General features: G+C 45.6%; 95 protein-coding genes. 50 read left to right on the top strand and 45 right to left on the bottom strand.

Going from position 1 to position 115,343, the window contains the following annotated elements; genetic code table 11:
• The first annotated feature begins 23 nt into the window (after positions 1-23).
• Both GVN20_RS23215 and dapA read left to right on the top strand, forming a co-directional pair.
• The gene (locus GVN20_RS23215; RefSeq protein ID WP_166560637.1) at positions 24-1,280 is read left to right on the top strand and encodes an aspartate aminotransferase family protein; all 1,257 of its coding nucleotides are present in this window, start codon (positions 24-26) and stop codon (positions 1,278-1,280) included.
• Between the two features lie 87 nt (positions 1,281-1,367).
• Positions 1,368-2,252: a 4-hydroxy-tetrahydrodipicolinate synthase gene (dapA, locus tag GVN20_RS23210; protein ID WP_166560636.1), complete on the top strand. Its 885-nt coding sequence runs from the start codon at positions 1,368-1,370 to the stop codon at positions 2,250-2,252.
• A 99-nt stretch (positions 2,253-2,351) separates the two neighbouring features.
• Here dapA and GVN20_RS23205 read toward each other — a convergent pair whose 3' ends face one another.
• Complete coding sequence (locus tag GVN20_RS23205; protein ID WP_166560635.1) at positions 2,352-4,886, bottom strand: M14 metallopeptidase family protein; 2,535 nt, start codon at positions 4,884-4,886, stop codon at positions 2,352-2,354.
• Positions 4,887-5,035: 149 nt separating this feature from the next.
• Between GVN20_RS23205 and GVN20_RS23200 the strand changes: the two genes are divergently transcribed.
• Positions 5,036-6,151, top strand: coding sequence for a Gfo/Idh/MocA family protein (locus tag GVN20_RS23200; protein ID WP_166560634.1), 1,116 nt, complete (start codon positions 5,036-5,038; stop codon positions 6,149-6,151).
• Between the two features lie 75 nt (positions 6,152-6,226).
• Here the strand turns inward: GVN20_RS23200 and GVN20_RS23195 are convergent, their stop codons facing one another.
• Entirely contained in the window at positions 6,227-6,487 is a 261-nt protein-coding gene (locus tag GVN20_RS23195) for a hypothetical protein (protein WP_166560633.1), read from the bottom strand.
• 233 nt (positions 6,488-6,720) lie between these two features.
• Here GVN20_RS23195 and GVN20_RS23190 point away from each other — a divergent pair, with 233 nt between their 5' ends.
• The 6 genes from GVN20_RS23190 to GVN20_RS23165 all read left to right on the top strand — a co-directional run bounded on the left by GVN20_RS23190 (position 6,721) and on the right by GVN20_RS23165 (position 17,087).
• On the top strand, positions 6,721-7,191 hold the full coding sequence (locus GVN20_RS23190) for a hypothetical protein (protein ID WP_166560632.1): 471 nt from the start codon (positions 6,721-6,723) through the stop codon (positions 7,189-7,191).
• A gap of 174 nt (positions 7,192-7,365) precedes the next feature.
• Complete coding sequence (locus tag GVN20_RS23185; RefSeq protein WP_166560631.1) at positions 7,366-8,067, top strand: ferritin-like domain-containing protein; 702 nt, start codon at positions 7,366-7,368, stop codon at positions 8,065-8,067.
• 13 nt (positions 8,068-8,080) lie between these two features.
• The gene (locus GVN20_RS23180; RefSeq protein WP_166560630.1) at positions 8,081-8,914 is read left to right on the top strand and encodes a ferritin-like domain-containing protein; all 834 of its coding nucleotides are present in this window, start codon (positions 8,081-8,083) and stop codon (positions 8,912-8,914) included.
• Between the two features lie 333 nt (positions 8,915-9,247).
• Positions 9,248-12,475 (top strand): SusC/RagA family TonB-linked outer membrane protein, encoded by a 3,228-nt coding sequence (locus tag GVN20_RS23175; protein ID WP_166560629.1) that lies wholly within the window; start codon positions 9,248-9,250, stop codon positions 12,473-12,475.
• A 52-nt stretch (positions 12,476-12,527) separates the two neighbouring features.
• Positions 12,528-13,991, top strand: coding sequence for a SusD/RagB family nutrient-binding outer membrane lipoprotein (locus tag GVN20_RS23170; RefSeq protein WP_166560628.1), 1,464 nt, complete (start codon positions 12,528-12,530; stop codon positions 13,989-13,991).
• A 114-nt stretch (positions 13,992-14,105) separates the two neighbouring features.
• Positions 14,106-17,087 (top strand): amidohydrolase family protein, encoded by a 2,982-nt coding sequence (locus GVN20_RS23165; RefSeq protein WP_166560627.1) that lies wholly within the window; start codon positions 14,106-14,108, stop codon positions 17,085-17,087.
• Positions 17,088-17,157: 70 nt separating this feature from the next.
• Here GVN20_RS23165 and GVN20_RS23160 read toward each other — a convergent pair whose 3' ends face one another.
• The 3 genes from GVN20_RS23160 to GVN20_RS23150 are packed head-to-tail and all read right to left on the bottom strand — an operon-like array spanning position 17,158 to position 20,359.
• Positions 17,158-17,613, bottom strand: a complete 456-nt coding sequence (locus tag GVN20_RS23160) for a GNAT family N-acetyltransferase (RefSeq protein ID WP_166560626.1) — start codon at positions 17,611-17,613, stop codon at positions 17,158-17,160.
• A gap of 11 nt (positions 17,614-17,624) precedes the next feature.
• Positions 17,625-17,924 (bottom strand): DUF202 domain-containing protein, encoded by a 300-nt coding sequence (locus GVN20_RS23155; RefSeq protein WP_166560625.1) that lies wholly within the window; start codon positions 17,922-17,924, stop codon positions 17,625-17,627.
• Between the two features lie 17 nt (positions 17,925-17,941).
• Positions 17,942-20,359, bottom strand: coding sequence for a glycogen debranching protein (locus GVN20_RS23150; protein ID WP_166560624.1), 2,418 nt, complete (start codon positions 20,357-20,359; stop codon positions 17,942-17,944).
• 291 nt (positions 20,360-20,650) lie between these two features.
• Between GVN20_RS23150 and GVN20_RS23145 the strand changes: the two genes are divergently transcribed.
• Complete coding sequence (locus tag GVN20_RS23145) at positions 20,651-21,295, top strand: NAD(P)-dependent oxidoreductase (protein WP_166560623.1); 645 nt, start codon at positions 20,651-20,653, stop codon at positions 21,293-21,295.
• Positions 21,296-21,343: 48 nt separating this feature from the next.
• Here GVN20_RS23145 and arr read toward each other — a convergent pair whose 3' ends face one another.
• The 11 genes from arr to GVN20_RS29790 form a co-directional block, all read right to left on the bottom strand.
• Positions 21,344-21,775, bottom strand: coding sequence for an NAD(+)--rifampin ADP-ribosyltransferase (gene arr, locus GVN20_RS23140; RefSeq protein WP_166560622.1), 432 nt, complete (start codon positions 21,773-21,775; stop codon positions 21,344-21,346).
• Positions 21,776-21,925: 150 nt separating this feature from the next.
• Positions 21,926-22,525 carry an HD family hydrolase gene (locus GVN20_RS23135; protein ID WP_166560621.1) on the bottom strand — a complete coding sequence of 200 codons (600 nt, stop codon included), beginning with the start codon at positions 22,523-22,525 and terminating at the stop codon, positions 21,926-21,928.
• Between the two features lie 224 nt (positions 22,526-22,749).
• Positions 22,750-23,589: a DUF3883 domain-containing protein gene (locus GVN20_RS23130; RefSeq protein ID WP_166560620.1), complete on the bottom strand. Its 840-nt coding sequence runs from the start codon at positions 23,587-23,589 to the stop codon at positions 22,750-22,752.
• Positions 23,590-24,468, bottom strand: coding sequence for a site-specific DNA-methyltransferase (locus GVN20_RS23125; protein ID WP_166560619.1), 879 nt, complete (start codon positions 24,466-24,468; stop codon positions 23,590-23,592).
• Complete coding sequence (locus tag GVN20_RS23120) at positions 24,469-25,308, bottom strand: type II restriction endonuclease (protein WP_166560618.1); 840 nt, start codon at positions 25,306-25,308, stop codon at positions 24,469-24,471.
• A complete protein-coding gene (locus GVN20_RS23115; protein WP_166560617.1) occupies positions 25,292-26,218 on the bottom strand; it encodes a DNA adenine methylase in 927 nt (308 codons plus the stop codon). Before GVN20_RS23115 ends, GVN20_RS23120 begins: the two co-directional genes overlap by 17 nt.
• A 42-nt stretch (positions 26,219-26,260) precedes the next feature.
• Complete coding sequence (dnaE, locus tag GVN20_RS23110; RefSeq protein ID WP_166560616.1) at positions 26,261-31,222, bottom strand: DNA polymerase III subunit alpha; 4,962 nt, start codon at positions 31,220-31,222, stop codon at positions 26,261-26,263.
• Positions 31,223-31,231: 9 nt separating this feature from the next.
• Complete coding sequence (locus GVN20_RS23105; protein ID WP_166560615.1) at positions 31,232-31,675, bottom strand: DUF86 domain-containing protein; 444 nt, start codon at positions 31,673-31,675, stop codon at positions 31,232-31,234.
• Positions 31,659-31,946 (bottom strand): nucleotidyltransferase family protein, encoded by a 288-nt coding sequence (locus GVN20_RS23100; protein WP_166560614.1) that lies wholly within the window; start codon positions 31,944-31,946, stop codon positions 31,659-31,661. The genes GVN20_RS23105 and GVN20_RS23100 overlap by 17 nt, the downstream gene beginning before the upstream one ends.
• A 145-nt stretch (positions 31,947-32,091) precedes the next feature.
• Positions 32,092-33,138 carry a M20/M25/M40 family metallo-hydrolase gene (locus tag GVN20_RS23095; protein WP_166560613.1) on the bottom strand — a complete coding sequence of 349 codons (1,047 nt, stop codon included), beginning with the start codon at positions 33,136-33,138 and terminating at the stop codon, positions 32,092-32,094.
• Positions 33,139-33,174: 36 nt separating this feature from the next.
• Complete coding sequence (locus tag GVN20_RS29790; protein WP_229599167.1) at positions 33,175-35,337, bottom strand: ATP-binding protein; 2,163 nt, start codon at positions 35,335-35,337, stop codon at positions 33,175-33,177.
• Positions 35,338-35,663: 326 nt separating this feature from the next.
• Between GVN20_RS29790 and GVN20_RS23085 the strand changes: the two genes are divergently transcribed.
• Together GVN20_RS23085 and GVN20_RS23080 are read left to right on the top strand one after the other, a co-directional pair.
• Positions 35,664-38,315: a sodium-translocating pyrophosphatase gene (locus GVN20_RS23085; protein ID WP_166560612.1), complete on the top strand. Its 2,652-nt coding sequence runs from the start codon at positions 35,664-35,666 to the stop codon at positions 38,313-38,315.
• Between the two features lie 178 nt (positions 38,316-38,493).
• Positions 38,494-38,850 (top strand): transmembrane 220 family protein, encoded by a 357-nt coding sequence (locus GVN20_RS23080; RefSeq protein ID WP_166560611.1) that lies wholly within the window; start codon positions 38,494-38,496, stop codon positions 38,848-38,850.
• 10 nt (positions 38,851-38,860) lie between these two features.
• Here the strand turns inward: GVN20_RS23080 and GVN20_RS23075 are convergent, their stop codons facing one another.
• Positions 38,861-39,835, bottom strand: coding sequence for a polyprenyl synthetase family protein (locus tag GVN20_RS23075; protein WP_114462026.1), 975 nt, complete (start codon positions 39,833-39,835; stop codon positions 38,861-38,863).
• Between the two features lie 325 nt (positions 39,836-40,160).
• Here GVN20_RS23075 and GVN20_RS23070 point away from each other — a divergent pair, with 325 nt between their 5' ends.
• Together GVN20_RS23070 and GVN20_RS23065 are read left to right on the top strand one after the other, a co-directional pair.
• On the top strand, positions 40,161-41,117 hold the full coding sequence (locus tag GVN20_RS23070) for a patatin-like phospholipase family protein (RefSeq protein WP_166560610.1): 957 nt from the start codon (positions 40,161-40,163) through the stop codon (positions 41,115-41,117).
• Positions 41,118-41,178: 61 nt separating this feature from the next.
• Complete coding sequence (locus GVN20_RS23065; protein ID WP_114066840.1) at positions 41,179-41,628, top strand: GNAT family N-acetyltransferase; 450 nt, start codon at positions 41,179-41,181, stop codon at positions 41,626-41,628.
• A 20-nt stretch (positions 41,629-41,648) separates the two neighbouring features.
• Here GVN20_RS23065 and GVN20_RS23060 read toward each other — a convergent pair whose 3' ends face one another.
• Entirely contained in the window at positions 41,649-42,614 is a 966-nt protein-coding gene (locus tag GVN20_RS23060; RefSeq protein WP_166560609.1) for an SGNH/GDSL hydrolase family protein, read from the bottom strand.
• Between the two features lie 430 nt (positions 42,615-43,044).
• Between GVN20_RS23060 and GVN20_RS23055 the strand changes: the two genes are divergently transcribed.
• From GVN20_RS23055 to GVN20_RS23030, 6 genes are all read left to right on the top strand, one after another.
• Entirely contained in the window at positions 43,045-43,395 is a 351-nt protein-coding gene (locus GVN20_RS23055) for a hypothetical protein (protein ID WP_166560608.1), read from the top strand.
• Between the two features lie 213 nt (positions 43,396-43,608).
• Positions 43,609-44,748 carry a VCBS repeat-containing protein gene (locus tag GVN20_RS23050; protein WP_229599166.1) on the top strand — a complete coding sequence of 380 codons (1,140 nt, stop codon included), beginning with the start codon at positions 43,609-43,611 and terminating at the stop codon, positions 44,746-44,748.
• Positions 44,749-44,826: 78 nt separating this feature from the next.
• On the top strand, positions 44,827-45,561 hold the full coding sequence (locus GVN20_RS23045) for a (Fe-S)-binding protein (protein ID WP_166560606.1): 735 nt from the start codon (positions 44,827-44,829) through the stop codon (positions 45,559-45,561).
• 81 nt (positions 45,562-45,642) lie between these two features.
• Entirely contained in the window at positions 45,643-47,007 is a 1,365-nt protein-coding gene (locus GVN20_RS23040) for a lactate utilization protein B (protein WP_166560605.1), read from the top strand.
• Between the two features lie 119 nt (positions 47,008-47,126).
• Entirely contained in the window at positions 47,127-47,705 is a 579-nt protein-coding gene (locus GVN20_RS23035) for an LUD domain-containing protein (protein ID WP_166560604.1), read from the top strand.
• A gap of 122 nt (positions 47,706-47,827) precedes the next feature.
• Complete coding sequence (locus GVN20_RS23030; RefSeq protein WP_166560603.1) at positions 47,828-49,189, top strand: neutral/alkaline non-lysosomal ceramidase N-terminal domain-containing protein; 1,362 nt, start codon at positions 47,828-47,830, stop codon at positions 49,187-49,189.
• 59 nt (positions 49,190-49,248) lie between these two features.
• Here GVN20_RS23030 and GVN20_RS23025 read toward each other — a convergent pair whose 3' ends face one another.
• Together GVN20_RS23025 and GVN20_RS23020 are read right to left on the bottom strand one after the other, a co-directional pair.
• On the bottom strand, positions 49,249-52,563 hold the full coding sequence (locus tag GVN20_RS23025) for a S41 family peptidase (RefSeq protein WP_166560602.1): 3,315 nt from the start codon (positions 52,561-52,563) through the stop codon (positions 49,249-49,251).
• Positions 52,564-52,694: 131 nt separating this feature from the next.
• Positions 52,695-53,669: an ABC transporter ATP-binding protein gene (locus tag GVN20_RS23020; RefSeq protein ID WP_166560601.1), complete on the bottom strand. Its 975-nt coding sequence runs from the start codon at positions 53,667-53,669 to the stop codon at positions 52,695-52,697.
• Between the two features lie 202 nt (positions 53,670-53,871).
• On the opposite strand from GVN20_RS23020, the gene GVN20_RS23015 reads away from it, so the two are divergent.
• The 5 genes from GVN20_RS23015 (at position 53,872) to GVN20_RS22995 (ending at position 62,209) form a co-directional block, all read left to right on the top strand.
• Positions 53,872-55,626 (top strand): M14 family metallopeptidase, encoded by a 1,755-nt coding sequence (locus GVN20_RS23015; RefSeq protein WP_166560600.1) that lies wholly within the window; start codon positions 53,872-53,874, stop codon positions 55,624-55,626.
• Between the two features lie 45 nt (positions 55,627-55,671).
• Complete coding sequence (locus GVN20_RS23010; protein ID WP_166560599.1) at positions 55,672-57,486, top strand: M14 family metallopeptidase; 1,815 nt, start codon at positions 55,672-55,674, stop codon at positions 57,484-57,486.
• Between the two features lie 192 nt (positions 57,487-57,678).
• Positions 57,679-59,250, top strand: a complete 1,572-nt coding sequence (locus GVN20_RS23005; RefSeq protein ID WP_166560598.1) for an amidohydrolase family protein — start codon at positions 57,679-57,681, stop codon at positions 59,248-59,250.
• A gap of 228 nt (positions 59,251-59,478) precedes the next feature.
• Positions 59,479-61,344, top strand: coding sequence for a tetratricopeptide repeat protein (locus GVN20_RS23000; protein WP_166560597.1), 1,866 nt, complete (start codon positions 59,479-59,481; stop codon positions 61,342-61,344).
• Between the two features lie 106 nt (positions 61,345-61,450).
• The gene (locus GVN20_RS22995) at positions 61,451-62,209 is read left to right on the top strand and encodes a glycosyltransferase family 2 protein (RefSeq protein WP_229599165.1); all 759 of its coding nucleotides are present in this window, start codon (positions 61,451-61,453) and stop codon (positions 62,207-62,209) included.
• Positions 62,210-62,339: 130 nt separating this feature from the next.
• Here the strand turns inward: GVN20_RS22995 and GVN20_RS22990 are convergent, their stop codons facing one another.
• Positions 62,340-63,407 (bottom strand): branched-chain amino acid aminotransferase, encoded by a 1,068-nt coding sequence (locus tag GVN20_RS22990; RefSeq protein ID WP_166560596.1) that lies wholly within the window; start codon positions 63,405-63,407, stop codon positions 62,340-62,342.
• A 271-nt stretch (positions 63,408-63,678) separates the two neighbouring features.
• Positions 63,679-64,233, bottom strand: a complete 555-nt coding sequence (locus GVN20_RS22985; RefSeq protein ID WP_114070230.1) for a cob(I)yrinic acid a,c-diamide adenosyltransferase — start codon at positions 64,231-64,233, stop codon at positions 63,679-63,681.
• A 148-nt stretch (positions 64,234-64,381) separates the two neighbouring features.
• Between GVN20_RS22985 and GVN20_RS22980 the strand changes: the two genes are divergently transcribed.
• From GVN20_RS22980 to GVN20_RS22970, 3 genes are all read left to right on the top strand, one after another.
• On the top strand, positions 64,382-64,807 hold the full coding sequence (locus GVN20_RS22980) for an ABA4-like family protein (RefSeq protein WP_166560595.1): 426 nt from the start codon (positions 64,382-64,384) through the stop codon (positions 64,805-64,807).
• 171 nt (positions 64,808-64,978) lie between these two features.
• Positions 64,979-66,694, top strand: a complete 1,716-nt coding sequence (locus GVN20_RS22975) for an IlvD/Edd family dehydratase (protein WP_166560594.1) — start codon at positions 64,979-64,981, stop codon at positions 66,692-66,694.
• Positions 66,695-67,121: 427 nt separating this feature from the next.
• Positions 67,122-68,270 (top strand): amidohydrolase family protein, encoded by a 1,149-nt coding sequence (locus tag GVN20_RS22970; RefSeq protein ID WP_166560593.1) that lies wholly within the window; start codon positions 67,122-67,124, stop codon positions 68,268-68,270.
• Between the two features lie 3 nt (positions 68,271-68,273).
• Here the strand turns inward: GVN20_RS22970 and GVN20_RS22965 are convergent, their stop codons facing one another.
• Positions 68,274-69,203, bottom strand: coding sequence for a phosphatase (locus tag GVN20_RS22965; protein ID WP_166560592.1), 930 nt, complete (start codon positions 69,201-69,203; stop codon positions 68,274-68,276).
• A gap of 128 nt (positions 69,204-69,331) precedes the next feature.
• Here GVN20_RS22965 and rpsU point away from each other — a divergent pair, with 128 nt between their 5' ends.
• Positions 69,332-69,526, top strand: a complete 195-nt coding sequence (gene rpsU / locus GVN20_RS22960) for a 30S ribosomal protein S21 (RefSeq protein WP_114066818.1) — start codon at positions 69,332-69,334, stop codon at positions 69,524-69,526.
• A 65-nt stretch (positions 69,527-69,591) separates the two neighbouring features.
• Here the strand turns inward: rpsU and GVN20_RS22955 are convergent, their stop codons facing one another.
• The 3 genes from GVN20_RS22955 to rsfS form a co-directional block, all read right to left on the bottom strand.
• Positions 69,592-69,879 carry a YciI family protein gene (locus tag GVN20_RS22955; RefSeq protein ID WP_166560591.1) on the bottom strand — a complete coding sequence of 96 codons (288 nt, stop codon included), beginning with the start codon at positions 69,877-69,879 and terminating at the stop codon, positions 69,592-69,594.
• A gap of 117 nt (positions 69,880-69,996) precedes the next feature.
• A complete protein-coding gene (gene ftsH / locus GVN20_RS22950; protein WP_166560590.1) occupies positions 69,997-72,003 on the bottom strand; it encodes an ATP-dependent zinc metalloprotease FtsH in 2,007 nt (668 codons plus the stop codon).
• Between the two features lie 198 nt (positions 72,004-72,201).
• Positions 72,202-72,585, bottom strand: coding sequence for a ribosome silencing factor (rsfS, locus tag GVN20_RS22945; RefSeq protein WP_114066815.1), 384 nt, complete (start codon positions 72,583-72,585; stop codon positions 72,202-72,204).
• 46 nt (positions 72,586-72,631) lie between these two features.
• On the opposite strand from rsfS, the gene GVN20_RS22940 reads away from it, so the two are divergent.
• Together GVN20_RS22940 and gldD are read left to right on the top strand one after the other, a co-directional pair.
• Positions 72,632-73,390: a biotin--[acetyl-CoA-carboxylase] ligase gene (locus GVN20_RS22940; protein WP_166560589.1), complete on the top strand. Its 759-nt coding sequence runs from the start codon at positions 72,632-72,634 to the stop codon at positions 73,388-73,390.
• Entirely contained in the window at positions 73,380-74,045 is a 666-nt protein-coding gene (gldD, locus tag GVN20_RS22935) for a gliding motility lipoprotein GldD (protein WP_166560588.1), read from the top strand. Before GVN20_RS22940 ends, gldD begins: the two co-directional genes overlap by 11 nt.
• 94 nt (positions 74,046-74,139) lie before the next feature.
• Here the strand turns inward: gldD and GVN20_RS22930 are convergent, their stop codons facing one another.
• Together GVN20_RS22930 and GVN20_RS22925 are read right to left on the bottom strand one after the other, a co-directional pair.
• Positions 74,140-74,841 (bottom strand): hypothetical protein, encoded by a 702-nt coding sequence (locus tag GVN20_RS22930; RefSeq protein WP_166560587.1) that lies wholly within the window; start codon positions 74,839-74,841, stop codon positions 74,140-74,142.
• A 37-nt stretch (positions 74,842-74,878) separates the two neighbouring features.
• The gene (locus GVN20_RS22925) at positions 74,879-75,754 is read right to left on the bottom strand and encodes a geranylgeranylglycerol-phosphate geranylgeranyltransferase (protein ID WP_206023354.1); all 876 of its coding nucleotides are present in this window, start codon (positions 75,752-75,754) and stop codon (positions 74,879-74,881) included.
• A gap of 170 nt (positions 75,755-75,924) precedes the next feature.
• Between GVN20_RS22925 and bshA the strand changes: the two genes are divergently transcribed.
• From bshA to ctlX, 5 genes are all read left to right on the top strand, one after another.
• Positions 75,925-77,085 carry an N-acetyl-alpha-D-glucosaminyl L-malate synthase BshA gene (gene bshA / locus GVN20_RS22920; RefSeq protein WP_114066811.1) on the top strand — a complete coding sequence of 387 codons (1,161 nt, stop codon included), beginning with the start codon at positions 75,925-75,927 and terminating at the stop codon, positions 77,083-77,085.
• A 49-nt stretch (positions 77,086-77,134) separates the two neighbouring features.
• Positions 77,135-77,893 (top strand): 5'-nucleotidase C-terminal domain-containing protein, encoded by a 759-nt coding sequence (locus tag GVN20_RS22915; protein WP_166560586.1) that lies wholly within the window; start codon positions 77,135-77,137, stop codon positions 77,891-77,893.
• 9 nt (positions 77,894-77,902) lie between these two features.
• Complete coding sequence (locus GVN20_RS22910; RefSeq protein WP_166560585.1) at positions 77,903-78,823, top strand: bifunctional UDP-sugar hydrolase/5'-nucleotidase; 921 nt, start codon at positions 77,903-77,905, stop codon at positions 78,821-78,823.
• Positions 78,824-79,037: 214 nt separating this feature from the next.
• On the top strand, positions 79,038-80,483 hold the full coding sequence (locus GVN20_RS22905) for an arginine deiminase family protein (protein ID WP_166560584.1): 1,446 nt from the start codon (positions 79,038-79,040) through the stop codon (positions 80,481-80,483).
• A 110-nt stretch (positions 80,484-80,593) separates the two neighbouring features.
• Positions 80,594-81,535: a citrulline utilization hydrolase CtlX gene (gene ctlX / locus GVN20_RS22900; RefSeq protein ID WP_229599163.1), complete on the top strand. Its 942-nt coding sequence runs from the start codon at positions 80,594-80,596 to the stop codon at positions 81,533-81,535.
• Positions 81,536-81,623: 88 nt separating this feature from the next.
• Here the strand turns inward: ctlX and GVN20_RS22895 are convergent, their stop codons facing one another.
• The 4 genes from GVN20_RS22895 to GVN20_RS22880 all read right to left on the bottom strand — a co-directional run bounded on the left by GVN20_RS22895 (position 81,624) and on the right by GVN20_RS22880 (position 87,063).
• Entirely contained in the window at positions 81,624-83,297 is a 1,674-nt protein-coding gene (locus GVN20_RS22895; protein ID WP_166560583.1) for a D-alanine--D-alanine ligase, read from the bottom strand.
• Positions 83,298-83,390: 93 nt separating this feature from the next.
• Positions 83,391-84,242: a class A beta-lactamase, subclass A2 gene (bla, locus tag GVN20_RS22890; RefSeq protein ID WP_229599162.1), complete on the bottom strand. Its 852-nt coding sequence runs from the start codon at positions 84,240-84,242 to the stop codon at positions 83,391-83,393.
• Between the two features lie 81 nt (positions 84,243-84,323).
• Positions 84,324-86,408 carry a glycoside hydrolase family 97 protein gene (locus GVN20_RS22885; protein ID WP_166560581.1) on the bottom strand — a complete coding sequence of 695 codons (2,085 nt, stop codon included), beginning with the start codon at positions 86,406-86,408 and terminating at the stop codon, positions 84,324-84,326.
• A gap of 34 nt (positions 86,409-86,442) precedes the next feature.
• Entirely contained in the window at positions 86,443-87,063 is a 621-nt protein-coding gene (locus GVN20_RS22880) for a DUF4230 domain-containing protein (protein ID WP_166560580.1), read from the bottom strand.
• A gap of 207 nt (positions 87,064-87,270) precedes the next feature.
• Between GVN20_RS22880 and GVN20_RS22875 the strand changes: the two genes are divergently transcribed.
• Positions 87,271-88,956: a CTP synthase gene (locus tag GVN20_RS22875; protein WP_166560579.1), complete on the top strand. Its 1,686-nt coding sequence runs from the start codon at positions 87,271-87,273 to the stop codon at positions 88,954-88,956.
• Positions 88,957-89,043: 87 nt separating this feature from the next.
• On the opposite strand, the gene ribD is transcribed toward GVN20_RS22875, so the two are convergent.
• Complete coding sequence (ribD, locus tag GVN20_RS22870; RefSeq protein ID WP_166560578.1) at positions 89,044-90,105, bottom strand: bifunctional diaminohydroxyphosphoribosylaminopyrimidine deaminase/5-amino-6-(5-phosphoribosylamino)uracil reductase RibD; 1,062 nt, start codon at positions 90,103-90,105, stop codon at positions 89,044-89,046.
• A gap of 125 nt (positions 90,106-90,230) precedes the next feature.
• Between ribD and GVN20_RS22865 the strand changes: the two genes are divergently transcribed.
• Positions 90,231-91,088, top strand: a complete 858-nt coding sequence (locus tag GVN20_RS22865) for a prephenate dehydrogenase (protein ID WP_166560577.1) — start codon at positions 90,231-90,233, stop codon at positions 91,086-91,088.
• Between the two features lie 122 nt (positions 91,089-91,210).
• Positions 91,211-92,764, top strand: a complete 1,554-nt coding sequence (locus tag GVN20_RS22860) for an acyl-CoA carboxylase subunit beta (RefSeq protein WP_166560576.1) — start codon at positions 91,211-91,213, stop codon at positions 92,762-92,764.
• A 41-nt stretch (positions 92,765-92,805) separates the two neighbouring features.
• On the opposite strand, the gene GVN20_RS22855 is transcribed toward GVN20_RS22860, so the two are convergent.
• From GVN20_RS22855 to GVN20_RS22845, 3 genes are all read right to left on the bottom strand, one after another.
• Positions 92,806-93,378 carry a helix-turn-helix transcriptional regulator gene (locus tag GVN20_RS22855; protein ID WP_166560575.1) on the bottom strand — a complete coding sequence of 191 codons (573 nt, stop codon included), beginning with the start codon at positions 93,376-93,378 and terminating at the stop codon, positions 92,806-92,808.
• Between the two features lie 585 nt (positions 93,379-93,963).
• On the bottom strand, positions 93,964-94,671 hold the full coding sequence (locus GVN20_RS22850) for a LytTR family DNA-binding domain-containing protein (protein WP_166560574.1): 708 nt from the start codon (positions 94,669-94,671) through the stop codon (positions 93,964-93,966).
• A gap of 18 nt (positions 94,672-94,689) precedes the next feature.
• Complete coding sequence (locus GVN20_RS22845; protein WP_166560573.1) at positions 94,690-95,715, bottom strand: sensor histidine kinase; 1,026 nt, start codon at positions 95,713-95,715, stop codon at positions 94,690-94,692.
• A 157-nt stretch (positions 95,716-95,872) separates the two neighbouring features.
• Here GVN20_RS22845 and GVN20_RS22840 point away from each other — a divergent pair, with 157 nt between their 5' ends.
• The 5 genes from GVN20_RS22840 (at position 95,873) to GVN20_RS22820 (ending at position 101,011) form a co-directional block, all read left to right on the top strand.
• Complete coding sequence (locus tag GVN20_RS22840; protein ID WP_166560572.1) at positions 95,873-96,694, top strand: hypothetical protein; 822 nt, start codon at positions 95,873-95,875, stop codon at positions 96,692-96,694.
• A gap of 2 nt (positions 96,695-96,696) precedes the next feature.
• Entirely contained in the window at positions 96,697-96,891 is a 195-nt protein-coding gene (locus GVN20_RS22835) for a hypothetical protein (RefSeq protein ID WP_166560571.1), read from the top strand.
• A 149-nt stretch (positions 96,892-97,040) separates the two neighbouring features.
• A complete protein-coding gene (locus GVN20_RS22830) occupies positions 97,041-99,440 on the top strand; it encodes a TonB-dependent receptor domain-containing protein (protein ID WP_166560570.1) in 2,400 nt (799 codons plus the stop codon).
• 293 nt (positions 99,441-99,733) lie between these two features.
• On the top strand, positions 99,734-100,339 hold the full coding sequence (locus GVN20_RS22825; protein WP_166560569.1) for an intradiol ring-cleavage dioxygenase: 606 nt from the start codon (positions 99,734-99,736) through the stop codon (positions 100,337-100,339).
• Between the two features lie 42 nt (positions 100,340-100,381).
• Positions 100,382-101,011, top strand: a complete 630-nt coding sequence (locus GVN20_RS22820) for a LysE family translocator (RefSeq protein ID WP_206023353.1) — start codon at positions 100,382-100,384, stop codon at positions 101,009-101,011.
• A gap of 109 nt (positions 101,012-101,120) precedes the next feature.
• Here the strand turns inward: GVN20_RS22820 and GVN20_RS22815 are convergent, their stop codons facing one another.
• Positions 101,121-101,675, bottom strand: coding sequence for a hypothetical protein (locus GVN20_RS22815; protein ID WP_114461968.1), 555 nt, complete (start codon positions 101,673-101,675; stop codon positions 101,121-101,123).
• Positions 101,676-101,778: 103 nt separating this feature from the next.
• Between GVN20_RS22815 and GVN20_RS22810 the strand changes: the two genes are divergently transcribed.
• Entirely contained in the window at positions 101,779-102,864 is a 1,086-nt protein-coding gene (locus GVN20_RS22810) for a CaiB/BaiF CoA-transferase family protein (protein WP_166560568.1), read from the top strand.
• A 16-nt stretch (positions 102,865-102,880) separates the two neighbouring features.
• Here GVN20_RS22810 and coaE read toward each other — a convergent pair whose 3' ends face one another.
• From coaE to nusB, 6 genes are all read right to left on the bottom strand, one after another.
• Positions 102,881-103,468, bottom strand: coding sequence for a dephospho-CoA kinase (gene coaE, locus GVN20_RS22805; RefSeq protein WP_166560567.1), 588 nt, complete (start codon positions 103,466-103,468; stop codon positions 102,881-102,883).
• A gap of 66 nt (positions 103,469-103,534) precedes the next feature.
• Positions 103,535-104,308: a hypothetical protein gene (locus GVN20_RS22800; protein ID WP_206023352.1), complete on the bottom strand. Its 774-nt coding sequence runs from the start codon at positions 104,306-104,308 to the stop codon at positions 103,535-103,537.
• A 10-nt stretch (positions 104,309-104,318) separates the two neighbouring features.
• A complete protein-coding gene (gene yajC / locus GVN20_RS22795) occupies positions 104,319-104,630 on the bottom strand; it encodes a preprotein translocase subunit YajC (RefSeq protein ID WP_166560566.1) in 312 nt (103 codons plus the stop codon).
• Positions 104,631-104,672: 42 nt separating this feature from the next.
• On the bottom strand, positions 104,673-105,113 hold the full coding sequence (locus GVN20_RS22790; protein ID WP_166560565.1) for a DUF1573 domain-containing protein: 441 nt from the start codon (positions 105,111-105,113) through the stop codon (positions 104,673-104,675).
• 12 nt (positions 105,114-105,125) lie between these two features.
• Positions 105,126-105,428, bottom strand: coding sequence for a YtxH domain-containing protein (locus tag GVN20_RS22785; protein WP_114066780.1), 303 nt, complete (start codon positions 105,426-105,428; stop codon positions 105,126-105,128).
• A 66-nt stretch (positions 105,429-105,494) separates the two neighbouring features.
• A complete protein-coding gene (gene nusB, locus GVN20_RS22780) occupies positions 105,495-106,667 on the bottom strand; it encodes a transcription antitermination factor NusB (protein ID WP_166560564.1) in 1,173 nt (390 codons plus the stop codon).
• Positions 106,668-106,996: 329 nt separating this feature from the next.
• On the opposite strand from nusB, the gene recA reads away from it, so the two are divergent.
• The gene (gene recA / locus GVN20_RS22775) at positions 106,997-108,055 is read left to right on the top strand and encodes a recombinase RecA (protein ID WP_114066778.1); all 1,059 of its coding nucleotides are present in this window, start codon (positions 106,997-106,999) and stop codon (positions 108,053-108,055) included.
• A gap of 171 nt (positions 108,056-108,226) precedes the next feature.
• Here recA and GVN20_RS22770 read toward each other — a convergent pair whose 3' ends face one another.
• A complete protein-coding gene (locus tag GVN20_RS22770; RefSeq protein WP_166560664.1) occupies positions 108,227-109,366 on the bottom strand; it encodes an acyl-CoA dehydrogenase family protein in 1,140 nt (379 codons plus the stop codon).
• Between the two features lie 399 nt (positions 109,367-109,765).
• Between GVN20_RS22770 and GVN20_RS22765 the strand changes: the two genes are divergently transcribed.
• From GVN20_RS22765 to GVN20_RS22755, 3 genes are read left to right on the top strand one after another with little or no spacing between them, the layout of a single operon-like run.
• The gene (locus GVN20_RS22765; protein ID WP_166560563.1) at positions 109,766-111,082 is read left to right on the top strand and encodes a UDP-glucose/GDP-mannose dehydrogenase family protein; all 1,317 of its coding nucleotides are present in this window, start codon (positions 109,766-109,768) and stop codon (positions 111,080-111,082) included.
• Positions 111,083-111,110: 28 nt separating this feature from the next.
• A complete protein-coding gene (locus tag GVN20_RS22760; protein ID WP_166560562.1) occupies positions 111,111-111,497 on the top strand; it encodes a four helix bundle protein in 387 nt (128 codons plus the stop codon).
• Positions 111,498-111,527: 30 nt separating this feature from the next.
• Positions 111,528-112,499, top strand: a complete 972-nt coding sequence (locus GVN20_RS22755; RefSeq protein WP_114066775.1) for a UDP-glucuronic acid decarboxylase family protein — start codon at positions 111,528-111,530, stop codon at positions 112,497-112,499.
• Between the two features lie 90 nt (positions 112,500-112,589).
• Here the strand turns inward: GVN20_RS22755 and GVN20_RS22750 are convergent, their stop codons facing one another.
• Positions 112,590-113,564: a helix-hairpin-helix domain-containing protein gene (locus GVN20_RS22750; RefSeq protein ID WP_166560561.1), complete on the bottom strand. Its 975-nt coding sequence runs from the start codon at positions 113,562-113,564 to the stop codon at positions 112,590-112,592.
• A gap of 120 nt (positions 113,565-113,684) precedes the next feature.
• On the opposite strand from GVN20_RS22750, the gene GVN20_RS22745 reads away from it, so the two are divergent.
• Positions 113,685-115,184, top strand: coding sequence for a glycine--tRNA ligase (locus GVN20_RS22745; protein ID WP_166560560.1), 1,500 nt, complete (start codon positions 113,685-113,687; stop codon positions 115,182-115,184).
• Positions 115,185-115,343: the final 159 nt, after the last annotated feature.

Below are 115,343 nucleotides of genomic sequence, written 5' to 3'. Positions count from 1 at the left end.
GCAGCTGAAAAATGGAATTCTCAATGACCAACGCACTTTCTCACCGACAACAGCTTTTTTATAATCACCTCGCCCAAACCTCCGATTTCCCGTTGGCACTGGACATCGAACGGGCCGAGGGAATCTATTTATACGGTCAAAACGGCCAACGCTATATCGACATGATTTCGGGGATTGCCGTCAGCAACGTGGGGCATCGGCACCCAAAAGTATTGGAAGCTATTCATAATCAGTTGGATAAATACCTGCATTTGATGGTGTATGGCGAATACATCGAAACCCCGCAGGTCAAACTGGCCGAAGCGTTGGTTGAAACCTTGGCAGGGCTCAAAACCCTGCCAAGGTTCCGGTCATTAGACAATGTCTATTTTACCAACTCTGGCACTGAAGCCGTGGAAGGGGCCATGAAGTTGGCCAAGCGTTTTACCGGACGTTCCGAAATTATTTCCTGTTTTAATGCCTACCACGGCAGTACGCAGGGCGCGTTGAGTTTGGCGGGGGCGGAGTTTTTTAAGAGGAGTTTTCGGCCTTTATTACCTGATATTCGTCATATTCGGCACGGAGTGCTGGAAGATTTGGACAAAATTACGACCCGTACGGCAGCGGTGATTATTGAGGTGATTTCGGGAGAAGCGGGCGTGCGCGTACCCACCGAAGCCTACCACCAAGCCCTCCGAAAACGTTGCGACGAGACAGGCACCCTCCTGATTTTTGATGAAATTCAAACGGGTTTTGGCCGAACGGGTACCTTCTGGGCGTTTGAACACTACAATGTGGTGCCTGATGTGCTTTTGTGCGCTAAGGGCATGGGCGGCGGAATGCCCATCGGAGCCTTTATTTCGTCCAAAGAAATCATGTCGGTTTTTAAAAATAATCCGATTTTGGGTCATATAACTACTTTTGGCGGACATCCTGTGAGTTGTGCGGCATCGTTGGCTACGTTGGAAGTGGTACAGGATGTTTTGTATGGAACACAAGAAAACGAAGAAAAGCGGGGATGGAGCGTTAATGAAAAGGGAGATTTGATAAAAAGATTGTTGGTTCATCCCAAGATAAAAGAGATACGCGGCCGAGGGTTGATGTTGGCGGTGGAGTTTGAATCTTTTGATGTATTGAAACCCATCATCGACCGGGCCATTCAAAACAGTCAAAGTGGTAGTGGCGTTATCACGGATTGGTTCTTATTTTGTGATAATTCCATGAGGTTGGCGCCGCCTTTGGTTATTTCTGAAGCGCAGATTCGCGAAGCCTGCGCGATAATTTTGGAAGCGATTGATTAACAAATTTTGATACCTTTGCAGCGAAAGTCGTGACCCGATTTTTAACCTCCACCAATCTCAATTAATAACTAACGGAAAAAGTACCCAATGGACACCAGATTTTTAGGCGTAGGCGTTGCGCTTGTGACCCCTTTTGACGCTAACCACGATATTGATTTTCCTGCTCTCCAAAAACTCCTTCACTTTGTAAGCGATAGTGGCGTTAACTACCTTGTGGTACAGGGTACTACGGGAGAAACATCGACCACCACCGCACAGGAAAAACTCGATTTGTTGAAGTTTGTGCAGGAAAACAACCCTAAAAAGCTTCCCATTGTGTATGGGTTGGGAGGAAACAATACCCGCGCAGTGCTTGAAACATTCAAACAAACAGATTTGACGGGCGTCGATGCAGTTTTGTCGGTATGTCCTTACTATAATAAACCTTCGCAAAAAGGCCTGATTGCACATTTTACGGCTATTGCTGACGCAAGTCCCGTGCCCGTTTTTCTGTACAATGTACCTGGACGAACGGTGGTCAACATGAAGGTAGAAACCATCGCAGAATTGGCAAAGCACCCAAACATCATCGGTATCAAAGATGCGTGTGGAAATTTTGACCAGTACATGGAACTCGCCAGCGAGTGTCCGAAAGATTTTTTGTTGATATCAGGCGACGACAACCACGTGACGCCGATGGTGAGCGTGGGCTGGAGAGGGGTTATTTCGGTGATTGCCAATGCATTCCCGAAAGAATTTACCGAAATGACCTGGCACGCCCTCGAAGGCCGCATGGAAGAAGCCGCCGCGATTCAGTACCGTTTTCTGGATATGGACGCACCGTTGTACGCCGAGTCTAACCCCGTAGGAATCAAAAAGTGCCTCGAAATCAAAGGCATTTGCAGCAGTGAGGTCCGTTTGCCGTTGGTCAAAGCGTCAGACGAACTGGGGGTTACACTGAAAGCAATTATGGAAAAAGAAGGGCTGATGTAAGCTCTGTGACATTGATATACAAAGCAAAAGCGCGAGACCCAGTCTCGCGCTTTTGCTTTGTACTGGTGCAGGTTTTGAGAAACCTGCACCATGTTCTTGTTAAGGAACCATAAATACCGCGTTGGAAAACAGCAGTTTGCCGTTGTACCAGAAACCACGGAAGAGCGGGTCGTTGGCCATGTAAATCACCTTGCCGCGACCAATTTCTTCTACGCCGTAAAACAGTGCATTTTGTAGTTTTTCTTTGGCGTTTTTGCCCGTAAAGCCAGCCACGTAGCTATCTTTTTCTTTCTTCAAATACCCCACGTTCCAACCATCTTTCAGGAAGTCGTAGTTGTAAGTGTTGTTGACCAAAGCAAAGAAATGGTCAGGAAAACCAAAAGCTAGCGGGTGAGAATTGTCAAGTTTGATGCGGTAAATACTACCCGGGGTATCGTCAGAAACTGCTTCTCGCTCACGGTTGCCGTATACTTTGAGTGAGTCGGCCGATGTTTTTTTGTCCATTTTTTTGCCGTCCTCTTTTTTGTTTTTGAGACCAAATCCTTCTTTGTCGGCCAACAATGAGGTCGCGTTTTCTAACAAAATCAATTTGCCGCCCCCGCGCAACCACTCGCGCAGCACAGGGAATTGGCTTTCGCGCAGGATATTTGCACCAAACGAAGTAGGAATAATCAATACGTCCAGTTTCGCAAACGGTAAGCTGCTTGTAAAACGGCTGTTGGGATCAATCAGCGTGATGGGGTATTTGAGTTCTTGATCGAAGAAATGCCACACCTCACCCACGGCGGTCATTGAGGTGCCTTCGCCCGCAATCAGGCCGATGCGCGGAGCTGCTTTTAGGTTAAAGACATAATCAGAACCAAAATCAGAGCCTTTGGTCGCACCACCGCCCTCGGTGGCGTTGAGGGTTATGCCAAGTTTGGTGGCTTCTGCCCGAATGATTTTGTCAAAGGCCTCGCCTAGCTGCTCATTGCCTGCGCGGGTAATGACAAGCGTTCCTTGTGCGTAAGCTTTGCCGCCAATTTCAAACGGCTTTTCGGCCGCCCGAACGCGTATTTTTTGTTTGAGAACCGCGGCCAAAAACTTGGCATCTTCGGCTGACTTCCAATTGACAAGGTATGCGTAGGGCTTGTTTACCATGCCCGATGCGGGTTGAGTTGCGGAGGTTGGTTGCGCGCCAGGCGTAAGTTTCTCTTTAACACCGTAGGTTTTGGCCCCAAATGCCAATGGAACACACCACGACGTAATGTCATACGTCACCGAGTCTTCCAGTTTGGGCTTGGTTTCAAATAATATTTTCAACAGGTTGGATTTAGGCTGATAGGCGCTGATGACCAAATCGCCCGCGTCGGTTTTGAAGGCTTCGTCTTTTTGATTTAAGTAATTATAACCAGTCAATGACTTGGAGTCGGTGGCGTATCCGTAGCGAATCTGGTTTTTGTCCAACAACTCTTTCAATGCCTTGATGCGGCCTTCTTCACCAGCGGTTTTTATCACGTACGACTTATAAGTGCCAAGCGGGTTGTTTTGGTTACGGTCATAAAATTTAATGAATTCATCCACCACTTTAGCGGAGCGGTCGGCAATGGCTTCCATGGTGGCAATACTGGCTGCTGCCACGTGGGCTACGCGGTCGGTAAGGCGCAAGGTGTCGCCTTCTTCGGTGCGCTCATATGCCAATCCGGCGATGCCGCCGCCACCCTGTTCGTAGGTCATCGCAATGGCACCGTTGTAGGTAGGCCAAGTGTCGCCGTAGCTGGGGTAAAACAAATCGAAGCGCTCGCGGGTATAGTACAACCAGTTGTTGCGGTCAAAATAACGTTTGTTATAAGTTCCGACTACATCCTGCATTTCGCGTTGCCAAGGGGTAATATCTTCGTGGTAGGGCTTGGCCGAGGGTGCAAAATAATACGGACTGTTGGGACCCATTTCGTGAAAATCGCCGTGAACGTGCGGCATCCATTGGTGGTATACGGCAACCAACTGTTGCATGATTTCCTGCGTTTGCCAAGCCCAATCGCGGTTGGGGTCAAACAAATAGTGGTTGTAGCGACCACCTGGCCACGGCTCGCCGTGTTCCCAAGCGGAGGTATTGGCGTTGGGCGAAGTGCCTATTTTTTGGTTGTACCAGTTTACATACCGGTCGTGTCCGTCAGGATTGAGACAAGGCGCAAGAATGATAACGGCATTTTTTAGGATTTTGTCAGATACGGTTCCACCCGCCAATAGCTCATGTAAAACTTTGGGGAAAGCGGCTGAGTTGGTGGCTTCGTTGCCGTGTACGTTGTAGCTCATCCAAATCACTGCTGGGCGGGTTTTGCTCGTGGGCTGACCGGCCAACATTCCAATGCTTTTGAGGTGGTCGGTGCGAATTTGCTCCAAGTTCTTCATGTTTTCTTCGGAACTAACCACGACCATCATCAGCGGGCGTTTTTCAAACGTTTGTCCATACGACATCACTTTCACCTTGGCAGGAACCTGAGAGGCGGCATGGTCGGCGTATTGGTACAACCGATGCGTAGGAACCATTTGTTCGCCAGGGGCAAAACCGAAAAATTGTTGGGGAGATTGGAGTTGAGCAAAGGATTGAAGCGTCAGGAGTAATCCTGCTAAAATGAACGTAAATTTTCTCATTGGGTTTTGTTTGAAGATAAATGGCATTCTAAGGACTTTTGTAACAAAGATAGACAAACTTCTTTTGAATGTATTTGACAAATTTAGCCGTAGTAACCATAGAAAACGACGTATTGGTGCTTTTTAGAGAAACTAACTGTAACAACTTCATGAAATCTCGTCGTGACTTTCTTCTCAAGATTGGTGGCTCGGCGCTCACCCTGCCTTTGGTATCTGCACTGACCCCAGCACAGGCCGCCGTACTTCCTGAAACTAGCCCTGTAGCCGACAAACAACTTCGGGTGGTCTTGGTAGGCCTTGGAAGTTATGCAGAGCGGGTGGCTACTGCCATGAAAGACTGCAAAATAGCCAAGTTGGTGGGAGGAGTAACGGGAACACCCGAAAAAGTCGGGAAATGGTCGGATAAATTCGGTTTGGACAAAGCCAATTTCTACGATTATAAGGACTTTGAAAAAATCAAAGATAATCCCAACATCGACGCGGTCTACATTACGCTGCCCAATTCAATGCACCACGAATATACCCTTCGGGCCGCTAAAATGGGTAAACACGTCATCTGCGAAAAACCCATGAGCGTCAGCGTAAAACAGGCCCAAGAGATGATTGCCGCCTGTAAAAAAGCAAATGTGAAGCTATATATCGGCTACCGACTGCACTTCGAACCCTACACCCGCGAATTGATACGGATGCGAGAATCGGGTGAATTGGGCAAAATTATGCATGTAAACACTTACGACGGCTTCAAAAGCGGCAATCCTAATCAATGGCGACTCAAAAAAGCCCTCGCGGGAGGAGGTGCCCTGATGGATGTGGGTATTTATTGTATCAACGGTGCTCGCTACGCCACGGGTGAAGAACCCATTTGGGTTTCGGCCGAAGAAGCCAAAACTGACCCCGTAAAATTTAAGGAAGTAGACGAGACCGTGACCTGGCAAATGGGCTTTCCGAGTGGCGTAATAGCTTCTTGTTCAACTACTTATAATTTCAATAATTTTGAACGCCTTTATGTAATTGGCGAGAAGGGCTTTGTCGAACTCGGTCCTGCTTTTGGCTACGGCCCCATCAAAGGCCGCACCCACAAAGGCGAAATGAGCTGGGATACGACCAAAATGCACCAAACTTGGCAAATGGACGGCATGGCTGATTGTATTCTGAACGGAAAACCTGAGCCCAATATATCGGGCGAAGAAGGGTTGAAAGACATGAAAGTGATAGAAGCGATTTATAAATCCATCGCGGCGGGAGGTAAGAAAGTACCCGTTTAGCTTCTTAGCCACCTTATTCATCAAAAAAGGCTTGCCATCGGCAAGCCTTTTTTGATGAATAATTGTCCTGTTTTTTTATACTTCGTCAATAAAACTTCGGCCTGAAGGCGTCAAAAATGCGTCGTGTGCCTCGTCGGGTTGGCCATCATCGTGGGTGTTCTGAAGGATGGACCATTCTGGAAAGTCCTTGGCTTCCTGCGCTAAATTTCTTGGATTTTTTGGTTCATCATACACTTCGTTGGCGGCCTCGTTGGGCTGCTCGGCATCCGGAATCCACAAGTCAGAGGCAGAATTTCCGATGGATGCACTTGAATTGTTATTTGAGGGTGTTTGCATGTCTTTTATCGGTTTTGGAGGAATACATTGTCCTGTTTACAATAAAAAAAATGGACCACCTACCTTATGCCTGACTGGGCTATTTCTGTTTTTTGGGTCGGGTAGTTTATTACCCTTTTTGTAGAAAGTTGGGGCTGGCTTTTGCCCTCTTTTAGCTGATTTACCGATTGGTACAAAGTTTTTACCCTATCAAAAGATATCAATAATCATCGTTAAAATCTAAGTTGAAAACTATGAAAAAGTACATAATAACAGTTGCGCTATTGGTTGGGGGATTGGCGTTTGTGGGTTGTGAAAGCAAGCAGGAAAATGCCCAAGAAGAATTGACCGAGGCACAAAAAGAAGCCCAAGAAGCAAGCGCCGAAGTAACCGAAGATTTGACAGAAGCTAAGGAGGAGGCTACCGCCAAGCGCGAAGAAATTTCGGCCGAACTCAAGCAGGAAGAGCGGGAGTTTTTGGCGACGATGGAGGAAAGAAGAATGGAAATAAAAACCCGTATTGAGAAGTTAGACCGCGATATAGACAAAGCCAGCAACTCCGAAAAGATTCGTTTGCGGGCGCAAAGGGACCGATTGGATGCTAGATTGAAGGACGTAGACAACGATATTACCGAGCTTAAAGGAGGTTTGAAACGCGATTGGAAAGAATTTAAATCGGATTTTCAGAAAAATATCGACGAACTCAAGCGTGACTTGAAAGATTAATTAGCTCCTTAGAATGTTTCTGGTGAGAAAAATTAGAAACGTTCTAAATCTATTTGCCCAAAGAATGCCGTACGTTAAAAAGTATAGCAATAACGGTTGCGGAAAAATGATAAACGAGTACCCCTTGCTTTTGCCTTTATTAGTTTCAGTACTATTTTTTAACAAACCAATTGTATGAACATTTTAAAAAACACACCATCATCCCTTGAAAGCAACAGTGGTTTGCTGGTAAAGGGTGTGCATCGGCGCTCATTTCTCAAATGGGCTGGAGGAACGGCAGCGGCTACGTCGCTGATTTTGACGGGATGTAAAGAGGACGACCCAGTGATTGTGGCGGGAGAGGTGAATTTTGGTACTGGCGACAACGCGGTGTTGAATTATGCGTATGCATTGGAGCAACTGGAAGCGGCTTTTTATCAGCGAGTTATCGAGTCTCAATTCTCGGGAATTACCGCCGATGAAAGGTCTTTATTGACCGACATCAGAGACCATGAAATGGCACACCGCGAATTTTTCAAAGCAGCTCTTGGGGTCAATGCCATTGGTGGATTGGAAGTGGATTTTAGCTCTATTGACTTCTCAAAACGTGAAAGTGTGCTGAATGCCGCGAAGACCTTTGAAGATTTGGGAGTGGCAGCTTACAACGGAGCGGGACGCTTCCTGACTTCGCCCGATTTGCTGGCCATTGCTGGAAAAATCGTGTCGGTAGAGGCACGTCATGCGGCCTATATCCGTGATTTAATCAGCAACGGAACGTTTGCCGACAGCACCGTCATTGATGCCAACGGCTTGGAAATGTCCAAAGAGCCATCGGCAGTGTTAACGGCGGCGGCTCCATTTATCAAAACAAAAATCAACGCCGGTACATTGGCATAACCAAGGGAACATCATGGATTTTTTGAAAATATTAAATATGATTGAGGAGCGTGACCCTGAAATGAGTGACCGCCTCAATAGTCGCCGCAAGGCACTGCGTGACTTTGCCGACTTAGGTAAAAAACTAACCATGGCGGCGGTGCCGCTGGCAGTGGGTAGTATGTTTCAGAAGGCTTACGGCCAATCTACTACCAATGTGGTGGATGTGCTCAACTACGCGCTTACTCTCGAATACCTTGAGTATCGTTTTTACGAAAAAGCGCTGGCAAGTGCGGGCTTGATTCCTGCGGGAGCGCCCACTGCGGCCATCACAACCATCATGAATCACGAAAAAGCGCACGTGAATTTTCTAAAAACGGCTATTACTGGAGCAGGTGGAACGCCAGTGGCAGAGCCAAAGTTTGACTTTTCTGGTGGGCAAGGTACTGGTACGGGGCCGTTTGCCATGGCTTTTACCAATTACCAATTGTTTTTGGCCGTTGCACAATCGCTGGAAGATACGGGCGTTCGTGCTTACAAAGGACAAGCCCCCAATTTGGTACAGCAAAATGCCGTCCTCACCGCCGCGCTCAATATTCACTCGGTAGAAGCCCGTCATGCGGCTCATATCCGTATGATGCGGAAAGCCAATGGCGCTTCGGTCAAGCCGTGGATAACTGGTAAAGACAGTGGCATTGATAACGCCGTTGTTCAGGCCATTTATAATGGCGAAGAAAATACCACCCAAGCAGGGGTAGATGTCAAAACGCTCGGTGGCTTCTCGGCCAATGCCATCACTGAAGCATTTGACGAGCCATTGACCAAAGAGCAAGTACTGGCAGTGGCTACGTTGTTTATTGCTTCGTAGGTTCGAGTCAGAATCAGTTCTAAAAAAGGGAGGCTTTCGAGTCTCCCTTTTTTTATACTTAAAAAATGAAATGTCGGGCGGCTTTTAAAAGTTAAGTACAAATACGTATGTTTCTTAGAATGCTGAGTAGTAGAGATATGTAGACAAATAATGACTTTTTGTCGATAAAATTATATTTTTTGTATAATATAAAAATTCAAACTATATGAATCTTTAATTATCTAAATAACTATTTTAAATTTTCTCATAATAGCCGAATTAAATTTTGAGTTAGCGCTTTTGGTCAGTAAGTTATGTTGACAATTAACCTAAACAACAAACTAAATGCCCATTATGAAGTGTTCTCTACTCATTCTTTTGCTTGGTTTGATTGGTATATCTACCTACGGACAAACCCGCAAGATTACCGGTAAAATTACTGATGCCGAAAATGGCTCCGTCCTACCTGGGGTCAACGTTTTGCTCAAAGGCACCAACACGGGGGCCAACTCTGATGCTGAAGGGAATTTTGCCCTCAGTGTGCCTTCTGGGGGAGGGATTCTGGTGGTTTCATTCATTGGAATGTCTACCCAAGAATTGCCCATTGGCGACCAAAGCAATTTTTTAATTAAGCTTAAAACCGATACCAAGCAGCTCATGGAAGTGACCGTGACGGCGTTGGGTTTTGAGCAAAACAAAGACATCCAAGGCGCGACCTCCTCCAAAGTAACGGGCGTAGCCATAGCCCGAACGGGCGAAACGGGCGTTATCAACGGTTTGGCTGGTCGAGCCGCCGGGGTCCAAATCTCCCGTTCATCAGGTGACCCAGGCGCAGGTTCCTACATCCAAATACGTGGGCAAAGTACCATCACTGGCGACAATCAACCTTTAGTCATCATTGATGGTATTCCGATGAGCAATAGCAGCATTGGTGAATCGGCTGGTGGGGTACGCCAACAGTCGCGGCTCAATGACCTGAATCCCAATGATATTGCCGATGTGCAGATTCTTAAAGGAGCCGCCGCTGCCTCTCTGTGGGGCTCGCGCGCGGCCAATGGGGTGATGGTGATTACGACCAAAAAAGGTCGGAACAGCAACAAAGTTGATATTTCGTTCAGCTCGTCGGTTTCCATTGATAAAGTAAATCTTTTGCACCCCATGCAAGATAAATACGGGCAGGGGGTCAACGGGGTTTTTAGCCCTACGGCCTCCAACTCGTGGGGGGATAAAATCGAAAACCGTTCGGGGGGCGCCGATGAATTCAACACCACGGGGCAGTATTTTGAAGCCCTAGACGGAACGAAGTATTATCCGATTACAAAGAAAAATTCCAAAGAAACCTACAACGATCAACGCATCAATCAGGTGTTCAGGACGGGATATTTTGTGGATAACAACATAAGCATCAGCGGCGGAAATGAGCAGGGAACCTATTATTTGAGCGTGGGTGACCTGAACCAAAAAGGGATAATTCGCGGACAAAGTGACTATCGCAGGACTACCTTCCGCCTCAATGCCGACCGTAAGTTTGGAGATATGCTCTCACTTTCGACCAAGACCTCATACGTTAAATCTAAATCGAATCGAATCCAGACGGGGTCAAACGTCAACGGACTTTATTTGGGGATGGTACGCACGCCACCTGATTTTGACGATACTGATTACAAAGGCTATTACTATTCTTCTCCTACGGCTGCCCCGATTTTGCGCCAACGGTCTTATCGCCGCTATTTGGGCAACGATAATCCCATTTATGATTCGCCGTTGTGGGTGATCAATGAGTTGCAAAATCCTACGCTCGTCGACCGTTTTATCACCGCCACCGAAATCAGTTTCAAGCCGCAGAAATGGTTTGAGTTGAAAGCACGCGGCGGGGTAGATTCTTATACCGATACGCGCAAAAGTTATTATCCAGTAGGCTCGGCAGGGAGCGCATTCACGGGAAGTTATACCGAAGAGATGTTTAAAGAAACCGAGCTTAACTTTGACGTGATAGCCCGCGCCGTGAAAGACATTACGCCTAATATTTCGGGGACGTATATTTTGGGTTGGAATGTCAACAATCGTGATTTTCTCAATCTGGGCTACTCAATGGTCAATTTCTTGATTCCGAATGGCCCGATGGATGCTAGCAACTCCACCGCAGCCAACCGTACTCCTTTTGATGAAGAGCGCCGGATTCGTACCACACGACTTTACAGCACTGCCAATTTTGGATTTTACGATCAAGTTTATCTGAACCTCGGCGCGGCGGCGGAGTCGGGCTCTCCTTTTGGTGAAAAAACCGACCGGACCTTTCTGTATCCTTCGGTAGATATGGCGTGGCAGTTTACCAAACTAGACCCATTGAGAGAAATCGGTTGGTTGAGTTTTGGTAAACTACGCGGGTCTTACGGCGTCGTGGGTGTACAACCACAACCGTACCGAAGTACGACCGATTTTGTGACGGCGGAGTTTTCGGGGGGCTGGGGCGGTACAGCCAGCGGCGTGGCGTACGGAAACGGTGCTTTTGTGCAGTCGTCGCAACAGGGAGATGCTTTTTTGCGTCCCGAACGTAAAACGGAGTGGGAAATCGGAAGCGATATGCGCTTCTTCAGAGACCGCCTTTCGCTGGGCTTTACGTATTACCGCAATACCATCAAAGACCTGCTACTAGAAGTGGCCGCCGCGCCGAGTACGGGTTTTACGAGTCGTTATACCAACGCGGGAACCATGTCTAACAAAGGTTGGGAAGGTGAAGTTTCGGCCGAGGTGTTTCGTCAAGGAGCGCTGGATATTCAACTCATTGGTAACATCAGCCGGAACATAAATCGGGTGGAAGATTTGGCGGGAACCGACCAGATTGTTTTGGGAGGGTTCAGCACGCTTACTAGCTCGGTGGCTAAAGTTGGTTATTCATTATCAGCCCTTTATGGCGGCACGTATCTCCGTAAGGCCGACGGCTCATTGAGTTTGAACGCCAACGGTTTTCCGCAATTGGCACCTACCTACGGCGTGATTGGTGATCCTAATCCCAAATACCGGGCAGGTTTCGGAACCAATGTCAATTACAAAAACTTCTCGCTCAATGTGCTTTTTGAAACCTTCCAGGGCTCGACGTTTGCGCCCAATACCCAATCTGTACTCTATAATTTCGGTACACACGCGGACGTAGGAAATGAAGTGACGATACCAGCCGGCGGCCTCAAAAACTACGACGGAAAAGTGTTTGAAGCAGGCAGCGCAGTACGCGGCAATATTCAGGATTTTGGCGCAGGGCCTGTATTGCTTGATCAGGCTTGGTACACTACGTTGGGGCAGGGATTCAGTGCTTTGCAGGAACAATTCATGGTGGACGGCAGTTGGACCCGACTCCGCGAGGCTACCCTTGCCTACAACTGGCGCAGCCCTTGGTTGAAAGAAAAACTCAAATTGGGTTCGATTAGCGTATCGGCTACGGGGCGTAATTTATTGCTTTGGACGGATGTGGTAGGTATTGATCCCGAAACGTCGCTCAATGGTACTGGCAACGGTCGCGGTCAAGATTACTTCAATAACCCAGGCTCTAAATCGGTCGTTTTTTCGGTCAGAATCAATTACTGATAATAACTGATACCTGCCTTTCGCATTTTTAATCTCCAAAATGACACAAAAAATGAAAAAATATATTTCAACCGCCGCCCTTGCCATCACGTTGTCTCTGACGGCCTGTGACTCCCTAGTGAGTAATCTTAACGATGATTTAAACAACCCGACCGATGCGCCCGCTGAGCTGATGTTTACGGGTATTGAGTTGGCCGCGGCCTCGGTACACGAAGGCTACAACTCGCTTTTGTCGAGTATTTGGAGCGGCTATTATTTCGGTTACGACCGTCAGTGGGCCGATTTTCACGTTTACAACGTGGCGGGTTCTTATTTTGACGGCATGTGGAGCAGCAGTTATTATGGCATTCACCGCAATGCACGCCTGTTGTTGGCCAAAATTGAGCCGCAGGGCGTCAAGGTTTTAGCAGGGATGACCAAAGTACTCATGGCCCACAACATGGGAACCATGACATCGCTTTACGGAGATATTCCTTTTTCGCAGGCTGCTCAATTGGAGGAATTTCCGAATGCAAAATATGATACCCAAACCGAAGTCTACGCTGGCGTGCAAAAACTGCTTGACGAAGCCATCAAAGACCTCGAAACGGGTGTGGGCGTACCGCGTGCCGGCACGGATGTGCTGTTGGGGGGGGACCCAAAAAAGTGGATTGAAGTGGCCTACACGCTCAAAGCCAGGTTTTATACCGATACCAAAGAGTACCCATTGGCGGCGGTAGCAGCGGCAAAAGGCGTAAGCAAAGCCACCAATTCTATGTACATGCCGCACGGGGTTATTCAGGGACAAAATCAAAATTTTATTTATAACTTCTTGGCCGTGAGTAGGATTGGTGATGGGGCGGCCGTTACCAAAGCCAATGCGCCTTGTCATCTGTTAAAACTGATTGACCCTACGCTCACCACCACCTACCGGGGCAATGCCAAAACCGACGAAACCGCCCGTTTCAATTTTTATTATTTGCGTCAAGGGGTCAACGTGCCCAATCGGGTGGAGCCGAATACCCAAAAACGGGCCACGCAGGTAGGTTTTATGAGCGTAGATGCGGCGTTTCCGTTGGTGACGTTTCAGGAAAATAAACTAACTCAGGCCGAAATGGCCCTACGGGCGGGTAGTTTTGCGGATGCACTTGCGTATTTGAATGAATACCGGGCGTTTATGAACACGGGTGGCGGCTACATCAACAGTGTGACTGCCGCCAATTTTTCGTATAAATACCTGCCTTATGTAGAAGCTGATTTTGTAAAGGGAGGCATGGAAAATACCGACGGAATTGCCCAAAATGATGCCCTTATGCGGGAAATTTTGGAGGAGCGCTACGTGGCTTTTTATTGTCAAACCATCGGTTGGAACGACGAACGCCGCAATCGCACCAGCCCAACAGGGATAAAGTTGACTCCCAACGCGGGGGATAAATTGCCCATGCGTTTTATCTATTCGCAAAACGAAATCAACGGAAATCCACTTTCACCAAAACCCGTGCCAGGGGTTTTTGATGCAATGGCGATTTATAAATAAGCTCTTTTATTCGTATTATTAGGAACGTTTGCCCCTTTGCTGATTCAGACCAGTAAATGGGCAAACGTGTTTCCACTCAAACCTTTTTATTTTCTGTATCTTAACTTGCTGCAAATGAAATTTTATACCATCGCATTTTTATTTTTTTCGATGCAAGTCGCGGCCCAGCGTCTGGATTCAAAACAGATTACGGTCAATGAAGGAACCAATATGGCGATGGCGCTCTCGCCCGACGGCCAAACCATTGCCATTGATTTGCAGGGAACTATTTACACGCTTCCCGCCAAAGGTGGAGTGGCTAAATCACTGACCGACGGCATGGGCGACGACCGCCAACCCTGCTGGAGTCCCGATGGGCAACGGGTTGCTTTTCAGTCGTATCGGGGTGGTACGTACCATATTTGGAGTGTAAATAAAGACGGGAAAGAGCTCAAACAACATACCTCTGGACCCTACGACCACCGCGAACCTTTCTGGGCACCCGATGGCAAAAGCATTGTTTGCTCATCGGACCAGAAAGGCAATTATGACATTTGGAAAATCGACTTTTCAAAGGGTACCTCTACCGCGCTCACCACCCATTTGGAACACGACTACACCCCTGTTTATTCGCCCGATGGCAAGACATTGGCTTTTGCGTCAAGTCGGGCCAATGGCGCGGGTATTTATTTGCTGTTGGAGGATGGTACGGAAAAATTGCTGGCTCCAGCGGGAAAAGGCACGCCGAGTGCCCCTGCATGGAGCAAAGACGGAAAATGGATTAGTTACCAATTATTGACTGTTGCCGAAACTTCGCTGTTGTCGGTCGAAGTGGCAACGGGCAAAATTGTTGCGTTGAGCAAAACGGGCGAAGATGTGTTTCCCTTTCGGGCGGCGTGGGAGGCCAACGGGAGTATTTTGTATACCACCGACGGAAAAATAAAGCGGCGTGGTGCCGAAGATGGCGGTAGCGTAGAAGTGCCGTTCCAGGTGACGATGACGGTCAGTACGCCTGTGTATCAACGAAAAACCTACGATTTTGATGGCCCTTCTTTAAAAACAGTGAGAGGTATTCGCAGTCCAGTCGCATCGCCCGATGGCAAACAGGTAGCTTTTATTGCGCTCGGTGATGTGTGGCTGCTGACGATTGGCCTACCTAAACCCGTAAAGCTGACCGACGATGCGTATTATGAAACCGACTTGGCGTGGTCGCCAGATGGCGCAAAACTACTCTTTTCTGCCGACCGTACGGGCAACATGGATTTGTACACGTTGGAGCTTTCGACCCGAAAAATCACTCAATTGACCCAAACTGCCGACGATGAATTTCAGGGTTCATGGTTGGCCGACGGCAAAAAGATTGCGTTCATGAAACAGGGCCTGCGCAACACACTGGCCGTGGGAACGGTGCTGCAAATCATGGATTTGACCACTAATTTGACCAAAGCGGTCTACAAACCCATGTTTCAACCGGGGCAGCCTTCGTGGTCGCCGAATGGAAAATACGTGATGTTGGCGGCACTGGAAGCGTATTCTTCCAAGTTTCGTGAAGGGATAAGCAAGTTTTTATTGGTCAATTCCGAAAGCGGACAAGCCGTTAGTTTCAATACGCCCATGCCCTACCAAACCCCCGCGATGCGCTACCGCAACGGCCCGATTTGGTCGCCCGATGGCACCAAACTGGCCTACGTCAAAGACGCTTTGCTGTGGGTCATTGATGTCAATGAAGACGGTCAATTTAAGGGTCAACCCCGCGCCGTTACGTCGGAGTTGGCCGAAGCGCCTACGTGGACGGGTGATTCAAAATCGTTGGTGTACGTGGCCACCGACCACCTGCGGAAAGTGGCCCTCGCCGACACAAGTAAGCAGGACATTCCGCTTGACTTGACGTGGACTAACGCCAAGCCCAAAGGCACGGTCGTGATTCATGCGGGGCTGTTGTTTGACGGAAAAAATGAAAAATTACTTACCAACGTAGACTTGGTGGTGGAAGATAGTCGCATCAAAGCGATTCAACCGCACCGCGCTAATTACCCCGCCAATTACCGTAAAGTAGATGCGTCCAACCTGACCGTTATGCCTGGATTGTTTGAAACCCATTCTCACCTCGATGCGCAGTTTGGTGAAAAAACGGGGCGGATTTGGTTGGCCTACGGCATTACGACGGTGCGTGAGCCGGGTTCTGACCCGTATGATGCCGTAGAGCAGCGCGAAGCTTGGCACAGCGGTAAGCGACCAGGGCCGTTTCACTTTTTGACGGGAGCCCTCACCGACGGCGGCCGCATTTATTACAACATGGCCACGGCCATCGGCTCTGAAGCGCAGCTTAAACTCGAACTCAACCGCGCCAGCCGATTGGGCTACGACCTTATCAAAACCTACGTGCGGATGCCCGATGAATGGCAGCAAAAAATCACCGAATATGCCCACCAAAATGGCATGACGGTATCGTCGCACGAGATTTTTCCTGCTGCCCGGTACGGCGTGGATGCGGTGGAGCACCTTGGCGCTACGAGTCGACGGGGGTATTCGCCCAAGCTGACCTCAACGGCCCATAGCTATGACGATGTAGTGCAAATTATCAGTCAGTCAAAAATGGTTATTACACCTACATTGGCGCTTTCGGGTGGGTATTGGAGCACCATCACGAAAGATACGAGCCTGTTTGATACGCCGCAGTTTCGGCAATTGTATCCCTCATATTACCGCACTGGAATGCTGGAGACGGCCCAACAGATGAAAAGCCAGCCTTCGGCCATTGTGCTGAATTATGCCAATTCGGGCAAAGTTGCCAAACGACTTCTGGAAAGAGGGGCGCGCATCACGAGCGGTACCGATTCGCCCATTATGCCTTACGGTACGAGCTTGCATGTAGAACTGTGGAGCTACGTAGAAAGCGGGTTTACGCCCTTTCAAGCCTTACAAACGTCGATGATTAATGCCGCAAAAAGCCTCAATGTTGATAAAGATTTGGGAACGTTAGAAGTGGGGAAAATTGCCAATATCAGCATCGTAGAAGGTAACCCACTCCAAAATATCCATGATGCCCAGCGCGTACGCTACGTGCTTGTCAATGGAAAAGTATATACATTGGAAGAGTTGTTAAAACGGCCTTAAGGTGCCCAATTCTCATGCAAAGTCGCAGAGGTGCAAAGAGTCTGTTTTTCGTGACTTTGCGTGAGTAAGTTTAGGGTTGGGCCATGTCTAAATCACATTCCATGCGGTACATATCGAAGCCTTCGGCCCAAAAATCTTCCACGATTTCTTTGAGTTCGAGACCGAATTTTTGATAAAAAGGATACACAAGTTGCGACGTTCGGACGGAAATGGTTTTTATCCCTTCCATTTCCCTGATTCTTTCGATTCTGTACTTTGTCAAAGCACTGCCAATGCCTTTTCCTTGGTGGTCAGGATGTACAATATCCCAGGATAATTTGGCCGTGATGCCGTCGTCGGCGAGATTAATGCCGCCGCAACCAACAACTACGCCGTCTATTTCCACCCCGTAATAATATTCGACGTGGTGCGCTAAATAATACACTAAATCTTCCTCCTCGTCGGGCGAAAAATACTCGGGGGTGTTGAGACGTAGGAGTTGGATAACCTGTTCTTGATCAGCACTTTTGTATTTTCTTATCTCCATTGGATGGGTATTTATTCGAGATGCTCTTTTTGGTAATTGCCAATGTGGATTTCACTTTCCTTTATTTTTTTGTTTTGCCTGAAATAGTTGATAGTACCCACGGTGAGAAGGATGAATGAACACCCAAAGAAGAGGAGTTGAATAGACAAAGCGCTTTCAATTTTCAACAGACTTTTCATGCTGAGCCCAGCCACTAGAAAATACATCGACGTGCGCAAAAATGACAAAAAGGTGGATTGATTGGCCAAAATTGTTCGTTGGATGGCCAGTTTTTCCCGTAAAATCAGGTCCTTGTTTTGAGCGTTGTCCATTTTGTAGTGGCTGTTTTTTATTTAATAAGCTCTAAACGAACAGTGTTCCCCAAAACTGAAATCTGCTCTGTGTCACCCACGGTTTGGGGTTGCACTGGTTTTCCGTTCAAAATCCATCGGGCATATTTGCCTTTGGGCTGGGCCAAAACGATATCCCAGTCGGCTGATTTTTGGTTTATTTTAAATGTATCGCGGCCCGTTGTTTGTTTGAACGTCACCGAAATTTCATTTGTTCCAACAGTCACATTTTCAATTTTTCCTTCTACCAAGGCCGCAGGGAGCAGCGGCGAAAGCTTGATTTGTTTTTGGTGGGCGAGGGGCTTGATGCCAAAAAACTGCTTGATGATGGGCTCTCCAAAAGCGTACATGTTCCATGCTTGGGTCATCATACCGTAGTCGGGCGAAACCTCATAAATGGAGCCGGGAAACGCGTAACTAAACGATTTGGTCATCTTTTTGAGCAAATTATAGGCCTCATTAGGGCGACCATAGTTGTTTTCGGCCACGGCTTGTACCCCCGTGGGTAGCGTCATGACGGCCCCCGTGTAGGTAAATATTTTTTTGTCGGATAGGGCGGCAAAGGAACCTTCGTCGGTGCCAGCGGTTTCGTCGCGGTCGATTCCCGTCACAAACATTCCAAAAGGATTGGTGAATTTTTTGGCGGTTTCCAACGCGGCAAGGGCCTTTTCTTTGTCAGCAATGCCCATTTCCATCGGGGTATTGACGACCCAGTTGTGGTGCATCACAAATCCCTTTTTCAGGCCAGCTTCGTAAGTTTCAATTTTGGCTTTTGTGTCTTTTAGTTCTTTGACCGCCCAAGGTTTTTTGAGGGTATCGGCGCGCACGATGGCATCTTGGGCCAAATGCAATGCTTGTTCTTTCGTGCCGATAAAATCAGCATATGAGCCAAATTCTTCCACCCAGAAGTCTTTATTGATTTTTGCTTTGATGAGGTCTGCTTTATCTTGGTAGCTTTTTGCCAATGCATTCTTTCCCAAAATCGTCGCCATTTGGGCTGCATCGGCAAAGCCTTTTTGGGAGTAGGCCGCTACGTCAATCATCTCGGAATTCATGCCGTGAATCTCCATCATTCCAAAGCCATCGGGCAGCGAATTGCCGTCTTTGTCGTTTTCTCTAAGGAGCCAATCTAGCCCTTTTTCAATGCTAGGAAAGTATTTGTTCAGAAATGCTCGGTCGCCCGTCCAGCAAAAAACATCCCAAATCAGGGACGCAAATTGTGGCGTTTCGTTGACGTTGCCGGGGTTAAAAACCGCGCCGTTGGTAGATACTTCATGAACGATTCGGCCGTTGCCGTTGGTCTTTTCGGAGATGCGCTGGATGAGGTCAATCGTGCTGTAAGTCAGCGACTTTTGGCCAGTAGCAATCAGTCCTTTGAGGGTGTAGACCATGTCGCCGCCAAACCACCACGGATAATCGGGCAGGCCTGCACTCACGCCCCGGCCTTGGCCCGCCACGTCGACGATGAGCCAGTCGGTGTTGTATTTGACCCAACGAAACGCCGTTTCAAGTTCTTTGTCGTTGAGCGTAATGCGGGATTTTTGATTGATTTGCTCAAATCTTGCTTTCTTTTTTGAAACAAACGCAAGGGCATTTTCGCGCACTTCCTTAAAGGCCTGAACGGCCTCGGCTTCGCTTTTGGAAGACCCCGCAATAATCAACGGAAAGCTGAAAACGCCATTGGGCGCGATTTCAAAGGTGTATTGGGTGTGGGTCGTTGAGACATTGGGCTTGGTGAGATTGGCTTCTGAAGTACTTGAGGGGGTGCCCTTTATGCTAGAACCATACACCGCATACCATGGATTGAGGGCGTCTTTGGCGACCCAAAAATTCTCCGCCGAACGATAAATCGCAGCATCTTTTCCGTCCACCATTCCCGTGCGCTCACCCAGCCAAACGGGCATGAGGTTGGAAATAGCTTTGAGGTCTAGCGTCACATTGAGTTTTTTGTTGGTCTTGTTTTTGACCAAAAACTCGACGTAGACCGCACTTTTTCCATCGGGTACAAATTGAAGGCGCTCGACGGTTATTTTTTCTGAAAAAGTATTGAAAATATGTTTGTTGCCAAACGGATAATTGACAAACGCATCGGCCTTGGTGAGAGCTACGGTGGCACCGTCGGCGGTGACGCTCGCCTCAAAACCGTCCATGAGTTTGATGGGATGATGCCAAATACCGCCCATTTCGCCTTTGACGTGCCAGCCCAAATCGGGAAACGTGCCGTTTTGATGCCCTACCATGTAGAGCCGGTCACCAGCGGTGTTGAAAGGACTATCGAGGTAGTTTGGTCGGCCCGTAATGCTTTCAGCATTGGCAAAAACGGAGGCAATGCTTTGCGGAATGACCTTTTGCGCAGGAAGGTGAAAGCTGATTCCTGATGCGAAAAGGAGTCCAAGGAGGTGTTTATGTTTCATCATAGGTTTGAATAATTATCACCCCTAAATTAGTATAATTACAGACACTCTACGCAAGGAGTTCAATTTGGAATAGCGTAGTTGACTTTCCATCTTATTTGTGTTACCCATAATTTGGTAATAGGCCATCGGCTTGTGTAATGTCCTATTTTTTGTACTTTTGACCTATTAAAATCTCTTTATAAAATATTGACGCTTCTTGTTACGAAAGTCCAAAAGGCTTTTGCTGGTTCGTTTTGTCTATTTGGATAAATACGGATGTAATTGTTTGCTCAAATTTTATAAAGAACGAGAATGAAAAATAATATAAAAATTGCAGTAATTGGCGGTACGGGTAAATCAGGGAAATACCTCGTAAAGCAACTAATAAATCAAGGGTTTCAACTCAAAATTCTTCTCAGAAACCCCGATAATTTTCCTATCAATAGCCCACTTATCGAAGTTGTTAAGGGTGATGTAACGATTTACAGCACCGTCGATACCTTGGTTAAAGGTTGTCACGCCGTAATTAGCACACTAGGTTTGGGAATTCCTCCAAGTGCACCTACCATCTTTAGCGAATCAACTGCCAATGTTATTCAGGCGATGAACAAGTATAATGTTCATCGTTATATCGTAACTACTGGGCTGAACGTGGATACTCCTTTGGATAATAAAAGCCCCAAAACAGCTTTCGCAACAGAATGGATGAGAAAAAAATATCCCATTTCAACGGCTAACAAGCAGTCTGAATTTGAGATTTTGACAAATAGTGAGGTTGATTGGACTTTAGTAAGACTTCCTTTAATTGAACAAACCGACGAATATGGTCAAATTCGTGTCAGTTTGGAAGATTGTCTTGGGGACAAAATAAGCGCGACAGATTTGGCACATTTTCTTATTCAACAGCTGTTTACCCAAACGTTTGTTAAAAAAGCGCCATTTATTGCCAGTGTCTAAATTTGCCAATAGTGAGTCTGAAAATGGCTCACTATTGTTCATTTTTACTTAATCTTCGATTGCCTCAATCCCCAGTTGCTTCAGTCGCTCAAGGTGTTCCTTCATCGTTTTTAGCTGTTCAGGAGCGTGTCCCTGCCAATCGGTGACCTCACCCGAGACCCGAAGCGGGCTCTTTGTACGATAAGACTTGGTTGGATTGCCCGGGTATTTTTTGTCCGTCAAATTGGGGTCATCTTCTATGGGGCCCGTTGGCTCTACGATGTAAATTCGGCCGGGTGCGTCGCCCAAAGCAAGTTCAGCTCCCCAAATGGCCGCATCCAAGGTGGCGGTTAGATAAACATAAGAGGCCTTTTTGCCTTTGCCGTAGTTTGAATTAAATCCCGGCTCAATCAGGTCTCCATGTTTCAAATTGGCCTTCGTTCCATGATAAAATGTATGTAAACTTAGGTCTGGCTTGTCTTCACTGCTGTTTGTTTGCATTGGTGTTCTAGGTTTTTGAAAGGCTTCTTTTAAGCTAAAGTTTTGATTCTTTGCATTCAGGAGGAAATCAAAGCGTGGCGGCTGAGGGTTGAATTTTGCACGCCATCCTGGCTGATGCAAAACCCGTGTTAGCGAAGTTTTTCTGCTTGGTCAGTCAACCTTTTTTATGAGGATTCCTTTTTCCACACTTTCGTTGATTAAGTTCTCTGCATAGCTCCAAATGGATGCTGAACCGTTTTTAATTGCTTTTTTCTTATCGTAAACTTTTTGATAAGGAACATTAAATTCGGTCCAAGTACCGCCATTATTTGAGGTATTTTGTAGCAATGGTTCAAATCGGTCCATTGCTTTGGCAAATTTTGCTTCGTCGGTCACACCTTCTTCAAATTCTTTCCAGATGTCAATAAATTCTTCTGCTTGTTCTGCGGGTAAAAGTCCAAATATTCGGTTTGCAGCAATAAGTTCTTGGTCGGTATTTGTATGGTTTTTTTGAGCGTCATAAATAAAAGTGTCGCCAGCATCAATTTCTACGATGTCATGAATTAAAACCATTTTTACAACTTTCAGAACGTCAATGGGTTTGTCTGAATGTTCGGCCAGCACAATTGCCATCATTGCTAAATGCCAACTGTGTTCAGCGTCATTTTCGTGCCTATCGCTGTTAAATAATTTAGTTTTACGCTGAATGTATTTCAACTTGTCTATCTCTTTAATGAAGCTTACCTGTTTTAATAGATTGTCAGTCTGCATTGTTCGATCAATCTTGGGAGAATTTTATTATTGGTGTAATATTTGTTAAAATGGCTATTGATGGTTAGGAATTGGCGATGTATAAATCACACTAGAATACCTGATGATTTTTTTAGTACAAATGTATCTATAAAGCACTTCGACCATCATATTATTAGACTGATGAGGCGCCTTTGCTTTTTCTGTCACTGGTTGTTAAGAGGTACCACTGTTAAACGTTAACATTATTTGCTTTCATTTGGCTTTGGATATGCAATAAAAACTAAAGCATCTAAAATCAATAAATTGGTTAAATCGCCAGAAATTATATAGCACTTCCCTTTATGTAAATTTGAGTCAAAATCAAAAAGTCTATAAAGGTAGTAGCTATTGGGGTTTTTAGAAGAAACGTCTATTTCATTTTTCGTTAAATAAAAAGGTCTTGCAATGTCGCTTCTAGTGGTTTTTACTTCAATCTTCTTTTCATTTCCCAAAAGGTCATAAGATAGAATGTCATAACCTAAACTATCACCAATTTCAACAGAAACGTGCTTAACTTTGTCGGCTAAATCGTCTTTACCTTTAGATTTTAAAAAATCAATTTCACTTTTAAGAATAAATAGTTCTCCCAATAAGCCTAAGTGTTTATTTTTAATTTCCTTTTCAATAAAATCAAAACTTAAAGGTGTATTAGGTATCTTTCCCCCACTATTCCTAAATGTTGGAATAGGAACAGTTTCAATACTAATTTCATTAATTTTATTTTTTAAGACACCTGCTTCAAATCCTTGTTTAAATGCACAGTTGGTACATTTATGCCTGCCAGACCCGCCTTGGTTTTCACCTAAATTGGATAAGATATGGGTAGGCGCAACTGAACCGAATTGACAAAGTTCAGGGTCTATTAAGGTCTTAGAAAACTCTTTATAGGAATTCCAACTTCCACTGCTACCTAAATAAAAACCTTGTTCATATGCACAAGTCGGACAACGGTGTCTACCACTGCCTGCTTGGCTATGGTGTAGATCTACTAAAAGACTTATTGGCGAAACACCTCCGTGTATACAAGTTTCGTTATTCCCCATTTATAGTATTAGTTCATTTTTATATTCAATCATTGGCTCTTCAAGTAGGAGGTATTCAAGATGTTTTCTCTCATTAAATCCACCTATTTTTTGTCTGTATGAAGTTGCAATTTTATTGTTTTCAATTTCTAACCTTCTCATTTTACTGATTTCCAAAAACTCTTTTTCTTGATCAATTCCTAAAAATCTTCTGTTTACAAGGTTTGCGGCTATTCCAGTCGTACTACTTCCTGTAAAAGGATCAAGTATCCATGCATTTGGTTTTGTTGAAGCAAGAATCAGCCTTGTTAAAACTGAAAGCGGTTTTTGAGTTGGGTGTTTACCACAAGATTTTTCCCAGGGAGCAATGGCAGGCAATTTCCAAACATCTTTCATTTGTTTATCACCGTTTAATTGCTTCATTAATTCATAATTAAAGAAATGTGGTGTTTTTTTACTTTTTCTTGCCCAAATGATTTGTTCAGTTGAATATGTAAAATATCTACAAGAAAAGTTTGGTGGTGGATTTGGTTTTTCCCAAGTAATAATATTCAATATTTTAAAATCTAGTTCTGCCAGAATTTGACCTATAGAAAAAATATTGTGAATGGTTCCGCTTATCCAAATTGTGGCATCGTCTTTCATTTTGTTACGAACTAGAGATAACCATCGTCGATTGAAATTATTTACAAATTCAAAACCTTCAGATTTATCCCATTTTCCTTTGTTTACGCTTACAATTTGTCCATTTTGAATTGAAAGCCCGTTATTTGATAGGAAATAGGGAGGATCGGCAAAAATCATATCAAATTTGTGCTCAAATTGAGGCAAAAGTTCTCTTGTATCTCCGTGAAGAAGATAGAAGTTTTTTTTATCAAGTTTGAAATAGGGACTTATCATTTAAAACTTAACTATTTCTTCTGTATGAATTTTTTTTATAAAATTTTCAAGCGTTATTAGGTTGTATAAACTAGGTATAATGTTATACGCTTCCTCCAATTTGTTCTTTGCAGAGAACCAACCTTGTCCGTCTGTTATCCAAACAAATTCGTAATTGTCATATTTATTAATTTTTGGGGAAACATCTGAATATGCTCTTGCTGTTTCATTCAGTTTTGAACCTCCGCTATTGTAATAATTGGTTTCAATCAAATAAGTTTTCTTTTTTGTTTTTATGACAAAGTCAAATCGTTTAACATCGGCTCCTAAACTGATAATTTCAGGAAATATAGTATTGTTTACTTCCTTTTTATAGAAAACTTCTGCTTTGTCAAAAATGAGTGAAACGGCTTTTGACATATTGTCACCACCTCTGTTTTTTCTTGCATTGGTATCTAAACCAACTTCAATTCCAAAAACATAATCTACCAAATTAGTGACGTCTTTGTTTCTAAAAACTTTGGCTAACCCTGTCTCTTCGATGTATTCCAAAATCAATTCGGGCGAATTAAAATAAGTGTCAAGCAAAACAATTTTGCCTTTGTTGTTGAAGGTTTTGGCACTTTTGTTCTTGCGAATAGCAATAAGAATGTCTAAAACCTCGAAAACTTTCGGGTTTTCTTCGTAAAGTTCGTTAACAGCTTCTTTTAAATTGTCCTTTCCAAGTAAGTAATTTAATTGGTTTAACTTGATAGAAATTTTGTTTATATTACTCTTTATTTTCTTAAAATCAGTAAAATAATCAAGCGTTGCATTGGTTTCTGAAAGTTGTGATAAGAAGATTTTAAATTGCTCTGACATAATTCTGATTTTTTACTTGATTTGTAATTAATAACTCTGTTAATATACCTCTTTTCTCAGGATTTGCATTAATATTTCGCCTTGCTTCTACACGCTTAATGTTAAAGCCTGAATATAAATCATCAAAAAAGTTATCATTAATATTTTTGCCTTTAACATCTGAATTACTCAAAATCCAATTGTGATTTAAAATGTCAAGTTTTGAACAAAAATCTCTTAACCTAATTTGTTCATGGTCGTTAAAGTCGTCTTTAGCATAGGAATTGAAACTTGAAGTTTCACTCAAAGGTTTGTAGGGTGGATCAAAGTAAAATAATGAATTATTGCTTGTGTAATTAAGTGTTTGCTCAAAATCTCCGTTTAAAATTTCAACTTTTTGTAGTGCATTACTCACTGCCAAAATATTTTCTTTGTCGCAAATAGTTGGATTTTTGTAGCCTCCCATTGGGACATTATATTCATTTTTACGGTTAACTCTATACAAGCCATTAAAACAAGTTCGATTGAGAAAAATAAATAAAGCAGCTTGTCCTATTTGTTCTTCTTTCCTTGAATTATATAGTTCTCTTTTTTGGTAATAATAAAGTTTTTTGTTACCTTCATTTCCTTCCAAACCATGAAACTCATTTTGCAAAATGTTGAGAATTGAAATTAACTCTTTGGGGCTGCTTGCAATGATTTTGTACGTATTTATTAAATCTTCGTTTATATCGTTAATTACGGCTTTTTTTAAATTTGGGAAGTTGTTTAATATCCAAAATAAAACTGCTCCGCTTCCAACAAATGGTTCGATGTAAGTGAAATTTGTTTGAGTTATTTCTGCTGGTAAAGCTTTTTCAATATCAGAAATGAGCTGGGTTTTTCCACCTGCCCACTTTAAAAATGGTTTTGCTATTTTATTTTCTATCATTCTAGTTTTATTTAAAGATATGTTTCAAATTTATTTTGTCCATCAATTCACCGAAAACTTCACGCCGCCCATGCTTTCTAGCAGTTTGAAAAAAGCGTTGGTGGGGGCTACGCGGTGGAGTCGGGATTGGAGTTTTATCTCGGTACGGGTGAGGTTGTCTAATACCGAAACCGACAGCGAGCAGTTGCCAGGATGCGCCTGCACGGCTTCGTTGAGCTTGGCCACCAATACCCCGTCGAGCAGGTCTAGATCCAACTGTAAACGAATCTCTTTGGTGAGTTTTTCGCGCACTTCGCTTAGTAGCTGCATTGAGCTGATTTTAAACTCGTATTGGTCTTCTGACTTCCAGCGGTTTTGGATTTTGCCTTTCACAAATAGGAAGTGACCCGTTTGGATGTAGGCCGAAAACTTTACGAAATCTTCGCCGAAAAGCGCCATTTCCATCGAGCCGGCGTAGTCTTCCAGTTTAAAAATACAAAACGGATTGCCCGTTTTGGTGGTCCGAATCTGAAAACTGCTCACTATGCCCGCCACGGTCACGTCTTTGCCAAACAACAGCGGCTTTCCGCCAATTTCGACGTTGACGGGCCCAGTGGTTTCGGGGCTTTCCTCGTCGCTCGTTTCGACGAGCTCGGAGGTTGCCATGACGCGGTCGAGCGTGCAGGTACAGAAGTTGTCGAGTTCAAGTCGGAACATGTCGAGTGGATGGCCAGAGATGTAGAAGCCTACTACGTCTTTTTCAAAACGCAACCGCTCAATATCGCCCCATGGCTCCACGTTGGGCGCTTTGGGTCGCGCAATGTCGGACCGACCGCCGCCAAATCCTCCAAACAGCGAGGCTTGGGCGTTGGATTTTTCGGCTTGCACGGCGTTGGCGTAGCGGATGAGCTTTTCGATGAGATTTTGTTGCTCCCCGTCTATCGTCGTAAAATATTGAGCGCGGTGGAAGTCCTCAAACAAATCAAACGCCCCCGCGTAGGCCAGCGATTCAATGGTTTTTTTGTTGACAGTCCGCAAGTTGACGCGGGTCATAAAATCATAAATATCTTTGTATGGGCCGTTTTTGTCGCGCTCTTCGATGATGCTTTCCACGGCGGCGTCGCCCGTGCCTTTGATACCGCCCAGCCCAAAGCGAATCTCGCCGCGTTTGTTGACACCAAATCGCCGCTCCGATTCGTTGACGTCGGGGCCGAGTACCGACAGGCCGATGGCCTTACATTCCTCCAAAAAGAAAGTGAGTTTTTCGATGTTGCCCAACGAACTCGTCATCACCGCCGCCATGTATTCCGACGGATAGTGCGATTTGAGGTAGGCTGTTTGGTAAGCCACAAACGCATAACAAGTTGAGTGCGATTTGTTAAAGGCATACGAAGCAAAGGCTTCCCAGTCGGTCCAAACTTTGTCGAGTTTCTTTTCGTCGAGGCCATTTTTCTTACCGCCTTCCACAAACTTACTCTTCATTTTGTTCAAGACCTCAATTTGCTTTTTCCCCATCGCTTTCCGCAAAACGTCGGCGTCGCCTTTCGTAAAATTGGCTAGCTTTTGCGAGAGAAGCATGATCTGTTCTTGATAGGTACAGTTGTGAAGAATGATGTTGTTACCTACAAAATTGTGGATTCCTGCTACCGTAATATCATACACTTTTTCCTTACCGATTGACCGAATTTCAGTAATTTCCTCCCAACGAACATTTAAAATCCGCGAAGTGCGTTCGAGCGGAAGTTGTTTGGTGAGCGGCAAAACGGCACTACGACTTATACGAGGGCATTTTTCAATCTTATGGGGTAAAAGATGCTGACGGTCAAAACCGTATTTTTCCATTAGCCCTCGTCCTGACCCTTTCCAAACTTGCCCCAATTCATCTAAAAATAATTGTCTTGAAATAGAATCGTGTACTTCGTGGCCCGTTAATTTTACCTCTTTCATTGATTTCACAACCAAATGTGGGGCAATGAACTCAGCAAATGATTTCAAGTTATAGACCGTTACTTGGTAGGCGGTCATTTCTTGGTCACGGCGATTGTTGTGATAATAAGATTCGTAAGTGATACTATATATTCCTAACCGTAAAAGTAAGGTCTTGACGTCGTTGGCCAATCGTGGCGAAATGGTTTTGAAATGGCATAAATCATTGGCAATATGACCATCGCAATCCCAAAGTGATGCCAAGAAAAAAGCAATCGTATCTTCCGAAAGACCAAAAATAAACTCAGGTACAAATTTTTCGTCTGAACGACAACCGCCTTTCATTGTTTTTAATCCCCATTCACGTAGTTGAAATACCAACGAATTTGTTTCGTGGTAATGCGTTTTCTCAGTGCCTGCCACCATCACACGGGTTACGTCTCGTACTTGTTGTAACGTGCGGGCTTCCACGCGTTCAAAGGCGTTGAGGCTATCGGTATAAGCATGAATCAGTTCGGGGGATTTTGAAACAAAATCGGCAGTAGCACCACAACCACTCAATGAGCCATCGGCCAAAATGTAGGCCAAAACGCGCAGTTTGTCACGGTCGTATTCCTTTTCATTTTCAACCAACAATTTTCGAGGTGTAGCAATGGCACTTCCTACACCTAATTCTCCTGCTTTACGCCAGCCTGTTTCGGTCAAAACTTGGTGGTCGGCGGTCAGTTTCACGCGACTACCATTTTTTAATGTAAGTTCTAACACTTCTTTTTCACCGTTGCAAACCCAATGGGTAATAGGGGCGCTTTGGGGCTGCAAAGCTTCGTTTACTCCCTGTACCCAGAACGTGCCTACGCGGTGCTGAAGGCTATCAATACGTACTCTTTCTCCCGTTTTAGCATCATGGATGAGCGTGTCGCCTGTCACACAAATCCCGTAGGTATCTGCCAAATATTCTTCCATTTCGGGAAGGTCATATTCGACTTTTTCACGTCCATGTTTACGATTAATAAAGTTGGGAATATAGGCAATTGGCCCAGGACGATAGAGGGCATTCATGGCGATGAGGTCTTCAAAACGGTCGGGTTTGAGCTCACGCATGTATTTTTTCATGCCGTCGGATTCAAACTGAAACACGGCGTTGGTATCACCGCGTTGGAAGAGTTCAAAAACTTTGGGGTCGTCGAGCGGAATATAGTCGATGTCGATTTTGACGCCGTGGTTGGCCTCAATCATGCGCAGGGCTTCTTTGATGATGGTGAGGTTGCGCAACCCCAAAAAGTCCATTTTGATAACGCCCGCATCTTCAATGATTTTTCCTTCGTACTGCGTAATGAGCAATTCTGATTCTTTTGAAGTACTAACGGGAATCAGATTGGTTAAATCCTCGGGCGCAATGATGATTCCTGCCGCGTGGATACCCACGTTGCGGACGGTGCCTTCCAGCTTCTGCGCCTCCTTCAATACTCTGGCAGTGAGGTCGTTGCCTTTGAGCATTTCGCGCAGTTTTTTCAGGTTTTCGACCTCATCGGGCGAAATGATTTCCGCCATTTTTTCGATGGGTACGTTAAAAACCTTGTTCAGGTTCATGTTGTAAGTAGGCTTATCAGGCACCAACTTCACCACGGCGTTGGCTTCGGCCAGCGGCAGGTCCATGACTCGCGCCACGTCTTTGATGGACGATTTGGCGGCCATAGTGCCGTAGGTAATGATTTGCGCTACTTGGTTTTTGCCGTATTTCTGCACCACATAATCAATCACTTTTTGGCGGCCTTCGTCGTCGAAGTCCGTATCAATATCGGGCATGGAGATACGGTCGGGATTGAGAAAACGCTCAAACAGCAGGTCGTACTTGATGGGGTCGATGTTGGTGATACCAATCGCGTAGGCCACCGCGCTCCCCGCCGCCGAGCCGCGCCCAGGGCCGATGAGCACGCCCATATCGCGGCCCGCTTGAATGAAGTCGGCCACGATGAGGAAGTAGCCAGGGAAACCCATGTTTTTGATGGTGTTCAACTCAAAGTTGAGGCGCTCTTCAATTTCGGGCGTAATCTCTTTGTATTTCTTCCGTGCGCCCTCAAAGGTCCAGTGTTTGAGGTATTCCCATTGATTGAGGACGTCGGCGGTGAGTTCTTTCATCTTGCCGTTGAAGTCAATCATTTGAGAAATAGTGTGCTTCTTAAATTCTTCTGGAATGGGGAAGTTGGGCAGCAGAATGTCGCGGTTGAGCTTCAGCAATTCTACTTTATCCACGATTTCCTGCGTATTGTCCAGCGATTCGGGTAGGTCGCTGAACGTCTTGAGCATTTCGGATTTGGTTTTGAAATAAAATTCATCGTTGAAAAACGCAAAGCGGGTGCCTTTGGGCATCGGATTGGCGTCGTCAAAATCCTTATTGGTGGGGGTGGCTTGTTTATCGCCAGTGTTTACACAAAGTAAAATATCGTGCGCGTTGGCATCGTCTTGTTCTACATAGTGGCTGTCGTTGGAGCATATCACCTTGACGTTGAACTCTTTGGCGTATTTGAGCAGGGCGTCGTTGGCAATGATTTGGTCGCGGATACCGTGACGTTGGATTTCTACGTAGTAGTCGTCACCGAATAAATCCAACCACCATTTAAACTCTTGCCGCCCAGCTTCTTCGCCTTTTTTGATGATGGCCTGCGGCACACTTGCCCCAATGCAGCAGGTAGTGGCGATAAGTCCTTTGTGGTATTTTACCAACAGTTCTTTGTCGATACGCGGGTACTTGCCATACATCCCTTCAATGAACCCCAGCGAGCAAAGTTTGGCTAAGTTGCGGTAGCCTTCGGCGTTTTTGGCCAGTAACAGTTGGTGGCGGCGTACGTCTTTTTGTTCTTTGGTAAACTGTTTTTTGTGGCGGTCTTCTACCAAATAAAACTCACAGCCCACAATGGGCTTGATGCCCGTTTTGTGGCCTTCGGCCACGAATTCAAACACACCGAACATGTTGCCGTGGTCGGTGATGGCGATGGCGGGCATCTCGTCGGCTTTGGCTTTCTTAAACAGCTTTTTTATATCGGCCGCGCCGTCGAGTAGGGAGTATTGGGTATGGCAGTGGAGGTGGGAGAATTGCATATTGGGGTATTAAGCAATGTTTTTATAATCAATATGGGTATAGTATTCACTGGTTTGAGCGAGTTCGTATTCTTCTCTGTCAAAATTTCCATCCAGCATTTCCAAGCGTACAATAAGTTCTAATTGACCTTTTAATGCAGGCAATTCATTTTGAAGAATATCAAAAGTGATAAAACGGTCAATACCAATATAGTCGTGAGCGATTCGATTACGAAACCCTTTAATTTGAGACCAAGCTAAACTTGAGTGCTTTGTTTTTAATGCATCACTCACTCGATTGCTTTGCTCACCAATATTAATAAGCAACATTAGGGAAGCATTAAAGTTTTGCTGGTCATTGGCTTTAAAAAAGCCAAGTGCTTCCTCAAAATCAGCGATATAGAGTTGTATTTTTCCAATAGATTCAAGAATTCGGAGCAAATAGACTAAATCATTTTTAATATCTGATCGCATAAATTACTTCTTTTTTTGCTCTGTGTAGAATGATTGGATCGGCATATTTTTCAAACATAATATCTACTTTAATAGCCAAGTCAGATTCGATTTTCTCTTTAAATTGGATCCATTTTTTGAAATCTCGTGGGTCGGCATCAATCAATAAGTCCAAATCATTGGCCACTTCTCCACGCGCCATTGAGCCAAAAACCCCGATTCTTTCCAAGTTGTATGTTTGGTAAAAATTTGGATTTGCCAAATAGTGCAAGATGTCTTTGAGAGATTGCATAGGACTCAATGGAGTATCGTAAGGCGGTTTAATGAAGGAAAATTTATGTTTTGCTTTGGTGAAAGTTTACCCAAAGTTACGTTTTTTTCAATGAAGCTGCAATGAAAAGCGGAGTCTGGTAAATGGTATTGCCGCGAAAAATCGTCTACTTCGGATTCGCCATCATCCATGCACTTTGAAATATCAAAGTAGCTCGTTTTTGTAGTATGTTGTAGTTGATTTTGTCAGCTGTATCCGAAGGTTGGTGATAGTCAGGGTGTTCGCCGTCCATAAAAAAGGCAATCGGAATGCCCTTTTTGGCAAAATTGTAATGGTCAGAACGATAGTAAAATTGACTGGGGTCGTTTTCTGAATCATAGCTGTAGTCGATACTAAGCTTGACCGTTTGTTGGTTGGCGATTTCAATGGTTTGTTTTAGCTCAGTATCTGATTTTCCCGTAATCAAGTAGCAGTAGTTGGTTTTTTTTCGGTGTTTCCAATCGGTTCGTCCCACCATATCGACGTTTAGATTGCAGAGGATTTGACTCATGGCAAAAGGACTTGCCGCCACAAAATACTGGGAGCCTATCAGACCGCCTTCTTCGCCCGAAAATAATAAAAATAAGATACTGCGACGCGGCTTGATGCCCTGCTGCACTAGACTGTCAAAGGCGGCGGCTATGGCCAACACCGAGGCCGTACCGGAGGCATTGTCGTCTGCTCCATTGTAAATTAGGTTTCCCTGCTTTCCCAAATGATCATAGTGAGCAGAAATAATAATAATCTCGTTTTTTAGGTCCGTGCCCACGAGCAAACCGCCCACGTTATGGGCAAATAGTACTTGACTATTTTCAGCCGATGGGGGATTTGACAGTTCACTACGCTTGGCTACGACAGCCATCCTGCCAAAAAAAGACACTAAAGCGGGTGTAAAGTAATATTTTTGTAAGAAACTCCCCCCTACACTATCCAACTGAAAAATAGGTTGTAAATGATTTTTATTAAAAGTTTCAAGACAATAACCAGCGGCTCTGAATTGCCCGATGGTTCCCGTTTCTCGCCCTTGTAAGCTGTCGGAAGCTAATGTATAAACGTGTTTTTTCAGTAATGATTCTGAAACCCAAACTTCCGAAACGGAAGGTTGGGCAAGGCATTGTAGCGTAAAAACGGCATAAATAAGGATGGATGCTGAACGAATATAGAAGATTTGCATCTTTTTTATGAGTGGATGTGGAATAATTAATTGTTCTTATTTAACAGGCAGCGTGATAACAAACTCCGTCCCTTCTCCTTCGGTACTCGTCACGTCCAACGTTCCCTGATGGCCTTTGGTGACAATATCGTACGACAACGACAGCCCGAGCCCAGTGCCCTCGCCCGTGGGTTTGGTGGTAAAAAACGGTTGAAAAACCTTTTGAATAATGGCTTGCGGAATGCCCAGCCCATTGTCGCGGATGCGAATTTCTACGGCTTTGTCTTCTTTTAAAGCGGTGCTTACCCAAATTGTTGGTTCGTAGGCTTCAGCAATAAGTTGCTGTTTTTGGTGAAGGGCGTAAAAGGCATTGCCAAACAGGTTGAGCAATACGCGTCCTATGTCCTGTGTGGCAAGGTGGAGGGTCGGAATATCGGCGCTGAAATCGGTGATTAATTGGCAGTTAAAAGTTGGGTGGGTTGCTCGTTGGCCGTGGTAGGCGAGCCGCAGGTATTCGTCGGCCAAGGCGTTGAGGTTGGTTGGCTCCATTTGGCCCGATGATATGCGCGAGTGCGCGAGCATACTGCGCACAATCGAACTGGCCCGCTGCCCGTGATGGGTGATTTTTTGGAGGTTCTGTCGTAAGTCGGCCAGAATTTCCTGTTCGAGCTCGACGTCCTGTTGTTCGAGAGATTTTTCCCTTTCTTCCTGTAGCTCGTCCAATAAATCCACGGAGACTTCTGAGAAGTTATTGACAAAATTGAGCGGATTCTGTATCTCATGGGCCACGCCCGCGGTCAACTCTCCGAGTGAGGCCATTTTTTCCTTTTGGATGAGTTGGGCTTGCGTAGCTTTCAAGGTTTCGAGCGACTGATTCAGCTCGGCGGTTCGCTCCATTACCTGACGCTCAAGGGTTTCGTTCTGGGTAGCCAGAATATGTTGTTTTTCCTGCTCTTGAGCTAATGTTTTGGCCGAAAGTTTTTGGACTTCTTCCAGATGCAGCCGCATGGATTTGTACGTGTGGGTATAGTCTTGTACCAAAGAGAGCGATAGGCCAATAGGAATGCTTAGCACTACTGAAAAAACAAAAATAAGCAGCACAAAAGCTAAGATAAAAGCATTGTCTCCCAGCCCAGTGAGGCTTTGCACAATTCCCATTATGATTCCCGAAAGAATCAATAGCAGTAAAGCAAAAAAGGAGAAACGGAGCGAATTCCAAGGTAATTTATTATCAGAACCACCCTGTCGTTTTCCCAGCCAACTCACTCTGATATAATCGATTAACACCAGAAAAAAAGGAATGAAAAATTGGCCATTAGGTAAAGGCCCGATAAAGCATTGATAGCCAAAACTAACCACCAACGAGATAATAATAAAGTAAAAGAACCAACCGTGTCGGCGTTTTAAAAAAGTGTAAACGGCAGTCAACAACAAGCCAAAAGCCAGATGAATGCTTAACGTCTGCCCTACATCCAGCAATGATTTTTGGGTAAGAGTTCCCGTAAAGCCATCTACAATACTGAGCGCAAACAGGACAGTAAAGCAAAAAGTGGCAAAGGCTAAGATCAGGTGAACCTTTTGATTAGAGTTGGCGCGAAAAAAAAGAAAATGAAGTAGGGAGAGTATCCCAAACAATCCCGTCAGCATACCGCCGACGCCCGCATTCCAAGCAGTATTGACCAATTGGTTGAGCATAGACTGATGCGATGGTTCAAGCCAGAGCTTGAAAGCATCTTCATCGGTTGAGGCGTAATAGAGCGGGGACGAACGAAATGAGTATCGCAGGGCTAAAACGTGAGTATTGGTGTCTTTGACGGTAAACGGGATTTGCATAAGCCTGAGCTGCGATGCTGAATCCTGTGGATCAGAGTTGTTGGTTGTCGCCACCAATTTCCCATCTAAATACAGTTCGGAGTGGCCAAATTGTTTTACAATGAGGGAATAGTCCGTTTTTAAGGACTTTTTAGAAAGGTTGAATTTTAACCTAAACCAGCCTTTTTTTGCTTTCCAAAGATCCTTATTGTCCCGTAGTGAGGTGGTTGCTTTTTTCCAATGACGATCATCGTAGCTTGGATTCGCCCATGCTGATGAATCTCCGGCCATAAATTTCCAGTGGTCATCCTTGAAAAACAGCTGCCCCGTTTGAATAGTAATTCCAGTTTTTTGGCATGGGCCCAAATACGGAAGTAAAAAAAAGCAGAGGCAAAGCATTCTTTTCATAGATAAGGGGCTGTTTGCAGCTCAAAGGGAGGACTGTGGCTGCTTTGGCAAATTTAGACAACAATCATTATATTTTAATAAGACATACACGACTTACTATAGATGGACTCCCAAAACAGATCCTATTTACGCTGTAATGAAAAATAGCATTTGCCCATTGCGACCGAAAATGGGGCATTCATAGAGTCTCGATAGTCGTAAAAATAGTACAAAAGCGATATAAAATAAGCAAATTCCTACCTTGGGCATTGGGTAAATGGGCTAGGTTCTGCTATATTTGCCCGAATTTTTTTTAAACCTTAAATCAAATATCCTAACTACTACGCATGAATAATATCGTTTATCTCGTTCCTGCTTTTGGTGTCTTGGGGCTATTGTACACGGCCTGGCGTTTCAGCTGGGTGTCGAACCAGCCAGCCGGTGACGCAAACATGCAAAAACTCTCTGGCTACATCGCCGACGGAGCCATTGCTTTTCTTAAAGCCGAGTGGAAAATCCTGGCTTATTTCGCCATTCCCACGGCCATTTTATTATTTTGGTTAGGTTCTGATGAAGGCACGCCTGAGCATCCTATCCATTCTTCACCCCTCATTGCCGTCGCGTTTTTGATTGGTGCGTTGTTGTCGGCTACTGCGGGTTACATCGGTATGAAAGTCGCCACCAAAGCCAACGTACGTACCGCACAAGCGGCGCGGACGTCGCTGGCCAAAGCCCTTGAAGTTTCTTTCACGGGTGGTTCTGTGATGGGAATGGGTGTAGCAGGTTTGGCGGTTTTGGGCTTAGGAGGCCTTTTTATCTTGTTTTATAACATCTTCGCGGCGGGTAAACCGCTGACCTCCGACGAAATGAAAACCGCCATCGAAGTCTTGGCTGGGTTTTCGTTGGGTGCAGAATCTATCGCGCTTTTTGCACGTGTGGGTGGTGGTATCTATACAAAAGCGGCCGACGTGGGCGCCGACCTTGTGGGTAAAGTGGAAGCAGGTATTCCAGAAGACGACGTGCGTAACCCTGCCACTATCGCCGACAACGTGGGCGATAACGTAGGTGACGTGGCGGGTATGGGTGCCGACTTATTTGGCTCGTATGTTGCCACGATTTTGGCAACAATGGTTTTAGGCCAAGAAATTGGTGTAGAAGATAACTACGGAGGCTTTTCGCCCGTATTGCTCCCGATGCTGATTGCGGGGGTGGGTCTGTTGGCGTCGTTGGTTTCCACGTTCTTTGTACGTATCAAAGGAGAAACTTCATCCGTACAAAATGCCTTGAACATCGGTAACTGGGCTTCAATTGGAATTACATTTGTGGCTTCTTACTTTTTAGTAAAAAATATTTTACCCGAGACCCTCAACCTACGCGGCTTTGAATTTACCTCTGACGGGGTGTTTTATGCAATCGTGGTGGGTTTGGTTGTAGGTGCGTTGATGTCTTATATCACCGAATATTACACGGCCATGGGCAAGCGTCCTGTGTTGTCAATCATCGAAAAATCAGGAACGGGTCATGCTACCAACATCATCGGAGGTTTGGCCGTGGGTATGGAATCAACGGTGTTGCCAATTTTAACGTTGGCGGGTGGTATCATTCTTTCGTACAAGTTTGCGGGCCTTTATGGCGTGTCTATCGCAGCCGCAGGAATGATGGCGACTACGGCCATGCAGTTGGCGATTGACGCTTTCGGGCCGATTGCCGACAACGCGGGTGGTATCGCTGAAATGTCGCAGTTGCCTCCAGAAGTACGCGAGCGTACCGACAACTTGGATGCCGTTGGTAACACCACTGCTGCCACTGGCAAAGGTTTTGCAATTGCTTCGGCCGCCTTGACTTCGCTCGCCCTGTTTGCGGCTTTCGTTGGAATTGCGGGCATTACCCAAATTGACATTTACAAAGCCGACGTACTTGCGGGCTTGTTTGTTGGGGGGATGATTCCGTTTATTTTTAGTGCGTTGTGTATTTCAGCGGTAGGTAAAGCAGCCATGGAAATGGTGAACGAAGTGCGTCGTCAGTTCCGCGAGATTCCTGGTATCATGGAATACAAAACCGAACCCGAATACGAAAAATGCGTGGCCATCTCTACCGAGGCGTCTATTAAGCAAATGATTTTGCCAGGTGCCATTGCCTTGATTACGCCAGTACTTGTTGGGTTCACCATGGGGCCTGAAGTATTGGGTGGTTTGTTGGCAGGGGTGACCGTATCAGGTGTGTTGATGGGGATTTTCCAATCAAATGCCGGTGGTGCGTGGGACAACGCTAAGAAATCATTCGAAAAAGGAGTAATGATTGACGGTCAGATGTATTTCAAAAAATCGGAACCACACAAGGCTTCCGTAACGGGAGATACCGTAGGGGACCCATTCAAAGATACTTCGGGGCCTTCTATGAACATTTTGATTAAGTTGATGTCTATCGTGTCGTTGGTAATTGCTCCTTATATCGCCGTAAAAGGTGGCCATGACCATACTGCCATGAAAGAAACAATGGAGGTAAACGTAACTAAAAACAACGAAAACGGTACCATCACTAGCGCCGCAACGTTGAAACTTGACAACGGCTTAGAACTCAATATTGCCGCTAATGGCAACCCTATTGAAGTAGGCTTGATTGACTTTATTCGTTCTGACAAACCCGTTGATAAAACGACTTGGTTTGATTTTGACCGTTTGTTGTTTGAAACAGGTAAAGCAACGTTGAAGCCGGAGTCGCAGGAGCAATTGAAGAACGTTTCCGAAATTATGAAAGCATTTCCAGCGGTAAATATCAAATTGGGCGGTTATACCGACAACACAGGTGATGCCAATGCCAATCTCAAACTGTCGAGCGACCGCGCGGCTGCCGTTGAAGCTGAATTGGTAGCGATGGGCATTGACAACAGCCGGATTGACTCAGAAGGCTACGGCGACCAATATCCAGTAGCGTCCAACGACACCGAAGAAGGGCGTGCTCAGAACCGCCGTATCTCGGTTCGGGTGACGAAAAAATAGGAACTATTCCTGATTTATATAAAAAGCCTTGCTCTGACCGTTTTTGGAGCAAGGCTTTTGCTTGTGACAGGGTGAACACATAAATTTGTCAAAAACGTTTTGCACACCCAATAACTGTTTTTCAGTAATCGTATTTCGGAAATCATACTTTGCAAATCCGCTAATTTTTCTTCTGACTATGAACCTAACTAAGATTGTTTCCCTGCTGTTTGCCCTTTTGTTTGTTTATTTCGTGGTTGTTCAATACAACGACCCCGACCCTCAGGTATGGATGCCCATCTACGGTATTGCCGTGGCAGCTTGCTTGAGTATCTACTTCGCCAAGGCGCCGCGTCCTTATGTTTTTGTAGTGATGGCACTGGCCTATTTTTTTGCTTCCTATCAGCAATGGCCACCCCAGTATGAAGGCGTATTTTGGGGAGAAATGAAAATGCGGAGCATTAACATCGAGCTCGCCCGCGAATCTCTGGGACTAACAGTGAGCGGAGTAGGAATGCTGTTGATGGCTTACTTACGCACCAGATTGGGGAAGTAAAAGACGCTCGTTACTTGCTTCTTTCGATGGTATATTGGACTAAGCCTTCCAGTGAATTGCGGTAGTTGGACTCAGGAAAGGAGTGTAAAATAGCCTTGGCTTCCTCGACCAGTTTTTGCATGGCCTGTGTAGCGTACTGAATCCCGCCAGAGTCACGAACAAACTGGATGACTTCGGCTACTTTTTGGGGCTTGTCGCTGTGATTTTTGATGATATTGATGATCTGCCGTTTTTTGGTCCAAGTAGTTTGACGTAAGGCGTAAATCAACGGCAGGGTCATTTTTTTCTCTTTGATGTCAATACCGAGGGGTTTTCCTACCTCGGCATCTCCAAAATCAAACAGGTCATCTTTGATTTGAAAGGCGAGCCCTACCTTCTCGCCAAATTGGCGCATTTTGTCAACCAATTCTTCAGATGCTCCCGCAGAGCGTGCCCCCACGCCGCAGCAGGAAGAAATAAGCGAGGCGGTTTTTTGGCGAATAATTTCAAAATAGACATCCTCCGTGATGTCCAAGCGGCGCGCTTTTGAGAGTTGAAGAAGCTCGCCTTCGCTCATTTCTCGAACAGCGTTGGAGACAATTTGCAGAAGACTAAAGTCTTGGTTATCAACCGAGAGTAATAGCCCGCGTGATAAAAGATAATCGCCCACCAATACCGCAATCTTGTTTTTCCAGAGGGCATTGACCGAGAAAAAACCGCGTCGGTAGTTGGAGTCGTCAACCACGTCGTCGTGGACGAGCGTGGCGGTGTGGAGCAATTCAATGAGGGCTGCTCCCCGATACGTAGCCTCGGTGATGGAACCGCTAATACCAGCCGTCAAGAAAACAAACATCGGACGGAGTTGTTTTCCTTTTCGACGCACGATATAATTCATGATTTGGTCAAGAAGCATGACCTCACTTTTCATAAATTGCCGAAATTTTCGCTCAAAGGCGTCCATTTCGGAGGAGATGGGGGCTTGAATATCTTTAATGGAAAGAGACATAATTTCAGGGAAAAGTGTACGGACAACCCCGAGTAATGGGTGGGCAGGTTAGCCGTATACTAATGACAAATTCAGCCTATCGGTATCTTTACTTGTTTTGTTATGGGACAAACGCCAAATTTGGGACAAAATCTGTTAACATTACACGAAAGTTCTATAATTTGTTTCAACCGAGCGACAATAACTGTAATGACATTCCCCTTTTTTTAGAATAAGAAAATATTTTTGAGGGCAAAATACCAAAAACGGCATTGTTTATGAATACAAAACAAAGGATAGAAAAGGGCAATGTTGGCCACTTTTTGATAAATAATAATAACATACTATGAAGGCATTGGTACTTGGAGGAGGCTCCCTGAAGGGCGCTTTTCAGGTGGGGGTAATTCAGGCGATATTGGAAAGTGGTTTTGAACCCGAAATGATATACGGGATTTCTGTCGGTAGCCTTAACGCTGGCTTTTTGGTAAATGCTGCTGGTAAGCAACATATTGAGAAAAAGGCAATTGACTGGCCGGGTATTAGCCGTCAATTGATTGAGTTCTGGATAAAAAACATTACCCACCCCGAAGACATCGCCATCGTGCGGTCGCGCCTTACCTTGGGGATAGATACCCTGATGAGCCGTTTTGATGGATTGCTAGACACGACTCCTCTGCATACCCTTATCCGAAAAAACCTCAATGAGTTTATTCTCAAAAATAGCCCTGTTAAACTCAAAGTAGGAGCGGTAGATGTTGTAAGTGGAAAAATGGTGTATGCCACGCCCGAAGATGAAAGCTTTTTGGAATACATCATGGCCAGTAGTTCGTTGCCTACGTTGATGCCAGCCATCCACATCAAAGGTCAACGGAAAGCGGCGTACTTAGACGGAGGGCTTCGGGTAGTAGCCCCGCTCAAAGCAGCACTGGAAGATGGAGCCACCGAAATTGTGTGTATAGCCTGCCACGCAGAGCATATTTATGATGAGCCCGTAAACTATCGTAATCTGCTGAAACTGCTGGACCGGGTAAAGGATATTAACGTAAACCAGATTGTTAATAGCGACATTGCTTGGGGGCAAAACTACGTTGAAAAAGAAGGGCTGAAAGGTCGGGCTCTGAAATTATCGGTGGTGCGTCCGCATGAACCCTTGCACCTCGATATGTTGAAATTTAATTCGGACGACATCGTGCGGTTGATTGTTCAAGGCTACAAAACGGGATTTGAATACATTCAGGAAAATGGGTTGCCCATTTTGAATACGCCCAGTGCGGCTCCCAGTGAGTCGCCCCAAAATGCATAGATGCATTTCGGCGGTCAAATGGAGGAATTGAAATTTACTATACTATACTTTTATTTTAAGAATGAATATTACGATTCGCAGAGGTACCGCTGAAGATGTACCCCAGGCATTTGAATTGGTTCAGGAACTTGCTTTGTACGAAAAAGCCCCTGAACAAGTCACCAATACCCCCGAAATGATGCTCAAAGATGGATTTGGCCCTGAGCCGATTTTTGGCTTATTTGTGGCGGAAGTCGACGGTAAAGTGGTGGGGATTTCGTTGTATTACTATCGTTATTCTACGTGGAAAGGCAAACGCCTCTACTTGGAAGACATCGTGGTGACGGAATCAATGCGCGGGTATGGCCTAGGCAAACAACTTTTTGATGTGACGGTAGAAGAAGCAAAAAATACCCAATGTACTGGTATGATGTGGCAAGTGCTGGATTGGAACGAACCAGCCATCCAGTTTTACAAAAAATACGGCACCCGCTTTGACGAGGGCTGGATTAATTGTCACTTGGATTTTTAGCGATTTTATAGTCTGCTTCTTTATTTCTTTTTGAGCAACTCACGGAGTTGTTTCTCTATCATTTTGGCTTTTTTTCGGGCATCCTCCATTGGTAGACCCACCTTCATTTCGGGGCGGGTGTGGCCAGTGGAGGTTAGCCAAGCATCTTTCATGAGTTGTTGCCGCTCCGCGACCAATTTCAAAATCTCCTCTCCGTTTGGATGAATAGCCAAAGTGGTTTGAACGTCCTCTGCTGCATCCAGCCCTTTTTCTCCCAAATACACCAAGACTTGTTTAGCCATCAGCCAATGCCCCAAAGCGTCGGGATGAACGCCGTCTTTGGCCAGTGCAAAGTCGGGATTGTTCTGGCGGTGTTCATCCAAATAAGTTTTCATTGGAAAATGGAGGTCGGCTACTTCCCATTTTTGGGTCTTGCGTTGGCTCAATAACCATTCTGAGTAGGTGTCGAGTACGGCGGCATAGCCCACGGCCTTGCCTTTGAGCTCGTCATAAATAGGCGGTGTGAGGTGGACAATTGGTACGCCTAAGTCCGCAATTTGGGCGTGCAACCACGTGATACCTTCGCGGAATTTTCGGAAGCGTTCTTCATCTAAAGGCAGATAGATGCCATCGTTCATGCCATAACAGGCAAAAACAAAGTCCGGTTTGGTTTGGGTCAGTACCCGTTCGAGACGCTCATGCAAATCGGGTCGGGCAAATCTTCCGCCCGCGTGGTTGGGCTCCGAAAGCCCCGAAACGGTTTCGCTGGGCAAGCCCACATTGATGAATTCAAAACGCCTATTGGGGTAATGCGTCAGAAGGTAGGCCTCGATGTTGGTGATAAATTGCCCCGCATAGGTGATACTGTTGCCGATAAAGACAATTCGGTGGATTTTTTTTGGGAAGGGGTTGGGACCACTGGCTATGGTTGTTGAAAGAGAAAAAAAATAAAAGATAATATACCAAAACGTCTTGTATTGATTGTGTTTCTTGAATATTGAATTCATATGTAAAAAAGTCAATTGGGGATATAATTAAAAAGTGATTCTGGATGAAACCTAACCCTGCCATTCAGCAATAATTTCTGAACCCATGGTATGAACTATTTAAATGTAATAAAAAGGGCGCGTATACTTTTTTTTAAAGAATGTAACTCTTTAGAATCCAAAGCGCCATATTTTGCGTATATACACTTTCAATTTAGGATAAAAATGAGAATTTGAGATAGTTGTCGACTTTTTAACTTTCGTTTTTTGCTTGAAAAGTAAAGTTAAATCAAAGAAGCGAAAAGTGAATTGGATTCGTTCAATAAAATCTCAGGATGTTGATAAATGGCATTTTGAATTGAAAAATTTATTTACAAAAAATATACCATTTGTTAAATTTTCATATACTATTTTATATTTTTACGTCTTAATACTTTACCCTAACTCATTCATGACAACCATTAAAGCACTCCTTCTTCAGGACAGTACGGCCTGTACCCATCCGATTGAAAAGATGATAGAAGAGCCAGGATTCGAAGTTTTACGTGTGTTGGCTTCTGCTTCTGACGAGCTCCTCAAAAGCATTTTTGCGCTTCAGCCTGATTTAATTATTTGCGAAGACTCTTACAGTAAACTCATTTTGAGCGCTGAGCGGAGAATTCAAAAAAATATCCCTATCGTGTTTGTTGGGGCAAATGAAGGCGGTTTTACGGAAATGCCTATCCCTAACCGACCGACGGCTTATCTGAAATGGCCTTTCACGGGTGGTGTTTTACGGGCCATGATTCATCTGCTTATTTGAGATTTCTTGTCCTCCACCTAATTTTTGGGAAAAACGAATGCCTCCAAAGTTGGGGGCATTTTTTTGTAACTAAACTGTGTGACCGATAAATGGCCGTAAATTGATAAAAGTAAAGGCAGAATTAAGTAGATAGCTAATGATTGACCATTTTATGTTTTAGCACCTAATTCAAACCGATACATGAAAAATTGCAAAATAATATTGATTACCCTCATGCCTCTTTTTGCAGGAATAACGACCGTTTATGCGCAGAAGGGGCGAGACGTGAGTTTTACAAAACAGGTACTGACCAAGATGTTTTTTTCGGAAGGTGTGGCGGTAGGGGATGTAAATCATGACGGAAAGAAGGACGTTATGGCGGGGGCATTTTGGTTTCAGGCACCCAACTGGGAACGCCACGAAATCGCCAAAGGAGATACTTTTACGGTCAATGGAGGCTACAGTAATTCGTTCCTGAATTTTAGTATGGATGTCAATCAAGATGGATGGATTGATTTGATACGGGTAGATTATCCCGGAATTCCAGTGGTATGGCACGAAAACCCACAGAATAAACCAGGCCACTGGAAAGTACATGTAATCAGCAAATCGTTGGGTAATGAATCTCCTTATTTTGGCGATATTGACGGTGATGGCCGCCCCGATATTGTGGGTAACGATTCTGAATCAAAACAGATTATATGGTTGAAATCTCCCACCAAAAAAGGCGATACCCAGTGGGAAAAAACGGTGATTGCGGAAGGGAATATTCCTGGTACGCACCGATTCACCCACGGCCTGGGGTTGGTAGATATGAACGATGATGGCCGGCTAGATGTGCTTATCAAAGAAGGTTGGTGGGAAGCACCTGCCGATCGTAAACAGCCCAATTGGGCATTTCATAAGGCAAATTTGGGTGAAGATTGCTCGCAAATGTACCTGCTTGATGTGAATCAGGATGGGTTGAAAGACGTCATCAGCACTTCGGCTCACGCCTATGGCATGTGGTGGCACGAGCAGGGCAAAGACGGACAAGGTAACCCCACTTGGACGAAGCATGAAATATATAAAGCGTTTTCGCAGACACACGGACTAAGTTTAGTTGATATCAACGGCGATGGACAAAAAGATTTGGTGACGGGGAAACGTTATTTTGCGCACAATGGCAACGACCCCGGAGAGTTTCAGCCAGCGGTATTGTACTGGTTTGAATTCAAGCCCGGCCCAACGCCTACTTGGACCCCGCACGAAATTGACAATAACTCGGGCGTAGGCTTGCACGTTGTGACGGAAGATATGAACAACGACCGCCTTCCGGATGTTGTGGTGGCGAACAAAAAAGGGGTACACGTGTTTTTGCAGCAAAAAAAGTAACCCTTTCGGATGCATTAAAATTCCTCTACAGGTGTCCACAGGACAGCATTTTAGCGGGGAATGATGTAAGTTTGTGTTATGAAAGTCGGCTTATTTATTCCCTGCTATGTAGACCAGTTTTACCCGCAAGTGGGTATTGCTACGCTTCAATTATTAGAGAGGTTTGGATGTCAGGTTTCGTATCCTGCCAAACAAACGTGCTGCGGTCAGCCCATGGCCAATTCTGGTTATGAGCACCTGACGCACGATTGTAACCGTTTGTTTATCAATAACTTCTCCGAGTTTGATTATATCGTTTCTCCGTCGGGAAGTTGTGTGCTACACATCAAAGACCACCTGCATGACGACAAACGTGAGGGCGAAGCAACGCACGTGCGGACGCACATTTATGAACTCACGGAGTTTTTGACTGATATCTTAAAGGTTGAAAATTTAACGGCCCATTTCCCGCATCGCGTAGGAGTGCATCAGAGTTGCCACGGGCAGCGCGGGCTGCATGTAGCCCAGATGTCGGAGTTGGTGGCACCGCCATTTTCTAAACCCGAAAAACTATTGAAGATGGTTACTGGTTTAGAGTTAGTAAAGCTCGACCGGGTGGATGAATGCTGCGGATTTGGCGGTACATTTTGTGTAGCCGAAGAAGCCGTTTCGGTACGGATGGGTATCGACCGCGTAGATGACCACATCAAAAACGGCACCGAAGTTCTGACCGGAGGCGATATGTCGTGTTTGATGCACTTGGAGGGGGTTATTCGCCGTCGTCAATTGCCCATCAAAGTAATGCACATCGCTGAGATTCTAAATGCGAAATGATTTCGAATGTAGTGGTAGATTCTCAAATCGGCCACGTGATTGTCGTATCGGGTTGTGAGCAACCTTTAATACCTGAAAAAAATGAACCACGCTGACGCCGCCGAAAAGTTTAATAAGGATTTTGACCGTACTACTTGGCACGACGAAACGCTCTGGTGGGTGCGCCAAAAGCGCGACCGCGCGGCTTTTGCCATTCCCGAATGGGAACAACTCCGCGAAACCGCCTCTCAAATCAAGCACAACGTGTTGTCTAACCTAGACAATTATTTGATTGAATTTGAGAAAAATGCGCAGAAAAGCGGCATTACAGTGCATTGGGCGGCCGATGCCCACGAGCATAACCAAATTGTCCTTTCGATTCTGAAAAGCCAAGGCGTGACGGAAATCGTAAAAAGTAAGTCGATGCTGACCGAAGAGTGTCACCTCAATCCATACCTGACAGAAAACGGCGTAGAGGTGATTGATACCGACTTGGGTGAGCGCATTGTGCAGCTAGCCGACGAGCCACCGAGCCACATCGTGTTGCCGTGTATTCACTGGAAAAAAGAAGAAATCGGTGTCTTATTTCATAAACATTTAGGAACGCCTGAAGGCTGTGCCGACCCCGTTTTATTGACCCACGCGGCCCGCGCAAACCTACGAGAGAAGTTTTTGACGCGCCGTGTGGCCATTACAGGCGTGAACTTTGCCGTGGCCGAAACGGGCGAGTTTGTGGTCTGCACCAACGAAGGCAACGCCGACATGGGCGCACACTTGGCTGATGTACACATAGCGTGCATGGGCATCGAAAAAATCATTCCCAAACGCGAACACTTGGGCGTTTTTCTGCGCCTCCTGACGCGCTCCGCTACTGGGCAGCCTATTACGACATATTCGAGTCATTTTGGTAAACCACGCGAAGGGCAGCAAATGCACATTGTGTTGGTGGACAATGGCCGTACGGTGCAATTGGGCCGCGAGCAGTTCCGCAATTCGCTCAAATGCATTCGCTGTGGGGCCTGTATGAATACCTGTCCCGTGTATCGGCGCAGCGGCGGGCACAGCTATCACAATGCAGTTGCGGGGCCGATTGGAGCCATTTTAGCGCCCAATCTGGACATGACCAAAAATGCAGATTTGCCCTTTGCCAGTACCCTTTGCGGTAGTTGTTCGAATGTGTGCCCCGTTAAAATCAACATCCACGAGCAGTTATATGAATGGCGTCAGGTGCTGACGAAAAGCGGACATTCGCCTACCGCTAAAACGCTGAGCATGAAAGTGATGTCGGCGGTTTTGTCCAATCCGACCGTGTATCATTTGTCGGGAAAAATCGGCCGGTTTGCCATGGCCAATGCCCCGTTTGTGGTCAATAATTCATTCAATCCTTGGTTCAAACAACGCGAAATGCCCGAGCCACCCAAGGAATCGTTTGGCGAATGGTACAAGAAAAACAGGGGTGAGAAGTGAGGAAGTAGGGGCAAGCCTTGCGTTTGCCCAGCGAGTTAGAAAGAGCCGAACATCGACCTAAATTTATCGGCTGCTTCAGTTGCATTTAGATGCTTCCAGCATGACAAAAATATATTAAAATGAGTCGTGAAAAAATACTGGCTGCCGTAGCCCAAAATAAACCAACTTTGACGCCGTTGCCCGAAATTCAAAATTTTGGCAACCCTTACGCGAATTTGGTAGAACAGTTTAAGACCGTTCTGACCGCAATTGGCGGTGAGGTGGTGTACGTCAAAGATTGGGAAGAAATCAGGGCGTATATCCAAACGCATTTCGGTGGGCGTCGCATTGTGACCAACATTGACCCGTTGGCCGATGTAGCGCAGGAAAGTTGGATAAAATCAGACCCACATTCTTTGGAGGATGTGGGCTTGGCCATTTTGAAAGGCCAATTTGGCGTGGCCGAAAATGGCTCTATTTGGGTCACCGAGACCGAAATGGGGCAGCGTGTAACGCCTTTTATTGCCGAAACGCTCGCTTTAGTGATTCAAAAATCAGAACTCGTCCCCAAGATGCATGATGCTTACGTCCGTATTGGAGGAGAGCGTTATGGGTTTGGGGCCTTCATCGCGGGCCCTTCCAAAACCGCCGATATTGAGCAATCTTTGGTCTTGGGAGCGCATGGCCCTAAGTCTATGTTGGCGTTTTTGATGGACTAAACAAAATCCTATAAAAATCACTGGGGCGCAAAGAGATTATATTTCTTTGCGCCTTTTTATGTACAGTCGTTATTTCTCTCTTAGTTTGTGCATCATAAATCAAACTTCTGCTCCTTCCTAAAATGCGTTTTCTCAAAATTCTTCTCAAAATTCTCGGCGGTCTGGTCGCGCTGATTGCGGTTGTATTGGTGTGTATGTTGACTACCATTGACGATACGCCCTACCAAGAAATGCCCTATTATCAACAATGGAAGACCCAAATGAAGGAGCTGCCGGTTAGAAAGCAGTCATCGGGCCTTAATCAATTGAAAGCGGGTTGGGCAAAGGTAAATTTTACGCCAAAATCACCCACGCCCACGGCTGGATATGGCGTAAGGCGGGGGGCTTTGTACACATCGGTGCATGATTCTATTTATGTTCGGGCGGTGGTCATCGAAAATGGTGACACCAAAGCCGCTATCGTTGCCGCTGATTTATTGATTATTCCGCCCGCCGTTACCGAACAACTCAAAGAGAAACTCAAAGCAACGGGAATTCCGTTTGAGCAAGTTTATTTTGGTGCAACGCACTCGCACAACAGCATGGGTGGTTGGAGTGAAGGAATTGTCGGGAAGTTGTTTGGGGGAGAATTTAACGAAGCAAATGTAACGTGGATTGCCGATGCGATGGTTAAAGCAGTGACTTTGGCGCAAAAAGACCTCCAACCTGTAACAGTGGCGTACAATCAATTGGCTGATACCGCGCGTGTTAGAAATCGGGCGTTTGATGAAGGGACTATTGACCCGTTTGTGCGTACCATGCAGTTTGTAAGAAACGACGGCCAAAAAGCCTTGCTGTGCTCCTACGCGGCCCATTCAACGATTATGAGTTCCGACAACATCGTGCTCTCGCGCGATTACCCAGGGGTGTTGGTAGATTCGTTGGAAAAAGGAGAAGCCAATTTTGCCCTGTTTATGTCGGGGGCGGTGGGGAGCATGGGGCCTAAAATTGGGATAGAATCTGATTCTGACTTTGTTAAAGTGGGGACCGAAGCCGACAGTTTAGAAAGCGATGTTCAGAAGCAACTTACTCAAATCCAACCTTTTCCAAATCCAGTTTTTCAGATGGTAACGTTTCCATTGCCGCTGCGCCAGCCGGTTCCGAGAGTTACCACGGGTTTGAGCATGAGGCCTTGGGTGTTTCATTGGGCTTTTGGCGATTATCCCAATTATGTCAAGGCGATGCGCATCGGTAATGTTTTGATGGTGGGTTTCCCGTGTGATTTTTCGGGAGAATTGGTGGCCGAAATGAGCGCTTATGCCGAAAAGAAAGGATTGCAATTGATGGTTACGAGCTTCAATGGAGGGTATATTGGGTACATTACACCCGATAAATACTACGGAAGAGATACCTACGAAACCCTCACCATGAACTGGTTTGGGCCTTACAACGGTGCCTATTTTCAGGAAATTGTGCGCGATTTGGTGGATAAGATGTCTGCATAAATTCAACGTTGGCGAGGACTGGGTCGCACCGGCGGACTGGTCCTCGCCAACGTTATTATTTACTTCTGTGGTCTTTTATAACGAATAGGCGCTTCTGGCTCGGGTTTGAGCGTCACGCTTTGCGTCTTCAACAATTCCAACGCTACCTGCACCGATTTTTCCAGTTGCGGGTCTTCGCCTTTGGCTACTTTGGCGGGGTCTTGGTGGACCTCCACATCGGGCGCAATGCCTTCACCTTCTACCGACCATTTTCCGTCAATATCATAAAAACCACCGCGTGGCGCTACCATCCGACCACCGTCAATGAACGGCGGGGTGTCCCACGTGCCGACCAACCCTCCCCAGGTGCGGGTGCCTACCAACGGACCGACTTTGGCTTGGCGGAACAAGAACGGCATCAAATCACCCCCAGAGCCAGCGCGCTCATTGATAATCATTACTTTAGGGCCCCAAAGCCCAGCCATCGGTGTGGTAAAGGGCTTATGGTCGTTGGCGCGACTGTTGAAATATCCTTGTAATTTTCGGGCCAAAACGTCCACAATATAGTCAGCGGCCGAACCGCCGCCGTTGTTGCGCTCGTCAATAATCGCTCCCTTTTTATCCTGTTGGGCAAAATAATAACGGTTAAAATACTCGTAGCCTCCATTGCCCGTATTGGGAATCCATACGTAGGCCAACTGGCCCTTGGAAAGTTCGGATACCTTGCGACGATTGCCTTCCACCCAAGCCCGCGTGCGGAGCTGGGCTTCGTTGGCAATGGGCACCACCGTAATCAACTTAGCGGCTTTTAAGTCGGGCGTAGCACTTACCCGAATTTTGATTTGGCGGTTGGCCGTGCCTTCCAATAAACTGTAAATATCCATCTCTGCCGTAAGGGGCACGCCGTTGATTTCCAGCAGATAATCACCTTCTTTGACGTCGATGCCTGGGCCAGAGAGGGGAGCACGCAACTCAGGATTCCAGTTTTCGCCCGTAAAAATGGTTTTGAGGCGATATAACCCATTTTCAATGCGAAAATCTGCCCCCAAAAGTCCCGCAGGATTGTTATTATCCAAGGTTGGAAAATCACCGCCTGAGGTATAGGAATGCCCTACGGCAATTTCTCCACCCAAAATATCGACCACGTAATTGAGATCGGTGCGGTGACGAACGTGGTCAATCCAAGGAGAGTACCATTGATACACATCGTTCCAAGGAGCGCCGTGGGTATTGTTTACATACAGAAAGTCTCGTTGGTAGCGCCAGCCTTCGCGGAAGATTTGCTTATACTCGGCTTTGGGGTCAATCTGAATTTTCATGCCTGCCATGTTCAGCTTTCCGTCGCCTGGTTTAGGGGGATTGGCGGTGGCTACAATACCCCATGAACCTTCGCTGCGGTACAGCAGATTCTTGCGGTCGTGTGCCGTAACGGCATATTGAATTCCCTTCAAAAAATCTTCGTTTTTCTGGTCTTTGAGGGTGTATTTATGAAGGATAAAGCCAGGTTGGTCGGGGATGTTTTCGGTAAAAAACAGAGAACCTTCAGGGCCTTCGATGATTTGGTCATAATCTTTTACCGCTACTTTGGGCAACGCCAGAATGCGCTGGTCAAGCCCATCCAAATCTATTTTTACCACAACTCCCTTTTTAGGTTCTGGTTTTTCGTCCTTTTTGGGCACTTCTTTGCCTTTCTTATCCGTTTTCTTGGATTTGTCGTCGGTGGTTGGCTCTTCTTTCTTTTCGGTTTTTTCTACGATTTCTTCGTCACTTTTGGGCAGAAAAGGAGATGGCTCGCCTTTGGCCAAAACAATCATGTATACCCCACGGGTAACGGGCATTTGATACGAGCTCATGTCAAGCCAACCTGTGTTTAGCGCAAAATTCGTACTCGCTAAAAAATACAAATACTTACCGCTGGCGTCCCACACGGGCGAAATCGCGTCTGACATGCCGTCGGTCAATTGATGCGTTAGGCCCGTTTCAAGGTTATAGACTTTGATGGCTTTGTGTTGATTGTCCAAAATACGGGCGTAGGCAATCCATTTGCTGTCGGGCGACCAAACGGGGTTCAGACTGCGATTTGGGTGCGCGAAACGCTCGGTATCAATCTTTTTGGGTTGACCACCCTCAACTTCAATAACCCATAAATTATAATCCGTATCGGTGTATGAAATGTATTTGCTATCGGGCGACCATTGGGGTTTAAAGTAAAATGTGGGAGTGGGTAAGGCCACGGCGCGCGGTTTTTCGAGTCCTTCTTGGTCCGAAATCATCAACTGATATTCACCGCTGGCGTCCGAAAACCAAGCAATCTTCTGACCATTGGGCGACCATACAGGCGAGCGGTCGGCCACGCCTGAACTGTGGCTGATGTTGCGCCAATCGCCGTTTTCTTTGGGAACGGTAAAAATATCTCCTCGGTATTCAAACAAAGCCCGTTTACCCGTGGGAGAAAGCGACGCATTCAACAGGGCCGACGGGCGCACATCTTGCCAGCGGGGCAATGCCCACGTAAAATCTCCCTGAACGTTGATTATCAGTTGCTTGGCTTGCCCAGTTTGCGGGTCGAGCAGGTGGAGGTAGCCTCCTTGTTCATACACGATGCGGTCATTGGAAGCATCCAGACTTTTTACGTCAAAATCTTTGTGAAAAGTGACCTGCTTCAGCTCATTGGTTTTGGGGTTGAACGACCAAATATTGTTGGCATAGTCGCGCTCAGAAAGAAAATAGACCATGTCTTTATACCAAACGGGGTCGGTATGGCGCTCACGGTCGGTTTGAGGAGTAGTTTTGAGCGTAAGGGTTTTTAAGTCTACAATCCAGATGGGTTGGGCCTGTCCGCCGCGATAATTACGCCATTCGGGGTCCCAAAAGCCGATGGTTTGGTAGGCCGCCATTTGGCCATCGTCCGAAATCTCTCCCGCGTGGGCTTGCGGAATGGGCAGTTCTTCTTGAAATCCGCCCTTAACATTGACTTTGAAAAACTTAGCAATGGCGGTTGGATAGCCACTGCGCCCCGAACGAAAAACGACACTCTGCCCGTCGGGAGTCCAGCCCTGCACCGCGTCTTCACCTGGATGCCAAGTGAGGCGTTTGGGTTCGCCACCAGTGGCGGGAATAACGTACACGTCGGTGTTGCCAGCGTACTGGGCCGAAAATGCAATCAGGCTACCGTCGGGCGAAAAATGAGGGAGAGATTCGGTGCCTTCGTGGGTGGTGAGGCGTTGGGCGTTGCCGCCGTCGCGGTCAACGAGCCAGAGGTCGTCGGCATATACAAAGACAATGGCGCGGTCGCTGACGGTGGGTTGACGCAGCAGACGAGTGCCTTGTGCCGAGGCGTGGCTACTGTTGCCCCAAAAACCAACCAGTAAGGCCAGAAAGGGTAGAAATCGCATGATGAAGGGTTATTTAGTTTTGCTGAAAATTACGTATATTTGCAATGCTCCCCAAATCTATTTCCCCGTGGTACGCTAGTAGCGATTTATCTCTGTAGTTTCTCTGTATTCAAGGTTATCTTTATTCGATTTTAGAAAGTACGAAAATCAACAAATACTGATTTTTCCAAAGGCACCACTTCATCGTGATAAACTTTGAGGAGTTGCGGCCCCGCTTGAAGGTATATTTTGTAGTGACTTCCTTCAAATACTACCCGTTTTACCACACTTTCTACCCCATAAATGGTAGGCGAAAGGGAGAGCGTGAGTTTTTCGGGCCGAATGGCGAGCCGGCCATCGGGGAGGTGAGAATGGATATGGTTTTTGAAAAAATCTGCATCCAACAGATTTATTTCGCCCGTCAGTTCGGCCACGTAGGCATCGGCGGGTGAATGATAAATGGCTTCAGGCGTACCGAGCTGAATCAAATTTCCATGTTGTAAAATACCCATGCGCGTAGAGAGGCTGAGGGCATCATTGGCGTCGTGGGTGACAAAAATGCAGGCAATGCCCGTTTGTTCGGCCAGCTCTCGAATGGTTTCGGTGAGGCGGCGACGGTTGGGTAAGTCCAAATGGGCAAAAGGCTCATCCAACAGCAATACTTTGGCTTCTTCGGCCAAAGCCCGGGCAATGGCGGTGCGCTGTTTTTCGCCACCTGAGAGCGATTTGGCGGGATGTTCGGCCACGGATTCCAGTTGACAAAGCTGGAGTAATTCGTCTACCCGTTCGTTGCGGTAGGCTTTTTCGTAATACCGCAACGCATAATTTATGTTCTCCCGGACCGTCAACGGTGCCGAAAGATTATAGTCTTGATGAACAATTTTGATGTCGGGATGGCCCGGGATGAGCTGGTCGCTAGCAAGGCGTAATTTTTGTCCCTGAAGCCAAACGTCCCCTTCGTCGGGGTCCAATAATCCCGCCGCAATACGGAGTAAGGTGCTTTTGCCAGATCCGCTTTCGCCCAGTAAACCAAAGATTTCACCTTCAAAAAGCGCAAAGCTAACTTCTTTGACGACCCATTGTTTTTGGTATATTTTTGAAACGGAATTGAGTTTAAAAAAAGACATTGTTCGCAAAACTATAAGTTACCTCTCAGAAATTTCGGTTTTTATCGCTCAAAAGTACAACAAACTATTGGGTATAAAATTTCTTAGCTAACTTGCCTTGTCAATGGTATGTAAGGGGAAGGATAAGAAGTACGGACATTACAATCTGTGACTTTGAACACCTACTTTCCTGCACCAGACTAAACACTAAAAACCAAACTTTATGATTCGTCAATTACTCTATGGAGGAGTACTGGCATTGGCGTGTGTTGCGCAGACTTTAGAAGCGCAAACGACGTACAATAGCCACGCACAACTCTCTGGCCGACTTAAAAACCTCTCGACAAAGTTCAACGCATTGGCTTCGGTGAGTTCTATCGGTAAAAGTGCCGGTGGTCGCGACCTTTGGCTACTTACTTTAGGAAAAGGAGATGCCACCAAAAAACCAGCCATTCTCATTGTGGCTGGGCTAGATGGTACCCACTTGGCAGGTAGTGAATTGGCCATCCAGACGGCCGAAAAAATGCTTGGAGCGGCTAACGCTGACAGCGTGGCTAAGCTATTGGAAACCAAGACGTTCTATTTTCTGCCAAGCATGAACCCCGATGCGCAGGAGCAGTTTTCGGCTAAACTAAAGTACGAACGTACAACCAATGACTCCAAAACCGACGACGACCGCGATGGCCGCGTAGATGAAGATCCGTTTGAGGATCTCAACGGCGATGGCGTTGTGTCGTGGATTCGCGTAGAAGATGCGGCGGGAACCTATGTAGCGAGCAAAGAAGACCCGCGCATTCTGGTCAAAGCTGACCCTTCAAAGGGCGAAAGCGGTAAATATTTGGTTTATACGGAAGGCATTGATAACGACAAAGATGGAGTATACAACGAAGATGGCGCGGGGGGTGTAAACCCAGAGAAGAACTTTACGTTTGATTATCAGATATTTACAACTGGTTCGGGAGAACACGCCGCTTCGGAGCCAGAAGTACGCGCTTTACTGGATTTCCTGTATCGTGCCCCCAATATTTTTGCGGTTCTTACCTTTGGTCCCAACAACAACCTGAGCGAAGCTCCGCGTTTTGACCCGGCAAAAGTGGCTCGTCGGATTTTGACTGGACCACTTGCAAAAGATGCCAAAGCGATGGAGCAGGTGTCAAAACTATACAATGGTCGTACGGCTTTGAAAGACGCACCTACCATGCCGCAAACACGCGGGAATTTCTCCCAAACTGCCTATTACCACGCGGGTCGTTATAGCTTTACGACCCCAGGCTGGTGGACTCCCAAAGTAGAAGCCCCCAGAGATACGACCAGAAGAGCCGCCGCAACCGCCCCAACTACTCCTTCTCCAACTGCACCTGCTGCCACAGGCGGCCCCGCTGGTGGTGGACGCATGGGCGGTGGTGCTGCCGCCGCCGCAACAAACGCGGCCAATGCAAGTGAAGATGATGCCCGTTTTCTGAAGTGGGCAGACAAAGAAAAATTGACGGGTGTGTATGTCGATTGGAAGACCATTCAGCACCCTGATTTCCCTGGCCAAAAAGTGGAAGTGGGGGGGATTGTCCCTTTCTCTAAATTGAACCCGCCGGTCTCTTATTTGACCGCTGCTGCCGATAAACATGTAAAATTTCTGACGGGATTGGGTGCGCAGATGCCCGAAATTCAATTGGTAAATGTAAAAACGGAATCCTTGGGCAATGGCCTGACGCGCATTACGGCAACCGTTATCAATAAAGGATTGATGCCAACCTATGCCGAAATCGGCGACCGTGTTCGATTTGTTCAGAAAGTAAAAACCGAACTGAAATTGGGCGCTGGACAGGCCATTGTGTCGGGTAAACGCCTAAACCTCCGCGCCGCGCTTGCTTCTGATGAGTCGGAAGAATACACCTGGTTGGTGTCGGGAACTGGTAAATTGACCATTGAAACGGGATGTCCTACGGCAGGCGTAAAATCAGCAGATGTGACGTTGAAGTAGGCCTTTCTGATAATCGTTATTTGTTATCCGTTAATTGTAGAAACAATGAAAAAACACATTCACTCATTTATATATGCACTCGTTTGCTGCACTTTAGCGGTCAACGCTTTTGCACAAACTGCACCCCAAACCGACCCAGACCTGAACGGTATGCGGGCGATTGGAACCCCCGCCAATCCTAAAGTAAAATGGGGTTGGAATTATTATATGGACTACGCTGGGTTCAACAAACTGATGCAAGAACTCGCCAAAGCGTACCCCGATTTGGTCAAATACGAATCCATCGGAAAATCGTTTCAGGGGCGTGAGATGTACGTCATTACCGTTACGGATTTTAAAAGCGGAAAAGCCGAAAATAAGCCTGCTTTCTGGATTGACGGAAACATCCATGCCAATGAGTTGCAGGGAACGCAGTTTGCCATGTACACGGCTTGGTATTTGGCCGAAAGTTTCGGGAAAATGGATTTTGTAACCGATATGTTGAAAGGACGTACATTTTACATATTGCCTTCACTTAACCCCGATGCGCACGAAAATTTTATCTATAAATCAAACACCACTAGCTCGTCGCGCTCTGGCATGATGCCGCTCGACGACGACGGCGATGGTTTGGTGGATGAAGACACTTACGATGATTTGGATGGTGATGGCAACATCGTGACCATGCGTCGCAAATCTCCTACGGGGCGGTATAAAGTAGACCCTGATTTTCCGGGTCGTATGATTTTGGCCAAGCCAGATGAGCAAGGAGAATACGAAATGCTTGGTTTTGAGGGGATTGATAATGATGGTGACGGACGTGTTAATGAAGACAATCCGGGAGCATACGACCCTAACCGCGACTGGGGCTGGGGCTGGCAGCCTGATTATATTCAGGGTGGGGCGCTTTTTTATCCGGGAACATTGCCCGAAACAAAAAACGTGAAGAAATTCTTTTACTCACATCCCAACATTGCAGGTGCGCAAAGTTACCACAACTTCGGCGGGATGTTTTTGCGTCCTCCGGGGGCGGAAGAAGATGCCATGTACGTGCCGCAATCTGATATTGCCGTGTATGATGTAATCGGAAAAACGGGCGAGAAAATGATTCCGGGGTATAAGTACTATGTGCTTTGGAAAGACCTTTATACGGTGTATGGAGGTGAAATTGATTGGATTGGACTGGGGCGCGGCGTGTTTATGTTCTCCAACGAAATCAATACGTCTTGGCGGATGTTCAACAAAAACTCTACCGAAAACCGCAACCAAAACAGTGAGTTTGAGGAGTTTGATAAGTTCTTGTTGTTGGGTGACGGCTACGTCAAATGGAAACCCATCAAACACCCACAATACGGCGATATCGAAATCGGGGGCACCAAACGCAACTATATTCGTAACACGCCGGGCTTTTTGTTGGAAGAAGAAGGGCACCGTAACATGGCCTTTACCATGCTTCATGCCTACCACATGCCTAAGTTGGAAATCATTGATATTAAAACCAAAGCCTTGGCCAATGGCCTGACGGAAGTAACAGCAGTGGTGCAAAACCAACGCGCTATTCCGACGCACTCCGCGCATGATTTAAGATTCAAAATCGAGCGACCTGATTACATCACGCTCAAAAACGCGCAAGTATTGGCGGGAATGATTGTAGAAAATGAAGATTTGGGAATCACGAGAGAACAAAAATACAATCCGCAAACGATTGAAGTAGCCAACATCGCTGGTACCGTCGGCGGCGGAGGTGGCGGCGGCGGTTTTGGCGGTTTCGGGGGCGGCGGAAATTCCGTAAAAGTACGCTGGATTGTAAAAGGCAAAGCCGACAAATGGACCGTTGAGGTAGACAGCCGCAAAGGAGGCATTGTTTCCAAAACCCTGTAACACACCTTATATTTTACATTTATTATTTTTCGGTTTTGCGGTTTTATAAATCGGGCAGACGTAAAGCCTGCCCCTACTGGTTTTTTAATTTTGCATTAATATGAACGAAAAATTGGCTGCCCGAAAGCGCAGCCAATTTTTTTTGCGCCGTTTTTTTACGTTCTTCGTTTAACCTAATATTAACCCCATTTCATGAAACAACTCTGCACCCTCATCACGTTTGTTTTCTTCGCCACAACCGCAACTTTTGCCCAAGAATACGATGTACTCATACGCGGCGGTAAAATTGTAGACGGAACCGGAAATGCTTGGTTTTACGGCGATGTAGCAATTAAAAATGGCAAGATTGCACGCGTTGGCCAATGGCCGAATGCCACCGCCAAGAAAATATTGGATGCCAAAGGGCTGATTGTGAGTCCAGGTTTTATTGATGTACACACCCACATTGAAGAAGACGAATTCCGACTCCCTACGGCCGACAATTTTATATATGATGGCGTTACTACCGTGGTAACGGGCAATTGTGGTTTGTCAAACGTAGACTTAGGGCTGTATTTTAAACAACTAGACAGTGTCAAAACATCAGTCAACGTGGCGTCGTTGATTGGCCACAATGACGTTCGGAAAGCGGTGATGGGCACGGCCAATCGGTTTGCAACCACCGAAGAGCAACAGCGTATGGAAGCCCTCGTCGAAAAAGCCATGAAAGACGGGGCCTATGGTCTGGCCACGGGGCTGATTTACGTACCCGGTACCTATTCCAACACCGAAGAAGTGGTGGGATTGGCCAAAGTGGCGGCTCGCTACGGCGGCGTGTATGCCTCGCACATTCGTTATGAAGGCGATGAAGTCCTGACCGCCATTGAAGAGGCCGTTAATATCGGGCGGCAAGCCGCCATTCCTGTTCAGATTTCGCACTTTAAAGTAAGCGGACAAAACAACTGGGGACGCTCCAAAGAGACCATTGCGGCTGTCGAAAACGCCCGACGTGAAGGCATCGACGTCACCATTGACCAATACCCCTATACCGCCAGCAGCACTGGGCTAAATACATTATTGCCAAGTTGGGCGCTGGCAGGTGGGCTGGATTCTATCAAAGCACGCGTCAACGACCCTGCCACGCGTCAGCGTATGGTGAAAGAAATGGTGGCAACGCTCAAACGTCGTAAGCAAAATCACTTTACCTATGCTGTAGTGGCCTATTATGACGCTGATACCACGCTCAACGGTAAAAATATTGAAGAGATAAATCTCCTGAAAGGGCGCAAACATAAAGCAACCGTAGAAGCCGAGACCATCATGGAAATGGCCGTCAAAGGTGGGGCTAGTATGGTATTTCATGGCATGGGCGATTGGGACGTCGAAAACATTATGCGGTATCCGCAAAATATGTTTGCCTCCGATGCTTCCATTCGGGTGTATAACTTTGGTGTGCCTCACCCGCGCGGCTACGGCACCAACGCCCGCGTGTTGGGTTACTACGTACGTCAAAAGAAAATCATCCCCTTGGAAGAAGCCATTCGTCGCATGACTTCATTGCCTGCCCAAAAATTCAAGTTGGCCGAGCGAGGCCTGCTTCAAGCTGGTCGAGTGGCTGACGTACTCGTGTTTGACGAGAATACCATCATCGACGTTTCTACCTACGATCGTCCGCATCAATATTCACGTGGGATGAAGTACGTCATCGTCAACGGGGAATCGGTTGTAGAAAATGAAAAACATACGGGGCTGCGGGCTGGAAAGGTATTGCGGAAAGGGGAATAGGTTTCTGCCCCATTTTCTTTGTCGAACCCTGCATTTATTTCATAATGGTGATGCTTTAATTGCTTCTCACACAGGCTAGAGGCGCGAATCTGGCACGTATACGGCATTTTGCTAATAAGTCAGATAACTACTGTATCTTGATACAATTACCATTAACTAAATTGGTGTAGGTAAGATATAAGAAAATTAGCAAATTCGTTCTTTAATTATGGCTTTCCGTTATTGCTTATGAAAATTAGATTGATTTTTATTGCTTTGTTTTACGCGGTAAGCATTGGATTGACGGCTCAAAATCGCATGGTCGATAGTCTGCGGCAGTGGCTGGCCACGCATCCTGTCCAAGACAGTGCGCGTGTCGTGACACTCCATCGGTTGGCTTATCGCCTTTCTGAAATTGACCAAACTACCGCGTGGCGCTACGCCAATGAAGCTAACCAGCTCGCCAAAAAACTCAATAACAATACTAATATTGGTCAAAGTTTTATCAATTACGCCATTCTGGAGTCGTTGGAAGGGAATTATGCCAAAGGTCAGGAATATTATCTTACAGCGTTGAAGCTTTTTGAACAGACAGGGTGGGAGCGTGGCAAAGCGATTTGCCTCAACAATATTGCCGAAAACTACAAAAGCATGAATCAACTTGATAAGGCGTTGTATTATACTTTTCGTGCTTTGGAGTTGAACAAAAAAAAGAATGAAATACGGGGAATGGCAGTTAATCACGAGCAAATCGGCGACTTATATCGTCGAATGGGCCGCTATGAAGAATCGTTAAAATACTTAGATCAAGGTCTGAAATTGGCGGAGCAAGCCGACCAAAATTACCAGATATTGCCCCAAATTTTACTAGGAATTGCCCGAAATTATAACGACCGGCGGGAGTTTGCGACGGCGCTTTGGTACATGGGGAAGGCTACACAGCAAAGTCAACAACACGGCGAAAAATTACTCCAAATTCAGTGCTATGAAGAATCTGCGAAGACGTTCAGGCTTCAACAGAAACTCGATAGCGCCAAAGTGTATTTTCAAAAAGCCCTCGACACGGCTACGCAGTTTGGATCCATTGTGGAAATTGCACATATCAATCAAGAGATGGCGGAATTGGCGGAAATGAAGGGGGACTTTCAAGCGGCGTTGGGCTATTTTAAAGCGTACAAAATGCTGAACGATTCGATAGAACGGAAAAAGAATGTGGTGCGTGCCGAGTTGGTTGAATTGAAATATACCGCTTTCGAGAAAGACAAAGAAAACCAACGCCTCAAGCAAATTAAGGCCTCACAGGAAGCGGAATTGAAGAGCCAAACCTATTGGATTATTTCGCTGGCGTCGGTTATTGTGGTGTTGATGGGGGTTTTGAGCTACGCATTTTACAGAAATCGGTTGAAACAAATTCGCGATGCCCAAAAAACACAGGCCGAAACCATCCGTCAAATGCAGTTGTCGGACCGCATTCGGAGTCAGATTGCGCGCGATTTGCACGATGATTTGGGCGCAACACTGAGCGGTGTAGCAATGCTGAGTCAAGCGGCCAAACGCCAACTGAAGGACAAAGACGAACAGTTAAAAGAACTGTTGGACCTGATAAGCATAAACTCGCAACGAACCGTGAGTACGATTCGGGACATTATCTGGACCACTCGCCCCATGAATGATAGCCTGGAAAGTATCACGACCAAGATGAAAATTTTTGCGTCAGAAATGCTTGAACCAAAGCACATTCACTACGATTTTTGTATTTCAGAAGAATTGAAAGGCTATAAGCTGCCGTCTAATCAACAGTATAATTTTTACCTTATTTTTAAAGAAGCCATCAACAATGCCGCCAAATATGCGCAGGCACGTAATGTTTGGATAAAGATTTGCAGAAAAAACCAACAACTTCATCTTGAGATTAAAGATGATGGAATAGGCTTTGATAAAGAAGCCGCGAAAGGCAGCGGTAACGGACTTTTTAACATGGAAAAACGGGTGGAAGAACTTGACGGCAGCATGACTGTGCAATCAGCACCTAATCAGGGTACAATTATCGAACTCACTTTGCCCCTTGCTACGCCTCTGGTATTTACTGATAGAGCGTTTGTTGAAGTGGGATAAGCCTCCCAAAAAGCAGTTGAGCGTATATCTTCCCCTAAAGAACCATTGACGTAAGAGGAGTATTATTTGTTGCATTGGGGAGAAAACAGTAGGTTGCGCTTTAGAAATGTATAAAAAATACGCCATGACCTCGCTTTCGGCCGTTATTATTACTGTAAACCAAGAAAAGAAAATCGCTAAAACGATTGAAGCCCTCAAAGCCCTCACCAATGATATTGTAGTTGTGGATTCTGGCAGCACCGACCTTACCCGGAAAGTAGCCCGGGCGGCGGGAGCCAACGTGCTCGAACGACCTTGGACGGGGTATTCTGAGCAGAAAAACTTTGGTAATCAGTGGGCAAAACATGATTGGATTTTATCCGTCGACGATGACGAGGTAGTAAGCCCAGAGTTAGTTGAAAGCATAAAGCAGGCCTTCACTCCCGCCCCAGAGGCTGATGCCTATGATTTGCCTTTCAGAACAGTTTTTGCGGGGAAGTTGATTCGCTTTGGTGGTTGGAATCCAGAATCACACGTCCGAATTTTTAACAGAAAAAAGATTCAGTGGAATACTGACGCGGTCCATGAAGGCTTAACGCTCAAACCAGAGCATACTGTAAAAAAACTAACGGGGTATGTACATCATTATACCGTTGATACACCCGAACAATTTATCGCCAAAACCGACCGATACAGTACACTTTTTGCTGAAAAAGGGCGAAAAATAGGCAAAAAAGCTTCTTTTGTTAAAGTCTACCTTAGTCCAGCGTTTCGGTTTTTGGTAGAATATATCTTCAAATTTGGCTTCTTAGATGGGTATTATGGCTGGTTTATTGCCAAAGAAAATGCCCGTTATACGTATTTGAAGTACAAAAAGCTAAGGTAGAGGTGGGGCTTGCTTACACCTAACTTTTAGGTGTTTTGAATTATAAGACAGCATAAAAAAAGCGTCAGACGGTTTGAACGGGGACGCCCAGTCCGTCTGACGCTTAGATAAGCTAGGAAATATGATGAATTTATGCCTTCACAACCCATCCAAAAGGGTCTTCTGTTTTTCCAGTACGGAGATCGGTTAAAAAGTTTTTAACCCGCGAAACAAATGAATCTTCGGTTACGACAGGAAGTTCGTAGTCGGTTCCTTCAAAGCCGATAACGCCAAACGGGGATACAACTACGGCCGTACCCGCCCCAAAGGCTGCTTCTAAACGACCCTCTTTTAAGGCATCAATCACTTCTTTGACCGACACCTTACGCTCTTCGACGGGGATATTCCAGTGATGGGCAATATCTACGATGCTGTTGCGGGTTACTCCGTTCAAGATTGTATCGGAAGTAGCTGGTGTGATAAGTTTACCGTCAATCACGAACATGACGTTCATCGTGCCTGATTCTTCTACAAAAGCATGGTCACGGGCGTCGGTCCAGATGATTTGGTCGTAGCCCTGTTGTTGTGCCAAGCGTGCAGGATAGAGTGAGCCACCATAATTGCCAGCGCATTTGGCGGCACCAACGCCCCCTTCGGCGGCGCGGATATAATGCTGTTCAACTTTTACGCGGGGAGGTTTTGAATAATACTTACCTACAGGTCCTGTAAAAATGATAAACTTATAAGTGTCGGAAGGTTTTACGCCGATGTATGCGTCGGTAGAAAACATATACGGACGGATATACAAAGAGGAGTCGGGCGTGGTAGGAATCCAAGCCGCATCTGTACGGAGCAGTTCGGTGAGGCCACCCATGAAAATTTCTTCGGGGACTTCTGGCATGCACATACGCGTGGCCGACTTGTTAAAACGCGCCCAGTTATCCAACGGACGGAACATCAGTGGCTCACCTGCTTCGTTTTTGTAGGCTTTCATTCCTTCAAAAATCGCTTGCCCGTAGTGGAGAGCGGCAGTGGCGGGGCTTAGGCTGAGGTTGGCATAGGGGACAATTTGAAGGTTGGTCCATTCGCCGTTGATATAGTCGGCGACAAACATGTGGTCTGAATAATGGCGACCAAATACCAAATTGTCGAAATCTACTTCATGGATACGCGAAGCTTCTACGCGTTTGATTTCCATGGCCAATGTGTCCGTTGTCATTGTGTTGGTGGTTTTACTGTATGTAAGCAATTATTGTATCTGATTTCTAAGTATCAACTGTTCTGTATCAGCACTTAGTGTGCCGAAAGACCAAAATTAGTTGTCAATGCAAATATTTTTATTTTTCGGCGAAAAGACAAGAAAATATCAGTTTAGTTATCAAAAAAATGAATTGGGCTCGTAGGGGCAGGCCTTGCGTCTGCCCTTTTGTACCGTTGCGTCTGCCCTTTTGTATCGTTGCGTCTGCCCTTTTGTACCGTTGCGTCTGCCCTTACGAGGATTTACGGCCCGCCCATTTTATTTCTTCTATTCCCAATTCCTGTGCCATTTTTCGTGAAAGCACAAATAAATAATCCGAAAGACGGTTTAAGTACCGAATCACCTCGGCTTCAACGGGTTCAGATTCATTGAGTGCAATGACCAAACGCTCGGCCCGCCGGCAAACCGTCCGGGCTACGTGCCCAAACGACACCGAAGGATGCCCTCCTGGCAGAATGAACGAACGCATGGGCTCAAGTACGGTGTTCATTTCGTCCATGGCAAGCTCCAATGCGACGATGTCTTCTTCGTGGAGGTCAGGGATAAAGTGTTTTTTGTTGTCAGGCTCGGAGGCCAAAATGGAGCCAATCGTAAAGAGGCGGTCCTGAATGTATTTTAAAAAGTCGCGGCGTACTTCGTTTACGGGTTGGTCGCGGACTAAGCCGATGTAGGAATTGAGCTCATCTACCGTGCCGTAGGTATCGATTCGTAAATCTGCCTTACTGATGCGCGTTCCGCCCACGAGCGAAGTGGTGCCTTTATCACCCGTTTTTGTATAAATTTTCATGTATTTTTGGTACGGCTAGTCAATCATTCTTTGTTCGACTTGCCTGTTTTTAGTGTTTCAACAAACTAATGGGGAAAACGGTTTAATTCTGCTTAAAACATGTAAATTGAAGATTGAAATAAAGAAACTTACGCCAATCCAAAATACAATGATAGAAACTGCTTTTCAAATCGCTAATGCGCTCGTATTGCCCCAATGGCTTCTGATGATTGTTGCGCCGCGTTGGCGCGTTTCGCAGTGGTTGGTGCGCTCGTACCTGATTCCCGTTTTGCTTGCGTGCCTGTACGCATATTTTATTTTCAGCGGTGGGCCGTTGAATTTCAATGACTTCAGTACGTTTGAGGGGGTCAAAAGTTTATTTTCTAAAGGCGGAGACGGCGCGGTGTTGGCCGGGTGGATTCACTATTTAGCGTTTGATTTAGTAGCAGGAAGTTTTGTGTTGAAAGACTCTCAAGAGAAAAATATCCCGCACTGGTGGATTATCCTCCCGCTGTTTTTTTGCTTTATGCTGGGGCCGATTGGATTGCTGGCGTATTGGGTTATTCGGACATTCTACCTACGAAAAATAGCCTAAGTGTCTCTAATAATGCAACTTCTCTTGATTCTTTTTGAAGCCTTTTTAGTGGGTAGTTTGCTTTTATTAAAAAATCCCTCACGCCCTTCGCTAAATAAATATTAGATTTTGATGATTTTGGTCTTCCTATGGTAAATCAACAATAGCATTCAGTAATCCGAAATTATACACATGGAAAATGAACTCCGCAGCCAGGACTGGTTTGGCAAAGAAGGTAAAGACGGTTTTATTTACCGCAGTTGGATGAAAAACCAAGGCCATGCGCCGCACCAATTTAAGGGAAAACCCGTGATTGGTATTTGTAATACGTGGTCGGAAGTAACACCTTGCAACGGCCACTTTCGAGACTTAGCCCAGAGTGTTAAAAACGGTATTTACGAAGCGGGTGGTTTTCCGTTGGAATTTCCGGTGATGTCTTTGGGCGAGACCCTTATTCGTCCTACTGCCATGCTGTATCGCAATCTGGCGAGTATGTCGGTTGAGGAAAGCATTCGTGCCAATCCTTTTGACGGGATTGTCTTATTGACGGGGTGCGATAAAACCACTCCTTCGCTCATCATGGGTGCAGCGAGTGTCGATTTACCCACGATTGTATTGCCCGGCGGGCCGATGTTGGCGGGGCGTTTTCAAGGCAAAGCCATCGGCTCAGGCACCGACGTGTGGCGCTTTGCCGATGACCTCAAAACGGGCAAAATGACCCCCGAAGAATTTGAAGAGGCGGAGAGTTGTATGAGCCGTAGTATTGGTCACTGCTCCACGATGGGTACGGCCTCTACCATGGCGACCATGGCAGAAGCTCTGGGCCTTACGTTGCCGGGGCTGTCGGCTATTCCTGCTGCAGATTCTCGCAAGAAAATGAATGCCCACATGACGGGAATGCGTATTGTAGAAATGGTCAAGGAAAACCTGACACTTTCACAGATATTGACCCGAGAAGCCTTCGAAAACGCCATTATGCTCAATGCAGGCGTGGGAGGCTCTACCAATTTTGTGTTGCATTTGCTGGCCATCGCGGGTCGGATAGGAGTAGACTTGACGTTGGACGACTTTGACCGCGTAGGTTCAAGAATGCCGTTTTTACTAAATGTGATGCCTTCTGGTAAATACCTCATGGAAGATTATTTCTACGCGGGTGGATTGCAGGTAGTCATCAATGAAATGAAGGAGCATTTACACAAAAATGTAATAACCGTAAATGGTAAATCATTGATTGATAATTCATTAAATGCCAAAAACTGGAATCCTGACGTGATTGCTTCGGGCGAATCGCCGATTTTGGAGGAAGGAGGGATTGCGGTTATTAAAGGCAATTTGTGCGAAAATGGCGCGGTCATTAAACCTTCGGCGGCTTCGGCGCATTTGATGAAGCACAAAGGTCGGGCTGTGGTGTTTGAGTCGATTGAAGATTATCATGCTCGTATCGAAGACCCAGAACTGGATATTGACGAAACCTGCGTAATGGTCCTTAAAAACGTAGGACCAAAAGGTTATCCAGGAATGCCTGAAGTTGGGAACATGGCGTTGCCTAAAAAATTGTTGGAAAAAGGTGTGACGGACATGGTGCGTATTTCTGATGCTCGTATGAGCGGAACGGCCTACGGAACGGTTTTGCTACACGCTTCGCCCGAAAGTGCCATCGGCGGTAATCTGGGGTTGGTGCAAAACGGCGACATCATCGAAGTTGACATTCACGAACGCTATATTCACTGGCACGTTTCAGACGACGAAATCGCGCGTCGTCGGGCGGCTTGGACGCCAATTGATTTGGGCTACAACCGCGGCCACAATAAGCTTTACATTGAGCACGTGACCCAATCGCATGAAGGTTGTGATTTTGACTTTTTGATTGGCAAATCAGGGCACAAAGTAAGTCGCGAATCGCATTAAGAAAAAATAGTCATAGGCTAGGCGTCTGGCAGTTTTAAACTGTCAGACGTTTTTTTTATTCCCCACCCTGCCCAAGCCTGTTCCTTATCCAGTGGGTTTAGTTCGGACCTCAGCGGGTAAAAAAGGTTTGCAAGATATTGGTTTTCAATAGGCTTTGGTGAAAATCGTGTTCGTAGTGCGCCACTATAACATGCCACGTCAGCAGAGCTAAATGATTGTCTTTTTGTTGGTATATATCTTCTAATTCTCTCTGAAAAATTTTGGTACAAGTTGTATCTTTCTGATGGGTCTTACTGTATTCCTTAAATAGGACTACCTCCTGACGCTATATAGAATCATCAAGGTAGGATAGTGAGTAGATTTGAAGGGTAGAAAGGTTTGATTATAAGCAGTTTAGTAAGTAGCAAACTTAAATCAAAACAGTATTATGTTCAACTACCGCAGTACGCTTTTGTCCGTCATTTTGGGGGCAGTACAGTGTGTCATCTTCGGTCAGGAAGCACCGTCGGCTAAATTGAAAGATTTCCGGCTGAATTTTCTTCAACGTACCGAACTGACAGAGGATGTCCAACAAATCAAATTGAAAGATTACCGCCCAGTCTCAATTTACAAAACGCCCCAATCAAAAATTCCGAAAGCCAAATACCCCGCAATAGACCTTCACACACACGATAATCCCAGAACCGATGCTGATGTGGATAGGTGGGTGCAGCTCATGGATGAAGTGGGGATTGATAAGTCAGTCATTTTATCGTACAGTACGGGAGCGGCTTTTGATGCCATGGCGCGTAAATACGCCCGTTATCCCAGTCGTTTTGAAGTATGGTGTGGGTTTGACTATACTGGAATGGACCAACCTGATTGGTCGCAGCGGGCGGTGGCAGAATTGGTACGGTGCTACCAATCGGGTGCACGGGGGGTGGGGGAGTTGGGTGACAAAGGTTTGGGGGAATTGTACTCTAAACCAACTCCAGGGCGTGGTATGCACATCAACGACCCCCGTATGAAACCCCTATTAATGAAGTGCGGGGAACTGGGAATGCCCATCAGTATTCACGTAGCGGAGGATGCCTGGATGTACTTGCCTTCAGACTCTACCAATGACGGTTTGATGAACGCTGCTAAATGGCGGGTGGATATGACCAAAGAGGGTATTTTGAACCATGATCAGCTGATTACTACACTTGAGGAGGCTGTACGCGACAATCCCCGCACGACTTTTATCGCTTGTCACTTGGCTAACTGCAACGCTGACTTGAGTCAATTGGCGAGGCTACTGGATGCGTATCCCAATTTGTACGCGGATATATCAGCTCGATTTGCCGAATTTGCCCCGATTCCACGCTTTGCCAAGGCATTTATGGAAAAATACAGCGATCGGTTGGTCTATGGTACCGACATGGGTTTCTCACGCGAAATGTATCTTACTACGTTCAGAATCCTTGAGTCGGCCGACGAACACTTTTACGAGCACAATCGGTTTGGGTACCATTGGCCTTTGTATGGATTGTCGTTAAGTCCCAGAACGCTTAAAAAAATATACCAAACCAACGCCCGAAAAATATTAAGGAGATAGTGATTATGCTGACAAAACCCAAGCCATAATTCCTTCTTTCAACGCATAGGTTGAAGAGCGAATCTGTTGAATGTTCAAACTTCGTAAAACATGGTCAATTAGCACCACACCTGGTACAATCATATCGACCCGTAACTCTATCATGCCAGGAATGGTCATGCGCTCCTCGTGATTCTGGGTAGTGAGAAGATGGTAAGCGCGGTAGAATTCTTCCGTTGCAATCTCAAAACCTGTTTGTGAGGGGGAGGGCAAATGGCCAAGTCGGTGCATAAAATCCATGTCAACCAACGTATCGAATGAACCTGAAGAGCCGACCAGCGTTTGGGGGGCGTATTGGTGAGCGGCATTGACCAGCGGTAAAAGTTGTTCCTGAAAATAATCATTCATTCGCCGAATTGCCGACGGCGATATGGGGTCAGTAAGCACAAATTGCTCGAGCAACCGCTGCCCGCCTATTTCAAAACTTTGTTTCCAAAAGATGCGCGAAGCATTGCAAATGATAAACTCAACGCTGCCTCCGCCGATGTCCATGATGACAGATATTTTCTCGCCTAACGCAATTCCTTGTCGGACGCCGTGGTAGATTAATTCCGCTTCACGGTCGCCCGAAATGATATCAATCGTGATTTCTGTTTCTTTTTTGACCGTTGCGCAAAATTCTTTTGCATTTTTTGCATTTCGAATCGCACTGGTGCCAATAGCCTTGGTGTTGGAAAGCTCAACGCCGAATTCATCTATTCTTTGACGAAATTGTCTTAGCACAATCAATGCGCGTTGGGTTGCTTCTTCGGTGATAAAACCCTGATTAATACCTGCTTTGCCTATCTTGGCGGGGATTTGAGTCTTAAAGAGAGAGATAATCCCGTCAGGATTTTGTTCAATAATCAACAAATGGAAAGTATTGGTTCCAAGGTCAATAATGGCGTACTTCATGGGTTGGGAAGGGGTATTTTTGCGGATAATGTAAATAACTGAAACAAAAACACAAATAAAGTTGATTTTTTAGAAGGAGACTTTTATTTTTGCAATCCGTTTCAAAATAGATATAAACATAAACACATATGCTCGTCGTACAAATCAAAGAAAACGAATCAATTGACAAGGCACTCAAACGTTTCAAAAAGAAATTTGAAAAGACCGGAGTTTTGAAAGAATTGCGTTCACGCTCTGCTTTCGAAAAGAAATCAGTGAAACGTCGTCAGCAAGTGATTCATGCCTCTTACGTGCAGAAAATGCGCGAGGGCGATGAACTATAAGCGATTATAAAGTCATTTCATATATATCAAGGCACTGCGATTCGTCGCAGTGCCTTTTTCGGCTTCTATATATCGGCTTTTCTGAAGGGCTTTACATCTATTTTCTCCCATACTTTGCCAGTTACGTAGGGGTCGTTTTGAAGCCACTGGTTGAGCCCTGTTTCATCTTCAAAGTCAACCACCATCATTGACCCAATCATCTTTCCATGAGGGTCTAATAAGGCTCCGCCTAGGACAAAATTTCCAGTAGATTTCAACTGTTTTGCGCCATCAAAGTGATTGGGCCTGACGGCCATGCGGCGTTCGAGGGCTTGTTCATCGGTAAAATCGTAGGCATGAATTACGTAAAGCATACATTAAAAGGGGTTATATGTGAAGGTTTATTTGTGGTCAGAATAGAATTGAAAAAGGGTTAGAAATCAGGGAAAACCCATTTATTTCTAACCCTTTACGGTATGAGACTGAAATGCTTATTTTGCTTCGGTTTCGCTGGTCGCTTCTTCCTCTTTCTCTTCTTTGACCTGATCGTTGCTGTTCTCAGTGTTCATGTAGGCTTGATATACCGTTTCTCTTTCGAAAGGACGCTTGCCAATCAAACGCTCCAAGTCACTCTGAAACAGGATTTCTTTTTCCAACAATTCTTTGGCAATTACTTCCAGCGCTTCGCGGTGCTCAGAGAGCAAGGCATGGCAGCGGTCGTATGCCTGCGCAATGATTTTTCGCATTTCTTCGTCAATCATGCGAGCGGTTTCTTCTGAATAAGGCTTATTGAAAGAGTACTCAGACTGCTTGGAATCGTAGTAAGACATGTTACCGATTTTGTCGTTCAGACCGTATACGGTTACCATACTGTGCGCCAATTTGGTTACGCGTTCCAAGTCGCTGAGGGCGCCTGTAGACACTTTGCCAAACACGACATCTTCGGCCGCGCGGCCTCCCAACGTCATACACATTTCGTCCATGAGTTGTTCGGTACGGTACAGATACTGCTCACGCGGTAAGTATTGCGCATATCCTAAAGCCGCTACACCACGGGGTACAATCGTTACTTTAACCAATGGGTCAGCGTGCTCCAAGAACCATCCTGCTACTGCATGTCCTGCTTCGTGGTAGGCTACGATTTTCTTTTCGTCGGGCGAGATAAGTTTGTTCTTTTTCTCCAAACCACCAATTACTCGGTCCATTGCGTCCTGAAAGTCCTGCATGGTCACTTCTTCACGGTCACGACGGGCTGCGATTAGGGCGGCTTCGTTACACACGTTGGCGATTTCAGCTCCTGCAAAACCGGGCGTTTGAGCGGCCAATTTTTTAGGGTCTACATCTGGCGAAAGCTTTATAGGCTTCAAGTGAACTTTAAAAATAGCCTCACGACCCACGATGTCGGGTTTATCAACCGAAATCTGGCGGTCAAAACGACCCGGACGCAACAACGCTGGGTCAAGTACATCTGGACGGTTGGTGGCCGCCATGATGATGATGCCTGAGTCGGTCGCAAAACCGTCCATTTCCACCAACAGGGAGTTCAACGTATTTTCGCGCTCATCGTTAGCCCCGGGCATCGCACCCCGTCCACGTGAACGGCCCACGGCGTCAATCTCATCAATAAAGATGATACAGGGCGCTTTTTCTTTGGCTTGTTTGAATAAATCGCGCACACGAGCGGCACCCACACCGACAAACATTTCCACAAAATCAGAACCTGAAAGGGAGAAGAACGGGACGCCCGCTTCACCCGCTACCGCTTTTGCAATGAGGGTTTTACCCGTACCGGGAGGGCCTACCAATAAAGCACCTTTCGGGATTTTGGCCCCAAGTTTGGTGAATTTGCCCGGGCTTTTTAGGTAATCAACAATCTCTTTGATTTCCTCTTTGGCTTCTTCCAGACCAGCAACATCATTAAAGGTTATTTTAACTTTGTTTTCGGCATCAAAAAGAGTGGCACGTGACCGACCAATGTTGAATATCTGACCACCCGGACCGCCACCGCCTGTCATGCGGCCAAGCAAAAAATACATGGCCAAAATCATGATAATCAGGAAGCCCCAAGTGCTGAGGAAGCCTGTCCAGTCGCTGCGGCGATCAAAATCGTAGTCAATTGAATCGCTATCAGGTTTTAGTTTTTGGAAGTCATCCAAAAATTTATCGGCCGAGGTAACTTCAAATTGAAATTGGGGACCTCCGTTGCCAAAATAAGGCTTATCGGCAAACAAAGCGCGGTATTTGGGATCTTCCATCGCTTTGGGTGTAAGCGTTACTTCTACAAATTCGTTATTGACAATGACGATATTTTGCACCTCGTGTGCTTGAACCATCTTTTCAAATTTCTTTTGGGTAATCGGCCTTACCGCAGTATTTTTACTGAAGAAGGTAATCCCCAAAATTGCTAACACCAATGCCGCAATAATCCACCCCTGGTACCCGGAACGGCGCGGATTGCGGTTATTGGAGTTAAGCGGATTTCCATTGTTTTCGGACATAATAATTGAAACGTTAACGGTTAATGGTTAATAATTAATCGTTGAGCCGGTCAAAAACCAATGAAAAAGGGTTGTTGCTGCGGGGACGAAAAACAATTAACAAATGGATTATTGTATACAGGTATGGTTGATTATACGTGTAAGAGCTGAGTTTTTCACGTACAATGAGAAAACACTATTTTTATCTCTAATGTTCAATCAGGCGAATTCCTCCTCGACGTGGGTAACTTTGGCATCACCCCAGAGTTGTTCCAATCCGTAGAATTCACGACGTTCTTTCTTGAAAACATGGACCACAACATCCACATAATCAATCAATATCCATTCTTTGGCTTCACGCCCTTCACGCTGCCAAGGCAATGAATTCGTGATTTTTTGTACTTCATCTTCGACAGAATCGGCGATTGCGTCTACTTGGGTATCGGAGTTACCGGTACAAATAACAAAGAAGTCTGTAATGGAGTTTTTTATTTCGCGCAGGTCCATCACTACGATGTCTACTGCTTTCTTTTCCTGCATTCCCTTCACAACCAGCTGGCACAGTTCTTCTGAAGATATAATGTTTGATTTGCGTTGTTTCATGCGTAAGTTTTAAATTGCATCAATTCAATTCTAAAATTAAAAAATTTTGTACAAAAGTAAGCCCAAAACCCTGTTTATTGGAAAAAAAATACTTTATCTGCCATCTTGTCAGTCGACTAACGACGAAGCGGCTGATTTGTTGCGCCAAGGCCAAGGCTTGGAAGGGACGGTTGTCATAACCGATTACCAGACGGCAGGGCGCGGCCAACGCGGCAATCAGTGGGTCGCTAAGCCAGGCGAAAATTTTACGCTATCGGTGATTTTACGCCCCCATTTTTTGATGGCAAATGAACAGTTTCGGTTAAACATTGCGGTGTCGCTGGGAGTTTTTGATTTTTTACTTCCTTACTTGGGGCCTCTCCTAAAAATAAAATGGCCCAACGACATCTACGTAAACAATCAAAAACTAGGCGGAATCTTAATTGAAAATACATTACAGGGAAATCGCCTGGAAAGTTCAGTCGTAGGAATCGGCCTGAATATCAATCAGCTTGATTTTGAAGAAGGCCGTGCTACTTCGCTGCTGTTGATGCTCGGGAGGGAGTTGTCGTTGGAAGCGCTTCTCCCTGAATTGTTGGCTTCGATTGAAAAAAACTATCTTTTATTGCGTAATCGAAAGTATGACCTCCTGAAAACGCGTTATTTGCAGCATCTTTTTCGTTATCAGGAGTCGCACTTATTTCAACGGGCCGGTAAAGAGATAGAAGGGGTGATTGTGGGAGTAGCCGAAACGGGGCATTTGGCGGTTCAAATCAATAATAAACTCGAATATTTTGATTTTAAGGAAATCAGTTATGTATTTTAATCAAATGCGGTTTGCCGTAGAAAACAAAAAACCGAAAACGGAAAATAGGAACCGGGGAGCAGGCCTCATTGGGTCTTTGACTCTTTGTCTTTTGCCGCTATATTTTTTGCTTAGTTCCTGTAATTCTTCCACGCCGGATTATGTTCCTAAGCCTAAAGGCTACCCGCGCATGGATTTGCCCTCCCAAACCTACCAAACCCTGAAGGAAGACCATCCTTACACGTTTGAATACTCCAAAAGTGCGGTGATTTTGCCCGATACCTTCCGCATGGCGGAGCCGCACTGGATTTTTGTGGCGTATCCTTCTTTGAATGCCAGTATTCAGTTGACGTACAAGCCGGTACAAAACAACCCGCAGCGCTTGTCAGGATTTATCAATGATGCTTATCGACTAGCTGGAAAACATCAGGTGAGGGCCACCGGAATTAGAGAACAGGTAATCAAAACAAAATCGGGTCAAACGGCAGTGGTGCTTGATTTGGCGGGAGATGTGCCGAGTTATACCCAGTTTTTTACGACTGATTCTTCCAAGCATTACTTGCGGGGGGCGCTATATTTTACCGTTGCCGACAAACAAGATTCTCTAAAGCCCGCCATTGATTTTCTCAGAAAAGATGTCATGCACCTGCTCAATACCCTGAAATGGAAAAAATAAGGGTTGCCGTTGGGCAACCCGAAGTGGAGTAGAACTGGTAGAACTGATAATTTTTTTGATAAATTGTATTCAATAAAACACCCTCATCAGATTACTAAAATACTTTGGTCAGTATGCTATAACCCATGAGTTTGTCTTTGCGATATGTTTCGGAGCGTATATCCCACAACACATTGGGGGCGCGGAAACTGACCACTTGAAAATCAAAAGATATATTCATGATGGTTTTGGTACTTACGGTCATGTCGGAAGTTACCTTATAGGCGTTGAATGTACCCGCCGGGACAGTAATATTTTCCTGAGCTACTACTTTCCGATTCTTCATAGACATCGAGTAGTTAAGCATCATTCCTCCGCCCATTTCGCCTTGTCCTTTCAGTTCGGCATCTTTCAGCGCTGCACCGACGGTGTAATTGTCGGTGTAGGTAAGGTCGGTAGAAGTAAAGGTCATTTTGGCATCTTTTAGCATGGGGTTTTCTTGGCCCGCCATCATTGCCGTCATATCAACCATCAATTCATTGCCTTTGCAAGCACATTTATAATTGTTGGTCGCTTGAAGTTTGTCTTTGGCATCGAAGTTTTGCATTTCCATAGACATAAGCGTGGTGCCGTTTTCGGTGCTTACATTTTTGACGGTATACACTATTCTTCCAGTGGGTTTGTCTTTGGCGTTGTAGGTAACCATTTCGTAGCCCATTCCTGCTTTCATGTTTACGCCCATGCACGTTTGCGCCTTAATGCGTGTACTGATTACCGATGCGATTAAGATGAGACTGAACAATGCGTATTTTTTCATTGGAGAATTGGGGGAAAAGATGAATAATAACCCAAATTTAAAAAACTATCCATATCATACTAACCATCCCGACCAACGTAATGATTTTACATAAACTGCTCAACGCTCCGAACTCCCGTTTGGTATCGGCATAAACCAAGCGATATACCAACCAACTGATTAACAATGCCAAGCCCACAAACATCCAACCCAGACGCGGATTGTTGAGCCAATGCGCTGCCGCAAAAAGACTAGGAATAAACAAACCAATGAGAACGTAAAGGAAAAGTTTGGTGCGCGGAATTCCCCAAATAATGGGCAACGTGCGGCAGCCGTGCGATACATCGCCCCTGACATCTTCCATGTCTTTGATGATTTCGCGAATCATCGTAATTCCGAAAGCAAAAAGGGCGTAAAGAAGGACCAAATTGCGATTTTGAGGATAGTAAACGGCCAGAATTAAAAGTGAAAGGGCGGTCAACAAAGAAACGATAAGATTACCGATAAAAGGGCGTTTCTTAAAATACGAGGCGTAAAACCAAAGCAGTGTTACGGATAAAACACTGATTAAAAAAATCCATTTGCCCGCCCATAACCCCAATAAACAGCCCACAAAACTCAGTACCTGATGGGCACCCATGGCCACGCGACGCTTGAGGTAGCGGCCGATAATCACCCGGTCGGGTTTATTGATAAGGTCTATTTTTATGTCAAAATAGTCGTTTATGATATAACCTGCTGCTGCAATAAGTACGGTAGAAAGGCTAATAAAAAAAATAGCAGACTCGCCCAGAATCGACCGCCAATCTTGGGTTGGGCCAACCAGAAAAATCCGCGCCATGTACTGAGTTACTGCGATAATCAAGAGATTTGGCCAGCGGATAAGCCGCAGAAAACCAAGCACTACGTCTTTTATGGTTAGTCGTTTTTTCAATGAGAAATGGAGTATGGAGGATGATGGATTTGGGTTTCAACTCTGTACGAAACACCAAAAAAAAATGAAGCGTTTCGCGAGTTCACAAAATCTTTACATGCACTAAGGAGAAAAAGTTGGATTTTTTTTGTTGTAATTATAAATCAGTCCATCTAACGCTCCGTTTACGAATGAAAATAGGAATAGTTTGTTATCCCACCTTTGGGGGTAGTGGTGTAGTAGCCACCGAGTTAGGCAAAGCCCTGGCTGCGGTTGGCCATGAAATCCACTTTATCACATATTCGCAACCTACCCGCCTCGATTTTTTTGGCGAAAATATCTTTTACCACGAAGTTCATATCCCCAACTATCCGCTTTTTCAATACGCCCCTTATGAATCTGCGCTTTCGAGCGCCATGGTTAATGTAGTAAACGATGAAAAACTGGATGTGTTGCACGTGCATTACGCCATTCCGCACGCTTCGTCGGCGTATTTAGCAAAACAAATATTGAAATCACAAGGAATTCATATTCCGTTTATCACAACCCTGCACGGAACCGACATTACGTTGGTGGGTCGCGATGCGGCTTTTGGGCCGGTAATTACGTTCAGTATCAATGCTTCCGACGGTGTAACGGCGGTGTCGGAATTTCTCAAAAACGCCACCAACGAGTCTTTCCCGATTACCAAAGAAATTGAAGTTATTCCCAATTTTATTGATTTAGATCGGTTTAAAAAGCAGAAAAAAGACCACTTCAAGCTAGCAATTTGTCCTAATAACGAAAAATTGCTCGTTCACACTTCTAACTTCCGTAAGGTAAAACGCATCGAAGACATTGTGTTGATGTTTGACAAACTGCGTCATATTGTTCCTTCCAAGTTGTTGCTCGTCGGCGATGGCCCCGAGCGCAGCCGAATCGAATACATGTGTAAAGAGATGAAATTGATGCACGATGTTCGTTTTCTGGGCAACCTAGACGCCATCGAAGAGGTGTTGTCGGTGGCTGATTTGTTTGTGATGCCTTCCGAAACCGAAAGTTTTGGTTTGGCCGCGCTCGAAGCCATGGCTTGTGAAGTGCCACTGATTACGTCAAATGCAGGTGGCTTGCCCGAACTTAATATTCAGGGTGTGACTGGGTTTATGAGCAATGTGGGCGACATCGAAGACATGGTCAAAAACGCCGCTTACATTTTACAGGAAGAAAATCTTCCACGTTTCAAAGAAAATGCGCTGGCAAGGGCCAAAGAATTTGATTTGGCCAATATCTTGCCGCAATACGAAGCCTATTACGAACGTATCGTGGCCGAAAGCCGGGAGGCCTTGGAAAAAGAGTTAAAGGTCGTGGGCTAAGAAGAATTTCTTAACTTTCGGCCATCAACATTCTTGACCTAACCAAAAAATGAAAAAAAATATCCTGCTGATTGCGCTGTTTGCAGCTTCGTTGACGGCCTGTACGCGTTATTTTATTGCCAAGCCTGTCCAGCTGCCCCTCATCGCCGTCAGTGATACCGCTTCAGCCCCCTCGGGAGCGCTTTCGCAACAGATTGCTGCATATTTACAGCCTTACCGCGATAGTTTGGAAACAAACATGAATACGGTATTGGTAAAATCGCCGCGTCGGCTTTCCAAAGGAGTCCCAGAATCAGAATTAGGAAATTTAATGGCGGATATTTTGCGCGAAATGGGGCAGGAACGCTTAGGTAAACCCGTAGACGTCGCCATTACCAACAACGGAGGAATCAGAACTGATTTTCCCGCGGGAAATATTACCCTCGGCAATGTGTACGAAGTCATGCCTTTTGACAACGAATTAGTGGCCATTACGCTCACGGGCGAAACCATGCAGAAAGTAATTGAGTATTTGGCGCAACGCAAAGAACCCCAATCGGGTGTGAAATTGGTCATCGACAAAGCGACCAATAAACCACTGGAGGCTACAATCGGCGGTAAACCGCTGGATTTAAAACAAACCTACACGCTCATCACGAGCGACTACATGGCTGTGAGCAGCGATATGGCGGCTATCGTTAAAAACAATCAGAGTTTTCAGATTCTTCGTTACCTGATGCGGGATGCAATTGCTGATTATTTGCGACGGAAAGGGCAACAAAATCAAGAGCTTAACCCAACAAAAGACGGACGGACCACCGTAAAATAATATCAAGAAATGGAAAGAAGATTATTCCTTAGAAATATAGCAGGTATCGGTGGTGCGGTAGCATTGGGACAATGGCCTTTTGAAACCTGGGCGAGCACCAACGCGGAGTCGCTAAAAATTACCATTTTGCACACCAACGACCAGCACAGCCGTTTGGAGCCGTTTCCTAAAACAGACCGCTTGGCCGGACGAGGAGGGGTGGTCAATAGGGCGCGTATTTTAAGCAAAATCAGGTCAGAAGAAGCCAATGTGTTGCTTTTTGACGCGGGAGATATTTTTCAAGGAACGCCTTATTTCAATTTCTACAAAGGCCGTCCCGAGATTGAACTGATGAGTCAAATGGGCTACGACGCTGTTACGATGGGAAACCATGATTTTGACGGCGGTCTGGAGTTGTACGTAAAGCAAATCAAAGAATACGCTAAGTTTCCCGTTTTGGTGGCCAACTACGATTTTAAAGGAACGGTCATGGAAGGCTTGGCGCAACCCTACAAAATCTTTACGGTAAAGGGCATTAAAATCGGCGTTTTTGGCTTGGGAATTGACCCCAAAGGGCTCATTCCAGAAAAACTGTTTGGCGGCACCAAATACCTCGACCCTATCAAAACGGCCAACGAAACCGCTACTTTCTTGCGCCAAGAGAAAAAATGTAGTTTGGTGGTGTGTCTTTCGCATTTGGGCTATAAAATGAGTGACGGCGAGATGTCGGATTTGGTGATGGCACCGCAAACAAAAGACATTGATTTAATCATTGGTGGGCATACACACACGTTTTTGAATGAACCTACTGCCTTGAAAAATCTGGCTGGCAAGCCCGTGCTGGTGAATCAGGCAGGCTGGGGGGGGGCGAGTTTGGGACGGCTTGATTTTACCTTCGACCGTGTGTCAAAGCAAGTCTTTTTTACCAGTCATAGTGTATCAATCCAATAAACTGTGATTGTTAAATTGCCCTCAAAAAACCCATTTTTAATTTAATATACACTCCAGAATAGCTATTTTAAGCTATTTTGATTTGATAGATATTTGTTTTACGTCAAAATTGTATTTTGCGAAAAAACAACTTTTTAGGTTCGTCTCAGAATTTTTTGGGATTGATTTTATCCCCAATAATTTTACCAAAACGAATCACTACTAACTTATTCTCATGAATTCAACTCATCAACTTAAGGTCTCTTCTGAAGTTGGCACGCTGCGCAAACTCCTCATTCACAGTCCTGACCGTGGGTTAGGAAAAGTGGTTCCTTCCAAAGCCCAAGATTGGCTTTTTGAAGATATTGTACACCTCGATACGATGCGGCGTGAGGAGTACGATTATTACGTCAAGATTCTGCTGTATTTCCTTGACCCTGAAAAAGTAAAAGGGAAGTTGAAAGAAATAGACGCTGATGCCTCGCGGTCGTTTTATAAACCGGGAAATCCTCAATATTTTAATTCTGATAAGGTGGTCGATATTCAGAAACTTTTGACCGAAATTCTGGAAAACGAAACCATCAAAACCAAATTGATTGCGTCTATTTGCGCGGTGGAGCGTTGTTCGTTCAAAATACAACACAAACTCAAAGAATACGACGCGTCGGAATTGGCTAAAATCCTGATTTCAGGGTCATTGCCCGATAAGTCCATGATTTTTGCGCCCGTTCCCAATTTCATTTTTACGCGTGATATCGGAATCGTCATTAACGATTATGTTTTGTTGAACAAACCAGCCAAAACGGCCCGCACCCGGGAGTCGCTTCTGACGCAGTACATCTTTTTCTACCATTCGATGTTTGAGGTGTATCGTGACAATATCATCGAAATCCCCGACAACGAGCACCATTTTTTGTTGACCGACGATGAGCTTAAAAGTGATTATCTACGGTCAACCCTCGAAGGTGGTGATGTGATGATGGTAGCCCCTAGGCATTTATTGATTGGTTGTAGCGAGCGTACCACGCTTTATGCGGCCCAGCAGGTAATGAAAGCGCTGTTTGAACGAAATGTAGTAGATACCATTACTATCGTTAAAATTCCCAAAAAGAGGGATTATATGCACATTGATACGGTATTTACGCAGGTAAAACGCAATATGTGGGTGCTGCTAGGAGCGATTGCGCGGCAAGGTGACGAAGCAAAAAAACGGGATGTGCTCCATTTTTTTGCCCCCAAAGAAGACCCTGACCGCCTGCAAATTATGCAGTTTAATAAAGGTTGGGAAAACAAACCCACCGAAATCGAAAATTTGGAAGATTTGTTGACCGACATCAGCAAAAATGACTTGGGATGTGCAGAGCCGGTGCAATTTATCTATTCAGGAAACAACGAATTTCCTTTTGGAGCCCGTGAACAATGGACCGATTCTTGCAATTTATTGGCGCTAAAAGACGGCGTCGTGATTGGCTACGACCGTAACGATAAAACACTGGAGGCCTTCCGAACGGCAGGGTTCAGGACCGTTCGGGCCAAAGATTTATTGGATGAATTTGAAGCGGGAATTTCCTCGCCTGATACCCTCACCGATACGTTTATCATGTTGCCTTCGGCAGAGCTTTCGCGGGCGCGCGGAGGCTCACATTGCATGAGTTTACCGATTTTACGGGATGATTTCTAAGAATTTTATTCATTTTATCCCTAACTTTAGGATAAATTGAAGCTAATAAGCGCCGATTATGGTGGTAAATTGTTAAGATTAGTTTCCTAAAATCAGAAAAAGAAGTTGATATGTCGCACAAAATGCAACCCCAAGCCACATCGCACATTTTGATGATTCGACCGGTGCGATTCGCTTTTAATGAACAAACCGCCGAAAGTAACGCATTTCAGAGCGTTGAGATGGCCGCTAAGACCAAAGAAGCTGCCCAACAGGAAGCCTTGGAAGAGTTTGAACACATGGTGTCACAGCTTACGGCAGCGGGTGTAGAGGTAACCGTCTATGAAGATACGCCTGAGCCTTTTACACCCGATTCGATTTTTCCTAACAACTGGATTTCTTTTCACCAAAGCGGTAAGGTAGTACTGTATCCGATGCAAGCCCCTAACCGTCGTTTGGAGCGACGGATGGATATCGTCGAAGACCTCAGGAAGCGTTTTCACGTTGAAGAAATCATTGATTTGTCGTCATTTGAGCAGCAGGGAAAATACCTCGAAGGTACGGGGAGTATGGTGCTAGACCGTCGTTATAAAATTGCATATGCCTGCCTCTCGCCCCGCACGCACGAGGAAGTACTGGATGCCTTTGCCCGCGAAACGGGCTACAAAATTGTGAAGTTCAACGCAGTAGATGCGGGTGGAAAGCCTGTATACCACACCAACGTGGTGATGTGCGTCGGCGATTCGTTTGCGGTGGTGTGTTTGCAGTCGATTCAAGACCCCGACGAGCGGCTTATGGTTCGTGAAGAACTCGAAAAAACGGGCAAACAAGTGATTGAAATTACCTTGGAACAGATGAATAGTTTTGCGGGTAATATGCTGTTGGTAAATAATAAACGCGGAGAAAAACTGTTGGTGATGTCGACGCAGGCATTTGAATCTCTTTCTGCTAAGCAACGCGACGAAATCGACGATTATGCCGTGCTTTTGCACTTCGATTTGTCGGTCATTGAAGGAAACGGCGGCGGCTCAGCCCGTTGCATGATGGCCGAAGTACACTTGCCTGAAAAATAAATTTTTCATACTTGCCAAGTTTTTGGACGGGGTCGCCGAGACGGGGTCGCCTAGACGGGGTCGCCCAGACTTGGCAAGTATCGTTTTTTTATCCCACAAAACGACGGGTAATATTCTTCGCCTTTTCGCGGGTTTCTTCGATGAGCGGATGCAGAGGTTGCGAAACCATTTCCAACACATCTTCAATTGTATCTTTAAAAAGTAGACTTACTGGCAATTCGTATTTTTCTTCATCGCTGATTTTCAACACTGCTGTGGGTTTTACTTTACCAGAGGCCGAAAGTTGGCTGAAAGTACGACGAACTTCCATATAAGCCTCCGTAGTAGCCTCAAATTCAACCGATTGAAAAGTAAGCTCCGAAAGTTTTTGTTCAATTTTGGCATCTAAAGCCGCCAGCAATTGCCGTAAATGTACCGTGTCTTTGCCTGTACGAATACGCTCGCGCAATGATTGCCGAATCAGGTACGTGATGGCGTGCGTAACGTCCAATCCGATTTCGGCCATTTGTTTGAAAATCAATGAAGTAGGCGACATGCCGGGCAGTGTATTAGGGTCGTGGAGCAAGATACGCCCGTCGGGAGTGAGGAAGCCATCAATGCGAGCTACGGCGTTCATACCCAATTTTTCAAATACCAATGCAATGTTGTACTGAATCTTTTGGTTGTTTTCAAGTACCGTTCTCACTGGAATAAACTTACGGGTAACGTTAAGTTTGTATTTGGTCTTGAAATCAAACGTCTGATTTTCGTCCATTTTGGCAATTTCGGTAGGAGGCAAGGCAATGACGGTGCCGTCGTCGTCCTGAATGACGCCGCACGAAAACTCCTGACCCGTCATAAATTCTTCCAGCAATACTTGGTCTTCGGCATTAACAGAGAGCAGCGATACGCGGGAAGAAAAGAGGGACGAATCCAGTTTTTCAATTAAGTCGATGGGGTGGTAAATGGTTTCGCCTGTTTCTTGAATCACCACTGGATAACCGATGCTTTCGTCGAGGTTGCCGATGCGCTGCACAAAAGCGTGTTTTTCGGCTTCTGACCAACTTTTCCAATCGTCGGACTTTATTTCCAACGAGAAAAAACATTGATTCATTGCGGCAGCAAAGGCCGAAGCGCTGTCTTCTTTCACAATCGCTACCCCAATCGAAGAGCCTTGGTGTGGAGCTTTTACCACGATAGGCAATCCTACGGCGGCTTTGGCAGCCTCAAAAATGGTGTTTACATCGCCACCGTTCCATTCTTCCCAGCGGACTACTTTCATTTTTTTCTGCTGACCATTGGCACGGGCGATTTGCTCATTTTGCAAGATTTTATCAATACTTACCGCCGAGCCGAGCAGACCTGGACCCATATAAGGCATTTTGTGCCACTCCATTAGGCCCTGAATGGCACCGTCTTCGCAGTCGGGACCGTGGAGTATGATGAAAGCAAAATCGAAATATTTTTTGAAATCTTGCGGTTGAATCGGCGTGCCGATGCCGTGCATCAGTGCTTCCAATTCGGCCTGCGAAAGTTGTTGTTGTAACGACTCAATGTATACTTCAAAACCACCTTCCCTGAATGCGGGTCCTGGATAAAAAGCGCGGATGCCAGCATGGTAAAGGGTTGACTCATCGGTCAGGATAAAATTGCCGAGGCTGTCTACAAATACCAATACGGGCGTAAACAACGCCTTGTCTATGTTTTCATAGGCCGTTTTACCGCCTGCATAAGAAATTTCGCGCTCACGCGCGGGGCCGCCAAAAAAGATTCCGATACGCACGATGTAAACTAATTAGAGTAGTAGTGAATGGAAAATGAGACAATGGGCAAAGGTAGCGACGCTTTTCGGAATTTGAAACGACAAATATCCAGTTCATTTGGCCGAAAAATAATCCCAAGCCGCTTTGGTTACTTCGGCAATGACTTTGTCGCTTTCTTTGTCGCTCAATTTGGTGTTGCCGTAGAAAATGGAGATGATAAAATGCTTACCGTTGGGCAAGGTCACGATGCCGATGTCGTTGGTGGCCGCCGTAATGCCTTCCTTGTTTGCTCCCGAAAGGCCCGATTTGTGCGCCACGAGGGTTCCTTCGGGTAGCAATCCTTTGATTTTTCCGCTTCCAGTGTTGGCTTCGGTCAATACTTTCCACATAAAGGCGTGACTGGTAGGCGAAAGAATTTTCTTTTGGTAAAACTTCTCCAATAATTGCACCGCCGACCAAGGAGTAGTCCAATTGGTGAACTGTGCGCCTTCGGTTTTGTGCATTTCTTCTTCGGTAGTACGGATAGAAACATCCGTCATGCCAATGCTCTTGATATAGTTGTCAACCACTCTGGGTCCGCCCATAATTCTGAATAAAATGTCACAACCGTTGTTGTCGCTTTGGGCAACCGTAAATTGAAACAGTTCACTGAGAGGAATTTCTATGTTTCCATTGGGATATTTTTCGCGTAATGGACTCCACGTATCAGGCAGTAAATCTTTTTTCTGAATGAGGATTTTCTGGTTCAGTTTGAGATTTCCTTTATCAACCTGATTCAAAATGGCCAATCCTAGATGAAACTTGTACACACTTTGCATCGCAAAATGAACGTGGTTATTGAGCGTGAGCGTGTCTCGATTTTCCAACCCTAAAATCCCCACGCCCAATGTGCCATCGGTCTTAGAGGCGATTTGCTGGATTTTTTTTCTCAAAGGGTCGATTTGGCCTATTGAAGAATGAGACATTAGGGCAATGAAAAGCGTAAAGAGTGTGACTTTTAAAGTAGTGTTTTGCATGGATATTGGACTTGAAAAAAGAATAAAAACTTAAATTTTACGAAAACTGACGGCACAACCGCCGCCTTTAGCTAAACGTAAATTCAGTGTTGTTTTGTTTGTAACGGTCATTTTTTCTATTGTATACGCCGCAGGATTGGTTTGCCAATCTGCATTCTCGCCATCTCGATAAATGGTGGCTTGATAAGTGGCGCCTTCTTCCAGAAAATTCAAGGGAAGCGCAGTTGTTCGGCGGTTTTCATCGGAAATAGCCCCCAAGAACCAGTTAGGCTTGCCTTTTTCCCGGCGAGCAATCGTGATATAATCACCCGGTTCGGCCTCTAAAATTTGGGTATCATCCCAATCTACGGGTACATCCTTGATGAATTGAAAAGCATCTAAATGTTTGTTGAAGTTTTCGGGAAAATCGCCCGCCATTTGCAGAGGGCTGTACATTGTAACGTACAGTGCCAATTGCTTAGCGAGGGTTGTTTTGACGCGGGTGGTACGGGTGGCGTCGTACTGGTTCAATTGAAAATGAAAAAAGCCCGGTGTATAATCCATTGGCCCGCCCATCAACCGAGTAAAAGGCAATATGGTTTCGTGCTCGGGCACGAGGCCGAGTTTGGGGGCATTGTTAAACTCATTGCCGCGCGCGGCTTCGTTGGCGAGCCAGTTGGGATAGGTGCGGTGCAGTCCCGTGGGGTGCGCGGGTTCGTGGGCTTCTACCATGATTTTGTACTCCGCCGCTTTTTCGGCGACACGCTGGTAATGATTGACCATCCATTGACCGTCGTGGTGCTCGCCCCTAGGAATGATTTTGCCGACATAACCCGTTTTGACGGTGTTTATTTGGTGGTCGTTCATGTATTTGTAGGCTTTGTCCATCCAGCGTTCGTAGTTGGTGGCCGAACCAGAGGTTTCGTGGTGCATGATGATTCGGACGCCCTTTTGCCGCGCGTAGGCCGTCAGTTCTTCCAAATTGTAGTCAGGGTAAGGGGTAATAAAATCAAACACGTTTTCTTTCCAGTTGCCAAACCAATCTTCCCAACCTTCGTTCCAGCCTTCTACTAATACGCCATCAAAACCGTGTTTTGCCGCAAAATCAATGTACGTTTTTACGTTGGCGGTGTTGGCCCCGTGTTTTCCGCCCGCTTTCTCCCAAGTGGCTTTTCCTACGTGCATTTCCCACCACATCCCGATGAATTTTTGCGGTTTTATCCACGAAACATCCGTGATTTTGGATGGCTCGTTCAGGTTCAGAATGAGCTTTGATGCCAAAATGTCGGTCGCTTTGTCGCTGACGTTGATGGTGCGCCAAGGGGTTTGAAAGGGTGTTTGGAGATACGCTTTATTGCCAACGGCGTCGGGTACTAAGTGCGATGTAAGCGTAAACGTTTTTTTGTCCAACATCAAATGCATCACTGGATAGTTGACCAATGCCGCTTCGTGGAGGTTGATATAAAGCCCCTGAGGCGTTTTGAGCATCAGCGGTGTTTGTACGGCATTGGGGCCGATAACAGACTTGAGGGCAATGTCGGTTTCTTTGGCCGCCGCCGCTACGGCGTTTACTTCGCTGAGCTTAGTGGTGTTATAAAGATACTCGTTGGTGTCATAATCTCCTGGAATCCAGAACGCTTTGTAGTCTCCCGCCAAATTAAACTGGGTGAGCTCGTCGGCAACCACAAAATGCGTCAAATTTTCCTGTTTGGGAAATTCGTATCGAAAGCCTACCCCCTCGTTAAACACCCGAAAATGCACCTTGACCAACACTCCTGATTTATCCTTCAGGAGTAGGCTTAGGGCTTTATAATGATTTCGAATGCGGCTTACTTCTCCCCACACAGGCTGCCAAGTTTCGTCGGTCGTGGAGGAATCGACCGATACAATCGAGAATTGAGAAAGGGTAAGTTTGGGCCTGCTCAATGAAAAACCCAACGAAGATGGCTCGATAAAAGTATTGTTTTTGTAGCTGACGCGATACTGTATAGTGCTATTTGTGGCCAAGGTGGTGGTTAGGGCAACGAAGCGATTGGGAGAGGTGATGGAAATTGATTGCTGCGCCTGCGGCAAAAAAGGTAGTAGAAGCCCCCCGACCACGCAGAGGACAACTTTAAGGGTAAGCGTATTCTTCATTTTATCATAGGTTTTGTTGGCTCATTTTAGGCCCTTACCTTGGGCTGGGAATGGTCGCTTTTAAGCGATAGCGCAGCACCACCTTTTTGCCCGATATTCTCTCTAATACAGGTTTCAGAATCAGGTTGGCATTCTGTTTTGTTTGCTCCAAAATGCCCAAATCCAGCGCTGATTTTTGGATTTGTTTTTCGGCTTGTAGGTAGGCTTCTTGTACCAGTTTTGCCTCTTCTGTAAAGGCATATTCGGTGTTGTAGACCTTTGATTTTGTATGGTCGATTTTATAGCTACATAACTCCGGCTCAGGCAAATGCACCACCACGGTGTCAGATGCGCTCGTGATGTCGGAGGTGGTGATTTTGGTTAAATCAATGCAGCCGATGGCTTCGCCTTGCACAATCAAAATAGCTTTTGGATTGGGAAACCACTGGAGTTTTTGTTCGTGCTCTACAATGTCCTTAAAATTGTACCGAACCAGCTCCAGTTTCCCCATCGCTTGCACCTCTTCCAGCACCATGGCATGGGTCGTTTCGGTCTCTCCAGCCGCTCCGAGTGAAAACCATTTGCCAGTCTTCATACCTTCCCAAACCGAAATGATTCCAACGGTAAAAATCGCAAAAAGAAACAGACGCAGCAACAGACGAAGAACAGCACTCATAGAGGACGGGGATTTGAAAAGTAAAAGTAAGAAAGTTGAACCAAATTGTGCCCGACAAACTATTTTCAACTTTTTAAATTTTTTTTTAATATTGATTATCAGTGCATTACCTTGAAAATAGAGGTGCTTTGTAAAATCTGATAGTGCCTCAGTGCCAAATTTTAGTACCTTTGTATCCCGTAACCAGTCAAAAACTCACTGCTAATCATGGCTGCTAACGGGCAAAAAACCGCAAAATATATCTTCGTTACGGGCGGCGTAACGTCATCTTTGGGTAAGGGCATCATAGCCTCTTCCCTCGCAAAACTCCTTCAATCACGGGGATTGTCGGTCACTATCCAAAAATTCGATCCGTACATCAATGTTGATCCGGGTACACTCAATCCGTACGAACACGGTGAGTGCTACGTAACCGACGATGGTGCCGAAACTGACCTCGATTTAGGGCACTACGAACGCTATCTGAACGTACGTACTTCTCAGGCCAATAACGTCACCACTGGGCGCATCTATTACGATGTCATCATGCGGGAGCGTCGCGGCGACTTTTTGGGAAAAACGGTTCAAGTAGTACCTCACATTACCGACGAAATCAAAAACCGAATGCTTTTGCTCGGCGAAACAGGCGAGTACGACGTAGTCATTACCGAAATCGGTGGATGTGTGGGCGATATTGAGTCGCTTCCGTTTCTGGAAGCGGTACGTCAGCTGAAGTTTGAATTGGGCGTCAACGACGCTCTTGTGATTCACCTGACGTTGATTCCGTATTTGAGTTCAGCGGGCGAGTTGAAGACCAAACCTACGCAGCACTCCGTCAGGATGTTGCAAGAGTCAGGTATTCAGCCCGACATTCTGGTGTGCCGTACGGAGCATCCGCTTCCGGTCGAAATGCGTAAAAAAATCGCGTTGTTCTGTAATGTTCAACCTGCATCGGTGATTGAAGCCATGGATGCTTCCACGATTTACGATGTTCCACTTTTGATGAAAAAAGAGCGACTCGACCAACGTGTACTTTACATGCTAGACATCTACGACGACAAAGACGTAGATTTGGATGCATGGCAGGTATTTGTTGATCGACTCAAGAATCCCAAAAGCACGATTCGCATCGGTTTGGTCGGGAAATACGTGGAATTACATGATGCTTATAAATCCATCACTGAGTCATTCATTCATGCGGGAGCGGTCAATGAATGTAAAGTGGAAATAGAATGGATTCACTCTGAGCATCTTACGCCAGATAACGCAGCCGAAAAAATGGCGGCGTTGGACGGAGTACTCGTGGCGCCGGGCTTTGGCGAGCGAGGTATTGAGGGCAAAATCGCGGCGGTGCAGTACGTACGTGAAAATAATATTCCGTTTTTCGGCATTTGTTTGGGAATGCAAATGGCGGTCATCGAATACGCCCGCAATGTGTTGGGCTGGGCCGATGCGCATTCTACCGAAATGGACAGCGAAACCGACCATGCCGTTATTGGGATGATGGAAGAGCAAAAAAGCATTACCAACAAAGGAGGAACGATGCGTTTGGGGGCATACGCCTGTAAATTGCAACCGCTCACGTTGGCGCATAAAATTTACGGAAAATCAAACATCAGCGAGCGCCACCGACACCGCTATGAGTTCAACAACCAGTTCCGGAAAGACTTCGAAAAAGCGGGCATGGTGTTGTCGGGGATCAATCCTGAGAATGACTTGGTGGAAGTGATTGAATTGCCGAAACACCCTTATTTTATCGGGGTGCAATACCACCCTGAGCTTAAAAGTACGGTGATGGCTCCGCATCCTCTGTTTGTTCATTTTGTAAAAGCGGCGTTGAACAATGCGAATCAAAAACGCGAAGTGGCTCAATTGCTCGTACCCGAAACCAACGAGTTGGTGGCCGAACAATAGACGTTTTGGTTTTAAAATATCTTAGTACTAAAAAAGCTGATGATACCATTGGCTTTTTTAGTTGGATAAAATCGGCGGATTGTCATTTTATCCCTCTTTTTCAAGATAGGACAGCCAGTCCACCCCAATTTTTTCTTGCGTCATGAACCTAACGCCTGGCGGCAAGAGTGGCGACGAGGTGCCTTTGCCGATGGGATTGGGGCTTTTTACAATACGGATTTCGTCAAAACGTCCATCATTCAAAAATGCTTGCAGTAATTGAGAACCGCCTTCTACCAGTACAGATTGAATTTTGCGGTGGTGGAGGTCTTCAAAAAAATGATCGAGGAACGTATCATCAAAATTGATTTGCACAAATGTGGTTGCGCCTGCTTCTTCGTTGGTGAAGGCGTTGTAACAAATCGTTTGTTGTGAATTATCAAACAAATGTAGCGCACGCGGCAGTCGTAAGGTGCGGTCAAGCACGATTCGGACGGGATTGTGCCCCGCCCACAGCCGGGTGTTGAGTTGAGGATTGTCGTTGAGGGCGGTGTTTGTTCCTACCAAAATGGCATCTTCTTGCGTGCGCCATTGGTGGCTCAACGTGCGCGATTGTCGGCAACTGATGGTAAGCGGTTGTTTGTCTTCGTCGGCGATGAATCCATCGGCGGTTTCGGCCCACTTGAGAATGACGTAAGGACGTTTCTTTTCAAAGAATGTAAAAAAGCGGGCATTGAGTTTGCGGCCTTCTTCGGTCAATACGCCCGTTGTAACGTCAATTCCTGCGTCTCTTAATTTCTGAATTCCTTTTCCAGCCACGAGCGGATTGGGGTCGTCGTTGCAAACAACAACTCGTTTTACCTGCTTTTCAATCAATAAATCGGCGCAAGGGGGCGTTTTCCCAAAATGTGAACAGGGTTCGAGCGTGACATATACCGTAGATTCTGGTAGCAGGAGAGCATCGTGTCGTGTTAGTGCGTCATTGACAGCGTTGACCTCGGCGTGCCAATCGCCGTAGCGTTGGTGCCAACCTTCACCGATGATTCGGTCATTGTGTACTATCACGCAGCCCACCATCGGATTGGGACTTACGCTGCCGCGCCCAAGCGCCGCCAACTCCAACGCGCGGCGCATGTATACATTATCCAGCATTGATAAAGAATCGGTCATCAGACATCATTCGTTTTTGAAAGAGACAAATTAACGAAACAAAAAGCCGGATTAAAAACCAGAACTTTCTACTTTTGCATCCCAACAGGAGCAAGCGTCTCCCTGATTCTTTAATTAATTCAAAAATGGTTACCACAATTATCGGCATCGGTCTCCTTGGCGGCTCGTATGCGCTTTCGTTAAGGGATAAATATCCAAAAATGCATTTTATCGGGGTAGATGCTTCCGATGTTCACGGTCGTTTGGCGGTTGCCAAAGGTATTGTAGATGAGGTTCTTCCGATGGAAATGGCCATTCCAAACTCCGATTTGGTAGTGCTTGCCGTACCCGTCAATTATATCGTGGAGCTCTTGCCGACAGTATTAGATTTGATTTCTGATACCGCCACCGCGGTAGATTTGGGCTCAACCAAGCAGCTCATCTGTGAAGTGGCTGATGCGCACCCAAAACGCCATCGCTTTGTGGCCGCTCACCCGATGGCTGGAACCGAAAACTCAGGGCCTTCAGCGGCGTTTCGCGAATTGTTGCCCGAAAAAAACGTCATTCTCTGCGATTGTGAAAAAAGCGATGCCGATAGCGTAGCCCTGGTCGAGGCGCTTTTCAAAGATATCGGCATGAAAATTCATTACATGACGCCCGCAGAGCATGATTTGCACTTAGCGTATGTATCGCATTTGAGTCACGTAACTTCGTTTGCCTTGGGATATACGGTGTTGGAAAAAGAACGGGACGAGCAAAATATTTTCGATATGGCGAGTACAGGTTTCAGTTCGACGGTGCGTTTGGCCAAAAGTTCGCCCGCGATGTGGGCACCTATTTTTGACCAAAACCGCGAGAATCTTTCGCGGGCGTTGGGAGATTATATTGAGTTTTTGCAGCAATACAAAACATTCATTGACGACCGCGACATTAAGGCCAGTGTTGACTTTATGCAGCGAGCCAACGAAATTCGGCGCATCCTGTCGGGCATTGACCGTAAATAATCGGGGTCTCTATAGTTCTTTAGCAAATGTTCGGCGCATAACTCATTAGATTAAGCTCTAAACTCGCTTAAATTTGTGACGGACTTTTATAAACCATTCCTGAATCGAGCTAACCAATCGCTATGACGAATCAACCTGTGAACCGGAACCAAATCCTTGATACTAAAAACGAAGAAGCATTGCTCGGTGGTGGGGCAAAACGCATTGAGCAACAACATAAAAAAGGCAAGCTGCATGCTCGCGAACGGGTTGAGTTGTTGATGGATGCGGGGTCGTTTGAAGAAATCGGCAAGTTTGTCATGCACCGTTGTAAAGACTTCGGTTTAGATAAAGAATATTATTTGGGCGACGGTGTCATCACGGGTTATGGCACCATCGACGGAAGGTTGGTGTACGTATTTGCGCAGGATTTTACGGTTTTTGGGGGCTCATTATCGGAAACCCACGCCGAAAAAATCTGTAAAATCATGGATTTAGCCATGAAAAACGGCGCACCAGTCATTGGTCTCAATGACTCAGGTGGGGCTCGAATTCAGGAAGGGGTGTTGTCGTTGGCGGGCTATGCCGATATTTTTTACCGAAATACGTTGGCATCAGGCGTTATTCCGCAGATTTCGGCCATTATGGGGCCGTGTGCGGGTGGTGCGGTGTATTCGCCAGCCATCACAGATTTTATCATGATGGTTGAAAATACCTCTTATATGTTTGTGACGGGGCCAAACGTGGTCAAGACCGTGACGCACGAAGACGTAACTTCGGAAGAACTGGGCGGAGCCATGACCCACGCCACAAAATCTGGAGTGACGCACTTTGTGAGTGCCAATGAGGTGGAGTGCATTGCTGATATTCGCCGACTCTTGAGTTATATCCCCCAAAATTGTGAGGAGGACGTGCCCATGCTTCCATACGTGGGTGGGGACGAAAAACGCCTTAAACTGAACACGCTGATTCCAGAAAACCCCAACCAGCCCTACGACATGCGCGAGGTGATTGACGAAATTGTGGACGCGGGCAGTTTTTGGGAAGTGCATAAATATTTTGCCGAAAATATCGTCGTCGGCTTTGCCCGTTTGGGTGGTCGTAGCATCGGAATCGTGGCCAATCAGCCCGCGGTTTTGGCAGGGGTTTTAGACATTGACTCCAGTACCAAAGGGGCGCGGTTTGTGCGTTTTTGTGATAGTTTCAACATCCCTCTGTTGGTGTTGGAAGACGTACCTGGTTTTTTGCCTGGGACCGATCAAGAATGGAACGCCATCATTACCAACGGCGCCAAGCTGCTGTACGCTTTCTGCGAAGCAACCGTGCCGCGCGTGACGGTCATTACCCGAAAAGCCTACGGTGGAGCATATGATGTAATGAACTCAAAACACATCGGTGCGGATATGAACTACGCGTGGCCAACGGCCGAAATCGCAGTTATGGGTGCAAGCGGAGCGGCTGAGATTATCTTCAAAAAAGAGATTGCGGAAGCAGAAGACCCTGCGGCCAAATTGCAGGAAAAAGTGCAGGAATATACCACAAAGTTTGCCAACCCGTACCGTGCGGCGCACCGGGGCTACATTGATGAAGTAATTTATCCAGAACAGACCCGAGAAAAACTGATGCGAGCGTTTAAAATGCTTGAAAATAAAGTGGCAACCCTTCCTAAGAAAAAACACGGAAATATCCCATTATAGCATTATGAGAAAGGGAAATCACTCCAACGGCTGACTGAAAATCAACCTTGCGGTTTCTTGGCCGTATGCAACTCGGTAGGGTATTTTGTTTTCAGTTTTCCGGGAGTGATTTTGTATCTCTTTTTAAACACCATGATGAATTTAATGGGTTCAGAGTACCCCAGCAACTCCGAAACTTCTTTGACCGAATATTCTTCATTTTCGATTAGTACCTTTGCCTGTTTTAGTTTTTGAGTCTTAAAGTATTGATAATAAGGCTCTTGATAAATTTTCTTGAAAATTGTCTTAAACTTAGAAGGGCTGAGACCAAGTCTTTCAGAGGCTTCCTGGACCGAGGGGATTTTGTTGGTAATATGACTCGTAACCTCCTTATGCAGACTTGACAATTGTTCAATGATACTCAAATTTACCTTTTTAACAGGCGTAGGAAGGGATTTCGGAGAAGATGAAAAAATATTGTCGGCGTCTTTTTTGTCTTGGAAACAGCTAAACGAAATTTCTTTTTGTAAGAGAAGATGAAAGACGGTTTCGGCATCTTTTTTTAAAATTCTAATCTCTAACGTTGGAATCTCTCCATCGTTATTTGTTAATTCTTCAGAGGGTAAAGTGCTCATTCTAATTAGCGGCAGTTAGAGGTTAAATGAAAAATTACCATTTTCTTCATCATCGTTGAGTAGTAATTTTTTTTCATTCTGACTCGCTTGCGAATACTGTTTTAGGGATGTTTTGTATTATACGAGGCATTTTAATACCCCATTCAGTAAAAAGTTAGATATTTTTTATTAATTCAATCACCTGAATACATACAAAAACATTTAAAATAATCGGGTTATTAATCTTTTGGAATATCTAATTGGATATGATTCTTATTTGTACATCTGTGTTGCTGCGACAAATACAGTGAGTAAAAGATTGTTTTGCTTATTTTTATGATGAAAATTTAGAACACGCCTAAATTTAAGCAAATTTGCTTAAATTTACCTCAAAGGTATATTTTTTAATTGCTTTCAAAAAATGAATTTCCCCAAAAATGTAATTTTGTTTAACCCAGTTAAACATTTAAGGGAGACTTGATTTTGCTAAAGAGAGGCGTTTCTGGGGCTATTAAATGAATCTGATGATGGGATGAGTAGCCTTAGTAAGGTCTCCAGAAAAATAGGAAGTAAATAGTGATTGTGTTTGACACCCAGATAAATTGCTCAGCGTTTTACTAATTTTTCATCAATACGTTGCAATACATCAGCTCTGAGGGTACGGCTAAGCGGAAGTTTTTCGTTGCCAATGTGTACCTCATTTCCTTCGATACGGTCAATCTTGGCAATTGGGACAAGGTATGATTTATGAATCTTGACAAATTGTTCGCTAGGTAAGTATTCCTCCAGGCCTTTCATCGTCAGGTAGGTAATGTATTTTCGTTGGGTAGTTTGAATGACAATGTAGTTTTCTAATGCCTTGACATACAGCAAATCACGTAGTTCTATGCGCTCAATGTTGCCGTCGCATTTTACAAAAAAGTAGTCAATTTGGGACGACGAAGTTTTGTTTTTTTGCTCAAAGAGTGCCTTAGCTTTCAAGGCAGACTTCAAAAAACGGTCAATAGAAATCGGTTTTAGTAAATAATCTAATACATCCAATTCAAAGCCTTCAATGGCATAAGTTGGATAAGCCGTGGTGATAATAACCGCAGGTGGATTAGTAAGTTTTTTGAGTAATTCAAACCCGCTCATTTGGGGCATTTCTATGTCTAAAAATAGTAAATCTACAGGATGTTGGGCCATTAGATTAATGGCTTTTAAGGGACTTTCTGCTTGACCAACCAGCTGTAGCCAGTCTAATTCTTCGACATATTCCCCTAGGATTTTACGGGCTATGGGTTCGTCATCCACAATAAGGCAGTTGATTTTCATGGGGCGTTTCTTCAGGATTTACAACACAATGCTTAATTCAACGCTAAACATATCGTTCTCCTCAGAAATTTTCAGTGTGTGGTGCTGAGAATAGAGCAATTCAAGACGGCGCTTTACGTTCGCAATCCCGATACCTCCAGGGCCATAAATTGGGTTTGAAGGGTGTTGATTTTTGGAATTCTCACACTTAAAAATCAAGAGATTTTCGTTTCTAAAAAGTTGAATATCAATATAGTTGGGTTTGTTTTCGTGGTTGCTGACGTACTTAAACGCATTTTCTACAAAAGGTGAAAAAAGCAGAGGAGCTACTGTGATACCAGAGATATTTTCATTGGGAGTAAAATGTACATTTAGATTGTCATTTTTTCGTAATCGTTGCAGAATGACGTAATTTTTTAAGTAGTCTATTTCTTTTTCAATGGACACTTTTTCTACGTTACATTCATACAATTGATAGCGCAGTAAATCTGAAAATTGTAGGACAAGTTGCCGCGCTTCGGGGTTTGTTTTGTGGATAGAACCGTAAATCAGGTTGAGCGTATTGAAGATAATGTGCGGATTTATCTGCGATTTTAAATACTGCAATTCGGTGGCTAATTGTTCATTTTTGATTTTTTGGACTATTTCTCGCTGATAAAACCATTCTCGACTCAGCCATATTGCCATGCTGAAAATGGCGTAAAAAACGGCAATGGATACGTTGTAAAACGCATTGGTGAGCAGCGACCGCCGCTCTATGTCTCCCAAAACGTATCCGTATAGGTACACATCGTGCAGATTTTTGAGTACTACATATCCCAAAACGACTACTGAAAGAGTTAGAAAATACAATCCGTATCGTTTGGTGTTAAAAAAACGAGGAATCAAGACCCATAAATTGCCGTAGATAACCCCTGCCAAAAGAACGTTCCGGACCAATAACTCCCCTACAAAATCACCGAAGCTCAATTTATAGATGATATAACTCCGATTGTATGCATGGAAAGAAACGGTAGCTATCCAGAAAAGAATATGGTCGAGGCGGTATCTGAAGAATTTTTCCATGGTGAAAGTTAGGAAATTCGGGTGTTCAGAAACAAAAAAGTTACATTAAACGATAAAAAGACGTGACATCAAGAATTTTCAACCAGTTACCAAACTATTTTCATTGATATGCTCAGTTTTTGTTGATTTGAATTGTCAAACACAGCGGAATAAAGATATGAAATGGCAACTTATATGGATGTGTTTATTGGTGGCGCTGTCTACGTTTGCCCATCCAGGTATCGGCATAGTTCAGAACTCAAAGGGTGAGATTTTTTACACGGATACCGAGCGTATTTGGAAAGTTTCGTCCGACGGAAACTCGAAGACGGTAGTTGTTCCCAATGTGCATACCCACGAACTATACATGGATGCCCAAGATAATCTTTACGGCGAACATCTGTGGTACGAAGGAGAAACAACAAATAAATGGGGGCATTATGTGTGGAAATACGATGCGCGGGGAAGGTTTAGCAAAGTACGCCCTATTGCCGAAGGTTTTTTGCGAAATTATAGCTTTGTGCGTGATACGGCAGGCAGTATGTATTGGCTGGTGAGCAGCAAAAACGGTAGCGATTGGATGAAAATGTCGCCCAACCAAAAAATTGAATGGCTTGCCACAGTGCCTACTAAAGATGTGCGCAGTCAGTTTTGTAGCAAAGACGGTACTTTTTATTACGTAGACGACAACGATTTGTGCAAGATAGTGGGAAATAAAGCCCGAGTAGTTGCGCTGGATTTAGACGGGGTCACGGGTGAAGACCCCCAACGAAAACCGAACAACAGCATTTTTGGGGTGTGGGATGACCCTGCGGGTAACGTTTACGTAGCCGTTACCTCAAAAAAAATGGTTAAAAAAATAACGCGCGACGGTCGGGTGTTCGTGGTGTATAAAAGCCCCATCAGTTGGATGCCTACGGGTGGCGTTGTTGACAAAAATGGGAATCTTTGGATATTAGAAACCAATCAATTGAATGTTGTTCGCGTAGTAAAGTCTTAAAAATGAGCCCAATGAAGGTGGTTTTTAGAATGAAGGATGCCAAAGGTACCATCCGTGTAAAAATGGGGGCAGGCAAAGATGGCTCAGGCTTGGTCCTTTTAAACGATGCCACCGAACCGGGAATTCATGCCTTGGCCCAAAAGAAAGGCACTAGCATTACGATGACCGACAAAGACGGGAAGAAGAAAGCGCTGTAAATTTTATTTTGGCCTTCATGCAACACTTAAAAAAAATCCTACTCTTTGCTGTAACTAATTTTAAAAAGGAGAGTATCCACCATAAAGCCATTTCTCATAACCACTAAATACAGCCATACCAACCCATTCACAGCCAACTACTCTAAACAATGAAACAGCTATTCTTACTAGCCCTTTGCATGGGGCTGATGGGGACTTCCTTTGCCCAAAAATCAAAAATTACGGGTTTTGTCTTGGATTCTACCGCCCGTAAACCCGTCGAATTTGCCACCGTTGCCCTGATGAAAGACACCAAAGTTGTGGAAGGTACAACGTCTGATGTAACAGGGAAATTTACGTTTTCAAAAGTACCAGAAGGGGTCTATCAACTGAAGATTACGTTTGTGGGGTACAAGGACAAAACCCTACTGAATGTGGCCGTTACAGCCGACAATGACTTGGATTTAGGCGTTGTGCCGTTTGCGCAGACGGCCCAACAACTCAACGAAGTCAAGGTGGTGGAACAGAAAGCATTGTTTGAAGACCGACCCGACCGTTTGGTGTATAATGCCGAGAAAGACATCACCATTAAAGGCGGAAATGCAGGGGATGTTTTACGGAAAATCCCGTCCATCGCGGTAGATTTGGATGGGAATGTGGAACTGCGGGGTAGTTCAAACATTAAGGTCTTGATTAACAATAAACCTTCCAACTTGATGGCCAAGAGCATAGCCGATGTGCTCAAACTTATCCCCGCCGATGACATCAAGCAAATTGAAGTCATCACTTCACCTTCTGCCAAATATGACGCCGAAGGAACGGCGGGGATTATTAATATTATTACCAAACGGAACAACTTACAAGGCATTAACGGAAAGGCGAATGCCTCCATTGGCCGCTGGAACGACAACTACAACGGCTCGCTCAATTATCGCAAAAAAAGCTTTGGACTTTCGGCACGGGGAGGGTTCAATAAATGGCGGAATTTGGGGGAAAATTACACGAAACGAGTCACCACTGTTGAAAATTACAAAACGGAGTTGCTTCAAAATACCTATTTCAGAGGCGGCGGCGAAAATATGAACGGAACCATTTCGGCAGAGTGGGACATTGATTCACTCAATCGTCTGAGTGCCGGGCTTAATTTTTACGACGGCAAAAACGCCATGAACTTCGATTACATCAACAATTTTTCAAGTAGCAGTGAAAAGACGCTCTTTACCCGAAAGTTGTATCGTATCTACGACTGGGACGGCGGCACTCTGAACCTGGATTACAACAAGACCTTCAAAAAGCCGAAAAAAGAGTTTAACGTTCTGACGATGTTTTCCAAAGAAGCCGAAGATAGTTATTATAATCTCGACCAATTGAATGCCGAAAATGCCGTGTATTACCGCGAAAAAAGCCCCAACGCTAGTCGAAACTACGAAGGAACGGTACAAATTGATTTTACCAATCCTCTCGACAGCGTCAGCACGTTAGAAATGGGCACAAAAGCTATTTTACGAAACGTAAAAAGTGATTATCGCGTAGCCACGGCTCTCGACGGCTCTACCAATTTTACGGATGTACCCGCTTTGGCCAATGTCTTTGACTATAATCAGCAGGTAGCTTCTACCTATATTGCCTATTCGCGTACCTCCAAAAACAAATGGGGAATCAACGCCGGGGCGAGGTACGAGCACACGTTTATTCAAGCCGCTTTTTTGTCGGGAACCGTGCCGTTTTCCAATAATTATGGAAATATCATTCCCAACATCAGTTTGTCAAGAAACTTGCCCAAAAATCAAAAATTGAAGCTGAGCTATTCGCAACGAATCCAGCGACCTATGTTGTGGTTTTTGAATCCGTATGTCAACGCCAGCGAACCGAAAATGACGTATTCGGGTAACCCTTACCTGAAACCCGAACTCACCCACAGCGCCGAAGCGAGCTACAACGTATATATCAAAGAGTCGTCGGTCAATGCGGTGTTTTTTATGCGCCAAACCAACAACGCCTTGGAGCGGATTCGCACCGTTGACAGTGAAGGCAATGCCAACATCACCTTTCAAAACATTGCCCAAAACATTTCTTACGGCCTTACTTTGAGCGGAACGGCCAAAATCAAGAAGAAATTTTCAACCAACGGTTCATTCAATCTGTATTATAACGTGTTGAACAGCCCCGCTTTGCAGGCAAGCAATGCCAACTGGATGTACCGGGTCAACCTGAATTCAACCTACGATTTCGGTAAAGGTTTCAAAGCGCAGTTTTTTGGATTTTTCAATTCTCCGCGCGTGATGTTGCAGGGAAAAATGAGTGGCTATGCCTATTACAACATCGCTTTACAGAAAGAAGTATTGAAGAAAAAAGGCTCGATCAGTGCTGGATTGGACAACTTCTTTGCTCCTTTTATTGAACAAAAAATGTCGTTCTCTTCCCCCACTTTTGTACAGGAAGGTGGCAGTAAATTCTTTAATCGCGGCTGGAGAGTCAGTTTTTCGTATGAATTCGGCAAAATGACCAATGCGCCCCAACGCCAGAAAAAGAGCATCAACAACGATGATAAGAAGGGCGGAGAGAATTAAATCTCACGACGACAGGCATGAGTCAACCCACCCAATGCGCTTAATTATGAATAAAGAGCCCAAATAGAGGCTCTTTATTCATGTTGTATATCCCTCCAATGCTTTTTGGCTCAAAAATTAGCTGAACTGATGCATTTTGTATTTCATATCCCCGGGCAATCCTGCATCAAAATTCACTAAAACTAATTGCGCATAAAGTAGCATGTCAAGGAGTTTTGACATCTCACCTAATAAATTAGCTCGTCTTCGGTCATTTTTTTTGGTTTGTATCAGAAAACCAACACGATACGGCCATGAAAAAACTTCTTATTTTATCAATTTTGCTTTTTGTAGGTGTGCTTTCTCAAGCCCAAAAAGTGGGCGACGGCTGTGAAGATTGCGAAATGATGTTTGAAGGAATGCCGAAAACACTATCTTGGCAAACCACCATCGCCGATGCTAAAGAAGCGGGCGAGCGCATGGAAATCAGCGGTACTATTTACCAATCTGATGGCAAAACCCCCGCGACTGAGGTGATTTTGTACGTGTATCATACCGACGTAAAGGGCGAATATACACCTGCCGCCACGCAGGTCTATGCCCGTCGGCATGGGCATTTGCGGGGCTGGATAAAAACCGATGTACAAGGAAGGTATCAGTTCAGTACCATTCGTCCGGCGGCGTATCCAGGTCAAAAATTTGCGGCCCACGTGCATCCCATCATCAAAGAAGCCGCCAAGAATGAATATTGGATTGATGAATATCAATTTGAAGGTGATCCACTATTGACCCAAAAAGACCGCGAAAACGCCCAGAACCGAGGTGGGTCGGGTATTATCACATTGACCAAAAATGAAAAAGGAGTTTGGATTGGCAAAAGAGACATTATTTTAGGAAAGAATATCCCGAATTATCACTAGGCGTTTTACGTTACCAAAATAGTAAACCAAAACGCTTTTTGTATGAATCCAAACGAGTTTCTGCTTTTCGCTTTTGCGACCTTAATGCTTAACCTCACGCCTGGCTCCGACATGATTTACGTGGCCACGCGCAGTACCACTCAAGGAACCCAAGCAGGTATTGTATCGGCTTTGGGTATCGCAGGTGGATGTTTGGTACATACTTTTGCGGCGGTTTTGGGGCTTTCGGTGCTGATTGCCGAGTCGGCGGTGGCGTTCAACATTGTCAAGTTTTTGGGAGTGGGGTATTTGTGCTATTTAGGAATTACGTCTTTATTGAGCAAAAATACCCTGTCAACCCAAACATCTTCGGAATCGGCACCTTTAAAAAAAATATTTTGGCAGGGAGTTTATACCAACGTGCTCAACCCCAAAGTAGCGTTGTTTTTTCTGGCTTTTTTGCCCCAATTTGCCGACGTTCATTCCGAAGATTTTAAGTGGCAGGTGTTGGTGTTGGGTATTTGGTTTAATATTTCAGGAACGCTGGTAAACGCGGCCGTGGCGGTATTTTTTGGGAAAGCAGGAAGGTATCTAAACCAACTACCTCATTTTTCGCGCATTCAAAATAAGGTGACGGGGGGCATGATGTTGGGCTTGGGCGTGTATCTGGCCTTTGCCAAACAAAAACTGTAGGGGCAGGCCTCGCGTCTGCCCTTCTCGCGTCTGCCCCTTATCGCGTGAGGGTATAAAAAAAGGGCGGAAGTTTATCTCCGCCCCTACAATGTTGTGCTTATGGAAAAGACTAATCTTCGTCTTCTTCGTCGCTGGTGAAAGAATACAGCGTTGTGTCTAACTTCAGACGACCGTGGTTAAAGTCTTCGATGAATTTCGTAATCACTTCGTCGGTAACGGCCTCGATGTTGAGACAAGCGTCTAAGCCTACACCATATTCAAACTCTGGCTCAATTTCCAAATGTTCTTTGACCTTTACTTCCTCTTCTTCCTCAATGGATTCGATAAGTTCGGTGATGAGTTCTTCGGCTTCTTCTTCTACCGCTGGGCTGATTTTGTAGCCAGGAGCGCGTTCATCCAACGGCAGGTAATCAGGATATACTTTTTGGGCTTGTTCTACCGCTTTTTCGTACACCAAACTGCTGTGGTGCAGGCGCAATGTATAAATGATGGCATCATAAATAACTTCCTGACCTTTATAACTACCTACAAACTGGACGTGGGCTAATTCGCCATTTTCGGAGGTGCTGACATCTTCATCGTCGCAATGAATGAAGTTGGTGCCTGCTTCTTGGCACTCTTCCTTTAATAATTTGATTTCCTCGGGGTTATATCCTTCATTCATGATCGCAATCTGATTTAATGATGAGTAAGAGTTGGTAAAGTAACCGAATCATTACTGAAAATCAAAGAATAGTTGGCAAATTTGGGACAAATATGCCGAATGTATGACCGAACAATTTTTCAAAAACCGACTCAAAGTAGTCGAATTGGCCAGCGTTTTGGCGGGGCCTGCCGTGGGGATGTTTTTTGCCGAATTGGGCGCCGAGGTCGTAAAGATTGAAAACAAAAAAACGGGTGGCGATATGACGCGCTCGTGGAAATTGCCGTCTGAAGATTCGACTTCCCCGTACTCGGCCTATTATGCAAGTGTAAACTGGAATAAGCAAACGTATCTGCTTGATTTAGAAGATACTCGTGACCGTGAGCAGGCTTATGCGCTGCTTCAGAATTCCGATATTGTGATCAGTAATTATCGTACAAACGTCGCCGAAAAATTGGGGGTAGATTATCCAACGCTTTCCCAAATCAATCCAACCTTGATTTTTGCGCAGCTCAATGCCTTTGATGATCACAGCGAACGTCCCGCATTTGACGTGGTACTGCAAGCCGAAGCGGGCTTTTTGTACATGAATGGCGAAGTGGGCGGGCCACCCGTCAAAATGCCCGTTGCGCTGATTGATGTGTTGGCGGCCCACCAGTTGAAAGAAGGGATTTTGTTGGCGTTATTGCGTCGTACCCAAACGGGAAAAGGGGCCTATGTCGCAACTTCTTTGTTTGAATCGGCCGTGGCGTCGTTGGTCAATCAGGCGACCAATTGGCTCATGGCCAGCCACATTCCTCAACGGATGGGTACCCAACATCCCAATATTGCCCCTTACGGCGATATGTACACTTGCAGCGATGGGAAAGCGATCTTATTGGCCGTTGGCACCGAAAAGCAGTTCAAAAATTTGTGCCAAGTGCTGGACCTATCGGAAATTTTAACGCAGCCCTCATTTAGTTCAAATATAGAACGGGTCAAAAACCGAGCGGCATTGAATGCAATACTGGCCGAGAAAATTTCGGTTGTTGAGGCCGCCTCATTGCTTCAGCAACTAGAAGCTGCATCTGTGCCCGCCGCCGCCATTCGTAATATGCAAGAAGTATTTGAATTGGCCGCGGCGCAGTCCATGATTTTGGAAGAAACGCTGCCCGACGGGACGGTCAGCAAGCGGGTAAAAACGGTAGCTTTTGAGATAGATGAAGGTTGAAAACGTAGCCAGAAAATTATTTCTTAAACAGCAAATGCAGTTTCCACACCTGCGGAATCAGCAGTTGGCTTTCATCATTGTAGATGACAAAATCGGCGATTTTGTGGCGCTCTTCGTCGGAGATTTGGCGGGCAATGATGTCACGAATGTCTTTTTCGGAGCGTTGCGGATCTCGTTGCATTACACGGGCGACGCGCAGGTCAACGGTAGCATCAACCACAATTACTTTATCCAAGTCATTGTTTTGGCCCGCTTTGGCCATAATGGCTGCTTCTTTGATGACGTACGGCGCGTTGCTGTTTTGCTCAACCCATTCCTGCGTGTCTTCACCTACCTGAGGATGGACGATAGCGTTTAGTTTTTGCAACAGCGGAGGATTCTGGAATACTTGGCTCGCCACCCAAGCGCGGTTGTAAATGCCGTTTGGTAAATAGGATTCGCTACCCAATAACTGTGTAACGGCGCTTTTGAGACTAAGGTCGTGATTAAGCAACCATTTGGCGCGGTCGTCGGCAGAGTATACAGGGACTCCCAAAGCCGAAAAAATCCGACAAACAATGCTTTTGCCCGAGCCTATACCGCCTGTGACGCCTATTTTGAGCATTTGCAATGGAGGGTTGATTTACGATTTTAAAAATCGAAGGTAGTCAGTCTGCCGTTTGAAATAAGCCTATTTCTTCTTGGATTTTTTGCCGTCCGACTTAGGTTTTGGCGTTGGAGTCGTTTTTTCTTCCGTGGGTGGGGGAGAAGCTGGAGGGATGTTGCCGAATAACTCCGCTACTTCAAAACTCACAAAAACACGGTCGGTGCTTGCTTTCAAGAGGGGAGATTGGGGATACCGGATGGGGAGTTCTTCATCGTAATTACCCCTTATTTTTTGGGCAGGCACCCGTACCAAAATAGTGTCCGAAATATCGCTTACCAACGATGTCGGGCCGTCAAACGTGACCGTTGTTGGGCGGAGATTGATGAAACTTGATACCACAAATCGCGGAGAGAGTTGCAGACCAGCACTGTCTACTCTCAGCACCGTAGTTTTGATCATTCGTTCTTCAAAATCTAAGCGGTTAACATCCAGCATCACGTTGCTGATTCGCACATCTTTCACTTGTTCGTGCATGATGGCGGTCAATGCCGCAGGATTGAGGGTTTGGGTGGCAAGCGGGTTGAGAATGGGATACTGAACGGGCGAAACCGTAAAAGAAAGGGATTTTCGCAGCAACATCCAGCCGTTTCCAGTGAGCGTAGCGCTGACGCTTTTGGGAAGGGGAGTAATGGGAATATAAAGCGAATCGTTGTAGGTCAAATTAATGGGGTACTGTACCCGAAGAGTATATCCATCTTTGTTAAGCTCATTGAAAAGCCAAATAATCGTAGCCGCCACCAAACTAAACAGGATGATGCGGCTACGAGAAGGTTGGGATGAAAGGGGAATCTGCGCCACTTGATGTCAATTAGGATGCACTTGTACCTGCCAAACGCGAAATGGACGATTTCTCGAATTTCATTTTTGTGCCTTTGCTGCCGTCTACTTCAAGCGTAACGGTTGTTTCGTATACGGATACTACCGTACCGTGCAAACCGCCGATTGTTATTACTTCGTCTCCTTTTTTTAGTTCTTCCAAAAATTTCTTCTGGTCTTTCTGCTTCTTTTGCTGAGGGCGAATCATGAAAAAGTAAAATACACCAATGATACCCGCCCAAAGAAGGAGTTGGTAAATCATGGAAGATTGGCCGCCGGCCTGTAAAAAAATGCTGTTGAGCATGGGTTTATGATTAGGGTTAAATAAAAGGTTTGTCGTTGGTTTTTAGAGCGAACTAGTGGTCACGGAATCTTTAGCGGCTTCAACGTCGGCTTTAAACTGAATATCCGTCGTTGCGGGATTGGTATTGGCAAAAATCGTGACGGTTTTAAATTGTTGCCCTTGCTTGCCTTTACTGTTGAATCGAACCAAAATGGCGCCTTCATCGCCTGGGCCGATAGGTTGGCGCGGCCACTCAGGAATGGTACAACCGCAAGAAGCGCTCACGTTGTTGATGATGAGCGGAAAATCGCCTACATTCTTGAATTTGAACGTGTGTTCTACCTGTGCGCCTTCTTTAAGAGAACCAAAGTCAACATTTTTGATGTCTTCCGCAAATTCAAACTTTGGAAGTTTATCATCCAGATTGCTTGTGGCGTTTTTATCCTGATTGCTTCCGCAGGAAAAAAGAACTGTACTTACTAAAACTAATAATAGGTATCGCATGGGGGACTGAAATTAAGCAGTTTGTCCTTTGATTTGGGCCATCAGACGATCTACATCTTCCAAGAGCCGTTCGGCTTTTTCGCGTGCATCGGTGACCACTTTTTGTCCCTCTGCTTTTGCCAGACTTTCGGGCAAATCTTTACCTTCTAGCAAATCAGAGATAAGGCCCTGTAATTGCTCACGGTATTTTGAAAGACGATACGACAGTTTGTCACGTGTGATTTCGCCTTTTTCGGGGGCGTACAAAACACCCACTGCAGCGCCTGTAGCGACGCCCGCCAGAAATGCGATCAATACTTTTGATGAATTGCTCATGTTGTGTTAAATGTTTATTGTTTTTAGTGACTATGCCCGCGCTAAACGCTTACAGTCAACTCGGATTTATTTATTATCCAACAATCCCCTTCCGCTTTTCCGGATTTTTCCTTCTTTAATCAGCGTTTTTGAAAGGGTATCTAAGATTCCATTTACAAATTTACCACTTTTTGGCGTACTATATTCTTTAGCCATTTCAATTGCTTCGTTTATTGTCACCTTGACGGGGATTCCAGGAAAAGACATCATCTCGGAAACGCTCATTTTCAGGATTAAATAATCCATCGGAGCTAAGCGGTCCAAATCCCAGTTTTTGAGTGGCTCGGCAATGATTTGTTCGATTTCGTCGTTTCTGGTGGTGGTTTGCTCAAACAACTCTTCCATAAAAAAGCGATCTTCGTCCCAATCATCGGTCAAAGGAGTGAGCTGAAGTCCGCTGTCTTCGATGGTCGATTTGAATGTTTTGTTGGCCATTTTACGGGCAAGGTCGCCGTTTTCGCTCCAGTACAGGTCTTTGAGTTCAAAAAAGCTTACGACATCCTCATTTTTCAGAACCACATCTTTGAGCGCATTCAAAATGAGTTGCAGGTCTTCTTCGGGGGTGTGTTCTTTGGTTTCACAGTAGGCCCGATAGGCATCGTCGTTCCGAAAAACATCCCTGAACAAGGTACGAACCAGCCCAGTGGTTTCTTGCCCCCAGGTGATTCCGCGACGAATAAACTCGTTTTCCAAGGTTTTGCTTTCGCTCAGCGCAACCACAACTCTATTGGTATCAAAACCCGCAATTTTTGAGAGCGGTTTGTTGTCTGGATCGTCATACTGACGTTCGCGTTCGGCTTGAGATAGCGAGCCAAATTCAATGAAAAGTTGTAAAAGGAGCAGGTACGTGTTGTAGATGGCCTCCACTTCGGGAGTTAGTTGCCGAGCAATGCGTTGCTTGTCTTTTTTGAACAAATCTTGGTAATACCGGAGGGCATTTTTGGCCGTTACCAAAGCCGTGGGTGGGGTATCATCATCGTGTGGTATTTCCCCTTTGCGATAATTTTCCTCCAGCAATAGAGTAGTCATTTTTCTCATTCCTTCCAACTTCAAGGGGTCTTGGGGGGTCATGGAATTGAGGTCTGGCTTGAAAGATTCCGTGATGAAATCTACCGCCAATTGATAGTCTGCCTCGCGGGCAGCTTGCAGAGCGTAAAGGGATTGCAGCACCTTTACGCGCAGGTGTCTTCGACTTAACATTCAGTCTTGAAATTTGTGCAAATAAGCAGCAAGGAAAAGAACTTGCTTGTGTTTCCAGCCGCAAAGGTACGTTAAATAACCCAAATTTTCCAAGAATACTCGTGACGTTGACCGCAATTACCGTCCAACAGTACCGTTGCTGTACAAAATTTTGGCCCTTATTTTTATTGTTCCAATAAAGACAGAAACGGGTGGGTTTTGTTCAAAAAAAGAGTTTGTAATGTCACAGAAAAACCGTAATTTTACTTCTATAAAGGTGGCTGCTCAAGGCAGCAAAATTTCGATAATTTTAACATTTACAATTAGCTGTAAAGCAACAATTTAATCCAATGGCAGACAACAAAGAACAGAAATTTAAAGCCTTGCAAACAACACTTGAGAAGCTGGATAAAGCCTACGGAAAAGGCACAGTCATGCGTCTGAGTGACAAAAAAGTAATGGACGTAGAAGTCATTTCAACGGGTTCCGTTGGGTTGGACTTAGCGTTAGGAATTGGCGGATTGCCACGTGGCCGGGTCGTGGAAATCTATGGTCCTGAGTCATCAGGAAAGACCACTCTTGCCATGCACTGCATTGCCGAAGCGCAGAAAGCAGGCGGATTGGCCGCCTTTATTGATGCCGAGCACGCTTTTGACCGCAGTTATGCGCAAAAATTAGGGATTGATACCCAAAATTTATTGATTTCACAGCCCGACAATGGGGAACAAGCACTCGAAATTGCCGAACATTTAATTTCTTCGGGTGCCATTGACATTATCGTGATTGACTCAGTGGCGGCCCTTGTACCAAAGGCCGAAATTGAAGGTGAAATGGGTGACAGCAAGATGGGTTTACAGGCCCGCTTGATGTCGCAGGCTTTGCGTAAATTGACGGGGGTAATCAACCGCACCAACTGCTGCTGTATTTTTATCAACCAGTTGCGCGATAAAATTGGCGTTATGTTTGGTAGTCCCGAAACCACCACGGGTGGTAACGCCCTCAAATATTACGCATCGGTTCGTTTGGATATTCGTCGTATCGGTCAAATCAAAGAAAGCGCCGACAACATCACGGGTAACCGTACCAAAGTGAAAGTGGTGAAAAATAAATTGGCGCCGCCGTTTAAGGTTATCGAATTTGACATCATGTACGGAGAAGGTATCTCCAAAGTGGGTGAAATCATCGATTTGGCGGTGGAGTTGGAGATTGTTAAAAAATCAGGTTCATGGTTCAGCTACGACGGAAACCGCTTGTCGCAAGGCCGTGATGCCGTAAAACAATTGCTGAAAGACAATCCTGAATTGACGGAAGAACTGGAAGCTAAAATCCGGGCCAAAGTCAACGAAGATGAAAATGCGCTCATCGATACCCTTGAGCCAAACATCGCCGATGACGGAAAACCTGAATAAGGTTTAAATACAAATCGTAGGGGCGGGGTTTACCTCCGCCCTTTTTTTGTGCCGCCCTTTTTTGTGAAGATTGGAATTTTACTTAGGTCCGTTGCCCTGCAGAGGTGTTTGCACTTTCGGGCAGACATATCGGGCGCTTTTGGGCAGACGCAAGGCCTGCCCCTACGGAGGTTATTTCAAAATTTCTCTTGAAATAACCAGTTTTTGAATTTCGCTCGTTCCCTCGCCGATGGTGCACAGTTTGCAGTCGCGGTAAAATTTCTCTACGGGATAGTCCTTCGTAAAACCGTATCCACCGAAAATCTGCACTGCATCGTTGGCTACCCGTACTGATACCTCAGAAGCGTAATATTTGGCCGTTGCACTTTGCAGCGTAACGGTTTCGCCCCGGTCTTTGCGATCGGCAGCGTCATAAACCAGTAATTTAGCGGCTTCAATTTCGGTGAACATATCGGCTAATTTAAACGCAATGGCCTGAAACTGCGAAATTGCTTTTCCAAACTGATGACGTTCTTTGGAATACGCCAAAGCCGCTTCATAGGCACCAATGGCGGTTCCTAAACTCAAAGCAGCAATGGAAATGCGTCCCCCATCCAATATTTTCAGTGACTGAATAAATCCTTCTCCCACTTCTCCCAACACCTGACTTTCGTGAATCCGACAATCCTGAAAAATCAGTTCTGCCGTTTCGGAAGCCCTCATACCGAGTTTGTCTTCTTTTTTTCCAGCCGAAAATCCTGGCGTATTTCGTTCGATGATAAAAGCCGTCGCTCCTCGTTTATCGCCTGGCGCACCTGTCCGCGCAATCACGACGGCTACATTGCCGCTTTTGCCGTGGGTAATGAAGTTTTTTGCGCCATTCAATACCCAATATTCTCCGTCTTTGACGGCAACGGTTCGCATATTTCCAGCATCCGACCCCGTGTTGGGTTCGGTCAAGCCCCATGCGCCAATCCATTCGCCCGACGCAAGTTTTGGCAGGTAGTTCTGCTTTTGGGTTTCGTTGCCAAACATTAAAATGTGATTGGTGCAGAGCGAGTTATGGGCGGCCATCGAAAGACCAATGGAAGGATCAACTTTGCTCAACTCAACAATGGCGGTTACGTATTCGCGGTAGCCCAATCCTGCGCCGCCATAAGACTCAGGAACCAATATGCCCATCACGCCCAATGCCCCAAGCTGATGAAAAATTTCGACGGGGAAATACTGACTTTCGTCCCAAGCTCTAACGTGAGGTTGAATCAGACGCGCTGCAAAATCGCGGACTGATTGTGCAATCAATTCTTGGTTTTCTGCAATTTCTGCCATCATAGTCGTAACAAGTGAAAGGTATAGTTGTTGATTCCGTTTCTCTAATGTATGCTTACTCAATGATTCTGCCAACAACTGGTTAGCATTTCGTTGGTTAGCCTGATTTTGGATTTGGTGTGGATTGAATAACAGTTCAAAGGTATTTGGAAGCAAGGAGTAAAAAGGTAAAGAAAATTTGTCTTAACAACGAATTTTTAGGTAATATTATTTCTTGAAAAAATTGGGTGTTTGCCGTAAAATCAATGATGCATAGACAAATATGCGTTTGATTTAGAGGGATTGCCAAAATTCTTCTAATTTTGAGGCGATTTTATAAGCTAAAAAAAATACAATTTTTAGATTTCTTAAATTTATAGAATTCCAAAGCGGAATAAAATAACAACCAACAAACAGCGATTTATGAAAATAGCAGTAGTAGGAACCGGATATGTAGGACTTGTAACGGGAACTTGTTTTTCCGAAACAGGGATTCAAGTGACTTGTGTTGATATTGATATTAAAAAAGTTGAAAAGCTGAACAACGGAATCATTCCGATTTATGAACCCGGGTTGGACGTGCTTTTCCATCGCAACGTGGCAGAAGGGCGGTTGAAGTTTACAACCAATCTGGCTGATGGAATCAAAGATGCACAGGTGATTTTTCTGGCATTGCCTACGCCTCCCGGTGAAGATGGCTCGGCCGATTTGAAATATATTTTAAAGGTAGCCGATGATTTAGGAAAAATCATGGAAGAATATGCGGTTATTGTTGATAAAAGTACCGTACCCGTCGGGACCGCAGAAAAAGTGAGTGCTGCCATTGCCAAAAATGCAAAAGTAGAGTTTGATGTGGTTTCCAACCCTGAATTCTTGAGAGAAGGAGTAGCAGTGGAGGATTTCATGAAGCCCGACCGGGTGGTGGTAGGAACGCGTTCGGAAAGAGCTAAAAAAGTAATGGAAAAGCTATACGCGCCGCTGGTACGTCAAGGAAACCCCGTTATTTTTATGGATGAGCGCTCGGCTGAAATGACCAAATATGCGGCCAATTCTTTCTTGGCGATGAAGATCACGTTTATGAATGAAATTGCGAACCTTTGTGAATTGGCGGGTGCTGATGTAGACAATGTTCGTAAAGGAATCGGAACGGATAGCCGCATCGGAAAACGCTTCCTGTTTGCGGGTATCGGGTACGGCGGAAGCTGCTTCCCGAAAGATGTTCAGGCCTTGGCCAAAACGTCGGAGGAATATAATTACGAGTTCAAAGTGTTGAAATCAGTAATGGAAGTCAACGAGGCGCAAAAAACCAAAATGATTCCGCTGGTAAAAAAACATTTTGATGGAGATTTGACCGGCAAAACCATTGCGGTGTGGGGATTGTCATTTAAGCCATATACTGACGATATTCGCGAAGCACCAGCCCTAGAAAATATCAGCTTATTGCTCGAACAAGGCGCCAAAGTGATTGCGTACGACCCCGAAGGAATGGAAAATGTGCGCAACTACGTATTGGGTAACAAAATCACGTACGCACATACGCCCTACGCTGCTTTGGACGAGGCCGATGCGTTGATGATATTTACGGAATGGCCGCAGTTCCGTACGCCAGAATTTGAGAAAATGGCGTTGTTGATGAAGAGTAAAGTAATTTTTGACGGTCGTAACGTGTACGAACTCGACCAAATGAAAGAACTTGGATTTACGTATTATTCCATTGGAAGAGCAACGGTTGGCATTTAACATTGACCAATTAATATTGAGCATTTAAATGGCAAAATCAGATAATGTAACATACGAAAAGGGGTATGCTTTTGCTATTAGAGTAGTAAAAGCGTACCAGTTTTTAAGTGAAGATAAAAAAGAATTCATTTTATCAAAGCAGTTACTAAGAAGTGGTACGTCTATTGGTGCAAATATTGCGGAGGCCAATGGGGCAATATCAAAATCAGATTTTTCTGCTAAAATGTCGATTGCTTACAAGGAATGTCTAGAAACGAAATATTGGCTTTCTTTACTGAAAGATACGGGCTATATTGAGCAAAAGGCTTTTGAAAGTATTTATAACGATGCTGATGAACTAGCTAAAATCCTGTTCTCAATTCTTAAAACCACCCGAATAAATCCTATCAAAATGTTCTTGATGTGGTTCTGGTAAAATTGTTAAATGATAAATGTTTACTGATAAATGAAAAGAGTTTTAATCACTGGCGCAGCAGGATTTCTGGGGTCCCACCTTTCCGACCGTTTTATTAAGGAAGGCTATTATGTCATCGGGATGGATAATCTCGTCACGGGCGATTTGCGCAATATCGAGCATTTGCGTTCAAATCCTCATTTTGAATTCATTCATCATGATGTTTCTAAGCACATCGTGATTGATGGCGACTTGGACTACATTCTCAATTTTGCCTCTCCGGCAAGCCCGATTGATTATTTAAAAATCCCGATTCAGACCCTCAAAGTAGGCTCACTGGGTACGCACAATTGCCTTGGTCTGGCCAAAGCCAAAGGTGCTCGTATCTTGGTTGCCTCTACTTCAGAAGTGTACGGTGACCCGTTGGTTCACCCCCAAAATGAAGAATATTGGGGGCACGTAAACCCGGTCGGATTGCGCGGCTGCTACGATGAAGCGAAGCGTTTTCAGGAAGCAATAACGATGGCCTACCACCGCCACCACGGTGTAGAAACGCGTATTGTGCGGATTTTTAACACCTACGGCCCCCGTATGCGCCTAAACGACGGACGGGTATTGCCTGCGTTCATCGGTCAGGCTTTGCGCGGGGAAGATTTAACGGTTTTTGGTGATGGTTCGCAAACGCGCTCTTTCTGCTACGTCGACGACTTGGTGGAAGGGATTTATCGTTTGCTCTTGAGCGACCACCCCATGCCAGTCAACGTGGGTAACCCTGCCGAAATTACCATCGGGCAGTTTGCCGAAGAAATCATCAAATTGACTGGAACTTCGCAGAAAGTTATCTACAAGCCACTTCCGCAAGATGATCCAAAACAACGTCAGCCAGATATTACGTTGGCAAGAAAGGTGTTGGGTTGGGAACCGAAAGTGTCCCGCGAAGAAGGTTTAAGAATTACGTATGATTACTTCAGAAACTTGCCCGAAGAACGCCTCTACGAAGAGTCAAATCACCGGCAGTTCTAGGTAGGAATTAACTCCTGAAAATATACTCACGCTGAGATGCGGAGCCACCGAGAAAAACGGTGCTGCTCTGCATCTCAGCGTGATTTTTTGTTAAAACGCTAGATAAGACGCTATCTTATTGACCAGCTTTTCATCCAAAATCTTGATATTCAGCAAATCTTGCGGTGTTTTGTAAGCCCCATGCTGCTCACGGTATCGCACGATGATTTCAGATTGACGTCTGGAAAGATAGGGATGCCGGTCCAATTCTTCTGGCGAATCGGTATTGATGCTGATTTTCTGTACAGAGCTACGTACTTGCGCAAAACGATTTAACTCACTCAGAGCCAATGAGTCCAGTCCGAAAACTTCGGTGTACTGTGTCGTAGAAGCAAAGCCCCCCAAGCCATCCCGAAATTTCACAATCCTAGCGGCGAGTTTGCTGCCAATTCCCTTCAAACGAATCAACTGACTTGTATCGGCCGTATTGATGTCGAAAGCCGTCAATGTAGGTTTTGTAAACGCAGGTTTAGGAGCCGCAGGGGTAAAGGCTAGCTCAGGAACGGGTGGGTTTGTAGTTGCAGCAAACGGTTTTTTTTCGGGAATGTTGATATAGGGTTCGAGACGTTCGTACAAAGCAGGAGCCAAGCCGTAAATTTTCTGTAAATCTTCTTTTTTTCGAAATTGCCCTCCTTTGGTTCGGTATTTTATAATCCTTTCGGCAATGAATTTTGGCATCCCTAACTCTTCAAATTGCGTAGCAGAAGCGATATTAGGGTCAAAATAAAACAACGATAACGGCCGCTCTGGGTTTTCTTCTATTTCTTTTGTGGAATATTCAGCGCGATTTGACTTTGTATAATAGGGTTTTTCGGGTTGTATCTTTTCTAAAATAGCCAGCAAACTGTCGGCTTTTCGGCTATCGGCTTCGGGAATGACGGTCGATTCTTCGGACGTAAAACGGTCATAGGTCAACGGCCCAAACCAGCACAAAACCATTACAACCGCAACCACCAAAAATCCCCGTGCCTGACTGCGTGAAAGGCCAAATTCATCGCGAATTAAGTAGAGAAGGCGTTTTAGCATAGAGAATTAGAGGCTTGTCTAGCGGCTTTTTGACTTACATTGCATCATTACGTCACAAATTCCCTAATTTTGCGCCCTTATATCATCTTGAACAATAGATAACAAACGAATAACGTACCCATGAGTCAAGCACCGGCTACCTCTTTACAGGATATTGTGGCGCACGCCAAAGAATACGGATTTGTATTTCCTTCTTCCGAGATTTACGATGGTCTACAGGCAGTATATGACTACGGTCAAAACGGCGTAGAGCTGAAAAATAACCTCAAAAATATCTGGTGGAAAGCCATGACGCAGCTCAACGACAACCGCAGCGGCGGACCGATCGTGGGCATCGACGCGGCGATTTTCATGCACCCGCTTACGTGGAAAGCCTCCGGGCACGTAGACGGCTTTAATGACCCGATGATCGACAACAAAGATTCCAAAAAACGCTACCGCGCCGATCAGTTGCTCGAAGGCAAAGCGGAACAGTACGCGGCCGACGGACAACCTGAAAAAGCGCAGGCGCTGTTGAACGAAATGGGCCGTTTGTTGGGAGATAATGACCTCGAAGCGGTTCGTGAACTCATCATTGCCGAAGGTATCAAATGCCCGATCTCAGGTACCACCAACTGGACCGAAGTACGTCAGTTCAACCTCATGTTCAGCACGCAGGTGGGTTCGGTAGCGGAAGATTCCAATTTGATCTATCTGCGCCCCGAAACGGCGCAGGGGATTTTTGTAAACTTCCTGAACGTGCAAAAATCAGGTCGGATGAAGATTCCGTTTGGCATCGCCCAGATCGGAAAAGCCTTTCGGAATGAGATTGTTGCGCGGCAGTTTACGTTTCGGATGCGGGAGTTTGAACAAATGGAAATGCAGTTTTTTGTGCGCCCTGGTACTGAAATGGAATGGTATGAAAAATGGCGCGATACGCGTCTGAAATTTCACCAAGCTGTGGGACTTCCTGCCGAAAAATTGAAATTCCACATTCACGAAAAACTCGCCCACTACGCCAACGCCGCCGTGGATATTGAGTATCAGTTTCCTTTTGGTTTCCGTGAGATTGAAGGGATTCACTCACGTACTGATTTTGACTTGAAAAACCACCAAGAACTGTCCAAAAAGAAACAACAGTATTTCGACAACGACCTCGACGAAAACGGTAAGCCTTTCGGAAACTACATCCCGTACGTGGTTGAAACGTCGGTAGGAGCTGACCGTCTGTTTTTGGCGGTATTCTGCAATGCCTTTACCAAAGAAACGGTAGGAGAGGGCGATGCCCAAAAAGAGCGTACAGTGCTGAAACTGCATCCGGCGCTGGCTCCTTTCAAAGCGGCGATTTTCCCGTTGGTGAAAAAAGACGGTCTGCCCGAAAAAGCCGAAGAAATCGTCAAAGCACTTCGGGGCGAGTTCCGCGTATTTTATGAAGAGCGCGATGCCATCGGTAAGCGCTACACGCGTCAGGACCTCATCGGTACGCCTTTCTGTATTGCGGTCGATTATCAGACCTTGGAAGATGATACCGTCACCATTCGCCACCGCGACAGCATGGAACAGGAGCGCGTACACATCAGCGAGTTGAAGGCCAAGATTGGCTACGCCGTGTCGGAGCAGCGGATATTGGAATTGATTTAAAGTATAAAAGTTCTTTAACCACAAAGAACACGAAGAATAACGCAAAGGACACAAAGCATTGTGAACTTAGCGGCCCGCCGCACATATCTTTGAAGTTCATTGAAATTGTTGGAAAAAGTACAATTTTGGGGTAGTTGTTTGACAGGGGTGAACAGCAGC

It is taken from the genome of Runella sp. CRIBMP (genome assembly GCF_009905605.1).
In the GTDB taxonomy this organism is placed as follows: Bacteria; Bacteroidota; Bacteroidia; order Cytophagales; family Spirosomataceae; genus Runella.
This window is presented reverse-complemented; position numbering and strand designations above follow the sequence as displayed.

Coding starts and splice junctions, on each gene's coding strand:
- GVN20_RS23215 (WP_166560637.1), top strand. CDS start 24: ATGACCAACGCACTTTCTCACCGACAACAGCTTTTTTATAATCACCTC.
- dapA (WP_166560636.1), top strand. CDS start 1,368: ATGGACACCAGATTTTTAGGCGTAGGCGTTGCGCTTGTGACCCCTTTT.
- GVN20_RS23205 (WP_166560635.1), bottom strand. CDS start 4,886: ATGAGAAAATTTACGTTCATTTTAGCAGGATTACTCCTGACGCTTCAA.
- GVN20_RS23200 (WP_166560634.1), top strand. CDS start 5,036: ATGAAATCTCGTCGTGACTTTCTTCTCAAGATTGGTGGCTCGGCGCTC.
- GVN20_RS23195 (WP_166560633.1), bottom strand. CDS start 6,487: ATGCAAACACCCTCAAATAACAATTCAAGTGCATCCATCGGAAATTCT.
- GVN20_RS23190 (WP_166560632.1), top strand. CDS start 6,721: ATGAAAAAGTACATAATAACAGTTGCGCTATTGGTTGGGGGATTGGCG.
- GVN20_RS23185 (WP_166560631.1), top strand. CDS start 7,366: ATGAACATTTTAAAAAACACACCATCATCCCTTGAAAGCAACAGTGGT.
- GVN20_RS23180 (WP_166560630.1), top strand. CDS start 8,081: ATGGATTTTTTGAAAATATTAAATATGATTGAGGAGCGTGACCCTGAA.
- GVN20_RS23175 (WP_166560629.1), top strand. CDS start 9,248: ATGAAGTGTTCTCTACTCATTCTTTTGCTTGGTTTGATTGGTATATCT.
- GVN20_RS23170 (WP_166560628.1), top strand. CDS start 12,528: ATGAAAAAATATATTTCAACCGCCGCCCTTGCCATCACGTTGTCTCTG.
- GVN20_RS23165 (WP_166560627.1), top strand. CDS start 14,106: ATGAAATTTTATACCATCGCATTTTTATTTTTTTCGATGCAAGTCGCG.
- GVN20_RS23160 (WP_166560626.1), bottom strand. CDS start 17,613: ATGGAGATAAGAAAATACAAAAGTGCTGATCAAGAACAGGTTATCCAA.
- GVN20_RS23155 (WP_166560625.1), bottom strand. CDS start 17,924: ATGGACAACGCTCAAAACAAGGACCTGATTTTACGGGAAAAACTGGCC.
- GVN20_RS23150 (WP_166560624.1), bottom strand. CDS start 20,359: ATGATGAAACATAAACACCTCCTTGGACTCCTTTTCGCATCAGGAATC.
- GVN20_RS23145 (WP_166560623.1), top strand. CDS start 20,651: ATGAAAAATAATATAAAAATTGCAGTAATTGGCGGTACGGGTAAATCA.
- arr (WP_166560622.1), bottom strand. CDS start 21,775: ATGCAAACAAACAGCAGTGAAGACAAGCCAGACCTAAGTTTACATACA.
- GVN20_RS23135 (WP_166560621.1), bottom strand. CDS start 22,525: ATGCAGACTGACAATCTATTAAAACAGGTAAGCTTCATTAAAGAGATA.
- GVN20_RS23130 (WP_166560620.1), bottom strand. CDS start 23,589: ATGGGGAATAACGAAACTTGTATACACGGAGGTGTTTCGCCAATAAGT.
- GVN20_RS23125 (WP_166560619.1), bottom strand. CDS start 24,468: ATGATAAGTCCCTATTTCAAACTTGATAAAAAAAACTTCTATCTTCTT.
- GVN20_RS23120 (WP_166560618.1), bottom strand. CDS start 25,308: ATGTCAGAGCAATTTAAAATCTTCTTATCACAACTTTCAGAAACCAAT.
- GVN20_RS23115 (WP_166560617.1), bottom strand. CDS start 26,218: ATGATAGAAAATAAAATAGCAAAACCATTTTTAAAGTGGGCAGGTGGA.
- dnaE (WP_166560616.1), bottom strand. CDS start 31,222: ATGCAATTCTCCCACCTCCACTGCCATACCCAATACTCCCTACTCGAC.
- GVN20_RS23105 (WP_166560615.1), bottom strand. CDS start 31,675: ATGCGATCAGATATTAAAAATGATTTAGTCTATTTGCTCCGAATTCTT.
- GVN20_RS23100 (WP_166560614.1), bottom strand. CDS start 31,946: ATGCAATCTCTCAAAGACATCTTGCACTATTTGGCAAATCCAAATTTT.
- GVN20_RS23095 (WP_166560613.1), bottom strand. CDS start 33,138: ATGCAAATCTTCTATATTCGTTCAGCATCCATCCTTATTTATGCCGTT.
- GVN20_RS29790 (WP_229599167.1), bottom strand. CDS start 35,337: ATGAAAAGAATGCTTTGCCTCTGCTTTTTTTTACTTCCGTATTTGGGC.
- GVN20_RS23085 (WP_166560612.1), top strand. CDS start 35,664: ATGAATAATATCGTTTATCTCGTTCCTGCTTTTGGTGTCTTGGGGCTA.
- GVN20_RS23080 (WP_166560611.1), top strand. CDS start 38,494: ATGAACCTAACTAAGATTGTTTCCCTGCTGTTTGCCCTTTTGTTTGTT.
- GVN20_RS23075 (WP_114462026.1), bottom strand. CDS start 39,835: ATGTCTCTTTCCATTAAAGATATTCAAGCCCCCATCTCCTCCGAAATG.
- GVN20_RS23070 (WP_166560610.1), top strand. CDS start 40,161: ATGAAGGCATTGGTACTTGGAGGAGGCTCCCTGAAGGGCGCTTTTCAG.
- GVN20_RS23065 (WP_114066840.1), top strand. CDS start 41,179: ATGAATATTACGATTCGCAGAGGTACCGCTGAAGATGTACCCCAGGCA.
- GVN20_RS23060 (WP_166560609.1), bottom strand. CDS start 42,614: ATGAATTCAATATTCAAGAAACACAATCAATACAAGACGTTTTGGTAT.
- GVN20_RS23055 (WP_166560608.1), top strand. CDS start 43,045: ATGACAACCATTAAAGCACTCCTTCTTCAGGACAGTACGGCCTGTACC.
- GVN20_RS23050 (WP_229599166.1), top strand. CDS start 43,609: ATGCCTCTTTTTGCAGGAATAACGACCGTTTATGCGCAGAAGGGGCGA.
- GVN20_RS23045 (WP_166560606.1), top strand. CDS start 44,827: ATGAAAGTCGGCTTATTTATTCCCTGCTATGTAGACCAGTTTTACCCG.
- GVN20_RS23040 (WP_166560605.1), top strand. CDS start 45,643: ATGAACCACGCTGACGCCGCCGAAAAGTTTAATAAGGATTTTGACCGT.
- GVN20_RS23035 (WP_166560604.1), top strand. CDS start 47,127: ATGAGTCGTGAAAAAATACTGGCTGCCGTAGCCCAAAATAAACCAACT.
- GVN20_RS23030 (WP_166560603.1), top strand. CDS start 47,828: ATGCGTTTTCTCAAAATTCTTCTCAAAATTCTCGGCGGTCTGGTCGCG.
- GVN20_RS23025 (WP_166560602.1), bottom strand. CDS start 52,563: ATGCGATTTCTACCCTTTCTGGCCTTACTGGTTGGTTTTTGGGGCAAC.
- GVN20_RS23020 (WP_166560601.1), bottom strand. CDS start 53,669: ATGTCTTTTTTTAAACTCAATTCCGTTTCAAAAATATACCAAAAACAA.
- GVN20_RS23015 (WP_166560600.1), top strand. CDS start 53,872: ATGATTCGTCAATTACTCTATGGAGGAGTACTGGCATTGGCGTGTGTT.
- GVN20_RS23010 (WP_166560599.1), top strand. CDS start 55,672: ATGAAAAAACACATTCACTCATTTATATATGCACTCGTTTGCTGCACT.
- GVN20_RS23005 (WP_166560598.1), top strand. CDS start 57,679: ATGAAACAACTCTGCACCCTCATCACGTTTGTTTTCTTCGCCACAACC.
- GVN20_RS23000 (WP_166560597.1), top strand. CDS start 59,479: ATGAAAATTAGATTGATTTTTATTGCTTTGTTTTACGCGGTAAGCATT.
- GVN20_RS22995 (WP_229599165.1), top strand. CDS start 61,451: ATGTATAAAAAATACGCCATGACCTCGCTTTCGGCCGTTATTATTACT.
- GVN20_RS22990 (WP_166560596.1), bottom strand. CDS start 63,407: ATGACAACGGACACATTGGCCATGGAAATCAAACGCGTAGAAGCTTCG.
- GVN20_RS22985 (WP_114070230.1), bottom strand. CDS start 64,233: ATGAAAATTTATACAAAAACGGGTGATAAAGGCACCACTTCGCTCGTG.
- GVN20_RS22980 (WP_166560595.1), top strand. CDS start 64,382: ATGATAGAAACTGCTTTTCAAATCGCTAATGCGCTCGTATTGCCCCAA.
- GVN20_RS22975 (WP_166560594.1), top strand. CDS start 64,979: ATGGAAAATGAACTCCGCAGCCAGGACTGGTTTGGCAAAGAAGGTAAA.
- GVN20_RS22970 (WP_166560593.1), top strand. CDS start 67,122: ATGTTCAACTACCGCAGTACGCTTTTGTCCGTCATTTTGGGGGCAGTA.
- GVN20_RS22965 (WP_166560592.1), bottom strand. CDS start 69,203: ATGAAGTACGCCATTATTGACCTTGGAACCAATACTTTCCATTTGTTG.
- rpsU (WP_114066818.1), top strand. CDS start 69,332: ATGCTCGTCGTACAAATCAAAGAAAACGAATCAATTGACAAGGCACTC.
- GVN20_RS22955 (WP_166560591.1), bottom strand. CDS start 69,879: ATGCTTTACGTAATTCATGCCTACGATTTTACCGATGAACAAGCCCTC.
- ftsH (WP_166560590.1), bottom strand. CDS start 72,003: ATGTCCGAAAACAATGGAAATCCGCTTAACTCCAATAACCGCAATCCG.
- rsfS (WP_114066815.1), bottom strand. CDS start 72,585: ATGAAACAACGCAAATCAAACATTATATCTTCAGAAGAACTGTGCCAG.
- gldD (WP_166560588.1), top strand. CDS start 73,380: ATGTATTTTAATCAAATGCGGTTTGCCGTAGAAAACAAAAAACCGAAA.
- GVN20_RS22930 (WP_166560587.1), bottom strand. CDS start 74,841: ATGAAAAAATACGCATTGTTCAGTCTCATCTTAATCGCATCGGTAATC.
- bshA (WP_114066811.1), top strand. CDS start 75,925: ATGAAAATAGGAATAGTTTGTTATCCCACCTTTGGGGGTAGTGGTGTA.
- GVN20_RS22915 (WP_166560586.1), top strand. CDS start 77,135: ATGAAAAAAAATATCCTGCTGATTGCGCTGTTTGCAGCTTCGTTGACG.
- GVN20_RS22910 (WP_166560585.1), top strand. CDS start 77,903: ATGGAAAGAAGATTATTCCTTAGAAATATAGCAGGTATCGGTGGTGCG.
- GVN20_RS22905 (WP_166560584.1), top strand. CDS start 79,038: ATGAATTCAACTCATCAACTTAAGGTCTCTTCTGAAGTTGGCACGCTG.
- ctlX (WP_229599163.1), top strand. CDS start 80,594: ATGTCGCACAAAATGCAACCCCAAGCCACATCGCACATTTTGATGATT.
- bla (WP_229599162.1), bottom strand. CDS start 84,242: ATGTCTCATTCTTCAATAGGCCAAATCGACCCTTTGAGAAAAAAAATC.
- GVN20_RS22885 (WP_166560581.1), bottom strand. CDS start 86,408: ATGAAGAATACGCTTACCCTTAAAGTTGTCCTCTGCGTGGTCGGGGGG.
- GVN20_RS22880 (WP_166560580.1), bottom strand. CDS start 87,063: ATGAGTGCTGTTCTTCGTCTGTTGCTGCGTCTGTTTCTTTTTGCGATT.
- GVN20_RS22875 (WP_166560579.1), top strand. CDS start 87,271: ATGGCTGCTAACGGGCAAAAAACCGCAAAATATATCTTCGTTACGGGC.
- ribD (WP_166560578.1), bottom strand. CDS start 90,105: ATGACCGATTCTTTATCAATGCTGGATAATGTATACATGCGCCGCGCG.
- GVN20_RS22865 (WP_166560577.1), top strand. CDS start 90,231: ATGGTTACCACAATTATCGGCATCGGTCTCCTTGGCGGCTCGTATGCG.
- GVN20_RS22860 (WP_166560576.1), top strand. CDS start 91,211: ATGACGAATCAACCTGTGAACCGGAACCAAATCCTTGATACTAAAAAC.
- GVN20_RS22855 (WP_166560575.1), bottom strand. CDS start 93,378: ATGAGCACTTTACCCTCTGAAGAATTAACAAATAACGATGGAGAGATT.
- GVN20_RS22850 (WP_166560574.1), bottom strand. CDS start 94,671: ATGAAAATCAACTGCCTTATTGTGGATGACGAACCCATAGCCCGTAAA.
- GVN20_RS22845 (WP_166560573.1), bottom strand. CDS start 95,715: ATGGAAAAATTCTTCAGATACCGCCTCGACCATATTCTTTTCTGGATA.
- GVN20_RS22840 (WP_166560572.1), top strand. CDS start 95,873: ATGAAATGGCAACTTATATGGATGTGTTTATTGGTGGCGCTGTCTACG.
- GVN20_RS22835 (WP_166560571.1), top strand. CDS start 96,697: ATGAGCCCAATGAAGGTGGTTTTTAGAATGAAGGATGCCAAAGGTACC.
- GVN20_RS22830 (WP_166560570.1), top strand. CDS start 97,041: ATGAAACAGCTATTCTTACTAGCCCTTTGCATGGGGCTGATGGGGACT.
- GVN20_RS22825 (WP_166560569.1), top strand. CDS start 99,734: ATGAAAAAACTTCTTATTTTATCAATTTTGCTTTTTGTAGGTGTGCTT.
- GVN20_RS22820 (WP_206023353.1), top strand. CDS start 100,382: ATGAATCCAAACGAGTTTCTGCTTTTCGCTTTTGCGACCTTAATGCTT.
- GVN20_RS22815 (WP_114461968.1), bottom strand. CDS start 101,675: ATGAATGAAGGATATAACCCCGAGGAAATCAAATTATTAAAGGAAGAG.
- GVN20_RS22810 (WP_166560568.1), top strand. CDS start 101,779: ATGACCGAACAATTTTTCAAAAACCGACTCAAAGTAGTCGAATTGGCC.
- coaE (WP_166560567.1), bottom strand. CDS start 103,468: ATGCTCAAAATAGGCGTCACAGGCGGTATAGGCTCGGGCAAAAGCATT.
- yajC (WP_166560566.1), bottom strand. CDS start 104,630: ATGCTCAACAGCATTTTTTTACAGGCCGGCGGCCAATCTTCCATGATT.
- GVN20_RS22790 (WP_166560565.1), bottom strand. CDS start 105,113: ATGCGATACCTATTATTAGTTTTAGTAAGTACAGTTCTTTTTTCCTGC.
- GVN20_RS22785 (WP_114066780.1), bottom strand. CDS start 105,428: ATGAGCAATTCATCAAAAGTATTGATCGCATTTCTGGCGGGCGTCGCT.
- nusB (WP_166560564.1), bottom strand. CDS start 106,667: ATGTTAAGTCGAAGACACCTGCGCGTAAAGGTGCTGCAATCCCTTTAC.
- recA (WP_114066778.1), top strand. CDS start 106,997: ATGGCAGACAACAAAGAACAGAAATTTAAAGCCTTGCAAACAACACTT.
- GVN20_RS22770 (WP_166560664.1), bottom strand. CDS start 109,366: ATGATGGCAGAAATTGCAGAAAACCAAGAATTGATTGCACAATCAGTC.
- GVN20_RS22765 (WP_166560563.1), top strand. CDS start 109,766: ATGAAAATAGCAGTAGTAGGAACCGGATATGTAGGACTTGTAACGGGA.
- GVN20_RS22760 (WP_166560562.1), top strand. CDS start 111,111: ATGGCAAAATCAGATAATGTAACATACGAAAAGGGGTATGCTTTTGCT.
- GVN20_RS22755 (WP_114066775.1), top strand. CDS start 111,528: ATGAAAAGAGTTTTAATCACTGGCGCAGCAGGATTTCTGGGGTCCCAC.
- GVN20_RS22750 (WP_166560561.1), bottom strand. CDS start 113,564: ATGCTAAAACGCCTTCTCTACTTAATTCGCGATGAATTTGGCCTTTCA.
- GVN20_RS22745 (WP_166560560.1), top strand. CDS start 113,685: ATGAGTCAAGCACCGGCTACCTCTTTACAGGATATTGTGGCGCACGCC.